This is a genomic window from Treponema peruense (assembly GCF_016117655.1).
GTDB classification, from domain to species: domain Bacteria; phylum Spirochaetota; class Spirochaetia; order Treponematales; family Treponemataceae; genus Treponema_D; species Treponema_D peruense.
The window spans coordinates 115,344-228,579 of the sequence record NZ_CP064936.1; the positions used below are offsets into that span (position 1 = coordinate 115,344).

Annotated in this window: 124 protein-coding genes and 2 pseudogenes (2 of these 126 only partly in view); 76 read left to right on the top strand and 50 right to left on the bottom strand. The window is 36.8% G+C overall.

The features are described 5' to 3' along the window. The 8 genes from IWA51_RS00510 to IWA51_RS00545 form a co-directional block, all read left to right on the top strand. On the top strand, positions 1 to 50 hold the 3' portion of the coding sequence (locus IWA51_RS00510; RefSeq protein WP_198442739.1) for a hypothetical protein. The gene continues 793 nt to the left of window position 1, outside the view; the window shows 50 of its 843 coding nt (coding positions 794–843); its start codon lies beyond the left edge, outside the window; it ends in the stop codon at positions 48 to 50. A 6-nt stretch (positions 51 to 56) separates the two neighbouring features. Beyond that, positions 57 to 1,094, top strand: coding sequence for a [FeFe] hydrogenase H-cluster radical SAM maturase HydE (gene hydE, locus IWA51_RS00515; protein ID WP_198442740.1), 1,038 nt, complete (start codon positions 57 to 59; stop codon positions 1,092 to 1,094). A 2-nt stretch (positions 1,095 to 1,096) separates the two neighbouring features. Next, complete coding sequence (gene hydG / locus IWA51_RS00520) at positions 1,097 to 2,512, top strand: [FeFe] hydrogenase H-cluster radical SAM maturase HydG (protein WP_198442741.1); 1,416 nt, start codon at positions 1,097 to 1,099, stop codon at positions 2,510 to 2,512. Positions 2,513 to 2,575: 63 nt separating this feature from the next. Further along, positions 2,576 to 3,778, top strand: coding sequence for a [FeFe] hydrogenase H-cluster maturation GTPase HydF (gene hydF, locus IWA51_RS00525; RefSeq protein ID WP_198442742.1), 1,203 nt, complete (start codon positions 2,576 to 2,578; stop codon positions 3,776 to 3,778). 152 nt (positions 3,779 to 3,930) lie between these two features. Then, entirely contained in the window at positions 3,931 to 5,205 is a 1,275-nt protein-coding gene (locus IWA51_RS00530) for an OmpA family protein (RefSeq protein WP_198442743.1), read from the top strand. Positions 5,206 to 5,325: 120 nt separating this feature from the next. Beyond that, positions 5,326 to 5,862, top strand: a complete 537-nt coding sequence (locus IWA51_RS00535) for a hypothetical protein (RefSeq protein WP_198442744.1) — start codon at positions 5,326 to 5,328, stop codon at positions 5,860 to 5,862. Positions 5,863 to 5,864: 2 nt separating this feature from the next. Further along, positions 5,865 to 6,320, top strand: coding sequence for a LytTR family DNA-binding domain-containing protein (locus IWA51_RS00540; RefSeq protein WP_198442745.1), 456 nt, complete (start codon positions 5,865 to 5,867; stop codon positions 6,318 to 6,320). 18 nt (positions 6,321 to 6,338) lie between these two features. Further along, positions 6,339 to 6,803 (top strand): DUF3021 domain-containing protein, encoded by a 465-nt coding sequence (locus IWA51_RS00545; RefSeq protein WP_198442746.1) that lies wholly within the window; start codon positions 6,339 to 6,341, stop codon positions 6,801 to 6,803. An 18-nt stretch (positions 6,804 to 6,821) separates the two neighbouring features. On the opposite strand, the gene IWA51_RS00550 is transcribed toward IWA51_RS00545, so the two are convergent. The 4 genes from IWA51_RS00550 to IWA51_RS00565 all read right to left on the bottom strand — a co-directional run bounded on the left by IWA51_RS00550 (position 6,822) and on the right by IWA51_RS00565 (position 9,978). Next, entirely contained in the window at positions 6,822 to 8,222 is a 1,401-nt protein-coding gene (locus IWA51_RS00550; protein WP_198442747.1) for an alpha-amylase family glycosyl hydrolase, read from the bottom strand. An 18-nt stretch (positions 8,223 to 8,240) separates the two neighbouring features. Then, a complete protein-coding gene (locus tag IWA51_RS00555) occupies positions 8,241 to 8,822 on the bottom strand; it encodes a TetR/AcrR family transcriptional regulator (protein WP_198442748.1) in 582 nt (193 codons plus the stop codon). A gap of 81 nt (positions 8,823 to 8,903) precedes the next feature. After that, a complete protein-coding gene (locus IWA51_RS00560; RefSeq protein ID WP_230402672.1) occupies positions 8,904 to 9,203 on the bottom strand; it encodes an XRE family transcriptional regulator in 300 nt (99 codons plus the stop codon). Between the two features lie 151 nt (positions 9,204 to 9,354). Next, positions 9,355 to 9,978: a protein kinase domain-containing protein gene (locus tag IWA51_RS00565; RefSeq protein WP_198442749.1), complete on the bottom strand. Its 624-nt coding sequence runs from the start codon at positions 9,976 to 9,978 to the stop codon at positions 9,355 to 9,357. Between the two features lie 432 nt (positions 9,979 to 10,410). Between IWA51_RS00565 and IWA51_RS00570 the strand changes: the two genes are divergently transcribed. The 10 genes from IWA51_RS00570 (at position 10,411) to IWA51_RS12860 (ending at position 17,178) form a co-directional block, all read left to right on the top strand. Continuing rightward, a complete protein-coding gene (locus IWA51_RS00570) occupies positions 10,411 to 10,671 on the top strand; it encodes a type II toxin-antitoxin system Phd/YefM family antitoxin (RefSeq protein ID WP_198442750.1) in 261 nt (86 codons plus the stop codon). Beyond that, entirely contained in the window at positions 10,661 to 10,981 is a 321-nt protein-coding gene (locus IWA51_RS00575; protein ID WP_198442751.1) for a type II toxin-antitoxin system RelE/ParE family toxin, read from the top strand. Before IWA51_RS00570 ends, IWA51_RS00575 begins: the two co-directional genes overlap by 11 nt. 73 nt (positions 10,982 to 11,054) lie before the next feature. After that, positions 11,055 to 11,846: a lysophospholipid acyltransferase family protein gene (locus IWA51_RS00580; RefSeq protein WP_198442752.1), complete on the top strand. Its 792-nt coding sequence runs from the start codon at positions 11,055 to 11,057 to the stop codon at positions 11,844 to 11,846. An 86-nt stretch (positions 11,847 to 11,932) separates the two neighbouring features. Further along, positions 11,933 to 12,781, top strand: a complete 849-nt coding sequence (locus tag IWA51_RS00585; protein ID WP_198442753.1) for a glycosyltransferase — start codon at positions 11,933 to 11,935, stop codon at positions 12,779 to 12,781. Beyond that, entirely contained in the window at positions 12,768 to 14,591 is a 1,824-nt protein-coding gene (locus IWA51_RS00590; protein ID WP_198442754.1) for a glycosyltransferase, read from the top strand. Before IWA51_RS00585 ends, IWA51_RS00590 begins: the two co-directional genes overlap by 14 nt. A gap of 3 nt (positions 14,592 to 14,594) precedes the next feature. Next, positions 14,595 to 15,425, top strand: a complete 831-nt coding sequence (locus IWA51_RS00595; RefSeq protein WP_198442755.1) for a tetratricopeptide repeat protein — start codon at positions 14,595 to 14,597, stop codon at positions 15,423 to 15,425. Positions 15,426 to 16,103: 678 nt separating this feature from the next. Beyond that, positions 16,104 to 16,241: a low molecular weight phosphatase family protein gene (locus tag IWA51_RS00600; RefSeq protein ID WP_198442756.1), complete on the top strand. Its 138-nt coding sequence runs from the start codon at positions 16,104 to 16,106 to the stop codon at positions 16,239 to 16,241. A gap of 75 nt (positions 16,242 to 16,316) precedes the next feature. Continuing rightward, a complete protein-coding gene (locus IWA51_RS00605) occupies positions 16,317 to 16,505 on the top strand; it encodes a hypothetical protein (protein WP_198442757.1) in 189 nt (62 codons plus the stop codon). A 235-nt stretch (positions 16,506 to 16,740) separates the two neighbouring features. After that, on the top strand, positions 16,741 to 16,929 hold the full coding sequence (locus IWA51_RS12750) for an ArsR/SmtB family transcription factor (protein WP_408059019.1): 189 nt from the start codon (positions 16,741 to 16,743) through the stop codon (positions 16,927 to 16,929). 15 nt (positions 16,930 to 16,944) lie between these two features. Then, a complete protein-coding gene (locus tag IWA51_RS12860) occupies positions 16,945 to 17,178 on the top strand; it encodes a CPBP family glutamic-type intramembrane protease (RefSeq protein WP_198442758.1) in 234 nt (77 codons plus the stop codon). 323 nt (positions 17,179 to 17,501) lie between these two features. Here the strand turns inward: IWA51_RS12860 and IWA51_RS00620 are convergent, their stop codons facing one another. Both IWA51_RS00620 and IWA51_RS00625 read right to left on the bottom strand, forming a co-directional pair. Beyond that, the gene (locus IWA51_RS00620; protein WP_198442759.1) at positions 17,502 to 17,996 is read right to left on the bottom strand and encodes a hypothetical protein; all 495 of its coding nucleotides are present in this window, start codon (positions 17,994 to 17,996) and stop codon (positions 17,502 to 17,504) included. Then, complete coding sequence (locus IWA51_RS00625; RefSeq protein ID WP_198442760.1) at positions 17,997 to 18,704, bottom strand: hypothetical protein; 708 nt, start codon at positions 18,702 to 18,704, stop codon at positions 17,997 to 17,999. It abuts the gene before it with no gap. Between the two features lie 331 nt (positions 18,705 to 19,035). Between IWA51_RS00625 and IWA51_RS12755 the strand changes: the two genes are divergently transcribed. The 3 genes from IWA51_RS12755 to IWA51_RS00635 are packed head-to-tail and all read left to right on the top strand — an operon-like array spanning position 19,036 to position 22,476. Then, complete coding sequence (locus IWA51_RS12755; protein WP_268969394.1) at positions 19,036 to 19,170, top strand: nucleoside/nucleotide kinase family protein; 135 nt, start codon at positions 19,036 to 19,038, stop codon at positions 19,168 to 19,170. Positions 19,171 to 19,223: 53 nt separating this feature from the next. Continuing rightward, on the top strand, positions 19,224 to 22,223 hold the full coding sequence (locus IWA51_RS00630; RefSeq protein ID WP_198442761.1) for an ATP-dependent helicase: 3,000 nt from the start codon (positions 19,224 to 19,226) through the stop codon (positions 22,221 to 22,223). A gap of 16 nt (positions 22,224 to 22,239) precedes the next feature. After that, positions 22,240 to 22,476, top strand: coding sequence for a M48 metallopeptidase family protein (locus IWA51_RS00635; RefSeq protein ID WP_198443633.1), 237 nt, complete (start codon positions 22,240 to 22,242; stop codon positions 22,474 to 22,476). Between the two features lie 117 nt (positions 22,477 to 22,593). Here IWA51_RS00635 and IWA51_RS00640 read toward each other — a convergent pair whose 3' ends face one another. Further along, entirely contained in the window at positions 22,594 to 24,423 is a 1,830-nt protein-coding gene (locus IWA51_RS00640) for an AAA family ATPase (protein ID WP_198442762.1), read from the bottom strand. A 218-nt stretch (positions 24,424 to 24,641) separates the two neighbouring features. On the opposite strand from IWA51_RS00640, the gene IWA51_RS00645 reads away from it, so the two are divergent. From IWA51_RS00645 to IWA51_RS00655, 3 genes and pseudogenes are all read left to right on the top strand, one after another. Next, entirely contained in the window at positions 24,642 to 25,310 is a 669-nt protein-coding gene (locus IWA51_RS00645; protein ID WP_198442763.1) for a DUF4143 domain-containing protein, read from the top strand. 98 nt (positions 25,311 to 25,408) lie between these two features. Further along, positions 25,409 to 26,647, top strand: a complete 1,239-nt coding sequence (locus tag IWA51_RS00650) for an IS256 family transposase (RefSeq protein ID WP_198441892.1) — start codon at positions 25,409 to 25,411, stop codon at positions 26,645 to 26,647. Positions 26,648 to 26,703: 56 nt separating this feature from the next. Then, a pseudogene (locus IWA51_RS00655) lies at positions 26,704 to 27,009 on the top strand (DUF4143 domain-containing protein); the annotation flags it as partial. Between the two features lie 83 nt (positions 27,010 to 27,092). Here the strand turns inward: IWA51_RS00655 and IWA51_RS00660 are convergent. The 5 genes from IWA51_RS00660 to IWA51_RS00680 all read right to left on the bottom strand — a co-directional run bounded on the left by IWA51_RS00660 (position 27,093) and on the right by IWA51_RS00680 (position 30,386). Next, entirely contained in the window at positions 27,093 to 27,770 is a 678-nt protein-coding gene (locus IWA51_RS00660; RefSeq protein WP_198442764.1) for a restriction endonuclease subunit S, read from the bottom strand. Positions 27,771 to 27,780: 10 nt separating this feature from the next. Continuing rightward, positions 27,781 to 28,107, bottom strand: a complete 327-nt coding sequence (locus IWA51_RS00665) for a winged helix-turn-helix transcriptional regulator (protein WP_198442765.1) — start codon at positions 28,105 to 28,107, stop codon at positions 27,781 to 27,783. Positions 28,108 to 28,149: 42 nt separating this feature from the next. Next, the gene (locus IWA51_RS00670; protein WP_198442766.1) at positions 28,150 to 28,380 is read right to left on the bottom strand and encodes a virulence RhuM family protein; all 231 of its coding nucleotides are present in this window, start codon (positions 28,378 to 28,380) and stop codon (positions 28,150 to 28,152) included. 165 nt (positions 28,381 to 28,545) lie between these two features. Further along, on the bottom strand, positions 28,546 to 29,787 hold the full coding sequence (locus tag IWA51_RS00675; protein WP_198442767.1) for a class I SAM-dependent DNA methyltransferase: 1,242 nt from the start codon (positions 29,785 to 29,787) through the stop codon (positions 28,546 to 28,548). A gap of 182 nt (positions 29,788 to 29,969) precedes the next feature. Further along, positions 29,970 to 30,386, bottom strand: coding sequence for a hypothetical protein (locus tag IWA51_RS00680; protein WP_198442768.1), 417 nt, complete (start codon positions 30,384 to 30,386; stop codon positions 29,970 to 29,972). Positions 30,387 to 30,421: 35 nt separating this feature from the next. Between IWA51_RS00680 and IWA51_RS00685 the strand changes: the two genes are divergently transcribed. Continuing rightward, entirely contained in the window at positions 30,422 to 30,883 is a 462-nt protein-coding gene (locus IWA51_RS00685) for an AAA family ATPase (RefSeq protein ID WP_230402674.1), read from the top strand. A 553-nt stretch (positions 30,884 to 31,436) separates the two neighbouring features. Continuing rightward, positions 31,437 to 31,940, top strand: a pseudogene (locus IWA51_RS00690) (type I restriction-modification system subunit M N-terminal domain-containing protein). 6 nt (positions 31,941 to 31,946) lie between these two features. Here the strand turns inward: IWA51_RS00690 and IWA51_RS00695 are convergent. The 4 genes from IWA51_RS00695 to IWA51_RS00710 form a co-directional block, all read right to left on the bottom strand. Next, positions 31,947 to 32,828, bottom strand: a complete 882-nt coding sequence (locus IWA51_RS00695) for an IS3 family transposase (RefSeq protein WP_198443635.1) — start codon at positions 32,826 to 32,828, stop codon at positions 31,947 to 31,949. After that, on the bottom strand, positions 32,777 to 33,280 hold the full coding sequence (locus IWA51_RS00700; protein WP_198442769.1) for a helix-turn-helix domain-containing protein: 504 nt from the start codon (positions 33,278 to 33,280) through the stop codon (positions 32,777 to 32,779). Before IWA51_RS00700 ends, IWA51_RS00695 begins: the two co-directional genes overlap by 52 nt. A 295-nt stretch (positions 33,281 to 33,575) precedes the next feature. Further along, positions 33,576 to 36,428, bottom strand: coding sequence for a hypothetical protein (locus IWA51_RS00705; protein ID WP_198442770.1), 2,853 nt, complete (start codon positions 36,426 to 36,428; stop codon positions 33,576 to 33,578). Positions 36,429 to 36,574: 146 nt separating this feature from the next. Then, on the bottom strand, positions 36,575 to 38,893 hold the full coding sequence (locus tag IWA51_RS00710) for a putative glycoside hydrolase (RefSeq protein WP_198442771.1): 2,319 nt from the start codon (positions 38,891 to 38,893) through the stop codon (positions 36,575 to 36,577). 292 nt (positions 38,894 to 39,185) lie between these two features. On the opposite strand from IWA51_RS00710, the gene IWA51_RS00715 reads away from it, so the two are divergent. The 8 genes from IWA51_RS00715 to rhuM (IWA51_RS12865) all read left to right on the top strand — a co-directional run bounded on the left by IWA51_RS00715 (position 39,186) and on the right by rhuM (IWA51_RS12865) (position 45,257). Next, on the top strand, positions 39,186 to 40,364 hold the full coding sequence (locus IWA51_RS00715; RefSeq protein ID WP_230402675.1) for an ATP-binding protein: 1,179 nt from the start codon (positions 39,186 to 39,188) through the stop codon (positions 40,362 to 40,364). A gap of 11 nt (positions 40,365 to 40,375) precedes the next feature. Then, a complete protein-coding gene (locus IWA51_RS00720; RefSeq protein WP_198442773.1) occupies positions 40,376 to 41,593 on the top strand; it encodes a restriction endonuclease subunit S in 1,218 nt (405 codons plus the stop codon). Positions 41,594 to 41,596: 3 nt separating this feature from the next. After that, positions 41,597 to 42,541: a hypothetical protein gene (locus IWA51_RS00725; RefSeq protein ID WP_198442774.1), complete on the top strand. Its 945-nt coding sequence runs from the start codon at positions 41,597 to 41,599 to the stop codon at positions 42,539 to 42,541. A 9-nt stretch (positions 42,542 to 42,550) separates the two neighbouring features. Further along, a complete protein-coding gene (locus IWA51_RS00730) occupies positions 42,551 to 43,474 on the top strand; it encodes a DUF1848 domain-containing protein (protein ID WP_198442775.1) in 924 nt (307 codons plus the stop codon). 13 nt (positions 43,475 to 43,487) lie between these two features. Next, positions 43,488 to 43,946 (top strand): hypothetical protein, encoded by a 459-nt coding sequence (locus IWA51_RS00735; protein WP_198442776.1) that lies wholly within the window; start codon positions 43,488 to 43,490, stop codon positions 43,944 to 43,946. 1 nt (position 43,947) lies between these two features. Next, positions 43,948 to 44,676 (top strand): hypothetical protein, encoded by a 729-nt coding sequence (locus IWA51_RS00740; protein ID WP_198442777.1) that lies wholly within the window; start codon positions 43,948 to 43,950, stop codon positions 44,674 to 44,676. A gap of 162 nt (positions 44,677 to 44,838) precedes the next feature. Further along, a complete protein-coding gene (locus IWA51_RS00745; RefSeq protein WP_198442778.1) occupies positions 44,839 to 44,982 on the top strand; it encodes a virulence RhuM family protein in 144 nt (47 codons plus the stop codon). A gap of 17 nt (positions 44,983 to 44,999) precedes the next feature. Further along, on the top strand, positions 45,000 to 45,257 hold the full coding sequence (rhuM, locus tag IWA51_RS12865) for a RhuM family protein (protein WP_408059021.1): 258 nt from the start codon (positions 45,000 to 45,002) through the stop codon (positions 45,255 to 45,257). Here rhuM (IWA51_RS12865) and IWA51_RS00755 read toward each other — a convergent pair. The 6 genes from IWA51_RS00755 to IWA51_RS00780 form a co-directional block, all read right to left on the bottom strand. Further along, positions 45,249 to 45,500 carry a hypothetical protein gene (locus IWA51_RS00755; RefSeq protein WP_198442779.1) on the bottom strand — a complete coding sequence of 84 codons (252 nt, stop codon included), beginning with the start codon at positions 45,498 to 45,500 and terminating at the stop codon, positions 45,249 to 45,251. The two genes, rhuM (IWA51_RS12865) and IWA51_RS00755, sit on opposite strands and share 9 nt — an antisense overlap. 72 nt (positions 45,501 to 45,572) lie before the next feature. Further along, complete coding sequence (locus tag IWA51_RS00760) at positions 45,573 to 45,833, bottom strand: hypothetical protein (RefSeq protein WP_198442780.1); 261 nt, start codon at positions 45,831 to 45,833, stop codon at positions 45,573 to 45,575. Beyond that, the gene (locus IWA51_RS00765) at positions 45,830 to 47,026 is read right to left on the bottom strand and encodes an ImmA/IrrE family metallo-endopeptidase (protein WP_198442781.1); all 1,197 of its coding nucleotides are present in this window, start codon (positions 47,024 to 47,026) and stop codon (positions 45,830 to 45,832) included. Before IWA51_RS00765 ends, IWA51_RS00760 begins: the two co-directional genes overlap by 4 nt. Then, positions 47,026 to 47,190 carry a type II toxin-antitoxin system HigB family toxin gene (locus IWA51_RS12870; RefSeq protein WP_198443637.1) on the bottom strand — a complete coding sequence of 55 codons (165 nt, stop codon included), beginning with the start codon at positions 47,188 to 47,190 and terminating at the stop codon, positions 47,026 to 47,028. The genes IWA51_RS00765 and IWA51_RS12870 overlap by 1 nt, the downstream gene beginning before the upstream one ends. A 23-nt stretch (positions 47,191 to 47,213) precedes the next feature. After that, complete coding sequence (gene rhuM, locus IWA51_RS00775) at positions 47,214 to 47,825, bottom strand: RhuM family protein (protein WP_230402676.1); 612 nt, start codon at positions 47,823 to 47,825, stop codon at positions 47,214 to 47,216. Between the two features lie 2 nt (positions 47,826 to 47,827). Further along, a complete protein-coding gene (locus IWA51_RS00780; RefSeq protein ID WP_268969630.1) occupies positions 47,828 to 48,388 on the bottom strand; it encodes a DUF5677 domain-containing protein in 561 nt (186 codons plus the stop codon). Positions 48,389 to 48,431: 43 nt separating this feature from the next. Between IWA51_RS00780 and IWA51_RS00785 the strand changes: the two genes are divergently transcribed. Both IWA51_RS00785 and IWA51_RS00790 read left to right on the top strand, forming a co-directional pair. Beyond that, a complete protein-coding gene (locus tag IWA51_RS00785) occupies positions 48,432 to 48,746 on the top strand; it encodes a transposase (protein WP_198442301.1) in 315 nt (104 codons plus the stop codon). A gap of 50 nt (positions 48,747 to 48,796) precedes the next feature. Continuing rightward, entirely contained in the window at positions 48,797 to 49,585 is a 789-nt protein-coding gene (locus IWA51_RS00790; protein ID WP_230402733.1) for an IS3 family transposase, read from the top strand. A gap of 11 nt (positions 49,586 to 49,596) precedes the next feature. Here the strand turns inward: IWA51_RS00790 and IWA51_RS00795 are convergent, their stop codons facing one another. Continuing rightward, a complete protein-coding gene (locus IWA51_RS00795; RefSeq protein ID WP_198442784.1) occupies positions 49,597 to 49,833 on the bottom strand; it encodes an HTH domain-containing protein in 237 nt (78 codons plus the stop codon). 31 nt (positions 49,834 to 49,864) lie between these two features. Then, positions 49,865 to 50,500: an HNH endonuclease gene (locus IWA51_RS00800; protein WP_198442785.1), complete on the bottom strand. Its 636-nt coding sequence runs from the start codon at positions 50,498 to 50,500 to the stop codon at positions 49,865 to 49,867. A 184-nt stretch (positions 50,501 to 50,684) separates the two neighbouring features. On the opposite strand from IWA51_RS00800, the gene IWA51_RS00805 reads away from it, so the two are divergent. Then, entirely contained in the window at positions 50,685 to 50,978 is a 294-nt protein-coding gene (locus IWA51_RS00805; protein ID WP_198442786.1) for a FliG C-terminal domain-containing protein, read from the top strand. A 114-nt stretch (positions 50,979 to 51,092) separates the two neighbouring features. Here IWA51_RS00805 and IWA51_RS00810 read toward each other — a convergent pair whose 3' ends face one another. Then, on the bottom strand, positions 51,093 to 51,671 hold the full coding sequence (locus tag IWA51_RS00810; RefSeq protein ID WP_198442787.1) for a hypothetical protein: 579 nt from the start codon (positions 51,669 to 51,671) through the stop codon (positions 51,093 to 51,095). 229 nt (positions 51,672 to 51,900) lie between these two features. Between IWA51_RS00810 and IWA51_RS00815 the strand changes: the two genes are divergently transcribed. Then, positions 51,901 to 52,266: a hypothetical protein gene (locus IWA51_RS00815; protein WP_198442788.1), complete on the top strand. Its 366-nt coding sequence runs from the start codon at positions 51,901 to 51,903 to the stop codon at positions 52,264 to 52,266. Between the two features lie 224 nt (positions 52,267 to 52,490). On the opposite strand, the gene IWA51_RS00820 is transcribed toward IWA51_RS00815, so the two are convergent. From IWA51_RS00820 to IWA51_RS00830, 3 genes are all read right to left on the bottom strand, one after another. Beyond that, positions 52,491 to 55,532, bottom strand: coding sequence for an AAA domain-containing protein (locus IWA51_RS00820; protein WP_198442789.1), 3,042 nt, complete (start codon positions 55,530 to 55,532; stop codon positions 52,491 to 52,493). Between the two features lie 154 nt (positions 55,533 to 55,686). Further along, the gene (locus IWA51_RS00825) at positions 55,687 to 56,238 is read right to left on the bottom strand and encodes a lipocalin family protein (protein WP_198442790.1); all 552 of its coding nucleotides are present in this window, start codon (positions 56,236 to 56,238) and stop codon (positions 55,687 to 55,689) included. Between the two features lie 164 nt (positions 56,239 to 56,402). After that, entirely contained in the window at positions 56,403 to 57,629 is a 1,227-nt protein-coding gene (locus IWA51_RS00830; protein WP_198442791.1) for an ATP-binding protein, read from the bottom strand. A 316-nt stretch (positions 57,630 to 57,945) separates the two neighbouring features. Between IWA51_RS00830 and IWA51_RS00835 the strand changes: the two genes are divergently transcribed. Then, on the top strand, positions 57,946 to 59,298 hold the full coding sequence (locus IWA51_RS00835) for an ATP-binding protein (protein WP_013702130.1): 1,353 nt from the start codon (positions 57,946 to 57,948) through the stop codon (positions 59,296 to 59,298). An 80-nt stretch (positions 59,299 to 59,378) separates the two neighbouring features. Here the strand turns inward: IWA51_RS00835 and IWA51_RS12875 are convergent, their stop codons facing one another. The 3 genes from IWA51_RS12875 to IWA51_RS12590 all read right to left on the bottom strand — a co-directional run bounded on the left by IWA51_RS12875 (position 59,379) and on the right by IWA51_RS12590 (position 60,981). Then, the gene (locus IWA51_RS12875) at positions 59,379 to 59,627 is read right to left on the bottom strand and encodes a helix-turn-helix transcriptional regulator (RefSeq protein WP_198443639.1); all 249 of its coding nucleotides are present in this window, start codon (positions 59,625 to 59,627) and stop codon (positions 59,379 to 59,381) included. An 82-nt stretch (positions 59,628 to 59,709) separates the two neighbouring features. Further along, positions 59,710 to 60,711, bottom strand: a complete 1,002-nt coding sequence (locus IWA51_RS00845; RefSeq protein WP_230402677.1) for an ATP-binding protein — start codon at positions 60,709 to 60,711, stop codon at positions 59,710 to 59,712. A 99-nt stretch (positions 60,712 to 60,810) separates the two neighbouring features. Next, on the bottom strand, positions 60,811 to 60,981 hold the full coding sequence (locus IWA51_RS12590; protein ID WP_230402678.1) for an AlbA family DNA-binding domain-containing protein: 171 nt from the start codon (positions 60,979 to 60,981) through the stop codon (positions 60,811 to 60,813). A gap of 240 nt (positions 60,982 to 61,221) precedes the next feature. Here IWA51_RS12590 and IWA51_RS00850 point away from each other — a divergent pair, with 240 nt between their 5' ends. Both IWA51_RS00850 and IWA51_RS00855 read left to right on the top strand, forming a co-directional pair. Beyond that, a complete protein-coding gene (locus IWA51_RS00850; protein WP_198442792.1) occupies positions 61,222 to 61,815 on the top strand; it encodes a TetR/AcrR family transcriptional regulator in 594 nt (197 codons plus the stop codon). A 16-nt stretch (positions 61,816 to 61,831) separates the two neighbouring features. Continuing rightward, on the top strand, positions 61,832 to 62,542 hold the full coding sequence (locus tag IWA51_RS00855) for a DUF2271 domain-containing protein (protein ID WP_198442793.1): 711 nt from the start codon (positions 61,832 to 61,834) through the stop codon (positions 62,540 to 62,542). Between the two features lie 73 nt (positions 62,543 to 62,615). Here IWA51_RS00855 and IWA51_RS00860 read toward each other — a convergent pair whose 3' ends face one another. Together IWA51_RS00860 and IWA51_RS00865 are read right to left on the bottom strand one after the other, a co-directional pair. Beyond that, positions 62,616 to 63,068, bottom strand: coding sequence for a very short patch repair endonuclease (locus tag IWA51_RS00860; RefSeq protein WP_178752308.1), 453 nt, complete (start codon positions 63,066 to 63,068; stop codon positions 62,616 to 62,618). Between the two features lie 12 nt (positions 63,069 to 63,080). Then, a complete protein-coding gene (locus tag IWA51_RS00865) occupies positions 63,081 to 64,211 on the bottom strand; it encodes an SLC13 family permease (protein WP_198442794.1) in 1,131 nt (376 codons plus the stop codon). Between the two features lie 255 nt (positions 64,212 to 64,466). Here IWA51_RS00865 and IWA51_RS00870 point away from each other — a divergent pair, with 255 nt between their 5' ends. Together IWA51_RS00870 and IWA51_RS00875 are read left to right on the top strand one after the other, a co-directional pair. After that, positions 64,467 to 64,769 carry a type II toxin-antitoxin system RelB/DinJ family antitoxin gene (locus IWA51_RS00870; protein ID WP_198442795.1) on the top strand — a complete coding sequence of 101 codons (303 nt, stop codon included), beginning with the start codon at positions 64,467 to 64,469 and terminating at the stop codon, positions 64,767 to 64,769. Further along, positions 64,766 to 65,047 (top strand): type II toxin-antitoxin system YafQ family toxin, encoded by a 282-nt coding sequence (locus IWA51_RS00875; protein ID WP_178752317.1) that lies wholly within the window; start codon positions 64,766 to 64,768, stop codon positions 65,045 to 65,047. Before IWA51_RS00870 ends, IWA51_RS00875 begins: the two co-directional genes overlap by 4 nt. A 354-nt stretch (positions 65,048 to 65,401) precedes the next feature. On the opposite strand, the gene IWA51_RS00880 is transcribed toward IWA51_RS00875, so the two are convergent. Beyond that, positions 65,402 to 65,824 carry a hypothetical protein gene (locus IWA51_RS00880; protein ID WP_198442796.1) on the bottom strand — a complete coding sequence of 141 codons (423 nt, stop codon included), beginning with the start codon at positions 65,822 to 65,824 and terminating at the stop codon, positions 65,402 to 65,404. A 178-nt stretch (positions 65,825 to 66,002) separates the two neighbouring features. On the opposite strand from IWA51_RS00880, the gene IWA51_RS00885 reads away from it, so the two are divergent. Continuing rightward, a complete protein-coding gene (locus IWA51_RS00885; protein ID WP_198442797.1) occupies positions 66,003 to 66,170 on the top strand; it encodes a hypothetical protein in 168 nt (55 codons plus the stop codon). Between the two features lie 218 nt (positions 66,171 to 66,388). On the opposite strand, the gene IWA51_RS00890 is transcribed toward IWA51_RS00885, so the two are convergent. The 3 genes from IWA51_RS00890 to IWA51_RS00900 form a co-directional block, all read right to left on the bottom strand. Beyond that, the gene (locus IWA51_RS00890; protein WP_198442798.1) at positions 66,389 to 67,246 is read right to left on the bottom strand and encodes an SIR2 family NAD-dependent protein deacylase; all 858 of its coding nucleotides are present in this window, start codon (positions 67,244 to 67,246) and stop codon (positions 66,389 to 66,391) included. Beyond that, positions 67,197 to 67,982, bottom strand: coding sequence for a protein-ADP-ribose hydrolase (locus IWA51_RS00895; RefSeq protein WP_198442799.1), 786 nt, complete (start codon positions 67,980 to 67,982; stop codon positions 67,197 to 67,199). Before IWA51_RS00895 ends, IWA51_RS00890 begins: the two co-directional genes overlap by 50 nt. A gap of 74 nt (positions 67,983 to 68,056) precedes the next feature. Beyond that, positions 68,057 to 68,848, bottom strand: coding sequence for a hypothetical protein (locus tag IWA51_RS00900; protein WP_198442800.1), 792 nt, complete (start codon positions 68,846 to 68,848; stop codon positions 68,057 to 68,059). 178 nt (positions 68,849 to 69,026) lie between these two features. On the opposite strand from IWA51_RS00900, the gene IWA51_RS00905 reads away from it, so the two are divergent. The 4 genes from IWA51_RS00905 to feoB all read left to right on the top strand — a co-directional run bounded on the left by IWA51_RS00905 (position 69,027) and on the right by feoB (position 72,328). Beyond that, positions 69,027 to 69,446: an Rrf2 family transcriptional regulator gene (locus IWA51_RS00905; protein ID WP_198442801.1), complete on the top strand. Its 420-nt coding sequence runs from the start codon at positions 69,027 to 69,029 to the stop codon at positions 69,444 to 69,446. A gap of 224 nt (positions 69,447 to 69,670) precedes the next feature. Beyond that, entirely contained in the window at positions 69,671 to 69,895 is a 225-nt protein-coding gene (locus IWA51_RS00910; protein WP_198442802.1) for a FeoA family protein, read from the top strand. Between the two features lie 23 nt (positions 69,896 to 69,918). Then, positions 69,919 to 70,146 (top strand): FeoA family protein, encoded by a 228-nt coding sequence (locus tag IWA51_RS00915; protein WP_198442803.1) that lies wholly within the window; start codon positions 69,919 to 69,921, stop codon positions 70,144 to 70,146. 16 nt (positions 70,147 to 70,162) lie between these two features. After that, positions 70,163 to 72,328, top strand: coding sequence for a ferrous iron transport protein B (gene feoB / locus IWA51_RS00920; RefSeq protein WP_230402679.1), 2,166 nt, complete (start codon positions 70,163 to 70,165; stop codon positions 72,326 to 72,328). An 81-nt stretch (positions 72,329 to 72,409) separates the two neighbouring features. Here the strand turns inward: feoB and IWA51_RS12595 are convergent, their stop codons facing one another. Further along, the gene (locus IWA51_RS12595; RefSeq protein ID WP_230402680.1) at positions 72,410 to 72,643 is read right to left on the bottom strand and encodes a hypothetical protein; all 234 of its coding nucleotides are present in this window, start codon (positions 72,641 to 72,643) and stop codon (positions 72,410 to 72,412) included. A gap of 60 nt (positions 72,644 to 72,703) precedes the next feature. On the opposite strand from IWA51_RS12595, the gene IWA51_RS00930 reads away from it, so the two are divergent. The 10 genes from IWA51_RS00930 to IWA51_RS00975 all read left to right on the top strand — a co-directional run bounded on the left by IWA51_RS00930 (position 72,704) and on the right by IWA51_RS00975 (position 83,216). Continuing rightward, positions 72,704 to 73,486 (top strand): ZIP family metal transporter, encoded by a 783-nt coding sequence (locus IWA51_RS00930; RefSeq protein WP_198442805.1) that lies wholly within the window; start codon positions 72,704 to 72,706, stop codon positions 73,484 to 73,486. An 85-nt stretch (positions 73,487 to 73,571) separates the two neighbouring features. Then, positions 73,572 to 74,603 carry a hypothetical protein gene (locus tag IWA51_RS00935; RefSeq protein ID WP_198442806.1) on the top strand — a complete coding sequence of 344 codons (1,032 nt, stop codon included), beginning with the start codon at positions 73,572 to 73,574 and terminating at the stop codon, positions 74,601 to 74,603. A gap of 111 nt (positions 74,604 to 74,714) precedes the next feature. Beyond that, complete coding sequence (locus IWA51_RS00940) at positions 74,715 to 74,921, top strand: hypothetical protein (RefSeq protein ID WP_198442807.1); 207 nt, start codon at positions 74,715 to 74,717, stop codon at positions 74,919 to 74,921. A 171-nt stretch (positions 74,922 to 75,092) separates the two neighbouring features. Beyond that, positions 75,093 to 75,815 (top strand): ABC transporter ATP-binding protein, encoded by a 723-nt coding sequence (locus IWA51_RS00945; RefSeq protein WP_198442808.1) that lies wholly within the window; start codon positions 75,093 to 75,095, stop codon positions 75,813 to 75,815. Further along, entirely contained in the window at positions 75,815 to 77,089 is a 1,275-nt protein-coding gene (locus tag IWA51_RS00950; RefSeq protein ID WP_198442809.1) for an ABC transporter permease, read from the top strand. Before IWA51_RS00945 ends, IWA51_RS00950 begins: the two co-directional genes overlap by 1 nt. Before the next feature lie 62 nt (positions 77,090 to 77,151). Next, entirely contained in the window at positions 77,152 to 78,426 is a 1,275-nt protein-coding gene (locus IWA51_RS00955) for an ABC transporter permease (RefSeq protein WP_198442810.1), read from the top strand. Between the two features lie 106 nt (positions 78,427 to 78,532). Then, a complete protein-coding gene (locus IWA51_RS00960) occupies positions 78,533 to 79,279 on the top strand; it encodes an outer membrane lipoprotein-sorting protein (protein WP_198442811.1) in 747 nt (248 codons plus the stop codon). Next, the gene (locus IWA51_RS00965; RefSeq protein ID WP_198442812.1) at positions 79,273 to 80,484 is read left to right on the top strand and encodes a hypothetical protein; all 1,212 of its coding nucleotides are present in this window, start codon (positions 79,273 to 79,275) and stop codon (positions 80,482 to 80,484) included. Before IWA51_RS00960 ends, IWA51_RS00965 begins: the two co-directional genes overlap by 7 nt. 581 nt (positions 80,485 to 81,065) lie before the next feature. Beyond that, positions 81,066 to 82,646, top strand: a complete 1,581-nt coding sequence (locus IWA51_RS00970; RefSeq protein ID WP_198442813.1) for an ATP-binding protein — start codon at positions 81,066 to 81,068, stop codon at positions 82,644 to 82,646. 243 nt (positions 82,647 to 82,889) lie between these two features. Then, positions 82,890 to 83,216 (top strand): hypothetical protein, encoded by a 327-nt coding sequence (locus IWA51_RS00975; protein ID WP_198442814.1) that lies wholly within the window; start codon positions 82,890 to 82,892, stop codon positions 83,214 to 83,216. 131 nt (positions 83,217 to 83,347) lie between these two features. On the opposite strand, the gene IWA51_RS12600 is transcribed toward IWA51_RS00975, so the two are convergent. Further along, positions 83,348 to 83,554, bottom strand: a complete 207-nt coding sequence (locus tag IWA51_RS12600) for a hypothetical protein (RefSeq protein ID WP_230402681.1) — start codon at positions 83,552 to 83,554, stop codon at positions 83,348 to 83,350. Here IWA51_RS12600 and IWA51_RS00980 point away from each other — a divergent pair. From IWA51_RS00980 to IWA51_RS01010, 7 genes are all read left to right on the top strand, one after another. Then, positions 83,535 to 84,209 carry a formylglycine-generating enzyme family protein gene (locus IWA51_RS00980; RefSeq protein ID WP_329601797.1) on the top strand — a complete coding sequence of 225 codons (675 nt, stop codon included), beginning with the start codon at positions 83,535 to 83,537 and terminating at the stop codon, positions 84,207 to 84,209. The genes IWA51_RS12600 and IWA51_RS00980 overlap by 20 nt on opposite strands. A 193-nt stretch (positions 84,210 to 84,402) precedes the next feature. After that, positions 84,403 to 84,651 (top strand): AbrB/MazE/SpoVT family DNA-binding domain-containing protein, encoded by a 249-nt coding sequence (locus IWA51_RS00985; protein WP_198442815.1) that lies wholly within the window; start codon positions 84,403 to 84,405, stop codon positions 84,649 to 84,651. Between the two features lie 3 nt (positions 84,652 to 84,654). Then, positions 84,655 to 85,059 carry a putative toxin-antitoxin system toxin component, PIN family gene (locus tag IWA51_RS00990; protein WP_198442816.1) on the top strand — a complete coding sequence of 135 codons (405 nt, stop codon included), beginning with the start codon at positions 84,655 to 84,657 and terminating at the stop codon, positions 85,057 to 85,059. Between the two features lie 228 nt (positions 85,060 to 85,287). Further along, positions 85,288 to 87,681, top strand: coding sequence for an EcoAI/FtnUII family type I restriction enzme subunit R (gene hsdR / locus IWA51_RS00995; RefSeq protein WP_198442817.1), 2,394 nt, complete (start codon positions 85,288 to 85,290; stop codon positions 87,679 to 87,681). 34 nt (positions 87,682 to 87,715) lie between these two features. Next, positions 87,716 to 89,206 (top strand): class I SAM-dependent DNA methyltransferase, encoded by a 1,491-nt coding sequence (locus tag IWA51_RS01000; protein WP_198442818.1) that lies wholly within the window; start codon positions 87,716 to 87,718, stop codon positions 89,204 to 89,206. Positions 89,207 to 89,208: 2 nt separating this feature from the next. Further along, positions 89,209 to 90,288: a PDDEXK nuclease domain-containing protein gene (locus IWA51_RS01005; protein WP_198442819.1), complete on the top strand. Its 1,080-nt coding sequence runs from the start codon at positions 89,209 to 89,211 to the stop codon at positions 90,286 to 90,288. Then, positions 90,285 to 91,850 (top strand): restriction endonuclease subunit S, encoded by a 1,566-nt coding sequence (locus IWA51_RS01010; RefSeq protein ID WP_198442820.1) that lies wholly within the window; start codon positions 90,285 to 90,287, stop codon positions 91,848 to 91,850. The genes IWA51_RS01005 and IWA51_RS01010 overlap by 4 nt, the downstream gene beginning before the upstream one ends. A gap of 10 nt (positions 91,851 to 91,860) precedes the next feature. Here the strand turns inward: IWA51_RS01010 and IWA51_RS01015 are convergent, their stop codons facing one another. From IWA51_RS01015 to IWA51_RS01055, 9 genes are all read right to left on the bottom strand, one after another. Beyond that, positions 91,861 to 92,043: a hypothetical protein gene (locus tag IWA51_RS01015; protein ID WP_198442821.1), complete on the bottom strand. Its 183-nt coding sequence runs from the start codon at positions 92,041 to 92,043 to the stop codon at positions 91,861 to 91,863. After that, positions 92,040 to 93,566, bottom strand: a complete 1,527-nt coding sequence (locus IWA51_RS01020) for a Y-family DNA polymerase (RefSeq protein ID WP_198442822.1) — start codon at positions 93,564 to 93,566, stop codon at positions 92,040 to 92,042. The genes IWA51_RS01015 and IWA51_RS01020 overlap by 4 nt, the downstream gene beginning before the upstream one ends. A 130-nt stretch (positions 93,567 to 93,696) precedes the next feature. After that, positions 93,697 to 94,623 (bottom strand): LysR family transcriptional regulator, encoded by a 927-nt coding sequence (locus tag IWA51_RS01025; protein WP_198442823.1) that lies wholly within the window; start codon positions 94,621 to 94,623, stop codon positions 93,697 to 93,699. Positions 94,624 to 94,691: 68 nt separating this feature from the next. After that, a complete protein-coding gene (locus tag IWA51_RS01030) occupies positions 94,692 to 95,030 on the bottom strand; it encodes an IS1096 element passenger TnpR family protein (protein ID WP_329601798.1) in 339 nt (112 codons plus the stop codon). Positions 95,031 to 95,067: 37 nt separating this feature from the next. Continuing rightward, a complete protein-coding gene (locus IWA51_RS01035; RefSeq protein ID WP_198442825.1) occupies positions 95,068 to 95,772 on the bottom strand; it encodes a hypothetical protein in 705 nt (234 codons plus the stop codon). A 73-nt stretch (positions 95,773 to 95,845) separates the two neighbouring features. Then, entirely contained in the window at positions 95,846 to 97,084 is a 1,239-nt protein-coding gene (locus IWA51_RS01040) for an IS256 family transposase (RefSeq protein WP_198441892.1), read from the bottom strand. A gap of 76 nt (positions 97,085 to 97,160) precedes the next feature. Next, positions 97,161 to 97,409, bottom strand: coding sequence for a hypothetical protein (locus IWA51_RS01045; protein ID WP_198442826.1), 249 nt, complete (start codon positions 97,407 to 97,409; stop codon positions 97,161 to 97,163). A gap of 80 nt (positions 97,410 to 97,489) precedes the next feature. Beyond that, a complete protein-coding gene (locus IWA51_RS01050; RefSeq protein WP_198442827.1) occupies positions 97,490 to 98,158 on the bottom strand; it encodes a hypothetical protein in 669 nt (222 codons plus the stop codon). Between the two features lie 129 nt (positions 98,159 to 98,287). Beyond that, entirely contained in the window at positions 98,288 to 98,593 is a 306-nt protein-coding gene (locus tag IWA51_RS01055) for a hypothetical protein (RefSeq protein WP_198442828.1), read from the bottom strand. A gap of 15 nt (positions 98,594 to 98,608) precedes the next feature. Here IWA51_RS01055 and IWA51_RS01060 point away from each other — a divergent pair, with 15 nt between their 5' ends. Further along, the gene (locus IWA51_RS01060; protein ID WP_198441892.1) at positions 98,609 to 99,847 is read left to right on the top strand and encodes an IS256 family transposase; all 1,239 of its coding nucleotides are present in this window, start codon (positions 98,609 to 98,611) and stop codon (positions 99,845 to 99,847) included. Here the strand turns inward: IWA51_RS01060 and IWA51_RS01065 are convergent. Further along, complete coding sequence (locus IWA51_RS01065; RefSeq protein WP_198442829.1) at positions 99,780 to 101,099, bottom strand: 5-methylcytosine restriction system specificity protein McrC; 1,320 nt, start codon at positions 101,097 to 101,099, stop codon at positions 99,780 to 99,782. The two genes, IWA51_RS01060 and IWA51_RS01065, sit on opposite strands and share 68 nt — an antisense overlap. Positions 101,100 to 101,101: 2 nt before the next feature. Further along, the gene (locus tag IWA51_RS01070) at positions 101,102 to 103,132 is read right to left on the bottom strand and encodes an McrB family protein (RefSeq protein WP_198442830.1); all 2,031 of its coding nucleotides are present in this window, start codon (positions 103,130 to 103,132) and stop codon (positions 101,102 to 101,104) included. Positions 103,133 to 103,264: 132 nt separating this feature from the next. Here IWA51_RS01070 and IWA51_RS01075 point away from each other — a divergent pair, with 132 nt between their 5' ends. The 10 genes from IWA51_RS01075 to gltA form a co-directional block, all read left to right on the top strand. Then, entirely contained in the window at positions 103,265 to 103,885 is a 621-nt protein-coding gene (locus tag IWA51_RS01075) for a GDSL-type esterase/lipase family protein (protein WP_198442831.1), read from the top strand. A gap of 121 nt (positions 103,886 to 104,006) precedes the next feature. Further along, positions 104,007 to 105,044 carry a methionine ABC transporter ATP-binding protein gene (locus IWA51_RS01080; RefSeq protein WP_198442832.1) on the top strand — a complete coding sequence of 346 codons (1,038 nt, stop codon included), beginning with the start codon at positions 104,007 to 104,009 and terminating at the stop codon, positions 105,042 to 105,044. Between the two features lie 35 nt (positions 105,045 to 105,079). Continuing rightward, entirely contained in the window at positions 105,080 to 105,757 is a 678-nt protein-coding gene (locus tag IWA51_RS01085; protein ID WP_198442833.1) for a methionine ABC transporter permease, read from the top strand. A gap of 12 nt (positions 105,758 to 105,769) precedes the next feature. After that, positions 105,770 to 106,237, top strand: coding sequence for a YbaK/EbsC family protein (locus tag IWA51_RS01090; protein WP_198442834.1), 468 nt, complete (start codon positions 105,770 to 105,772; stop codon positions 106,235 to 106,237). Positions 106,238 to 106,505: 268 nt separating this feature from the next. Next, positions 106,506 to 107,363, top strand: a complete 858-nt coding sequence (locus tag IWA51_RS01095; protein ID WP_198442835.1) for a MetQ/NlpA family ABC transporter substrate-binding protein — start codon at positions 106,506 to 106,508, stop codon at positions 107,361 to 107,363. A gap of 14 nt (positions 107,364 to 107,377) precedes the next feature. Next, positions 107,378 to 108,754: an FAD-binding oxidoreductase gene (locus tag IWA51_RS01100; RefSeq protein ID WP_198442836.1), complete on the top strand. Its 1,377-nt coding sequence runs from the start codon at positions 107,378 to 107,380 to the stop codon at positions 108,752 to 108,754. 13 nt (positions 108,755 to 108,767) lie between these two features. After that, positions 108,768 to 109,700 (top strand): lactate/malate family dehydrogenase, encoded by a 933-nt coding sequence (locus IWA51_RS01105; RefSeq protein ID WP_198442837.1) that lies wholly within the window; start codon positions 108,768 to 108,770, stop codon positions 109,698 to 109,700. A 49-nt stretch (positions 109,701 to 109,749) separates the two neighbouring features. After that, positions 109,750 to 110,910, top strand: coding sequence for a pyridoxal phosphate-dependent aminotransferase (locus IWA51_RS01110; protein WP_198442838.1), 1,161 nt, complete (start codon positions 109,750 to 109,752; stop codon positions 110,908 to 110,910). Between the two features lie 255 nt (positions 110,911 to 111,165). Further along, entirely contained in the window at positions 111,166 to 112,023 is an 858-nt protein-coding gene (locus IWA51_RS01115; protein ID WP_177528125.1) for a sulfide/dihydroorotate dehydrogenase-like FAD/NAD-binding protein, read from the top strand. A 12-nt stretch (positions 112,024 to 112,035) separates the two neighbouring features. Then, positions 112,036 to 113,236, top strand: partial view of an NADPH-dependent glutamate synthase gene (gene gltA, locus IWA51_RS01120; protein ID WP_198442839.1) — the 5' portion only. 299 nt of this gene lie beyond the right edge of the window; only the first 1,201 of its 1,500 coding nucleotides appear in the window; it begins with the start codon at positions 112,036 to 112,038; its stop codon lies off the right edge, out of view.

The following is a 113,236-nucleotide window of genomic DNA, read 5'->3' on the forward strand; positions in this document are numbered from 1 at the left end:
TTCAGTCAATTTCTGAATTTGCATACAAAGATACATCGGCTGCAAAATAAACTTGTTTGGCGCGCAAAAAATTGCTGGACAAAAATAGTATAATTGAACTTATTGAACATCGCAGTGAATACCGTGTGGATTTGCAAAAAAAAGCCCGCGCGCTCTGCGATGACTGTTACGGAAAGAAAATTTTTTTGCGCGCTCTTATTGAAGTTACAAACTGTTGCGTCAGAAACTGTTACTACTGCGGAATACGCGCGCAGAATTCTTTTGCACAAAGATATAGGCTGACAGACGAAGAGATTCTGGAATGCTGTAACAAAAGCAACGCGCTTGGTTTTAAAACATTTGTTCTTCAGGGCGGTGAAGATGCTGCCTTTAGCGAAGAACGCGTCTGCGAATTAATTGAAAAAATAAAGATTGCACATCCTGACTGTGCAGTGACACTTTCTTTGGGCGAGCGGCCTTACAAAACATTCCGTGCGTGGAAAGAAGCCGGAGCCGACCGCTATCTTTTACGGCATGAAACTGCCAGTCCAAAACATTATGAGTGTCTTCACCCGAAGGAACAGAAACTCTCTGCAAGAAAAGAATGTCTTTTTAATTTAAAGTCGCTTGGGTTTCAGACAGGCTCGGGTTTTATGGTCGGCTCCCCTTTTCAGACAGTGCAGAATCTGGCCGATGACATTATGTTTCTTCAGGATCTGAATCCGCAGATGATTGGCATAGGTCCTTTTATTCCGCACAGGGACACACCGTTTGCGCATTTTGCAGCCGGAAGTACAGAACTTACACTTTTTTTGATTTCACTGTTGCGCACTATTTTTCCCAATGCGCTTATTCCGGCAACAACTGCTCTTGCAACTTTAAGCAGCACAGGTCATGAAGACGGAATTCTTTCGGGTGCAAATGTAATTATGCCGAATGTTTCTCCTCTTTATGCGCGACAAAAATATGAACTGTATAATAATAAAAAATATGACGGTGACGAAGCTGCGGAAAATCTTGCATTGTTAAAAAATAAAATTTCGGGGATTGGATACGAGATTGTCAGTGAAGCGGGAAATTATATTCCGCCTGATAAATACAGGAGCGTTAGATAAAAATGTATGATGTTAAGTCTGCACGTGCAGAAGATTTTATAAATGATGAAGAAATTCTTGATACGCTGAATTATTCTGCAAAACACAAAAGTGACGCGCCTTTGATAAAATCTATTCTTGAAAAAGCCGCGCTCTGTAAGGGAATAAGTCACCGCGAGGCTGCTGTTCTTTTGGACTGCGATATTCCCCAGCTGAATGACGAAATAAAGGCACTGGCAAAAAAAATCAAGCTGCGTTTTTACGGAAACAGAATTGTTCTTTTTGCGCCGCTTTATCTTTCTAATTATTGCATTAACTCGTGCACTTACTGCCCTTATCATGTTCACAACAAACACATAGGCCGCAAGAAATTGACACAGGAAGAAATATACCGTGAGACAATTGCACTGCAGGATTTGGGACACAAGCGGCTTGCACTCGAAGCAGGTGAAGATCCTGTAAACAATCCGATTGAATATATTCTTGAAAGCATAAATACAATTTATTCCGTAAAGCACAAAAATGGTGCGATAAGACGCGTGAATGTAAACATAGCGGCAACTACACACGAAGAATACAAAATGCTTAAGGATGCGGGAATCGGAACATACATTCTTTTTCAGGAAACATACAACCGTGCTGCCTACAAAACGCTGCATCCGGCCGGACCAAAAAGTGACTACGACTGGCACACACAGGCAATGGACCGTGCAATGGAAGCCGGAATAGATGATGTCGGAATAGGAGTACTTTTTGGACTGAATCTTTACCGCTATGATTTTACAGGCCTTTTAATGCATGCCGAACATCTCGAAGCCGCAAAGGGTGTTGGTCCGCATACGATAAGTGTTCCAAGAATACGCGCAGCAGACGGAATTGATCCTGCGTCTTTTCCCGATGCAATTGATGATGAAACGTTTGCAAAAATTGTTGCGGTAATAAGAATTGCTGTTCCGTATACGGGAATGATTGTTTCTACGCGCGAGTCACAGAATACAAGGGAAAAAATTCTTGAACTCGGAGTTTCCCAAATTTCGGGCGGTTCAAGAACAAGTGTTGGCGGTTACTGCGAAAGTGAACGACCCGGTGACACAACACAGTTTGACGTAAGCGACACGCGTTCCCTTGATGAAGTTGTTGCATGGCTTATGGAACTGGGGTATGTTCCGAGTTTTTGTACAGCCTGTTACAGGGCAGGGCGAACCGGTGACCGTTTTATGCAGTTGGTAAAATCATGTCAGATTGCAAACTGCTGTCACCCGAATGCGCTTATGACACTAAAGGAATATCTTGAAGATTATGCCTGTGACAAAACAAAAGTGCTTGGTGAAAAATTGATTGAATGCGAACTGAATAAAATTCCTGACGAAAAAATTCGTGAGCGCGCAAAAACTTACATTCGTGAAGAGGCCTTCGGTAAGCGCGACTTCAGATTTTAAGGAACAATACATATAGAGATTTATTTGTTAATGAAGTTAAAATGAGCGAAGGAGGACGAAAAAATGCAGACACCGGATTCGATGAGAATTGCTATAGGAATTTTCGGGCGCACAAACAGCGGCAAATCTTCTTTGCTGAATGCAATTGCGGACCAGAACTTTTCGATTGTTTCTGACAAAAAGGGAACAACGACCGATCCCGTAAGAAAAGCCATGGAACTTCCCGGAACCGGCGCGGTCTTATTTACAGATACAGCCGGTTTTTGCGATGACGGTGAACTTGGCGTACTGCGCGAAGAAAAGACACTGCAGGTTCTGGACAAAAGCGATGTTGTGCTTGCGGTATTTTCCTGCGAAGAAACAAATTTTGACTGGGTAAAAAAAATATCCGGCAAAGGAAAAAAGCTGATTTGTGTTCTTACCAAAACAGATTGCGCAGACAGCAAAGAAATTGAAGACGCGAAGAAAAGAATCTTTTCGGTTACACAAACTGAACCTGTTCTGTTCAGCGCGGTAACAAAAAAAGGCCTTTCCGAACTTGTAAAAAAAATCGGTGAAGCCGCGCATCACGGTCATGAAGAAGAGTTTGCGTTAACGCACGGTTTGTGCAAAAAAAATGATACTGTTCTTCTTGTAATGCCGCAGGATATTCAGGCTCCGAAGGGACGGCTTATTCTTCCGCAGGTACGTGTAATGCGCGAACTGCTCGACAAAAAATGCATTGTAGTTTCGTGTACCGGTGACACTTTGGAACAGACGCTTTCTTCTTTGTGTAAAGCACCACAACTGATTATAACCGACTCACAGCTTTTTTCAAAAGTGCATGAGTTGTGTCCAAAGGAAAGTAAGCTTACATCTTTTTCAATTTTAATGGCGGCCGAAAAAGGAAACATAGATGATTTTATAAAAGGCGCTGCTGCTCTTGACAATTTGTGTTCCGAAAGCCGCATACTTATTGCAGAAGCGTGTACGCATGTTCCGCAGAAAGAAGATATCGGGCGTGAAAAAATTCCGGCCCTGCTCAGAAAAAAATGTCCCAGTGTAAAAATAGATTTTGTACGCGGAACAGATTTTCCTTCATCACTTGTGAACAGCGACGGAAGTGCACGCTACAGTTTGATAATCCACTGTGGTGCATGCATGTTTAACCGCGAATATGTTCTGCAAAGACAGGCCGCCGCAAAAAAAGCCAAAATCCCAATGACAAATTACGGAATAGCAATTGCAAAACTGACAGGCATTCTGTCTGATGTTTTTGTAAATTGAACAGCGCCCCCGACCGATAAAATAGTATGAGAGTATATTTAAGAAGATTTGTTTTATTAACCGCATTTTTTGCAACAGAATTATTTTGTTTTTCACAGAGCCAGCCGCAGACGCAAAGTACCGAATTGCGTTATCATGGTAACGGAAGTTACATGCTGGTTGAACGAACAGATTTGCGTCGTTACGATAACGGGCGGTACACTGGTCTTGTAAGCCGCGAAGTGCGTTCGTTTATTGCACAGTCATCTTCTCCTGAATATGCTGCTCCCGGCGACACTTACTACGACGGAAGTTTTTATATTATCGAAGCGACAAAAAGAAATTCCCACGATGTAAAAATGGGAATCAACGAGTCAATTCCGTCTTCATTCAGAATTACTTCTGACGGTGAACTTGTAATGATAGAAGACAACGGTTACCCAAGCTTCAGAAGTTTTCCTGCCTTTACAAAACAAAAAATTCGTCCCGGCGACAAATGGCAGGCAAAAGCTGAACGCGCAGTTGATCCTCTCAACAAAGGCACCGTTACAAAAATGCCCATTTATGTAGAGTACCAGTATCTGCGCGACGATGTGTTTAACGGAGAAAAAGTTTTTGTTCTTTCTGCAAAGTGGGCAACGCGTTACGGAATTTCTTATATTGATTTTGCAGGCGATGCACAGCTTAAGGGCGCGTTCGGAAGTCACAGTGCCACAATGTTTGTAAGTGCGGCTACAGGAAATGCGCTTGTTGTGAGAGATGCGGTTGACGAAACTTTTGAATATGCAGACGGGAACAAAATTTCTTTTAAAGGAACAATTTCATTGTTTACACATTATCCGCCGGCGGTAGACAGGGACGGTCTTATTCGCTCTCTTGCACGCATTGCAGATGTGAAAGATGCGGCAGCGAATAAGGGGTCTGAAAGCAACGGCGGTGGTAAAAAAAGTTTCGGCGGTAAATCTAAAGGCGCATCCGATAGTACAGACAGCGCTGTCGCCGGCTCGTCTTCTGCAGGAACTTCAGGTACAAAACAACCCGGCCGCACAAAACCCAAAATTGAATCTTCTGTGTCAAAGAGTATGACTGTAGACGAAACGCCGGCCGGGCTGCGTCTTACGATACAGAATTTGCAGTTCAAACCCGACAGCGCGCAGCTTTTACCCGGAGAAGAAGAGCGGCTTGACCAGATTGCGCAGGTTTTGAAACAGGCGCGTGAACAAATGTTTTTGGTAGAAGGACATACGGCAAGTGTAGGTTTTGCAAGCGGTGAAATGAAACTTTCAAAAGAGCGTGCACATGCAATAGCCGAGGCACTTGTCCAAAGAGGAATTCCTGCGCAGAAGTTTATCTGCAAAGGTAGCGGAGGAACAAAACCGATCGCCGACAATTCAACTCCCGAAGGAAAAGCCCTGAACCGCCGTGTAGAAATAACAATCCTGGAGTAAATGCGGAATCTGTTAACCACTTGTCACAAAATACAACCAGTTATCTCAAAAAATATTGCGACCTTTAAAATTCCCTGTATACTGAATGCATAATTTATTTTATGTATTTCAGGGGGAAGTATGAAAAAGAAATTTTTTATTTTATTTACGGCGGTGTTTATTTTTTCGGCTCAGATTTTATTTGCTCAGGAAAATGATTTAAAACGTTTTTCATTTGGTGGAATTTGGAGGGCAGACAGTCTGCGCTCGTCCGGTGGTACAGAATTTGGAGTTACGATTTCGCCGGGAAATTTTGTTGTAAGAAATTATATTTTGGTAGAGGGTCTGGGGCTTCATAAAACTGAATTGTATGGCGGAGGATTTTCGGTTGCTGACAAAATTCAATTGGGAGCAAAAATCGATTTGGGAAATACTTCTGCTATTTCGTATGGTTTTGCTCAGGTTGGAGGAATGCTTTTTTCTACAAGCCAAAATGGAATATTTGAAAATCCTGTTTTTATTGAATTTTCTTTAGGTGGTGGCTTTGAATTTCTAATCAAAAATAATTTTTCATTTTTAGTTGAATATGGTGGCGGTGGATATATTCCTTCAACAAAAAATAAATTTTCCGGTCAGGGATTTCAAGTGCTTGTGCTCGGATGCCGAAACTATTTTTAGATATGAAAACTTCTATTATTTTGGATGAATCGTTAAAGGTTCCGTTTGCAGAGATTCATGCGCAGAGTGTAACAAGCGAAATTTCACGGCTTAAAGAATTGATTGAAAATGATTTTGTTCCGTTACGACTTTGCGGTTATGACAAAGATTTTGCAGTAAAACTTTTGCCTTCGCAAATAATGTGCATCTACAGTGTAAATAAAAAAGTGTATGCCCAGACAAAAGATGCAATTTTTGAAATTAAGCAAAGACTTTACGAAATTGAAGAACTTATTCCGCAGTTGGGTTTAGACAAATTTATACGCATCTCAAATTCAGAAATAGTGAATTTTGATTTTGTAGAAAAATTTGATATGAGCTTAACTGGAACAATCGGTCTTCATTTTAAGAACGGCGAACGGACTTTTGTTTCGCGCAGGTATGTAAAAAAAATCTGCACTTCGCTTGGTTTAAAATAATATTTATAGGAGAAAAAAATGAAACAGATATTCAAGAGAATTTTTATTCACGGAATGTTGGCGGGTGCAATTTTAATTTCTATATCTTCTATAATTGCATTAATAATTTGTGTAATAAACGGAAGTGAGGAATTTATTCCGACTGCACCTGCAATGATAAACGTATATGGTTCTGAAGTAAAAGCTGTAGTTATAGAATATGTTTTACTGACGGTATTTGGTTTTGTATATGCTGCTGCAAATGAGAGCTTTAAGATTGATTCGTGGAGCCTCACAAGAGCAACAGTCGTTCACTTTACAATTATTTTTTCTGCATATATTGTGATTGCCTGGTTCTGCTATTTTATTCCGCATAAGTTGAGCGCAGTTTTTATTCAGGCCGGCGTATTTATTTTTAATTACATACTTATTTGGATTGGAATTTATTTTAACCAGTTGGCTGCAGTAAAAAAAATTAATTCAGCAATTTCTGCGGAAAAGTAAAAGTATTTACAAATGGCTTTAACAGTTTCTTAAAATCATAACGCTTTTTGCCGGCATTTTTAAATTCTGTAAATCATGTGCAGAATAAATTTTTTCTGAAAGCAAATCTTTGTAATTCTGTACAAAATCCTTTGGCAGAATAGAAACTGTTTCTTCTTTTGAGGAATTGTTGAAAATTGCGATAACTTTTTCTTTTAAATTATTCTGGTCATTGTAAAAATTTCTTTCAAAAACAAACTGTTCATTTTTAACAAGCAGTTCAACATAATTTCCTTTTTGAATTGCATTTGAACTCATTCTGATTTTTGCAAAGTGCGAAATTGCATCTGCTAAAAAACCTGCATCAAATTGAGGAACCAAATATGTTTTTGGTTCTGCAAACGGCTTAAGAGCAGGACGCAAATCTTCATCTCCAAAACTATTTCGTTTTCCGTAAAGTGCAAATTCACTTCCGTAATATATTGAAGGAATTCCCGGAACTGTAAATAAAAGTGCATAAATCATATACAAATCGTCTTTTGGATTTTTGATAACGGATGCAACTCTGTCTATGTCGTGGTTGTCCAAAAAATTGTAAAGAGGCGCAAACTTGTAACATCCCGAAGAACTGTCAAACTCGCGTTTTAAATTATATGAAATGTCAAAAAAATTATTCTGGTCAACGCTTGCAAAAATAGAACGGTACAGCTGATAGTTTGTAACAGAATCAAGTCGGTTGCAGGAAACCCAGTCGTTGTAATCTCCATGAACAACTTCACCCATAAGCCAAAAGTTTTCTTTTAAATTTCTTGTAAACTGTGAAATTTCTTCTATAAAAGTTTTATCAAGAACATCGGCTGCATCAAAACGCAAACCGTCAATTTTAAATTCTTCAATCCAGAATTTTACTGCGCCAAAAATATGATTTTTTACATCACAGTTTTTCAAATTCAGTTTTATTAAATCGTAACAGCCTGCCCAGCCTTCATAAGAAAAATTATCGCCGTACGGACTTTTGTTTGAAAAATTTATGTTCAAGTACCAGTCTTTGAATTCAGAATTGAATCCATTCTTCTGCAAATCTTTGAATGCAAAAAAATCTCTTCCGGTGTGGTTAAAAACTGCATCAAGAATTATAGAAAATCCTTTTTGATGCGCACATTCAACAAACGCTTTGAACTTTTCATTGTTGCCGAGCCGTCTGTCAACGTGATAATAATCGATTGTGTCATAACCGTGTTTTGTAGATTCAAAAATTGGTCCCAGATAAATTGCGTTGCAGCCAAGTTTTTTTATCCTGTCCAAATCACCGGCAAAAGTTTCAAAAAAGTTTCCCGCACATTGTGTAAAATTATTCTGCTTTGGACAGTTCCCCAATCCAAGCGGATAAACATGGTAAAATATTTTGTCAGAAAAAATTTCTTTTTGATATAAATTCATGTTGTTTCTCCTATCCGGTTAATCTGCAAATCCGTAAACTGCACTGTGAATTATCTGATAAATTGTTTTTTCATCATCAGGAATCTGTCTTTTTGCAATCATCATTGAAGTAGAAATTACAATATTGTGAAACATTTCGCTGTAAAGAATTTCTTTTGAACGCATATTTCCGAATTCATTTGCAGACAGAATAAAAAATTCCTTATAAATATTTCTGATTTTATAAATCTTTTTTTTATAAACTTCGCGTTCTTCGGAATCTTCAGGACTGTTTAAAAGCGACAGATGAAGCGAAAAATAATCTTTATTTTGCTTTGCAAACTGAATTTCGCTTTTTAAAACTTTTGTAAGCGATTTGATAAAATCATGTTCGTAAAGCAAAGCTTCCTTAATAGAAGAAATCAATTCGTTACCGTAAGTATCTGTAATATATTCCAAGAGACCTTTCTTGTTTGTAAAATAATAATACAAAGTTGGTTTTGTAACTTTTGCTTTTTCGCAGACTTCCTGAACAGAAACCGCGTTGTATCCTTGTTGAGCAAATAATTCAGTTGCAATACGCGCAATCTTTTCTTTGTTGTCGGTTTCGTTATATACCATGCGGTATACTATATACTAAACGGTATATAAAGTCAAGGAATGGGTATCAGATTTGTTACAGGGAGTTTAAGTTGTTAGACTTTAATTAGTATTTTTTCTTTTATTTTCATTGAGGAATCTTTCGCATATGCCTTGATTTCTACTCCCATTCCAAATGCTATCAAGATATGATACTAGAGTAGAAATCTTCATATCTTTTCTTTTTTCTATTTTAGAAACTGAGGATTGTGAAAAATTCTTTAAATTTGTTTGTTTAATATTTTGTTCCTCGCGGAGTTGAGAAAGCCGTATTGCAAGAATTTCTTGCTCTGCTTGTTTGTGAGCTTTTTTTACCATTTCAGGACTCATTTTTGATTCCATCATTTGAATTGCATTTTTCATATTAATCGATGTTCCACATAATTATATTATATTCACTTAAGTGAATATTTGTCAAAAAAATTAAATTTTAATAAAACTCGATAAATATATCGGAGGGTTTGATACAGCAATAACCGTGCAGGAATTTGAAAATTTAAAGTAATTGTATTTTTTACACCAACTCAATTACGCGCTTTTTAAGTTCTTCAAAAGGTTCGTCAAACGGTTTGAATGTTCCGGGTTTGTTTAGTTTTGACGTTCCGCCTTTTTCAAGATGGGCGCGCATTCCGTCTTTGTTGAGCCAGTAATAAATTCCCCAGTGTTCAAAATCCCATTCGCTGTTGTAATCGTAGCATTCGTAGTCAATGCAATAAAGTTCGCCGCTGTTTGTGTAAATAAAATTTGTCGGAAAGTAGTCAACGTGAATTCCGACTTTTTTAAACCGCTCGCTCATATCAAGAATTTGCCTGAAATGATTTTCTGTAAGTCCGTCTTTGCAGAATGTACCGCGAGTTGCAAGAGTTGCGGCAGTTTCTCCCTGAATATATTCTTTTACAAGGTAATGATTTTTTTCATCAAATTCAAAAAGTTTTGGAATTCCTTTGCCTATTTTTGACATACGCTCGTAACAATATTTTTCGCCGTTGAAAATTTCAAGTGTCTTTTGGGGATCTTCTGTTTGTTCATTCATTTTTTTTAAGACAAACTGCGAATTATTTTTTTCAACAAGATATGCTGTTCCGGTTTTGCCCTGTCCAAGTGTTTGTATAATTTCGTAACCAAATAGGTTTTTCATAAATCAAGTTTATAATGAAAGTCAGAGTGACGTCAAGATTAAATTTATCTAAAGAATTTAACAGATTTGGTTAATGCAATTTGATAATGTCTCAAAAAACGGTGACTATGGTCTTGAAGATAACCCGGAATATACAAAGAACAATTCAAGAAATCACAACTGTAGTAAATTAATTTGAAAATTATGCTCAAGAAGTAAAATTAAACAAAAATACAACAGATTATATAAAAAAGGTTTTAATTCAAAATAAAATATAATTTTAAATCTCAAATAATCACTAATTCTGATTGGTAAAAAAGCTTGGTTCAATAAAACAAAAAGAAATCACAGAAGTAAAAAATGTAATAAAAGAAATGCTTGTTGATTGAATAAAATATGATCTTTGCAAAAAGCCCTAATTCGTGGTATAATAGAACCACAAGGAGGTTGCCTATGCCACAAATTATGCCTATCAGAGATTTAAAAAACACAGCGGAAATTTCAGCAATTTGTCATGAAAAAAATGAACCAATTTTTATTACAAAAAACGGTTATGGTGATATGGTTTTAATGAGTATGGAAACATATGAAAAAGCCCTTTATTTAAGTAATATTTACGGAAAACTAGAAGAAGCAAAAGACGATATTAAAAATAAAAGATATTCTTCCGTAGAAGATGCTGTTTCAAGAATCAAGGAAAAACATGGCTTATAATGTTCATATTACTAGTAAAGCGGAAAAAGATTTGGATGATATTGTAACTTACATTTCAGAAGAATTAAAAAATCCAAAAGCTGCCAGTAGAATTCTTGAAGAGTTTTTGGAAGAAAAAGTAAATATTTCAGATAATCCGTATATGTATCCGTTAAGTTTTGACGCCAGATTGCAAGCAGAAGGATATCATAGATTCATATTTCATAGAAATTATGTTGCTCTATATTTAATTGATGAAACAGAAGAAAAAAATAATGTTTGGATAATGAGAATTTTTAATGGAAAGATGAATTATCCTAAACTAATATAAAGTATATTGCATTTATTTTTCACAATCTTTTTTATATATTGAAAATTTTTCCTTTAAAAGATAGAATAAACTAATGAAACTAAAACAAAAAGTTATTTATTATAAAGACGAACTTAATGACGAGTTTGCCTTTGATAACATAAAGCCTCGCAAAATCGGTGCTGAATACAAATACGTTTACAATTCAATTTGGAAAAAGTTTACGCGTTTTTTCTGGTACAGAATTTTTGCATTTCCGATTGCGTTTTGTTATTTAAAACTTGCATACAGACATAAAATTGTAAACCGAAAATTAATCAAGCAGGCAAAAAAAACTGCATTTTTTCTTTACGGAAATCATACGCACAATATGTGTGATGCTCTTATTCCGACAATGGTTTCTGTTCCCAAAAGCGTTCATGTAATCGTTCATCCGAATAATATTTCTATGCCGGTTTTAGGCGCAATAACTCCAAGTCTTGGTGCAATTCCGCTTCCTGATGATATGGATTCAACACGTAACTTTTTAAAATGCATCGAAACCCGTGTACGCCAGAAAAAAGTAATTACAATTTATCCCGAAGCGCACATCTGGCCGTTTTACACAAAAATCAGACCGTTTACATCTCTTTCGTTCAGATATCCTGTTCAATATGATGTGCCGACATTTTGCTTTACAAATGTATACCGCAAGCGCAAGTTTTCAAAGTCGCCGCAAATTATAACTTATGTTGACGGACCGTTTTATCCGGACAAAAATCTTTCAACAAAAGAACAGCGTGAAGATTTACGAAATAAAGTTTTTAACGCAATGACAGAACGTTCAAAATTGAATAACATCGAACTGATAAAGTATATAAAAAAAGAAGATAATACTGTAAAATAAAGTAAAATATGCAACCAAAGTACATTTAATGTGTCTAATAAATAAACAGCGCCGTCATCTCCAATTTGCGGCAATCAGGATTAAAAATGAGAAACATACTTTTTTGTGGAAATGACAAAGTTTTTGACGGAATAATGACTTGCACACTTTCCATAGTAAAGCGAACACAGACAACAGAACCATTTAAAATTTTAATATATACAATGGATTTGCGGGATTTAAAAGAAAATTATATTCCAATTTCTGACAATCAGGTCAAGTTTTTGGACAATCTTTTAAAAGAATATAATCCGCAGAATGAAGTAACAAAAATTGATGTAACTTCAATTTACAACACAGAATTCCGCGGAAGTCCCAACGAACAGTGTTATTGTTCACCATACACTTTGCTCCGGCTTTTCGCAGATTTGGTTCCCAGAATGCCTGAAAAATTTTTGTACCTTGATGCAGACTTGTTGTTCAACCGGGATATAACTTTGCTTTATGATATCGACGTTTCAAATGTTGAATATGCTGCAGCAAATGACCATTACGGAAAATATTTAATTCACCCAAGATATATAAATGCAGGTGTTCTTTTATTCAATATGGAAAAATGTCGGGAAACAGGAATTTTTAAAAAATCCCGTGAATTGATTAAAACAAAAAAACTTGTATTTGCAGATCAAAGTGCTTTAATCCGCAGTACAACAAAAAAGAAACTTCTTCCGCAAAGATTCAACGACCAGAAATTTCTTCACAGTTGGACAGTTGTAAGACATTTTTCGCAGCGTCTTTTTTATTTGCCGTATCCACATGTTGCAAATATCAAGCAATGGCAGGTTACGCAAATTCATAAAATATTCAGATACTTTCAGTTTGACGATATTTTATTTGAATATATTTATCAGATTAATAAGTTTAATAAGGAAATAAAAGAAAATGATGAACAATAAACGAATACCAATATTTTTTGCCTGCGACGATAACTTTGTAAAATTCACAATTGTTGCAATTACTTCATTAAAAGCAAATGCGTCAAAAGATTATATTTACGACATCCATATTCTTTACACAAAGATGAGTGAAGAAATGAAAAAAGTTACGCTCACGCTTTCTGACGAAACATTCAACATTACATTTGACGATGTTACAGATTATTTAAAGAGCGTAAACTACAAACTTCATGTCCGCGACTATTATTCAAAGACAACATATTACCGCCTTTTTATTTCCGAAATGTTCCCAGAATTGGACAAGGCACTTTATGTCGACAGTGATATGATTATTCTTGGCGATATTTCAGAATTGTACAATCACGAGTTGGGCGACAATTACGTCGGTGCCTGTAACGAGCAGGCAATGGTCCAGGAAGAATGCTACGGAAATTACGTAGAAAAATGTCTCGGAATCAGCCGCAACAAATTCTTTAACGCCGGAATGATTTTAATAAACTGCAAGCAGTTCCGCGAAAAAAATCTGCTTGAACGCTTTATAAAACTTCTTCACGAATATTCATTTATTGTAACGCAGGATGAAGACTATTTGAATTTAATCTGCAAAGACAAAGTTCTCTGGATCGAAAATAACTGGAACGTCGAAATGTTTGGAAAGCTTTTATTCGAGCCAAAAGATTTTAAAATCATTCATTACATTATGACTTCAAAACCGTGGCATTACAGAGATTGTCGCCATCAGGAATTTTTCTGGGAATACGCAAAACAGACACCTGTTTACGATCAGATTGTTGCAGTTCTGGACGCATACACAGACGAACAGCGTGCAAATGACAAAGCTTCTGGTGAACGTCTTGCACAGATGGCAATCGACGAAGCAAACCGCGAAGACAATTATCTTAACCGTCAGAAACTTTTTGAACAGAAAAAAGAAACTGTAGAATCTTCAGAAACAACAGTAAATACTGGCGTTCAAAAATCTCCGGAGCGACTTGCAGTTCTTGCAAAAATTAAAGAATACGAAAAAACCGGCCGTTTTGAAGAAGATGTAGAAGATGATCCACCTTCACGACAAATTCAACCTGGTGAAGTCGACTACCAGCAGAAAAAACTTTCAAGCAGAATCAAAGCTTATTTTGCATTTAAAGCTGCAAGAAATTTTATTCGAAAAATGGTAAAGTCAAAACAGATGATAATCAAATCTGTTGAAGGCAAAGAAAATTTGGATCTGCTTACCGGCGGAGCAATGATTACATGTAACCATTTTAACGCTCTTGACAGTTTTGCGATTCAAATTGTTTACGATGAAATTCATAAAAAAACAAAACATGGAAAATTCTTCCGCATTATAAAGGAAGGAAATTACACATCGTTCCCAGGATTTTACGGAATGTTAATGCGTAACTGCAACACTCTTCCGTTAAGTTCAAGCCACAGAACAATGAATGAATTCCTTCAGGCAGTAAAAAAACTTCTTGCAGACGGAAATTACATTTTAATTTATCCAGAACAGAGCATGTGGTGGAACTACAGAAAGCCAAAACCTCTTCGCAAAGGAGCTTATACACTTGCTGTAAAAAACAAAAGACCGGTTCTTCCGGTATTTATTACAATGCAGGACAGCGACATTCTCGATTCAGACGGATTTTTTGTTCAGGAATATACAATTCACATTTGCAAACCGATTTTCCCAAAACCGGAACTTTCACTTTCAGAAAATGTTGAATACATGATGAACGAAAATTATTCAGTCTGGAAAAAAGTTTACGAAGAAACATACAAAATTCCTCTTAAATACGAAGAAGATTAAATCATGAAAATATTTAAGACAATTTTTTTATCGATATTTTTTTTGAATACAACTTTTTCTTTTTCGCAAGACATGACTAAAAATGCACTTGCTTTAATTGATTCTTTTTTTGATCTTAGAATGAATCTTTCTTTAATAGAAGAATCTGAAACTGATAAAATAAATTCTGAAATTGATTCTTTTGCAGTTAAGAACAAAGATAAAATTTCTGATCTTTCTGAAATGGAAACTATTGTTCTAGAAAATTTTATAATAATGGAAAAATATAATTATCTTTATGAAAAACCAGGTCAGGCAAAAGTTCAGCACGAGATTTTAGGAAATCAGCTTAAAAAAATTGAATCGTTTGTAGAAAATAATCAGATAAATGACGCATACTTTTTTTGCACACAGGCAGACATAACTTCATGCTATATGGGTTATTCCGTCGGCGATGTTTTAAAATACGGAACAAGCGTTCGGCCGCTTTATGAAAAAGCTTTAGAATGTAATCCAAATCTTTCTTACGCTTTAACAAACATTGGCCAATGGTATTATTTTGCTCCAGGAATTGCCGGCGGTTCAAAGAAAAAAACTTTATCTTATTTTGAAAAAGCTCGTGAATGTGCCGTTACAGATTCCCAAAAGTATTTTGCAGATATTTTTTTATCTCAACTTTTGTTTGAAAAAAAAGAATTTGAACGATGCAATTCATTGCTTTCAGAAGCAGAATCAATTTGCCCGAACAGCAATTACCTAAAAAAAATCCGTTCCGCAAATCAACAAGGACTTTCCCTTTTTGAATACAATAGAAAAAAATCTTCATTAGATAAAGAAAGTAAAAAAATAGAGTAGTGCAGACAGAAATTCTGGAGCGGTGTCTGGAATGACGAGTAATTTTATCTTGATATTTTGTCATCCTGAACTTGATTCAGGATCTCATTACTGATTATGTTTATTCGGTAGTGAGATTCTGAAATAAATGTTACAATGCGTTAGCAATGTTTTAATTAGTTAGTAGTTTTTGAATAGGAATAAATATCTGATGAAAGATTGAGTTTTAGAGTATATTCTTTATCTTTCAAATCTCCGGAAGTAAATTTGATTGTAACTGTTGAATTATTTCCGTCTTCGTTTAATGTATAAGTTGCTGTAATTGTGTCTTCTTTATTTAAACCGATTTTATCTTCTGCATAACCATAATAAGTTATTTTTCCGTCTGAAATTGAATAATCAGTTCTATAATGGTTATTCTAATATAGAAGGCTATCTTTTGTTGAAGATAGATAACTTATATATAGATTAATAAAGAATTTAACAGATACTGTCTTTATAAAATGTAATTTAATATATACAATTTTTTCCATAGAGTTGAATAGTGAAAAAAATTGTTTTGATAAAACATGGGAAGACTACCTGTACTGGCAGGAAAATTGCATCGTGCAAAGGCCATTATGAATAATCGATATGCAGTCCTTCAATTGAATAAATTGCAGTTGATTATTTCCTTAAAAGTTACCTGCCAGAAAAAACATGCGGGATGTAGATTCTTGTGTACGCAATTTACGCGAAGACTGGGGACTCGAAGACCCGACCGGCAAAAGCGACACAGAGTTTATAAAAGTGATTAATATAATAGAAGAAAAAGTAAAAGAATTGTCTGCACGATGAAATGAATTGCGCATATTAAAATTCAATATTTATGTTGAATTTAAGTTGTTAAAAATCGATATTTATGTTAAATTTGTGTTTAGAAAAATCAATATTTGTGAGGAGCTATTTGAATATATTAAAAAATGTTTCGCAGAAAAACAACCCTTGGGTCAGGCATTACATAGAAAGGTAATGAACTTATTCCGTCAATATTTAATTATTGGAGGAATGCCTAAAGTTGTAGATACTTTTCGTAAAACAAAAGATTTTGAAAAAGTTTAAAACTAAATATAAGGAATACGTTGGAACTTGTTATGTAATTCATCCTGAAGATTTTACAATAAAAGAAGATATTATTTTTCTTCCAATCTATATGACGCCGCTTCTGTGAAAACAGAAGCAGTTAATAAGCTTCCCCTCGGCAAACGGTAGCGAAGCGGACGTATGACGCCGCTTCTGTGAAAACAGAATTAAAATTTTAAAACTGCTTTCCAGCGGTGAACTTTGTGCCTGCAAAATTCTTGAAGACTTGTCGATCACGCAGCCGACACTTTCTCATCATATGAAAATTCTTTCGGATTGTAATCTTGTAAAATCCCGAAAAGACGGAAAATGGTCGCATTATTCTTTGAATTATTCTGAATTAAAAGAAGTAAAATATTTTATTTCAGAATTAAAAAAAAACAAAAAAAAACTGTTCTTGTAGAAAGGTATTTTAAGAATGGTAAAGATATCACTGTTCTTAAAAACTTACAGTTGTTGCACAACTGTCTTATTGACGTGTACGCTCAGGCGCTCTAATAATATAAAATTTGCAGTTTTCATTTCAAGTATCACATTCGGCATGGGGCATATTGTAAACTTACTGAACGGCAAAGATTTGATACCCACGCTCTTACAAATTTGTTATGCAGCAGCAATAGGCTTTTTGTTTACGATTATAATTTACAAGTGAAAAAGCTTTTTGCTTTATAATATGTTTATAGTAATATGATAAGAATACTTAAGCTCTTGCTTTTGTCTTAAAAACCAGGCTTCTGTTGGAAGACCTGTAAATGATGAAATTATGGTAAGCAGCAAGGATTAAAAAGTCCGTCTGTTTCGTAAAAATAAAACTTGCTGCCGATTTTGGGGTGCTTTGAGATTTTCTCTTGGCACCCCTTTATATTTTAAACTTGTAATGTTCTTTTTTTTCTTTCCGTAACGTGAAAAATATATCCCTAAAATGCGGTGGCGCATAGCCACTTTCCACACGAAGCCGAAGTTATATGGTTCTTCTTATTTTGTTAAAGATAAATTGTAATTATCGATTGCCTGCATTCTGTAAGATACAGAGGCTTCATTTGTAATTCCAAAGGCTAATAGAGATATTAAGCTCAATGAACCGGTTATAATTTTAGCATCAGAATCATTTTCGGAGTAGTAACTTGCAATTCCCGTGCCTATAAATGAACCTATAAGGGTATAAGTAATACATTTCCAGAAAGTTGCTTTTTTCATCAATTTTTTATTTCCTTCAACTGGAAGTAAAATTTTATTCAACTCTTTGTTTGTTAATGGAACCTCAGAATCAGCAAATTGGAATGTATCAAATGACGAAAATCCCCATTTTTTGTAGTGGATTATAAAATCATTTGTTTCTGAAAAAACAATGGGATTATCTATGTTGTCCATTGCCATTGATTCATTATTTTTATTTGATTCCTGTGAAGATAAGAAATTGACGGTAAAAAATGAAAAGAATACGCAAAATAATAATTTTATGTTTCTCATTTATTTGCTCCAGCTGACTTTTATGGATATACCACCTGCCTTCCAGTCGGCAACTGTTGACGCAACGCCTACCGAAACTGCTCCTACGACACCTCCCGGAATGTAGCCTATAACCGGAAGTGTTATTCCTCCTATGGTTGAACCTATTTTCCAACCTATAAATGATCCGATGGCATCAGAAATTGCCGCGCAACAAATATTTTTTGCTTTCTTACGAAGCCATGAGCCTATACTTCTTGCTGCCTCATCATTTTCTGTATAGTAATCAATTGCGGCAATTGACATTTCAGAGAAATTTATGAAGCCTTCATATTCTTCTTTCGACAATGCCGATTTTGCATCATTTTCAATTTCTTCGATATTAGAAATTGTATCTTCAACAGATAAGGACTCATCATTTATGATATTTTCGACTTTTGAAATATAAGCAGCTGCAACACTTGAAATCAATTCATTTTCAAGAAGAAAATCTGATGTTGATGTATCTTCTGCCACCTCAAGAACTTCAGAATTGCATTCTGTTACAGAAGATGCACTTCTGGAAAATGAAACTGCATTATTTTCTAATGCGTTTTTAAATTGGGTTCTTAAAACATTTGATTCACTATTATTGGAATTGTTTATGCCGACTGTTTCTAGGTCGTTAAAATTTGAACAGCCAACAAGAAAGGCAGAAAAAATAACACTAAAAATAATTAACTTTTTCATTCAATTCTCCTTTTTATTGTCGAATTTTATCATAGGTTAATTATATTATAAAGCTTAATTTAATTTTTGTCTTCTTTTTGCCGCCGTCCCCGGCGGCATCCATATACGGTGTAGAGTGGCTTTTTTTTCAGCACTTATGTGCTATGAGCCAAAATAAATAATCTAAGAAAAAATAAGACAAAAAGCAAAAAACTAAAAAAATATTTACTATGACACTCTTTGTCATACTACCTGCCTTATACTAACCTCATAAAGCAAAACGGCACAGGAAACGCGCAGTACCTCCTTTAAAATTTGCGTTCCCTGCAGCCGGTTTTTGCATGGAGGCAGTATGAAAAATTATTTTATCTTAGGCCCAACGGGCAGCAGTAAAACCGGATTTGCCCGTAAGCTTCTTTATGGTCAGAAATATTTTGTATCAAGCTTTGAGCAATATTTTCCCATGCTTACCGAGAGATTTTTCTGAAACAATTTACGATTCGGAAACAACTCATATTGTTGAAAAGATAGAACTTGAAAATGGATATTTTTGTAAACTTAAATAACAAACAGACTCAGGCTGTGCGGGAAACTGAAGGTTATGTCCGTGTAATTGCAGGGGCGGGGAGCGGTAAGACAAAACTTCTTGTAAGCCGTTATGCTTACCTTGTAACCGAATATGGAATTGACCCGTCAAATATTCTCTGCGTTACTTTTACAAACAAGGCGGCTGGGGAAATGAAAAAACGTATTTCAAAACTCATCGGACCTGAATATTCCACTTCCCTTATCTGCACCTACCACGGCTTTTGTGCCCGTCTTCTCCGCGAGAATCCAGAAAAACTTTTTCTTACCAGAGGTTTCCAAATTATCGATACTTACCAGCAGAAAACTCTTCTTGAAGAAATCTATCAGAAATATGAACTCAAACTGGATTGGGCAAACTTTCAGAGTATTATAAAGAAAATTGCACAGAAGAAGCAGGATATTTCTTATGTAAAAAGAATGGCGCAGGCGGATAAGGTTCAGCTTCTTTCAGAAATCAATACTCTCGATGACCAGATTATCGAAGAATATATGCAGCGCCAGAAAGCGGTTTATTCACTCGATTTTACCGACCTGATGATGTATGCAATCTACCTTTTGACTAATGACGAAGAAGTCCGCAATAAATGGCAGGAACGGCTGAACTATATTCAGGTTGATGAGTTTCAGGATTCTTCTTCTATTGAAATGCAGCTTGTTGATATTCTTTCCGGCAAGTATCAGAACCTTATGATTGTCGGAGACCCTGACCAGAATATTTATGAGTGGCGCGGTTCCGATGTTAAACTTCTGGTAGACTTTGACAAGAATCATCCCGGAACAAAAACTATTATCCTGAATCAGAATTACCGTTCTACTCCCCAGATTCTGAATTGTGCCAACACCCTGATTGAAAAGAATGCACTCCGCCTTAAAAAGGACTTGTTTACAAGGACTCTCCCCGGACCATCAGTAACTCATATTCATGCAAAAAGCGAAGATCAGGAAGTTGAAGAGATTGTAAAAACAATAAGAAAGATAAAAAAAGAGAAGGGTAAGTCATATTCTGATTTTGCAGTTCTCTACCGTTCAGGCTTTCTTTCCCGTGTTATTGAACGAAAACTTGTTGAAGAAGGTATTCCTTATGAAATCTATGGCGGCGTGAAGTTTTACCAACGCATGGAAATTCTTGATGTGGTTGCTTACCTCCGTCTTATCGCCTTCAACGATGACCTTTCATTCAAGAGAATTATCAATACACCGCGCCGAAAGTTTGGCAGAACCCGCGTTGCAGCCCTTGAAAGAATCCGGGAAAATAACGAAATAAATCTTTTTGACGTAGATCTTAAAGACAAAAGCCTTTATGAAGTTTTAAAAACACATTTAGGAGACCAGGCATTTAACGGTAGCGGGGGAGGTCAGTTTGTTTCTTTGATAGAAAATTTGAAAGCTCTGAAAGACCGTCTTAAAATCAGCGAGCTTGTAAACCGTGTCTGCATTGATTCAGGCTACGAGCAGTATATCCGAGAACTTGGAGATGAGGAACGGCTGGACAACCTTTCTGAATTCAAGCGCATTGCAAACGAGTTTGAAAGCGGATTCGGAGAAGACATCAATCTTGAAGGCTTCCTCCAGCAGATTGCCCTTATGTCTACAGAAGACACGGACAAGCCAGTAGAAGCAGTAAAACTTATGACAATTCATGCCTCAAAAGGACTTGAATTTCCGGTAGTTTTTATCATCGGCTTTTCCGAAGGGATTTTTCCTTCTTCCCGCACAATTGAAGAGCGTAAAAAACTCGGTCTTGAAGAGGAGCGCCGCCTCTGCTACGTTGCAATTACAAGAGCCCAGGAAACCCTTTATCTTATGGACAGCGAAGGACAGTCACAGAACGGAATCAAGAAACTTCCGTCACGTTTTCTATTTGAAATAGGTGAACAGAACTACAAACGAGTCGGCATAATCAGTGATGACCTAGAACGAGAGGCTTTCGGTTATATGCACAGACTTGACCTTTCAATAACAGAAGAACTTCCTCCGGAACAGCAGAGCGGCGAGCTGTATGTGGAACATCATATTTTCGGCAAAGGCAGAGTTATTTCTTTTGACACAAAGCGGAAGGTCTATACAGTCCAGTTTGAAAATATGACGCTGCCAAGAAGTATTTCCGCAGATTATTTTTCTAAGAAACATGAAAGTCTTCCTGTAATTAAAGCCCTTCCTCAGGAAAAAGAAGTTGAATATCTTCCTCCAGAAATTGAATCAAATTCTCTTCCCCAGAAAATTGACAATTCATTGCAGCCGACAGATGATTTGAATAAATTAACTCTTTTTGAACAGAAAACCGAAAAGGAGGAAGAATACAGAAGTCTTCCACACTGGGACGAAGACATTGATAAAGAAGAATTCACCATTGAAATGCCTGAGTTAGAAAAGAACGGTGAAGACGTTTCTGAAACTGTTGAAGAAATTGAAATTACAGAAGACGGAGAAGATGAAGAGGAAATTCCTGATGAAAAGAAAATCCCGCCTGAATTAAAGGCAAAGCTTGATGCTGCCCCTAACCACTGGGAAGACCCGAATTTTCCAAAAACCGGCTGGTCCTGCACAGGTGTTACTGACCTTGGATCTCCGGTCGGAATTTGTGAAATGTGCGGCTGGCAGATAATCCGTTATGTTCATCACATGGTTCATGATTCTGGCTTGAGTCTTGACTGCGGATGCGTATGTGCCGGAAAACTTGAAGGAAATATAGAACGTGCGAAGAAACGCGAGGCAGCCTTCAAAAATAAGGAAGCCAGAAAATTCAATTTTAAGAAAAGAACCTGGAAAAAGTCTGGCAGGGGAAATGAATATCTCAAAATCAAGAATCACATCGTAGTGCTGTTCCATTTCAGAGATTCTGACAAATGGAAATATTCCATCGACAATGAATTCTGTAAAAAATCCTACAACTCAAGAAATGAAGTAATCGAAGCTGTATTCGAGGCTTTGGAAAAATTATTGTATTCGTAATTAATCAGCCCTCCGTCTGCAAAAATCCCGCTGGGGAAGTTGCAGTGCAAAAGGAAATCTGAACTTCAACTGCCTTCTTGTTCTAATGCCGCCGGAAGTTCTAGATTCTGTAGTTGTTCACGAACTGGTTCACCGCCACCACATGAACCATTCCAGAGCCTTCTTTGATGAAGTGATTTCAATCTATCCCGAATACAAAAAGTGGGACAAATGGCTCAAGAAAAACGGAGGAGTTTTTCTGGCAAGACATTAAAGCATTTTGCAGAACTGAATCTGAATGAAACTTTCACCGCAGAAGAAATTGCCATATACACAAGAACTCCCACCGGCGGCTGGCAGGAATGGAGAAGAGTGGGCGAGTGAGGCTGACTTATAGTTCCAAACCGCAAAGATATTCTTCTGCATTTTTATATTCGATTCCATTTTCTGTTGTCTTGTCTGGACCTTTGTAAATTACAGTCTTTCCGGTTATTTTTCCGAAAAACTTTTCTGTAAGAGAGGTCATTTCTGTGTTTACAAGATTTTTGTACTGATTCGGAACTATTTCTGCAGAATGTTTTATTTCAAAAATTTGGCAGGTTGAATTTTCAAAATCTGAAATAACCATGTCATATTCGCCTGACTGAAATCTTAATTTAAAAACCTTCTTTTGGTTTTTCCAATTTTTTTCAAGCGATTTTTTTGTTTCAAGCAAAACAATGTCTTCAAGCATCCGGCCGCGGACATCATCAAAAATTTTGTCTGAAATAAGTTTACGTGTTGTGACATCAATATCTGCAAGCTGGGGATCATTCATCAAAGAATAGACAAGAGCCTGTGCCTGGCAGAACCTCATTCCGGGCTGGGTAAAAATGTAATAGATTTCTGAAGCATTTAACTGGGGCTTGTCTGCAAAACGTGTCTCAATATTGATTTTTTCAATCAAATCAAGAGCCGCAAGGTATTCTTTTATTTCTTCAGTATGAACCGGAGTAATTCCTATTGTCTGCTGATCCTTTTCTTTAATTGAAAGAATATTTTTAAGTCTTTCCAGAACAAATGAAGTATCAATTGTGTCAAGAATATTTGTGCGTTTTGAATCTTCTTTTGCAGACCGGAGCATCTGGGCTGCAGAACGAAGGTCATTTGACTTGAATTCCTGCGTGATGATTTTTACTGCAAAATCATGGTTCATGCTTTCTATAATTCTGTTGATTGCATTTGTAAGTTCATCTGCTTCATACAAAGTTTTCAGGTGGCGGAAATATCTTCCGTTCTTAAAACATTCAAGAGAGTGCTGGATATTTGAACAGATTGCTGTATCAATGTAGTAACGTGTTGATTCATCATCTCTGAAAGAAGCATCCTTTGCATTTATTTCCTTGCTTTCAAAGTCAATTTCTCCAGCTTTCAAAGTTCCGCCGTAGCGGATATAATCATCAATATCATTAATACCCAAAAGCCTTGAATGTTCTTTATAAGGTATAAATGTGGTGTGAACCATTACAGCCCTGTCATAAAGTTCATCATTTATGGCAAAGTTAAAACCAAGTGAATCTGTGCCGGAAAGAACAATTTTCATTCCCTGGGCTGCAAATACATCAGAAAACAAAGATGAAGAATCTATAAAATCATTTATAAGAGTAACTTCGTCAATGAAAAGATATTTAAATTCTTTTTCCTGAAGAAGAATTATATCTTTATTCAAATTCGCGATTGTGTCACTTGTTTGGCATTTTATATAAGCGGTTTTTGAAAAGTTTTCCTCGCTGAATGAAAGCATAAGCTGCCTTAACAGTGTCGTTTTCCCGGTTCTGCGGAGTCCGTAAATTACACAAACTTTATCAATCGTTTCACTGTAAAGATATTCTTCAATTGTTGCGTAGCAGTCACGCTTCTGGAATCTTGCAGCCTGCTGAATTGAAGTTCTTAAGTTTTTCCCAAAAGAAACACTGGTATTAAAATTTGAGGCTGAAAGAGCGGATTCTGAATTTTTTGAGGTTGATTTTATCTGCATTTTTAATTTCTTTTCCAGGGATTTACGGAGCTCAATATTTTTTTCCAGTTCTTCTGCTTCTTTTTCTGAAACAGAAATGCTGAACTGTTGTCCGTTTTTTGTTCCCTGATGGTAATAATAAGTTTTATTGTTTATGGTTCTGTGAGTAATATAACCTGACGGTAACTCGGCTAGTTGTTTTTCCAAAGCATTATTATCCTGCATATTAAACCTCTTTTTTTTATATTTTAACCGTATTTAACCGTTTCGTAAAGCGGTTAAATACGGTTAAAATTTTTCATTGATTTAGTGGCTGTAAATAAAAAAAAGTCCTGCCGCCATAGTTAAGCTAAATGTAATAGTCTACAAATAAAGCAGGAATTGTATTCTGCATCATTCAACGGCCACGTTTACTCCAAACTTTCATAATTTGCAGCGGTTTGATGCTCGGAATCAACTATAATAAAATTGCCAGCAATAGTGTAGGCTATAAGTCTGAATTTGAAATGCAGTCCATGGATTTTGAAGAATTTCTATGGGCAAAAGGCTACGGGCAGGATTTACTTGATGAACTTTTGGAACATATGAGAAATTCAACTCCGTTAAATCAGGCTACGATGAATGTTATGAACGAACTTTTTCTGGATTATTGTATTCTTGGCGGTATGCCGAAAGTTGTCAGCACTTATATTGAACAAAAAAAATTCCAAGGAACTCTGCAACTTCAAAAAGAACTGATTGAAGATTACAAGGAAGATATAAAAAAATACGTTAAAGGTATTGATAAAACAAAAGTCCTGAATGTTTTTAATAATATCCCTGTACAGCTGGCAAAGGAAAATAAGAAATTCCAGATTTCTAAAGTTGCAAAAGGGGCTAAATTTAAGGACTATTGGGGTTGCATTGAATGGCTTAATGACTCCGGAATTATAAATATCTGCCAATGTCTCCATACTCCGGACCTTCCGTTAAAAGGAAATTATGAAGATGACAAGTATAAAGTATATTTTAAAGATACAGGTCTTTTAATTGCAAGTCTTGATGAAGAGTCCCAGGAGGATTTAAGGGCAAATAAAAACATGAATGTATACAAGGGTGCTCTTGAGTTATAATCAAAAGTTGTGGATTGCCTGAGAAGGCATAGAAAAAGAGGTCTGTCTAAGGTATAGTTTTCTTTGGAAAAAAAAATAAACACCGAAGGAGACCTCTTATGAAAAGAATACTGGAAATTGAAGAAAATTCCAATAGTCCAACGATTGATTTGCTTGAAAAAGCAATCCGCGCAAGAGCACGTGAAGTAATTGAAAGTCTTTACGAGGATGAAGTTCAGCGTTTTCTTAATAAAACTTCTTCTATCGTAGACAAAACCGGAAACAAACTTGTAGTAAGAAACGGCTTTCACAAAGAACGGACAATTCTTACTACAAACGGTTACGTTACAGTCAGGCTTCCCAGAGTTGATGACCGTGCACTTGAAGAAAAGGATCGCTTTGTAAGCAAAGTCCTTCCTCCGTTTGCAAGAAAAACTCCGACAGTAGAAGCAATACTTTCCGCTGCCTACCTTGCAGGAATTTCTTCAAACAAGTTTTCAGCCATGCTCCATGATGTTCTTGGTAAAGAAGCAAAGGGCCTGAGTCCGTCAGTCATAACAAAGCTTACTGTAAAATGGCAGGCTGAATATGACGAATGGCGCAAACGAGATCTTTCCGGAAAGGAATACGTTTATGTTTGGGCAGACGGAATTTACGTAAAGTCCCGGCTTGACGGTGAAAAGACCTGCCTTCTGGTAATAATTGGCGTAACTGTTGAAGGCAAAAAAGAACTTGTGGCTGTACAGGCCGGAATTCGCGAGTCAACGGAAAGTTGGCGTGGAGTTTTGCTTGATTTGAAATTCCGCGGACTGACAAAAGCACCAAAATTGGCAGTCTGCGACGGAGCGCTTGGGTTTCAAAATGCAGTTGATGAAATCTGGGGCCAGCTAAAAATTCAGAGATGCTGGTTCCACAAGTCCATGAACATTCTGGACAAATTGCCTGACTGTGTGCAGACTCAGGCCACAAAAATGATTCGGGATATGTGGCAGGCAGACAAACGTGCAAACGCCTTGAAAGCCTACGACTTATTTATAGAAACTTTCGGAAAAAAATATCCGAAGGCAACGGAATGTCTTGAAAAAGACAAGGAGGATTTGTTCCGCTTTTATGATTATCCGGCGGAACATTGGGCTCACATTAGAACGTCGAATCCGATTGAATCGACATTTGCAACAGTCAGGTTGCGCCACAAGTCAACAAAAGGAAACGGCTCTTCCGCTGCTTCTGTTGCAATGGCTTTCAAGCTTTGTCTTCAGGCAGAGAAAAACTGGCGACGGCTCAGGGGATTTAAACAACTTGAACTTGTCGCCAAAAATATAATTTTTGTGGACGGTGAACAAATGAAGGCTGCCTGATGAAAAGACACTTTTTTTCAATCCACAACAATTGACAATAACTCGGTGCTCTTTATGAAAATATAATCGCTGAAGCCCTAAGCAAACAAGGCTACGGACTCTTTTATTATAAGAAGGAAAATTCAACCCTTGAAGAGGATTTCTTTGTTCGGACTAAAAAATCTCTTGTCCCGGTAGAAGTAAAAGCAACAAACGGCAATGCAAAAACTTTAAAAATTCTAATTAATGGAGAATGCTATCCTGACATTACTACAGGAATAAAATTGATACATGGAAATATAGGTTTTGAAAACAATATTCATACTTTCCCTTGTTTCTGTTCATTTTTACTCAAGCAATATCTAAGGGATGTGGAGTTTTAGAAAATTATTACAGAAACTCTATCATATTTTAGTGAATTTCCGCGAAAACTCGTTTATTTTTTAGCATAATTTCCGAATTTCCCCTAAGTTGCCTGAATTTTTCGAGTTTTATGCGTTCCGTCAGTAATTAAATCGCAAACATCTTCTAGTTTTTCAACTTTCCATTTTCCGCTTTCAACTATCTCATTCCCAAACATCTCGATAAACCGGGATTTGATTAGAGTGTCGTATTTTTCTAGGGTGGTTTTGCTTTTTGAAATGATTTTTTGCACTTTATCTAAAACGGCGGCGATTTTTTGTTGTGTTTCAAGTGGGGGCAGTGGGATTGCAAATTGCTTTAATATTCCAAGATTTATATTATTCTGTGCCACTCCTCGTCCAATCCTATTTACTTCATCTTTTATGGATTTTAAATATGAAAACAGATAATTAATATCTAATTGGTTGTTATTTTTTATTTTTAACCCTGCAATAGCTTGGTTTGTTGTGGCATCAATATTTAAAATTGAAACTTCACCAAGAGTTGCAAAAATTGAATATAATAGAGTTCCTTTTGTAAATAATTTTGCAGAAGAATTTTCTAAACCCAATTGAGTTATTAATTCTGATGTTTTAGAGATATATTTATCTGAAAAATCACCAATTTTTACCCATGGTATATTTCCATCTTTCCAATATTCAATTTTACTTCGAGATGGAGTTCCTCCTGATTGTATTTCACACACATCCCCAAGTTTTACCGTTTGCCATTTATTTTTCATATTTTCTTCCTTACTCATTATCTTTTACGACCCAATGACCTGATTTACTTGCACCTTCAAAGTAAACAATATCTTTCATCTCTGAAAGTTTTCGTTTTATTGTTGAAAGAGAAAGTTCAAACTTTTTAGAAAGGTCTTCTTTTGTAATTTTTGGATTTTTCTTAATTTCATTTATGATTTTTTCCCTAATTTTTGAATCCCTTTGGGGTTCACTTTCCAACTCAAAGGCAAAAGGGATTGTTCCACCATCTGTATTTAAAAAAGCAACAATTTCTTTTGGCAAAGAGTCTGAGAATTTCTGTTTTAATTCTGTTGTTTCAGTTTCTGCAAAAGTCATCTTATTTCCTTATATTTTACCGTTTGCCATTTGCTCTTATAGTTACTTCACGATTTCCTTCAATTTGAACTGTTCGGATAATTCACCTTCTTCAAAAATATGTTTTATGTGCTCACTGATATTTGATTTTCTTGTTTGATAAAGTTCTGCAAGTTGTGATTGTGTAAGCCAAACCGTTTCATCTTCAAACTTAACATTTATTTGAGTAAGACCATCTTGAGTTTGATAGATTACAATATCACCTGTAGTTTGATTTGTTATTATTTTATCCATCAATTACTCTCCCAACATTTTTTCTAATTCAGACAAATCATTTGAAATTTCATTTTGCAAGTCTTTTATTTCTTTTATTAAAACACTAGGAGCAGGATATTCTACTTTTTCATAAACAACTTCTTTGTATTTATTTATACTTAAATCATATCCGTTTTTTACAATTTATGATTTTGGTACGAAGAATGATTGTTCTGTTCGTTTGCGGTCTTTTTCTTTATCAAGATTCTGGAATCGCTTAATAATATCAGGGATGTCATTTGCATCTGTCGGCTGACGCTTGTCATCCAGGGAATATCCGTCGGCTTTCATATCATAGAACCAGACATTGTCTGTTCCACCTGCACCTGTTTTTGTGAAAACAAGAATACCAGTACTTACTCCGGCATAAGGCTTAAATACTCCGCTTGGCATACTGATAACTGCTGCAAGCTGATGATTTTCTACAAGTTCTTTTCTAAGTGCTTTATGTGCATTAGATGAACCGAACAAAACTCCATCCGGAACAATACAGGCACAGCGTCCACCTTTTTTGAGCATTCGGATAAAGAGGGCAACAAACAAAAGTTCAGTTTTGGTTGTAGAACAAACGTTTGTAAGACTTTCTGCAATTGTTGATTTATTTACGCTTCCTGTGAACGGCGGATTTGCAAGGATAACATCAAACTGACCTTCAATCTCGTTGTTCTTACTAACACTGTCCTGATAAGCAATATGCGGCTCATGGATTGAGTGGAGCAGAAGGTTCATTGCGGAGATTTTAAGCATTGTACTTCCTGTGTCAAAGCCTGTAAGAAGTCCTTTTGAATAATGCTCCCATTCCTTGTCACCCATTTTGTTTCCGTAAGTATCACGGATAAATTCAGCAGAAGAAATAAGGAAGCCGGCTGTACCACATGCCGGGTCACAGATTGTATCCATTGGTTGAGGGCGGATAAGCTGAACCATCATGTCGCGAATCTGTTTTGGAGTACGGAACATTCCTACCTGTCCGCTGGAATTAATTTTGCTCAAGACATATTCGTAAATATCACCAAGCATGTCGCGGGTCTGAACTTCTGGATTTTCAAAAAGTTCATCAAGCTTTGTGATTACGGCTTTTAAGGTTTGCGGGCTTGGAATAGAGAATGCTGCATCTTTCATGTAGCGGGCAAATGCGCTTTCTTCGTTTGCGTTGATTTTTTTGATGAACGGAAAAATCTCTTTATTCATCAAATTGAAAAGTTCGTTTTCTTCGAAGGTCTTAAAAATGTGCCAGCGGTATTTCTGCTTATCTTCCGGGAAAATGTGTTCCTTCTTTTCACCTGACATTTTTTCGTACTGTTCAGTTTCATTTTCAACTTCATCAAGAGAATGTATGAACATAAGGTATGAAAACTGTTCGATGACAGTAAGATATTCGCTCATACCTGCACTGAAAAAGTCGTCCCAGATTGAATCTATTTTGTTTTTATTTCGCCAGTAATCATTTTTTAGAACTCCTAACTTTGTTAAAGTGTATTATAGCAAGATTTTCTATAGTTTTATAGAGATTATAACAGATGACAGTGACAAAGAAGGTTACTATTATAGATTTTTTTCAAAACTAGTTACCTCTCCCATTCCCGCTCTCTTCGCAGCTGCCTTTCCACCTCCCGGCCCAGTTCAAACTCCCTGTACCAAGGACTTTTTTGCATCCATTCCTTTACGTCCTTACAACCGTGTTCTGCAATAACTCCTGCAATCTTACGAAGCAGCTCTGGTGTTGCACTTTCTAACATCTGGCTTATCTCGGCAGTTCCGAAAAAGTGCTTTTTACCGTAGGTTGTCTCTTTTGTGTAGCCGTTCAGCTCGTGGTCATACTGCTTAATCTGGCTGTCGTATCCGTCTTTGATTGCCTTGTTTGAGTTTGCAAAAGCAGCAACAAACATATCGACTATCGGCTCCAGCTGTTCATCCCGGTAGGTTCTCTGGGCATCTTTACAGTGCTCTTTGGTCCATTTCTTAAAGTTCTGAATACTCGGCATGAGTTCTTCCCACTTGGAGTATTTATGGAAAGACTTTGAATGAAAATATTGCAAAAGACATAGAAAAACTTCTTCATTACTTCTTCAACACTTGCTTTATAAATATTGTAGAAGAACCAGAGCAGAACTTATATCCTCAATCTCAGAACAAAGTACTGTACGAACTGCTTGAATGTAAAAATAACAATGATGAAAACAAACTTCTTATCACAACCCACAGCCCATACATTCTTGCTTATCTTACTCAGAGTGCAAAAGCAGCAGAATTGTTGACAAAGGGCGTTCCGGAAAAAGAAATAGAAAAGATTATTCCTGTAAAGGCCGCTGTACCAGGAGAAATGATTCATATTTATGAAACAAAAGCAGATGGTTCTATCAAGCTTCTTGAACCGTATGAAAATCTTCCTTCTGATGACAACGAACTTAACAAGGCATTGGAAGAACAGAACGACAGTTTCTCAGATCTTCTTGAACTGGAGGCTAAGTTTTGCAAGTAAATTTTTACGACTATGCCACAACAGTAAACCAAGTAAAAGAATTTTGACTTGTTGATCCAGACGATAAAGAAGGAAAAAAGCCAGCTTTTGTAAGTTATGACAAAACTACAGATAAATGGGATGGAACAGCTTACAAACACAATAAGCTTTTTTGGTGAAGAGTTGAATAAATACGAAAACAAAAGAGCTTATCTTTTCAATTCCAGAAGACCATTCGTCCCATCAATTCATAAAATTGCTCAGCAGCAGTTTATGCAGAAAAATAAGATTGTGCTTCGTATTAAGACGGAGATTGAAGAGTTAAAGTAGAAAAGGATAAAAAAAAACAAACATCCTACGGAAAACAACGATTCTTCGGAGCTGCTGAAATCAGGGAGATGTTTGAAAGTTCAACACTGGAACTGCTTCATAAGATTACCGACTTTGGCAATGTTGGAACCACAAAAAAACACCGGTAAAAATGCCATCGTCTGACACAATCACCAGTCGCTTTCCTAGTAAAAATGCCTTTTTAATGATATAATCAATCATTATTTTACAAAAGGACATCATCATGGCAAAATCAAAATCCCAGAAATCTAAATCATCTTCCGCCACCATCGGATTTGAACAGCAGATTTGGGATGCAGCCTGCGAACTTTGGGGACATATCCCTGCTGCAGATTATCGCAAAATCTTTACAGGACTTATCTTCTTAAAATACATCTCTACCGCATTTGAAAAGAAATACAAGGAACTTGTAGAATAAGGCGATGGCTTTGAAGATGACCCGGATGCTTATGAGGCCGAAAACATCTTCTTCGTCCCTCTGGAAGCCCGCTGGTCAGAAATTGCAAAGGCAGCCCACACACCGGAAATCGGCACAATCTTAGACAAAGCCATGATTGCCATAGAAGCCGACAACAAAAGCCTCAAAGGCGTCCTTCCAAAAAACTACGCCAACCCCGAACTGGACAAACGCGTTCTTGGAAACGTAGTAGACGTATTCACCAACATGGACATGAGCGACACCGAAGCAAGCAAAGACCTCATCGGTGAACTGAACCCTTTTTTATAGACAAAATTATGCGGCATATTGAGCTCTAAATTCAATAGGGCTCAAGCCGTTTAATCCAATTTTAATACGCTCTGTATTGTAATATGCAATATATTCAACCAGAGCTTTTTTGAATTCTTCTACAGAACTAAATTTATTCATGTAATAGAATTCTGTTTTTAGCAGGCCGAAAAAGTTTTCTGCCATACAATTATCAAGACAGTTTCCTTTTTGAGACATACTTTGCGTTACATCTTTCATTTTTAGCATTTGTGTATATCTTTCAGTTCTGTAATGCCACCCCTGATCAGAATGAATGATTAAGCCTTTAAGATTGTTATATTTTTCAAAAACATTACTTAACATCTTGCAGACAAAGTTTAATGTCGGCCGATGTGAAATTGTATATGAAATAACTTCCTGGTTATATAAATCAATCAACGCCGAAAGATATATTCTCTGGCCGCAAATATTGAATTCTGTAACATCTGTAACCCATTTTTCATTAAATCTAGTTGTCTTAAAATTCCTCTGAAGAATATTGGGGAATCCTTTTCCTTCAATTCCTTTATAAGAATGATATTTTTTAGGTCTGACATAGCTTTTTAATCCAAGTTCATTCATAAGCCGTTTTACTGTTTTATGATTTAGTGCAAAACCTGCCCGGCGAACCAACACTGTAATCCGTCTGTAGCCATAACGTCCTTTATGATGATGAAATATTTGCTTTATCAGTTCTTTTTCTGATTCATATTTATCAGGTTTATTTTGAATAGCAGTATAATAAGTACTGCGTTTCATATTAAAAATCAAAAGAAGATCCTTTAACTTGTATTTCTGCCTTAACTCAGATATTGCTATTGCTTTTTCTCTTGTTGATTCTGAGTTAAGGCTTCCAATTTTTTTAATGCTTCATTCTCCATTTCAAGCCAGTAATTCTTTTCCATGATTTTTCTGATTTCTGGATTCTTTACATGCTTGAATTTCTCTCGAATTGCAGCTGCCTCTTCTGAGGTTATCAGATTTTTCTTTCCGTTCAATTTCAACCCCTTGGTTGATTCTATCACCCATCGCTTTACTGTTGAAAGTGAAAGATTGTTCATTGCCGCAACTCTTGTATACGGAATATTTTGAACAGTTACTTGTTCTATTACTTTTGATTTTAAATCATCATCATATTGTTGATTATAATCTTTGATTTTTAAGCCTTCGATTCCATTGTATTTATAAAGTTTTAACCATCTTTCGACGACAGAATGAACTGTCCCGATTTTCTTTGCGATGGCTCCTGGTGACAGATCTTCTTCTTCATGTAGTCTTACAGCTTCCAGCCGTATTTCAAAACTGAATACTCTTTGCATAACATCCTCCAAAAAGTGTCTAACTTTTTGGGTTCAGTTCACGGCCCGGACGCGGAAGTGACCGGAGGGAGCGTTGCGGAGCGGAACGGAGAAAAGTCCGGGGATGGGAAGACAACTGGGCAAAAGGAAGGAGGCGGATGCGGCGGAAGGACGAGAGGAGCGGAGCAATGAGGCGGAGGCCGGAACCCCGGAAAGCACGACGGCAGGTTCCCTATGGAATCCTGCCGTGCCGCCCGTATGGAGAAAAAAGCCACTCCTCCAAAAAAGAGGAATGGCATAAATTCAGATTATAATTTTACGGCTGGAATTCAATCATCTCTACTCCGGGCCATTCTGTAGCAAAAACAGGCTTGCCATCAGTCCAGTAATGAAGATTTAAATTTCCCGGGTCAGAAAACGCCGAATAGAAATATATGCGGATATAACCGTCCGCCGGAGTAACCTCCGGGTTATCCTCGCGGTTAGAAGGTTTTGACACACCATGCTCCACAGAGCTAGAAACATCAGGTTCCTGCCAGCAATCATACCAGTAGATATTTGTGCTCACACTTAAACCTACTATGTCTGCACTTTGTGATTTTAAACCATAATTTTGTTTATTAAAAAGCATATTGAAGGTTTCCGCACCTCCCAAATATGACTTATTAATATCATAATAATACCAGCCAGTTTTTAACGGAGGCAATTCAGGCCATTCATAAACATCGCCTTCTATTTTTAACTTCATAAACCCGACAGACGCATTGTAAACTACTGTAATAACATAGTCCCCTGCATCAGCAAGATTTTTTACAACAATATTGCCAGGAGAAAGATTCCCATCGCCTCTGGCATAAAGAGGAACAAAACCCCCGTTCAATGCAACAGACAATTCCTGCATGTAAGTTCCGCCAAAATCCAAAAGCCAGCCTGTTTTGTCAGTGAAAACCTTAAAAAATATAGTGCCTCTTTTACTGCCCCAGCCAGTATGCTTTTCTGCGTTGTACGTAAATTTAAATTCTTGAGTATTTGCATCTATTACTTTAAATTTTTCACGAGTAAGGCCACCTTCCGTCGCATTCGTTTCACTTACAAAACCTTCAATCCACAGACAGTCTGGAAGCTCTGTTTCAGCGCAAGCAACCGTAGCTTCAAGCTTATCATTAATTGAAAAACTAAGTGAAACTGTTTTTGACGAATTGTTGCTAAAAACAATATTTTCATTTTCTCTTGTCGCTTCAGAGTCTTTTGAAATTACCCTAAAACTTGTCACCACAGAATCCCATGCCTTATAATTACAAAGAAGAACCTGCCCCTCTACCTTTGAGCCAGGAGAAAGCTGAATCGGTCTGTCCGCAGAAAGAACTCTCCAAAGCTTACCTTCTGCTTCTGAAAGATAAATATCACCCGCAAAGTAAAGCCCAAGAGTTTCATCTTCTTTCAGCACTGAATTCAAGTCCGTTTCCACGGATTTAAAGTTTGAGAATGTAAGTTTGCATGGAGTTTCTGAGTCAACCCAAACCAGAAGGGTTCTTAATGTTTCATTGTTTTTCTGATACACCGGAACATACAATGTAACGGTCTTTTTTTCAGTATTAAAATCAAAATGTTCACTGCCTGCTGTGGCACATTCATTAGAATTTGCCCTTGCAAAAATGGCTACATCAGAAACATTCTTGTCGCAAGTTACGTCGAATGTAACTTTGTGCAGCCTGCCAACTTTAAGAGCAAGCGGATAGATATTAATGTTTGATTTTCTGTCTTCCCCAAAGGTTACGCTTATGTCGTCTGCCAATGCCTCACAGGAAATGGAATCTCCAAAAATTGCATAACCAATTTTTGGATCGGTTTCTTCTATCTTATAATTTTTAATAAAAAGCTTTGAAACAGAACCAATTGTAAGCAGGGGAACTTCTGCCGACCAGTCGGTCAGTACAGTTCCTGTTTCCACTGAATATGTTTTATATTCTGTTCCTACATTATACTCAACATATTTTGAATCTTCCGACGTTGCCGCATCCAGCGTTGCAAGATATATTCCTGAGGATTTGTCTGCCTTAAGGTCAAAACTGATTTTATAGTTCTTGCCTTTTTCCGCTTTTACCGGAGTTTTTGAAACAAGCCAGTAATCCCAGCTTATTGAATAATCTTCAGACGCAGCAGAGTTTGTAACAATAACTTCCGAAGAGGTCTTTTCAACTTTTATTTCACTGATTGCCCCAACAGCAAAATCCGGAAAGGCATCAAGTTTTTCGGAAATTTTATCTTTAGACACAATAATAAAATCAAGATTTTCAAGAGCCGGAGTTTCAGGGTTGTCCGTTTCACCAGGCTTTTCTGTTTCTCCTGGTTTTTCAACTTTTTCCTGTTCTTGTTCCAAGTCCGCTTTTTCTTCAGTAGAAATTTCCGCATCTTCTATAGCAGGTTCTTTTTTATTAAACTCTTCATTGCCATCTGTTTTTTCTATAGATTTTTTTACTGTACTGTCCGCCGCAACAACCTTTACTTCAACACTGACGATAATCTTAATTGTCGGCGATTCAGAACCAGACGATTCCGTAGAAACAATTCTTTCTACTTTTGTTTTTCCGGCAAGATTAAGATTTTTTACAGCTTTTTCAACAATAACTTTTTCAAAAGAGTTATTTTCATTTTCTGAATCAAGCTTACAGTCTTCAAAAATCATAGTCTTAGCAACTTTTGAAGAACCATCATTTGAAAGCGCTACCCGCACTCCCTTCTTATTTACAATAAGCTTTTCAACAATTGTCTTTGCAATGTGAATGGAATTGCTTCCGCCACCATTTACATAAACTTCACTAACCTTATAGCAGTTCTGCAATGTAAAGTCGCCGTTTCCCACTTTTTCGTGCACGATTACGCCATTTATGCTCATAAGACTGTCAAAAACAACCTTATCGCTTTCTACTGTAAATGTCGCATTTTTTACGTTTCCGTTTTTAATTGTCAAAGGTTTTGAAATCGTATAAGAATCGTTTTCATCAATTTTCAGATTCGCCTTTCCCAAATCGATTACATCACCATCCCTTGCCGTATTAATACGTTCTTTTAATGAGATTTGAACAGACGCCGAATCATCAGACGAATCATTCTGACAGCCTGTAAACAATGCGATTGCCGCACAAAATGCAAAAAGAAGTTTTTTCATTTTTGTCCCCTTTTAATATAAGATAGGACATTCTACCCCCCCCCCGCATTTTGTCTAGTGCGCAACCTTGAGTTCTATAAAATTTGTTGAAAAATCTGTGACAACTTCTGCCTTGGCTAAAATTTAATAGTGCCAGGGCTGAAAAGTTATTTTTTTTCAATCTTCTTATTAAAAAGTTTCATCTGCAAGAGCGGATTGAAAACGGAATCATCTGAGTGCCAGCGTTTTTTTTCGCGGTTAAAAATTTTATCAGCGTGGGAAAGGCCTTCATTTGTAAACTCCGGCGCTTCCTGTGTTCCCAAAGCCGGTTTTCTGAACGACGGGCTGGATTCCGGACAAGTTCCAATAAAAGGCTCGTCCTTTGCAATATCCGGCGAAATCATTTCGTAATTTCCAGAGTTGTTCCAATACATATAGCCGTGGTCAACTGAATCACGCACGCCAAATATTTCCTTTAAAACATATTCCTTGCCGTAATACTGCCGGTCGTAGCTTACATTCAGGTAAAAAGCCTGAACCCACGGTCGTACTACAACACGGTTTCGGGCCAGAACTGAATTTCTGTAAGTTCCATAATAATAAATTCTGTAGACACGGTCTTCCGCCGGCGGAAAATTCATAAAAGCGTTTTCAAAGTGGCTTGGATAAAACATAGGGCCGATTACATCAACATACTCAGCCATCATCTCCACATCTTGTCCGGTCCGGGTGCCGCTTCTATACCAGCCGTTCGCGCCATAAATATCAATTCCAATCGGAGCGTTTATATTTTCGCGGGCATATTTCAGGAACGAAACCAACGCGCTTTCCTTATCCATGCCCTCACTCTTCCAGCGGTAGCTTGCCTGACGCAAATTATAGCCATCCGTAGGAAACCTGATATAGTCAAACTGAATTTCATCAAATCCGCGGGCAATAAGTTCCTTTGCAATCGCAACATTATATTCCCAAACTTCCGGGCAATACGGATCAACCCAGTTTTCGTCATAGTAAACAGGATTTTTTCCAGTCACTTCACCGGTTTCCTCATCCACAATATCTTCATATTCTTTTATGCCGACCCACGGCGATTTTGTATTGTAATTCCAGACCGCATATTTTGAACCGCCGAATTTCGCAAGATTCCGGTCTTTAAAAACTACTATCCTGGCAATCAGATATGTATTGTCTTTTTTAAATTCTTCTACAAAATGGTCAAGATCGACCGCATACTGAGTAACCTTTCCCTTTGACTTTACAAGCTCGTCTTTAGTGTCATAACGAAGAAGTCCATAATCATCTTTCATATCTATAACAAGACTGTTAAGATTGTTGTCCTTTATTATTTTTTTAAATTTATCAATTCCTGTCTGAAGCCTGCACTGATACGCCGAGACATAAATGCTTTTTTGACCAAGCGCTTTTTTTCCGTACTGAGAATTTATTGTGCCCGGATACAAAAGCCATAGCTCATTCAGAAGAATTCCCCGTTTCAATCCGCTACGATTGTACGGAATCCATGCAGAATTCACGCTGCCCGGAACACAGGCAAAACTTTTTTTCCATTCAGCGAGTTTTCCCGGAATGCCAGGATTTGTATAATCCTCAAGGTTTAATGCTCCAAGGGTTTCATTTTTTGAATAAACAAGTTTATTGCCTGCAACTGCAAGTCCGTCAATGGTTTCAGCAGGTTCTTCGCCTTTATAAATAAGTTCGCCCTGACGGTTCGGCCAGTCAAATTTATAAATGCGCGGAATAAAACTCTGGCTCAAATAAATATCAACATAAGAAGTTCCGTATTCATCCTGAACAAGAACCGGAAGAATATCCGCAATTTCGTCAGGGCTCGTAAGGTTCGGCATCATCTCAAAACCTTTTGCCACATCAATCCACACAGGACGGGCGGCATCCGGCTTTATATAGGAAAGGCCAAAAATGGGATGGCTCATAAAAACAACAAGCTCTGTCCCTGTAGAACCATCGCTAAGCGTAACCGGCATTGAGCCGACCGCGCATGCCTTTACACCAGGTGTAGCCATGCTCATTGAACCAAGATTTTTCCAGTTCCGTCCGCCGTCCCGAGACAAATAAACGGAATCTTTTGTGGCTGTAACAAGCTGCTGCGGATTCAAGGGATTTGCGCACAAATCTTTTAATGTCTGAACCCGGGTTTCAAATTCAGTATTTTGTCCGTCATAATTTTTTATTGTAGACAGCGGCAAGCCGGAATTTCTGTATTCAAAAATCTCAAGGTCGGAACTAAAAAGAATTCCCTTGCTGGTGCGGAAATACCAGTTTTCAATTATTTTTCCATCTTCGGAAGGAATTTCCGTGCGCACAATCTGTTCAACAGAGCCTTCGGTCCAAACCGGAAAAAATGAGTTTCCTCTCGAAAGCTTAAAAAGACCCTTGCTCGTTCCTACAATAAAAATTCTGGATTCACCGTTCGGAGAAACTTCTTCCGCCGCTTTTGATTTTTCCTGCATTTTATACAAAGGTTTCGCCTGTTTTGCGCATAACGCTGTTAAAACAAAAAAAGATGCCATAAAACAAAATACGTATTTTTTCATACATAGTTCATCGGCTGTTCCGCCCTTCGCTAACGCTCACCGTCCTCGGCTGCCATTCGGGCATCCTGCGGTCGGCAAGGGGCTCCATAGCCTCACGCTTAAAACGCTTGATTTTCGGCTATTTCGGAGTTATACTCCAAATTAGTCGGATTACACAAAAGGGGGCTTTATGTATATAAACCGTCACATTCTGCCATATTTGCACAGAATGAAAAAACAGTTCAGAGTTCTCTTAATTATCGGTTCCCGTCAAGTCGGAAAATCTACTTTGCTAAAAGAAAAACTTCTCCCGGATTATGGATATGTTACCCTAGATGATTTTACAGAACTTGGATTAGCACAAAAAGATCCAGCTCTGTTTTTCAAAAATCATCCGCTTCCTGTTATTGTTGACGAAGTACAGCGAGCCCCAGACCTGTTTTTGCAAATAAAGCTTCTTGCAGACGGCACAAAAAATAAAGGACAATTAATTCTTACAGGGTCACAAAGCTATAGGCTCTTGAGTAAAGCGGCAGATTCTTTGGCAGGACGTGTTTGCATCATCAATATGACATCTCTTTCGCTTAGAGAAAAATACGAAATTGATTTTAACACAGAATTCTTACCGACATCTGAATACATCGAATCCCGAAAACAAAAAATAAAGCCATATAAAAACTTATGGAATCATATATGGCGTGGAAGTATGCCGGAGCTGGCAGATGAGTCAATCGAATGGGAACCATTTTACCGCTCGTACATAAGGACATATCTTGACCGCGATGTGGCGGATATAATAAGCCAGAAAAATCTGGTAAAGTTCCATAACTTTATGCAGTGCCTTGCAGCTCGGGTTGGAGAACTGTTTAACGCAGATTCCATCGCCCGTGATGTTGGCGTTACAAGCAAAACAATTTCCGAATGGACAAGCATCCTTGAATCTTCCGGTGTAATCCGTCTTTTGCAGCCTTATGAAAAAAATGTATCCAACAGAGCCGTAAAAACTCCAAAAGTCTTCTTTATGGATACAGGCTTGGTCTGCTTTTTAGTAGGCTGGTCTTCTGCAAGTGTAGCAATGAACGGCGCAATGTCGGGCAGTCTTTTTGAAAACTTTGTTGTAAGCGAAGTAATCAAATCATATTACAACGCCGGCCACGAAACCGAAAAAATCTATTTTTACCGCGACAAAGACAAAAAAGAAATAGATTTGATAATCGAAAAAGACAATATCCTCTACCCAATCGAAATCAAAAAATCAGCCCGTCCAACAATAGACATGGCAAAGCATTTCTCTGTCCTGTCTAAAATCGCTGGAGTTTCTGTTGGTCAGGGCTGCATTATTTGCCAGTGCGATAATCCTCTGTATTTGAGCAATGAAGTTATTTCGCTGCCGGTTGAGTATGTGTGAGGAGGAATGGGATGGAAGCGTGGAAAGAATGTAAACTTGGAGATTATTGTGATTTTCAAAACGGTTACGCATTTAAATCTTCAGAATTCAAAACTAATGGTGAATATAAAATTGTCAAAATCAAAGAACTAAAAGATGGCCTTGTTAAATTTTTCGATGATTCTGCAAGTGTAGATGTTCATGACATTAAAGAATTTGAAAAATATAAAATCTACCGAAATGATGTTCTTTTCGCTTTAACTGGAGACCCTGTAAGTAAACCTAATCCATTAAGTTGGGTAGGAAGAGTATCGATTTATAGAAGCGATGAAAATGCTTTGTTAAATCAACGAACCTGTAAAATAAAAAAATCTGATGAAATTGATAATCAATTCTTGTACTACTATTTTCGACAGTGGGAGAACTTTTATGCCTTAGCCTCAAAAGCTACAGGCAGTGCAAGTCAAGCTAATATTTCAACAAATACAATAGCCGACACAATCATAAAACTTCCCCCTCTCCCCACCCAGCAAAAAATCGCTGCCATCCTCTCATCCCTCGACGACAAAATCGAACTGAACAATAAAATAAACACCAACCTCGAACAGCAAATTGAAGCTCTTCTTTTAAATTATTTATCAAAAAGAGAAACAACTTCTGTAAAACTTGGAGATTATCTTTACATAAAAGGACGTATTGGCTGGAAAGGACTTAAGAAAAATGAATATCTTTCAGAATCAAACTATCGAATTATTAATGGTGAAACCCTCACAAAATCAGGAATAGATTGGAACAAAGCCGGTTACATTTCTGAAGAACGTTATACAGAATCTCCAGAAATAATGTTACAGATAGGTGATATTCTTTTGTCGAAAGACGGAACAATTGGAAAAATCGGATATGTCGATGAACTCGAACTTCCAACATCAGTTGCCTCAGGAATCTTTGTAATTAGAAATAATAATCCAAGTGTAATTTCTACTACCTTTATTTATTATTTGCTGAAATCAAAACTATTCGATTCATTTATCATTGCTCGTACAGAAGGAAGCGTCATACCACACTTATACCAGAAAGATTTTATGGATTTTGAGTTCCCGCTTCCATCCCCAGAATTAATGACTAAATTTGAACAAACAACCTCACCAATGTTTAATCAAATTATAAACAATTTAAAAGAAAATAAAAAATTAAATTTCCTCTGCGATTCACTTTTACCAAAGTTGATGAATGGAGCAATTGAGGTATAAATAATGGCATTATTGAAAAGACGGATTCTTACACCATATGAACAATATTTACGTTTTGCGCTTGCTTCTTTAAAGCCTTGTATTCATTTTGGTAATACACCATGCACACATGTGAATTGCAGCCACACCTGTAAGAAAAACGGTTATTGTATTGATTGCTTAAATGACATTCTCACAAATGACAATTCTATTACTTCGAGATTAAGAGAATATTCATGTGAGAACATTACTTACAGTTATGTTTTACGATATTTGAATCGTTATGCATCAGAAATATATCACTTGTTTGAAAAAGCACAATTTACCCAAAGGCAAGTTGTGAATATTATTTCGCTAGGATGTGGTCCAGCCACAGAATTAGTAGGATTTGAGTCTATTTATCATAAAATGAATCCGACTGGGATTATTAATTTTTTTGGTTTTGATACAAATTCTATATGGTCAAGTTGCCAAAATCAACTGGGTAGAATTTATAATTCTTATAATGTTAATTGTACTTTTTTTAATCAAGTATTATTACCTGATAATCAATTTCTAAAAAATACAGATTTATTGATTCTTAATTATGTTGTTTCTCATATTCATAAACATGTTAATACATCTGATAAGTCTATACGAGAAAAAGCAGTTGAATCATTTTTAAATACAATTATTTCACCTATATTTGATAATATGCCTTCCAGATCTATTTTACTAATAAACGATACAAATTCTTATAATCTTGGTCGTAATCAAATTGAAAAGTGGACAAGAAGTCAAAGCCAAAAAGCTAGTAGTTTAATAACAGGTTTATATCCTAATCCCGATAAGCCATATGCAAGATTCAATCATAATAATACAATTATGCAAGATGTTTCATTAGTTTATCAAAAAAGTTCACCTTATGATAAATATCAAATAAGTATTGACTCTTGTGGTAGTGCTTTCATTCTGATAAAGAAGAGGTAATATATGATATTGAGTGTATCACGAAGAACAGATATTCCTGCCTTTTATGGAGATTGGTTTATCAATCGCCTAAAAGAAGGTTTTGTGTATGTTAGAAATCCAATGAACATACATCAAGTATCAAAAATTCCTCTGACTCCGGAAAAAATAGAATGTATTGTTTTTTGGACAAAAAATCCCTCTGAAAAATTTATAAAAGATTTAAAAATTATAAATGACCTTGGATATCGTTATTACTTTCAATTTTCTGTTACTTCATATGATCAAAAAGTGGAAGTAAATATTCCAAAAAAAACTATTTTAATGGAACGTTTTAAGCAACTATCAAATCAAATCGGAAAAGAAAAAGTTATCTGGCGATATGATCCTATCTTCTTTAATGAACATTATGATTTTGATTATCATAAAAAATGGTTTGAATACATAGCAGCAAAATTAGAAAATCATACAGAAAAATGTGTAATTAGTTTTTTGGATTATTATTCGAAGATTCGAAGCCGTCTTATTCTTAATGGTATTCCAGAAGTTCAAGAACAACAAATGCATGAATTTGCTTTTTATCTTTCAGCTATTGGTAATAAGTATGATATAAAAGTTGAATCCTGCTGTGAGGAAATTGATTTATCAAGTGTTGGTATTGAACACGGACATTGTATAAATGCAGAATTAATAAATAGAATTTGTCCATTGCAATATGATTTCAAGAAAGATAAATCTCAACGTCAGGCTTGTGGCTGTATTGAGAGTATTGATATCGGTAGTTACAACACATGCAGAAACGGATGTATATATTGTTATGCAAATTGGAAAGAAACTGTAAATACCGTTTATGATCCAAACAGCCCAATTTTGTGTTCTACAATAAATCCGGATGATAAAATAACTGATAGACAAATAAAGAGCTGTGAATTACTTCAAGCGAAATTATTTTGATTTGGGAGAAAAAATGAATATAAAAACAACAGACTACGATGTTGATGATTTTTCAACAAATGACAAATTATTATTTATACCCTACGATACAAATTCTGATTTTAATGGATTATCAAAGGTTTCATATACTGCATCGAGCTTGCCAATTTATAAGTTATTTAAAAAAGAAAAATTAGATGCAGATTTTGCAATTTCAAATCTAGATGACTGCGTTTTTGTTGAAAATCATAGCATTGACTGGTTTGGTCCGACAATATTTATACCACTTATGGTTATATCTCAAAATCCAAACATTGTGAGCTTTTGTTTGAATATAATTTCAAACTATGTTTATGATTTATTTAAGGGGAAAAATAAAGATCCTTCAATTAATTGCTCATTTTTATATGAAGATAAACAAAAAAAGAAGAAAATCGAATATGAAGGACCTGTTTCTGGCTTAAAAGAAATTGAAAAAATAATGAAGGCTTAAAATGAAAATGGACGAATACATAAATAAACTCATAGAGGTAATAAATGAAGCATTAAAATATAATCATTTTGTAAGAGATAAAACATTACAAGAAAAAACAGTTCAAGAATTAGAATCTTATATCTTAGCAATACATCAAAATAAATTTGAAGCAGAACAGAAAGGTGCTCCCGATTTTTTTCTTAATAGATTTTTCCATTTTCAATGTGTTATGAATTCAGTGAAATCATCACTGAATATGTGGATAAAACTTAAAGAAGGAAAAAATTATGATGCATGGTGTTCTTTACAAGATGCGATTGATTATATTGCTTATTCTCAAAAAGTTGAAGAACAGATGTCAGGTATCAACGACTTGCAAAAGTTCTTTATGGATTGTGAAAAGACATTATTTCCAGTATTTCCATTATATAATTCCAGCGGATTATTATTTAAGGGAGGAACTTGTTCAATTTGTGGAAAACCGCTCGAAAAATGTGAACATATAGAAGAATATTTATACAATGGAAAAATATGCAAAAGGATTAATATAACAGATGTAGCTATCAACCATATTGCCATGGTAAAAGAACCAGATGATAAAAGATGCATAATACAAGAATTTCAATCGGAAGATGGACAAATGTATGATTATATGACTATGCTACCAACAAAAGAAAAACCTCATGATTCCGAAAACAAAACTATTTCTGGAATTGTATACAATACACATTCATTAGATATATTCTAGCAGGCGTTGCGGGCGGCGCTTGAGCCCGCAGAAGGGGTAGCGGACAAGCCAACAAAGCGGAGAGAACCGGCGCTGCTTGCAGGGGCGATTCGTGGAGCGACTTGGCTTGGGAGCGAGGGGAAGACTTTCCCCTCCTACTTATAAAAAATCGGAGGTACAACAATGCCAGCAGATAATAAAAGTGAAATCGTGATTTTTAAGACAGCGGACGAAAAGATTTCTGTTGATGTTCGTTTTGAAGGCGAAACGGTCTGGCTTACTCAGGCTCAGCTGGTGGATTTGTATGGTTCGAGTAAGGCAATGTAAGTGAACATATAAAGCATATTTTTGAAGAAGAAGAGCTTGAAGAAGATTCAGTTGTTCGGAATTTCCGAACAACTGCGGCAGATGGAAAGTCGTATCAGACAAAATATTACAACCTCGATATGATTATTTCTCTTGGTTACAGAATAAAATCCAAGATTGCTACGCAGTTCCGTCAGTGGGCAACAAAGCGGCTGAATGAATACATCCGAAAAGGTTTTACGATGGTAAGAAGATATTTCAAATGGAACAGTTATTTGTGGTCGCTGTTATTTTAAGAATCTTTTTATTGCAAATTCCTGAGCATCTAGTAAATTAAATTTATATTTGTTCTTTTCTTTTGAAAATTCTTCTTCAGCTTTAAGATTCCGTTCTTTATCATTATTCGTACCAGATAAATAATAATCTATTTTCGTATCTGTTTGCATTCTTAGATATTCAAGGTATATATAAAACTGATGAGAAACATCGTGTCCAAGAATATATTCATTTTGGCTTATAAACAATTTACTTTCATTCATTTTTAATTCATACAACTTGTATTGCTCTGAAAAGCTAGACTGATATTGAAATGAATATTTATCAAAAGACTTTTACTCAAGAGTATAAACAAACGCATCACTACATATTTCAGAGGATAACATTTCGACTTCATCTATCTTTTTCCAAATGTCATTCGTTGCATTAATAAATCTTGAAACTGAAAGTTCTGCAATTTTATTTTTAGTTTTTGCATTTTCAAGATTTATATTTATAATAAAAGCTGCTAACAAAATAAAGATTCCGATAATGCATTTATCTAAAATAATTTGCAAAGTTTTTGATTCATCAAATAATTTTAAAATTTTTTTCATTTAAACATCTTCCTTACAACCCCGTTTCCAATTAAATTATTGAAAACGGTATATTTCTTGTTCTCAAAACGGAGACGGCCGGCAGGAATTGCGGGGCTGATATGCTGTTCTTCTGCAAAATTCCTTATTGCAATTGGAGTGGAAGAAATTGTCAGGCCCGAAGTTTTCCAGATATTCATAGGTATTAACATTTCTTTTGCGTATGTGTCGGCTTCTCTTTCAATTGTTTTGCTCATTTCATTTGTAATATCATCAAAGTAGGCGGCATTGTTTTTTGACAGATGTTTTTTTACATGTGCAAGTTCGTGGAAAAGTGTAAACCAGAAAGAGTCGAGGCGGTCATAGCGTAAGGTTAGAGCAATTAAGGGGCTACCATCTGGCATAAGCATTGAAGAACCATCAAGGTGTGATTTTTCAAGATGTTCTTCTATAATAAAATGGATGCCTACTTTATTTAACAATTCTTTTGCAAGCTTTGGACCTTGGTCAAAAACACTGAGCATTGCAAGGTGTGAAAAGAATTGTTCTGAAAGAACATCTTTATTCCACTTTGGAAGTTTTTCTGCGGCTGCAAGATTCATAACTCTTATTCGCCAGGCCATGAGAATATCATCCAGATTTTCAGATTCTTTATTTTCTGACTTTCTGTTATAACAAAGAGCAACATCCTGAATATTGAAGTTTCCAATAAATTTAATTATCAGTTCTTCCTTTAATTCTTTTGCCTGAGACAGAGTTCCGTCAAAGAAGTTTGTAAACCAACCGCGTTTATACATTTCTGTAAATGGAAAGTTTATTCCATGTTCCATGATAGAAGAGTCTGGTAATTCTTTTCCAGATTCCTGAATAAGAACTTCTGCGGGAATTCCTAATCCTTCGTGAAGTTTTCGAATCATATTAAGGCTAAGAGCTCTTTTTCCGGATAATACTTCTGAAACTTTTGATTTACTTCCAATGTAGGGAATTAAATCTTTGCTTTTAAGGCCCTGTTGTTCCATGCGGAATTTGATTGCGGCAACAGGACTTGGAAGATCCATTGGATATTTTTCATCTTCGTAAATTTCTACAAGCTTTGTAAGGAGTTCCAGTTCGTCACCTGCTGGAGTTCCTGGTTCTGCTTCAAAAATTTCATCAATACGTTTGAGGATTTTTTCATAATCATCTTTTGTCTTTATAAGTTTAATATCGGCCATTAAATTTCCTCCACGTTTATACTGTCGTACTCTTTATGAGTTCCAACAAATCTAATGTATATGATTTTGAATTTGTAATTGATTTTGAATTTGTAATTGATTTTGACAACCAGCCTGTATTTATTTCCACAGATATTAAATACAACTCGGCTACCCTTTAAGATACTGGCAGAACGGTGTTATTATTTCAACAGATAGGGTTCATTTTATAAACTGTGGAGATGTCCTGCCGATTCACCGCATAATGAAGCTTGTTCTGAACCATCTTAAAGAAAGCAATTGATTCTGACGATTTAGGATTATAGTCCACGCTAGTCGCGTACAAGTCCAGAACCTGGCGATACATCACTTTTTCAGAAGAACGGATATCTCGGATACGGGCTAAAAGCTCTTTCCAATAATCACCGCCGCCAGCCTGCTTGAGCCGCTCATCGTCCATCGTAAAGCCTTTGCGGATGTATTCATTAAGCCGCTTAGTCGCCCACTGGCGGAATTGAGTACCTCTTAACGACTTTACTCTATAACCTACAGAGATAATTACATCAAGATTGTAGTAATTAGTCGGCTTAGTAGAAAAATCGGAAATTCCGATTTTTCTCACAGAGCTTTCTTTGTCAAGCTCTCCTTCCTCAAAAATATTCAAGATATGTTCATTTATTGTTGAGCGGGACCTTTCAAACAAGGAGGCCATGTCATCTATTGTAAGCCAAACAGTTTCGCCCTCAAATCGGACATCAATAGAAACAGTATTATCAGAGGTCTTGAAAATTATGATTTCGCTTTTGTTTTCTTTGGACATTATCATAAATCTCCTTTTAGATTTTTATCTAGTTTTTCAAAATCCTGATATAAAAATAACAGGATATTCCGCATAATAACTGCATCTTTTGCAGGCAGTTTACTTTCTCGTAGATAATCATTTATCTCAGATTCGATAAAGTGCATGGCCGCTTGAAAGAATATTTTTATCTGAGATAAATCTGGTCTCGTCGATACTGAAAAGGCCGAAGAATGAACATAACTACTAGAATACTTGTATAGAACGGTGAATGAATTTTCCAAATTACATTCTTTTGCCAAAGTTCCAATTTTTCTGTCTTTTTTATTTGGAATTTTGCTTTTTGTCCAACCATAATTTTCTGCAAACTCTGAACCATATTTATTCAAATATTCATCGTGTATTTTATCCCATTCTGGTGTGCTGTTTCCAACAAGTTGAGTAAGATGATAGCTTAGAAATTGCAGATGATCTTTATAAACAGGAACTAAATCTGGATTCTGAACGAGATACTGTCCAATTACAAAACTTTCATATAGCGAACTAAAATGAGTGTGTAAAACGACACAGAAAAAGGAGCAGATTTAAGGTGCAAACAGCCGATAAATTAAGCAAGGCGGTTAGCACATGGTAAAGAAACGACAGTCATTCAGCAAGGATTTCAAGGCAAAAGTTACACTTGAAGCATTACGAGAAGAATCTACGATTCAGGAAATTGCAGTAAAGTACGGCGTCCATCCGAATCAGATTTCCCAATGGAAAGCGCAGGCGATTGCCGGAATGGCTGACATTTTTGAACGGCCGAACAAGAAGTCAGAAGAAACGAGAAAGCAGGAAGAGGAAAAAGACAGTCTTCTGAAAACAATCGGTGAACAGAAAGTCGAAATTGATTTTCTAAAAAAAAAGTACAAGCAGATATACGGCTACGATCCAATCTTGTAGAACCTGCTTACAAGGTTTTAAGCATTTCAAGGCAGTGCAGGCTGCTTGGGATTTCACGGAGCCGGTATTATTACGAACCGGGTCCAGGGCATGATGAAAAAGATTTCAATCTGCTTGTGAAAATCAAGGAAGTCCAGATTGAGCATCCGTATTACGGCTACCGCAGAATCTGGAGAGAGATAAACAAAAACGGCGGAGACACTACAGAAACAACTGTACGCCGTGTAATGCGAAGATTCGGGATTACGGCGGTATTTCCGGGCAAGAATCTTTCCAAGGCCTGTAAATATCACAAGAAGTATCCGTATCTTCTGAAAAACAAGGTAATCAGATATCCGAATCAGGTATGGTCAACGGATATCACTTACATAAAGCTGCCGACAGGGAATGTTTACCTGATGGCAATAATCGACTGGTTCTCGAGGAAGGTCTTGAGCTGGCGCGTATTCAACACGATGGATGCGATGCAGTATGCAAATCTTCTGAGGGAAACAATCGAAGAATACGGCTGTCCTGCAATCTTCAACACAGACCAGGGAAGCCAGTTTACATCTGATGTTTTTATCAAAGTTCTTGTCGATTACGACATCCAGATCAGCATGGACGGAAAAGACCGGGCTTTGGACAACATCAGAATTGAGCGTCTTTGGAGAAGCCTCAAGTACGAGGACATCTACCTTAAACGCTATGAGACAATGAAAGACTTGAAGGCCGGCATAAATGCCTACTTCAACTTCTACAACACAGCGAGGTTTCATCAGTCTCTGGATTACAACGTGCCTGATGAAATGTATAAATGCTTCCAGTACAATGAACTGGAAAGAAAACGGGCTGCATAAATTTTTACACCTTAAACCTGTAAAATTTTTGTGTTGACTAAATAGCGCATTTTACTCGCAATCAGGCGGAAATGCGGTTCAGCGTAGTAATAGCCTTTTCTGTTGCGGTCGTATGATATTTCCGCACCGAAATCGTTTCTTAGAGTTTCTATTGCCCGCAGAACCGTAGCCTCCGAACATTCGAATTTTTGCATCAGAAAAGCGACGTTCGGATATTTTTCCGCTGCAATCAGTTCGTCAATCTGCAAAGCCCTGCGGTAATTGGAAAGTGAAAGCCGTCTATTGCCCAATTTGTGAAACCTTTTCGTATGAATTGTCATCGCCTTTTACAGGTAATCCATGTACTTTTAAATGTTGGTCTTTTTCCAGTAAAATCAGATTTTCCGGGCGGCAATCATATCCGTTGTTGTTGATATGGTGAACATGCATTCCCTCTTTGTAATTTTGTAAAAAGGCTGCTGCGACAAAACGATAAACACAGATTGTAGAATCAAATTTATATTCAGCTGGTCTTGTATAATCTTTCATTACAAGGTAGCCGCCATATTCTTTTCCCAATTTGTCACCTTGCTTCATTATTATTCCATAATGTTTTATTCTTCCAAAATTGCTTGCTGAATATTCTGCTTCTCCGTCTTTTTCTTTTTTATATAATGGGACTGGTTTCCAAATTTCTTTAGTTTTTATGTTATCTCCATAAACTTCCTTTAATAATTCGTCCGGAATTTTTTCTTTATCACAATTAAATATTTGCTCGAATTTTTCTTTTATTGATTTACGTTCTTCGATTGGAGCTTTTGTTGTATACTCATTAGCTGTAACTCTAAGTTCTCTGAGCGTAAATGTTTTTCCATCAAATCCTATTACTTTCTCATCAAGTCCTTCATCTAATTGTGGATAATTTGATTTTTCCATCTTTTCACCTCACTGTAGTTTCAGTATACATCATCACACTGTCATATAATGCAAGTCTGAAAAATATATCACGAAAAATATTTTTTTCGAAAAAAATTAGACTGTCATTATTTGCAAGTCCGCTGTGCTATCATAGTTTTAAAGCTGAATAAAAATCTTTCGTGAAACAAAACTGGAGGCGGACATGAAAAATGCGATGACTTTTGACGACATTTATCTTTTAAAGGACAGTGCCGTTAAGCTTGTTCTAAAGAAAATCGATGTTATGGATCTGGAATATGCCTTGATGGAAGCGACTGCGGAAGTCAAGGATGCGTTTTTCCGCAATATGTCAAAATGTGCGGAGCAGATGATAACGGAAGATATGCAGTACAACACTGATGTTTCCTGCAAGGATTCTTTTGAAGCGCAGCAGAAAATTCTTGATACGATATTCGGACTTGAAAAATCTGGAAAAATCAGGCTTCCAGAAAAATAATACAGTATTCTTTATCAGAGAATTTTTGCGCATGATTCGTGCGAAATCTACAGCTTCACGCTTATTTATTGCGACTCGTTTTCCGCACAAAAATTGTCTTCGCTGAAAACGAAACTATAAAAATTCCAGAGAACCGTCGATTATTCCTGAAGTATTGCGGGCTGCAATCCTTATCTTCCGGGATTCAAAAAATTCTGAAATCTGATTTATCTTTTTGTCATTTGCAAAATCACAGAAAGTCAGGACAACCTGAAAATCCTTTAAAAAGGAATATTGCTCTAAAAGTCCGCTCAAAATCTGGAGGTCAATAATCGCTGGAACTGCAAGAAAACATTTTGCGGCAAACACGGGTTTTGAAAAGAAATCGTATACAGATTTTTGCTTGCCAAGGTTTCCGCTTGTGTCTACAAGATAAGTTTTGTCCGGGCTGTAGCTGTAATCTTCTGGAGCTTTGCTGATTTCAGTCTTGCATGGAACGGACATCATGCGGCAGATTTTCCGGCACATTTCACCGGCACAGATATTGAAGTCGTTGAAGGAAAGCACTTCGCAGGGCGGTTCAATTCTCTTATCGTTGCCGAATCGCTTTTCTTCCAGAATTTTCTGACGAAGGAATTTGAACAGCACGTTCGATTTTCCGCTTCCGGGAATTCCAATGAACATATAAGTTCTGGTTTTGTTGTCTTGTTTCATAAGCATATAATAATGCATGAGACTTGCATATAGTGAAGGTTTGGGAACATCGAAGTTCTTACAGAAAAATTATTCTGCAGAACTGGTAAAGATGTCATGGAGAAACTATAATATTATTATAGAACAATCAAAAATGAATCTCAAATCAGAAGCCTTTCTAAAACGACGCTGATAAAATTATATAGTAATCAAAATAAAAGGTTGGAAAAATGATTTTGGAGAAGAAATTATGAAGGAACTTTTTGGAAAAATAATTGATAAAACTGGATCTCTAACTAATAATCCTCATCTAGTTTTTAATTTTTTTGAGATTTTTTACTTATTGGATATTGTTTCTGTAATTGTATTTAAAGAAGACATTTTTAGTTTTGCAGAAAAAGATTTTGAACTTATATTTAAGGTTGAGTATTTTCTATTTGCCTTTATTTTTCTGATGTCTTTTTTTGCCTTGCATTTTATTTCTGTTATGACTAGATTATTTTTTAAAAAGTTATTTGATAATTTGGCAGATATAATAGATGATTTTGTTTATAAAACTAAAAAGAAGCTTTTACACTCTATCTTGCTTTTAGAAAACTTTTGCAAGAAAAAATGATAAAAGCATTTTATATAAAAAAATATGTGAACAAAAAAGAAAATCTAAGGATTTATCAAAGCAATTAAACTTTAATTTTCTTTTGGGATTTATATTTTTTATTCATCTAGCAGTATGTAAAGCTCCGATTTCAGGTTATATTTCAAATTTTGTCTCCAATATTAAAGCGGATAATCCAAACTGTTATTGGATTTTTATGATTTTGACTTTTTTCACATCATATCTTATTTTCCATCTTCCAAAAATTCTGTCAGAATTTCCTTTACAAAGCAATATCGTCTTGCATAACTGTTATCAATGTGCAACAAATCAAAGCCGTGGTTTTTGCAAATCTGTTTTTTCTTTTCATCTCTTGCGATTACATTCGGATTGTTGTGATGTTCTGGACCGTCAAGTTCTATTGCCAGAACTGCATCTTTTCTGTTTCTGAAGCCTTTTTTATAAATTACAAAATCCAGGCTTCCTTTGTAAAAAAAATCACTGTCGCTTGGATTTTTTTCAAATAGGTGCGAAAGCTGAACTTCCCGTTCTACCGAAAATTTTCCGTCCGATTCTAGCAGTGTTGAAATTGCGTGGTTTAATGTTGTCAGGAAGGTATTTTCAGTTTCCGTGCTATAAGGTTTTATTCCAAGTGCTCTGGAAGAAGATACTCTTGGTGTTATTTTATATTCGCCGTTCTTTTTTACATATTCTGCCAGTTCGTATAAATCATCGCTATCATCATTTTTGTGAAGTCTTTTTAGTTCTTCGGTGTTCGAAAAAATTATAAATTTATCCTTAGCCCTTGAAACTGCAACGTTTAAAAGTTCCCGATTATTTTTAAGCCAATCGTAAGTTTTTGAATATGTATGGCTTGTAAGCGCAAGTGAAAACAAAATCTCATCTTTTTCATCACCCTGAAATGCGTGGACTGTTCCGCAACTTGCCTTGTTTTCAAGATGGTTTTCCTTCAATTTATAATCGATTAAATCTTTTTGATTTTTAAACGGAGTGATGATTCCAATTTTCTTATCCAGATGATTTTTTACATACTGCACAATTTTTTCAGCTTCATCCAGAGAGGTGTTTTTATCGGCAGAATAGTTTTCACGAACTTCACAGAAGACGAGTGGCTTTTCCTTTGTAATTTCAGATTTTATATTCAGCTGATTGTTATAATATTTTTTATTGCTGAATTCAATGATTTCCTTTGCACATCTATAATGATTATGTAAAAGAATTTCCTGGCTTACAGAATCGCTGGCAAGATATGCTTTGTAAATTGAATTTTTGATGTAATCATAATTTTCATTCACCTTGTATTTGGCTTTCAGCTCTTCGTTAATATTTTTATCCAGTGTAATTACAGGATTCAGCTGCTGAGGATCTCCCACAAGCATAAGATTTTTTCCGCGGATAATCGGAACTAGCGAAACTGCCGTATTGCATTGGCTTGCTTCATCAATGATTGTCATGTCAAAGTAAGTTTGCGGCTCGCCAATCTTCTGCGTTGAAATGCAAGTTGAACAAAAAACGGGAAATACTTTTTGCATTTTAAAAATATTTTCAGATACAGAAAAGTATTTGTTAAATTCTGTAGATTGCTTTTCTTTATTTTTAATATTCAAAATCTCAATAAAATCTTTGTATTCGTCTTCAAAAAGCCGTTTTAAGAATTTCACCGAGGTAAAATTTATAAACTGCATCAGTTTTTCGTGGTCAAAATCCAAAAGGCTGAGAGCGTCTTCATCGCTGATGTTTCCGATTTCTTCAAGGCGTTTCTTGATTTTGGAATATTGCTGGCCTTCAAGATTCATCCGAAGATTCATATTTTCGCTTTTTGAAAGCATTTCTTCAATTAATTCTCTTCGTTCAGCCAAGTCAAGCTGTTCTTCGTGTTTCTGCAAAAGTTCTGTAAGTTTTTTAGTCCGTTCAATTTGGCTCTCTTTGTTTTGTTGTAAAACTGTATCAAAAGATTTTAGAGACTTTATTTGTGAAAGCAATTTTTTAATGTAGAGGCAGGTTTCTTGAATCCGATCGTTACTGCCAATTCGCAAAATGGGGAAGGGAATTCTGTAATTCTTATATTTTAAGTTTGTTAACTTTTCAAAAACACCGTCAATCGGATGGTTGTTGTATGAAGAAAAAAGAACGGTTTTTGAATTAAAAAATGCCGTGATAATCGTGCTAATTATGGTTGTAGTTTTTCCTGTTCCGGGCGGCCCCTGAATATATGCAACCGGAAAATTCATTGCAGTGTGAATTGCAAGCAGCTGGTCAAGATTTACATTTTTGTTTATCAAAGCAAGAGGATAAACTTTGTCATTCTGTTTTATTGAACGAAGTTCGCCAAAAAATGCTTGAATCGGAACTGTAACATTATTTTGGGAATACATATTTATGATTGATTCATATTCTTTTTCAAGGTCGATATTTAAATCCCGCTGCAAGCAAAGAAAATAAGGCCTGTCATCAACTGCACAATCTTTTTTGTTTTTGATGTTTTGCATTACGATATCTTTTATTGTTTCTGCATTCTCTTCAAAATTCTCAAGCAAGGATAAGTCTTCGTTATCGATAAAATTTAAAATGCTCAGTTTTTTACTGTTTTTGTCAGCGCTTTTTTCCATGCAGAATTCCGAGCAAATTTTGATTTTATTTCCTGCAATTAAAATTTTTCGTTCAACATCAAATCGCACTTCCCGGTAAGCCAAAACATAAAGTCCTTTTTGAGTGTGAATGCTCAACTCGTTTAGGGCAATTTGAATTGTGCTGTTAATATTTTTTTCTTCTTTTGTTTCTGCGGATTTTTTAAAACTGTTTACGAACATTTTAAATTGCTCGTCATCTAAATTGTAAATCCTGTTTTTCAGTTTTGAAGAATCAAGCCGATTTATAAGCTCGTATTTTGTGTTGAGTTTTGGAAGATCTGCAAGTTTGTTGCAGTCAGAAAGATAATTCAGAGTTTTTAAGTTTACAATTTCAGAAAAAATCTCTTTATATTTCTGCGGATAAAGGTCAATGTCTTCTATTAAATCTTTGTTTGTTTTAAAATAAGTTCCCTCTATTATTCGAGTACGGAGAATTTTTTCAATAAATATAAAAAGATTTTTTGTTGTAAAGTCGCCAAGATGAAGCCCTGTTGCCTCAAGACTTTTCTTTTCCAGATTTATATTTCTAACTGCAATCCAATATTTTGTGCATTCTTCACTTTTGTTTTTGTATTCAATATAAATCCAGCATCCCTCATGAATAGAACGGAAAATATCTTTACAAATAGAGTCCATAAAGCAATTCTAAAACTATAATGTATTTTTGTGAATATTCTTTATAAACGACTGTATGTTTATTAGAATCCGAAAAGATATTAGAAATTTTTTCTGCTAATAACCTAGCCCCTTTTTTCCGGCACAACCAAAACTTTCAGTCATGCCAGATTTTTTATTCCTGCTCTGTCCAGACAAAACCGTTCAAATCGTAGCCTGCGTTCTGGGCAGTCTGAATGTAGCGTTCCTTGACGTCATCTGGAATCGTCTTTGTGCGGCTCAAAATCCACAGAAGTTTTTTGTTTGCTCCTGCGACAAGCGCGTAGTTGTATTCGGAATCAAGCGCAATGATTTTGTAGTCGCTGTAAAACGGCCAAAAGAACGAGACTTTCAGGCTTCCGGAATTTTGGTTCCCGGCGAATTTCGCCTTTCCCACGGACTGTTTCTGCTCTTTGCTGACATAATCATAGCCAGAATTTACAACCTTGACAGTGCCGTTTTTGTTCAGCGAGTAGTCGGCCGTAACGTTTTTCAGATTTTTTTCCCACTTGAAGTCAAACCTGCCGATCTCGTACCATTTTCCAAGATACCGCTCGAGCTCAAAATTCCGCACAGGCTCAAGGTTTGCATTGCTTTTTTCGGAGACTGACTGGGCTGAAAGGCTTGCAATGCAGCTCAAAACGGCGGCCAAAGAAAAAATCTTCCTGATTCTGCTTCCTTTTTTCATGTGAACCTCCTGTAAAAATTGCATACAACCTACAAAGAAAATAATCATAAAAGAGGCGGAAAGCAAGAAAACAGATGAGAAGTTCAGCCATTTTTGACTGTTTTGTCAAAAATTTATGCAATTTGAGCATCCGGATTCTTACCGTTTTCCGCCCGCAACTCCTTTTACCCCTCCAAAATCCACTCCCTTATATTCTTCCTTACGATTCCGTTTTCGTTTGAGGGCGGAAGATCGTCCATTGTAAGAATGAGTTTTGGAAAGTTGTCGCCTAGTGCCAGAAGCGATTTTAGCGGGCGGAGTTCCCTTTCTTTTGTCTCTTCCGAGCCGATTAGGTATGCGACCTGAACGTATAGTTTTTCGCCGTTTTTTTCCGCCGCAAAGTCAATCTCCATGTCGCCGATTTTTCCGATAAAGACTTTGTAGCCGCGCCGAAGAAGCTCGATGAACACGATGTTTTCAAGAATTCCGTTTATGTAGGTGTCCTTGTAGCCGTGCAGGAATGTCAGCAGCCCCTGGTCGGCAAGGTAATATTTTTCCATCGTCTCAAGGATTTTCTTGCCGCGCACGTCATACCGCGGAACTTTGTGCAGGACCAGCGCGTTCTCAAGATATTTTATGTCGTTGTAGATTGTCTCCACGGAAAGCGGGCGGCCGCCGGACTTCATGAAGTCGGAAATTCGTTTTGTGGAAAAAATGTTCCCTGTGTTGTCGGCGATGTACAGAATGATTTTTTCAAGAACCGCAGTGTCGCGGATTCTGTTGCGGGCAATCACGTCTTTCAGAAGAACAGTTGAATAGATTCCTTCCAGATACGAGCGGATTTGGACAGGGTTTTCCATCATGTCCTTCAGTCCCGGAAATCCTCCGAATTCAATGAATTTTCTGAACGCCGCCGCAGAGTCGTTTTCGGAATTGAAGTACAAAAATTCCCTGTAGGAAAGCGGCCAGACGTGAATCAGAACATAGCGACCGCTCAGGTAAGTCGCCAGTTCGGAGGAAAGAAGATTTGCGTTCGAGCCTGTTATGTAGATATCCGCGTCAATCGTGGCGGAAGAGTAGAGCGAGTTCACAAGCTTTTCCCAGCCGCTGACTTCCTGAACTTCATCCAGAAAAAGATAGAGTTTTTTTCCGCCGGCCGCCTCGCTTTTTGATTTTATAAAGTCGTAGAGCTTTTTTGTGTCCAGTAATTCCGCGTTCTCAAAATCTTCCATATTTAATAGAAGAATCTGGTTTTCCGCCGCGCCTTTTTCCATAATCTTCCGTGAAAGAAGCTCAAGCATGAACGACTTTCCCGACCGCCGTATTCCCTGAAGCACTTTTATGACGGACTTGTCCTTGTAAAGAGAAATTATTTCGTCGATTCCGAATCTGTCCAGCGCAATCTGTTTCATTTGTTTCCAGTATAACCGAAAAAGTTCTAAAATTCAAGAAAAGTTTCAGGTATAGTGGAAAGTTTTTACAAAAGGAGTTGAAGTTCGCAGTTCGAAGTTTTAGATTTTACCTCCCGAATTCTTGCGGTTTGAGAGGCGTTTATCTAAGTCGCTTTTCTTCCAATAAAGCCAGATGGAATAAAGCTTGCCCGCGGGCATCAAGTGTTTTTGGTTCTGCATATTTTTTTCATACCTTTAAAAAGGTGTAATTTTTGATTGTTAATAATCTTAAAATGGTGTATGATTTAATAAAAATTAAAGTCAAAAAGGTGTAAATATGTATCGAAAGGCATATAAAACTCTCTTAAAATGGAAGGATGAAGAAAAAGGAAAATGTGCCATCATGATTGAAGGCGCTCGCCGTGTTGGAAAAAGCTTTCTTGCGCAGGAATTTGCAAAAAATGAATATGAATCATATATCCTCATAGATTTTTTTTCTGCTCCTGATGAAATCAAAGAACTATTTGAAAAATACCTTTCTGATTTAGACACTCTTTTTATGCACCTTTCTGCCTATTATTCTGTAAAACTGCACGAACGCAACACGCTCTTTATTTTTGATGAGGTTCAGTTTTTTCCAAGAGCCAGAGCCGCAATTAAATATCTTGTTGCTGATGGGCGCTATGATTTTATAGAAACAGGCTCCCTTCTTTCCATTAAAAAAAATACACAGGACATTTTAATTCCATCGGAAGAACATCATTTACAGTTAAATCCCATGGATTTTGAGGAGTTTTTGCTTGCTTTAGGAAATGACACGTTGATTCCTGTTGTAAAAAATTGCTTTGAAAAGAAAATTCCTATGGGGCAGGCTTTGCATAGAAAGGCTATGGATTTATTCAGGCTTTATCTTATAGTCGGCGGAATGCCGCAAGCTGTAAAAGAATATTGTGAATCAAAAAATTTTGAAAAGGTAGATATGATAAAGCGGGAAATTCTGGAGCTGTATCGTAACGATATTCAAAAGCACGCAAAAGGCTCGGAATTAAAAGCGGAATCTATTTTTGATGAAATTCCTTCTCAGCTTTCTAAGCACGAAAAAAAATTTAAGCTGGCTTCCTTAAAAAAAGATGCAAAAATGCGCAATTATGATGACGCGTTTATGTGGCTTAAAGATTCTAGAATCGTAAACATTTGCTACAATGCTGATGAGCCTAATATCGCATTAAAAATGAATATGAGCCGCACCACATTAAAATGCTACATGGCAGATACTGGACTTTTAATTAGCCACGCGTTTGACGAAAATGGTCTTGTCGCTGAAGAAATTTATAAAAAACTGCTTTTTGGAAAGCTTGAAGTAAACGAAGGAATGATTTTTGAAAACATTGTTTCCCAGATGCTTACAGCAAGCGGACACAAACTCTACTTTTATTCAAAGTCTGACAATGAAGATTCTGCTTCCCGCATGGAAATTGATTTTCTTATTACAAAAAATAAGGTTACTTCGCGTCACAACATTCAGGGAATCGAAGTAAAATCCTCAAAGCGTTATACAATTTCTTCGCTTAACAAGTTTAGGAAAAAATTCGCAGAATATACCGATAAATGTTTTGTCATTCACACCTCAGATTTTAAGGAAGAAAACGGCATAATTTATTTACCAGTTTATATGGCAATGTTTTTGTAAAAAATTGATTTTTCACCTCGGAATTTCAAGCCTAATTTCCATTTCCGTTTCCTTGCCTCCAGTCGTGTTTATTCCTCATTTCACTCACCGAACTTTTTAATCAGTTCTTCGTGGTTCTTGCAGCCTGTTTTCTGGTAAATTTTGGAAAGGTAATTTTCCAGCGAGCGTTCGACAATATTCAGTTCTTTTGTAATCTGGCTGCGGCTTTTTCGTTCTATCAGTTTTTTGAAAACTGTCTGCTCCTGGCGTGTCAGGCCGTCAAAAACACTTTTATATGTAAAAAGCGGGGCTACAAGAGTCTGCTGTACGTAAGTGTCGCCGGCAAGAATTCATCATTCATAATAAGGAAAATGTAGCTGAAAATAATCATAAAACAAGCGTAAAATTTTACGTAGCGTATTGCTCATTTTTCTAGTTTTTGCAGTATTTTGTTCCGCGGCCGTTTCCTTGAATTGTGATGTAATTTTTTGATTCAAGAGATTTTAGCAGTTCTGTCAGTTTTGATTTTCCGAATGGAACTGAAGCTGAAATGCCGCTAATCTGCCGAGGAATATTTTTGCTTAGAACGGCAAGCACAGTTTTCTCATCTTTCGTTAAATCCATAACATCAGTTACAGGGAGCGTAACTTTTATAGAATTTTCAAAGATTTCAAACCGTGGTTTTTTTGCTGAATTCCTGTACGCCTCGTTGATTCTCGGAATTCCTGTTCCAAGAATCTCAACAATATGAAGCCTGTAAAAAACGTTTCCGATAATCGGATTACGTAAGATTGAAACATTTCCTTTTAGATATTCCTCTTCAGAAATGCCTGAAGAAAGTCCGCCCGGAGATGTTATTTCAATTCTGTCGTCAAACATTAGAATCCGGATTTGCGCATTCACATCCCAAGTTCTGTGAATCAGTGCATTTGCCAAAGTCTCGCGGAATGCATTTTCCGGAATACGCTCGATTTTTTTTCGCTCAATTCCGTTGATTTCTTCATATTGATAAAAATCTTTGTAAACGTTCACAGCCTCTGAAAGTTCTTTCAGAATTGACTCGTGCTCAAAAGTCGCTCTTTTTTGAATGACACTGATGGACTCTCCGAATTTTGCGATGTCAATTCCGGGGAAATCGTTGGAGTCAGAAAGCAATTCCGCCGCGTGATTAAATCCGTCAGAGTCAGAAAAAAGGTTCAGGGTTTTTAAGATGTTTTTGTCCAGTCTGTCTATTCCGATTTTTTGAATCAATTTTTCTTCAAGAACAGAAAATTTAAGATTTTGATTTTCACTTGAAAGCTGTTCGAATCTTATATTTTTTCCCTGCAATACCAGACGAGAAAATTCAAGCTCGTCAACTTCGATGGTGGTTGTGTCGTTTCTCTTGTATGCCTTTGATTTGTATGTGTATGGCTTGCTTTTTCCTGCATTCACTTTCAGCTCAACGGTTTTATTTTGCCCGTCAATTTTAAGAGAATAATCTGGCTGCGGATGTATGGAATCGTTTATTTTATTTTCAATATCAAGACAAGTCTATTTGGGATTTCCAAGACCGACAGGGATTCCGCAGTCATTCACACCGAATAGAATAATTCCGCCGTCATAATTAGAAAAGGCACTTACAGTTTTTAGAAATGTGTTGGTTAAATCTTCTTTAAATTCTAAAGTTCTATTTTCTCGGATTCGGTTTGATTCATCATTCATAATAAGGAAAATGTAATTGAAAACAAGTGTATTTTCAAGCGTAAAATTTTACGGCTGATTTACGATTGGAATTTGCCGGGATGCAGAACTCAATCTGATTCTGTGCTGAAACTTTTTATGCCATGTCGTTATTAAAAGTTTTATCACCAAACGCTTAAGCGTGCCGATAAAAAAAACTATTGATTATTTTATATAACATTGTTAAGTTATCTGTGTTACATTATAAAAGGCGGAAGAATTATGAGAAATGCGAATCCTGAGCTGGTTTCTTCCATAAAAAAGCGGACACTTGAGCTTTTAATGGAAAAAGAACCTGAGGAAATCGGAATGAGGGAAATTGCCAAAAAGTGCGGCGTTTCAGCCACGGCAATTTATCATTATTATAGGGACAAGGACTGCCTTTTTCAGTCGATTTCGCTGGACTGTCTGAACCAGATAAATTCGGTTATTGAAGCCGCCGCGGAAAAAGCCGCTTCTTCAAAGGAAAAGGTTCTTGCCGCAATCAGGGCGTTTCGCAACTGGAGTCTTAAAAATCCGCGGGTTGCCTCTCTTGTGATGGAAAAAATAAAATCCGCGGTGAATCTTCCGCCGGAAGAAACTGAAAAATTTTATGTCTGCAACCGCACTGGAGAAAAACTTCTTGAGCTTTGTATTGCAGAAGGAGTGGCGCGTTCTGAAAATCCCCGGCTGGATGTCGGTGTTCTTGTATTCGGACTTTGGGGCTGTCTTCAGTCCGTGATTTCGCGCAAGTCGGAGGTTGAATACTGGGAAAATTCCGAGCCGTTTACAGAACGTTTTATCAGTATGTGGGCGGAAAATATTTTTGTAAATTAGAAAACAAGAGAAAACTATGATTCTAAAATCAATCATCAAGAAAATTTTTGTAGCGGCTTTTGCGCTTCTGGTTTTTCAGCAGGTTTGGGCGGAAGAGAATTCTGAAAATCGGACTGCAAAGGTTAGGGTGCTTGTAACTCCGGGCGGCGAATGGAAGGGAAAATTTCCGCCGCAGTTTGCGCTGTGGATTCAGGATTCGGACGGAAACTTCAGCCGGACAATTTTTGCCACAAAAAGTGCCTCGAAGAAAAAATGGATTTTCGCGCCCAAAGGCGGCCGCCCGGAATCGCTTCCTGTGTGGTATCATTCCTGCGAAAATTTCTACGTTCCGGAATCAAAGAATGAGATGGATGCGTTAAGCTCGGCTACTCCAAAAGGCAGCTTTGATGTTTCTCGGAAAATTCAGCTTAAGGAAGGAAAAAAATATTTTGTTTTTGCGGAAGTGAACAAAAGCTTTGACTACAACGAATTCTATCCAAAAGACGCCGGAAAGAATTCCGCGGAATATTCCGGAGTGAACGGTCAGCCTTCCGCAGTTTACCGCGCCGAAATCAGCCTTGAAAATCATGAGGCGAAACTGGAGCTTATTGGAACAGGCTCGCTCGACGGAAAAAGCGGTTTTATTGAAGCCAAGACGGAAACTCTTACAACCGCAAAAAATCTTGTGGAAAAAATTGTCGTGAGCCTTGAAGTTTCCAAAAAAACGCTGCATTCAAGGCTTCCTTGACAGTATTTTTACGCGATAAACGTCCAAAAAAGAAACGGATGGCTCACATTTGCTTTGGACAAAAATAAAAACTTTAAAATTCCCTGTAGTTTTCTGTTAAATCTTCTTCAAGCCACAGGGAAATTTCTTCCGTCACTTTTGAAAGTTTTTGCTCCTTTTGTTTTCCTGTTATTGAACATTCCCAGACAACAGCGACTCTGTAGCAGTTGTCAAGATAGGCTGAAATCACTTTTTTGTCGCGCGCAATATTCCTTTCAATTTTATTTTTCCAGAATTCAACATTTGTTTTTGGCAACCTGAAAAGCCGGCAGTTCTTGTGTCCGTGCCAGAAACATCCGTGTATAAAAATAACTGCGTTGTAATGCGGAAGAAAAATGTCCGGCGTTCCCAAATACCGCTTGTCGTTTTTTCTAAATCTGAATCCGGCTTTGTGGAGCGCGCTTCTTAAAAAGACTTCGGGCTTTGTGTCCTTGCTGTGGATTTTTGCCATGTTCAGGCTTCTTTGCTCTGCGTTCAATGTGTCCATTTTTTCTTTCCGTCAATCTTTTAAAATCGCTTTCATTGCGCAGAGGGCGGCTAGAAAAATAATGTTCATCAGCGTAAAGACTGCGAGGAATTTTCCGGTGCCGCCTTTTTCCTGCGTGTAGAGTTTTAGGCTTATAAGGCTTGCAAGAGATGCCACCGGTGTTCCAAGGCCACCGATGTCTACGCCAAGCAGAAGCTCCTTTGTGTTCTGCGCGAACGGATGAAGCAAAAGTGTTGCGGGAACGTTGCTTATCAACTGGCTGAACGCAAGGCCTGCGGTAAATTCGTTTCCTCCGGTTATCCGTTTTAGAAAAGTGTTCACACTTTCCAGCCTCGCGATGTTTCCTGTGAAAATGAAGAACGCCGTGAATGTCAGAAGCAGCATAAAATCGATATTGCAGAAAATTTTCCGGTCGGAAACAAGAACGCAAAGCGCGACAAGGACTGCCGCCACCCATTTTGGAACTACGTCCGCAACTGAAAGCAGGCACAATATAAAAAGGGCAGTGTACAGAATATTTTTTCCTGTGCAACTAGTGCTTTCAGCTTTGGCTTCCTGCTGTTCAATCTGCGTTTTTTCATTTTTTATTATCAGGGTTGAAAAAATCAGAAGCACAAAAGAAAGCGATGTGTACGGAAAAAGAATTTTCATAAACTGGACTGTGCCGAGCGGCATTTTTGAAAACAAAAATATATTCTGCGGATTTCCAATCGGCGTAATCATGCTTCCAAGGTTCGCCGCAAGAGTCTGAAGAACGACGGTATATAATAGAAGAAAACCGCTCGTTCCTGAAAGAAGGACAATCGCGAACGGAACAAATGTAAGGAGCGCCACGTCGTTTGTAATAATCATGCTTGTGAAAAAACAAAGCATAACAAGCGTAAGGCAAAGTCCGCGCTGACTGTGAACTTTGCGGCAGACGGTTTTTCCAAGAGCGTCGAAAAGTCCTGTCCTCCGCCAGCCTGAAACTACAGCCATCAGCGAAAAAAGAGTCAGAAGCGTCCCAAAGTCGATGTACGAAATATATTTTGCATCCGGCTTTACAAAAAACATTGAAACGAGCGCGAATAAAAATGTGATGCAAAAGATAATTTCCTTTTTGCACCAGATGAATGTTTTATGAAAGATTTTTCCTGCCGACATTTTTTTACCTTCTCTGGTTCTGAAGATTTGAGAGATTAGTTGCAATTGTATCACAAATCGCAGTTTTGTGTTGAAAACGCCGCGGGATTATGACAGGAAATGACACGGGAGATTGTAGTGTCGGAGCACGGCAATGGCAAAATTATGAAATTTCAAATTTTGCACCGAATTTCCTTGCATTTATAACAGTAATATCTTATATTATATATATAAAATATTTTTATATTAGTAAACTACAATATATTGAGGACAAAAATGGCGGCAATAACTGTAAATGTGGAACAGAGCGACAAGGACACTTTCAATTCAATCTGCGCAAAAATGGGAATGAACATTTCCACCGCAATCAATATTTTCATCAAGGCGGTGAACCGCACGCGGACGATTCCTTTTAAAATCAGGGCGGAAGAGGAATACAACGACGAAACACTTGCGGCCTGCAAGGAGGCGCTGGACATAAGCAAGGGAAAAATCAAGGCGAAAAGGTATGATTCTGTAAAGGAAATGATGAATGACATGCTTGCTGTAGCAGAGAATGAGCCAGAGTACAAACCATGACATATAGACTGATTTATACATCATCGTTCAAAAAAGATGTTCGTCTTGCAGAAAAGAGACATCTTGACATGAATGCTCTTACAGAAGTTTTGGAATGGCTGAAAAGCGGCAAAAAGCTCCCCGAAAAATACTGCGATCACCAGCTGAAAGGGAAACTGAAGAAATTCCGGGAGCTGCACATTCAGCCGGACTGGATTCTGGTCTACATAAAGAACAAGACGGAACTGATTCTTACGCTTTCACGCACCGGAACTCATGCTGATTTATTGAGGCTGTAGAAAAAACAAGCGTTGCTTTTATTCCACTTCAAACCCATAAGCAAAACTAAAAGAAGCCTCACTCATTATTGAAAGAAGCCTCTACTTTTATGATATCCTGTAAATCTACTTAGTTCATATCAATATTTTTCAGTTGTTCAATATACTGAAATACTTTTTTGTCACTCTTTGATTTTTTATACCAGTCAATACCTATCATGCACGCGGTATAAGATAAAGCATTAAGATGTCGTTTTACATGATAAAAAACGATAATTTTGCACAGTGCAAAAACACGCCGAGTTTATGTAAAATCCTCGGCGTATTTTTATGGTTTTACGGCGCGTTTTTTGTGAATTCTCGGCGTGTTTTTGACTAAAACTCGGCGAGAATTTTTTTGGCAGTATTCTTATACCAGGGAAGTGTTGCGGGACATTTTTTTATAATTTGTTGTGCTTCGTCTTTTGCTTCTTTTTTGCATTTTATTTCGACTATAATAAAGGGCAAGTTCCGTCCGGCATTTGAAAAAAGTTCCTGATAAAGATCATTATTTTTTGCAAGCTTCATGGCTTTTGTATAATAATCAGCTCCTCTGGTTGCATCATTTTTTACGCGAAAAAGATAAAGTCCGTATGTTGCTGTGCTGAACGGGTCGCATCCGATATTAGAAATAAAGAGATTGAATAGTTTTTCTGGAATTTTTTCAGCTCGTTCATTGTTACCAAAAGCTTCGTTGCAAATTGCAATGTTGTTCCATGCTTCTGCCGAAAATTCAGGATTATTTACCAGGTTCTGCAATATTTCAATACAGTCAGAAAACTTTTGTTTAAGATAAAAAGACTTTGCCTTTAAAAGAAGTGCACGCGGATAAAATGAATTTTTTTTGCTTGAAGGTATTGCTATATAAGGATATGATGAATTACTTAAAAAGCTTGAGCCGACTGCAATTCTAAGTCTTAGAAAACCTTACAAAGAAATGGGTGCAAACATAGTTTCTATCCCCTATTCAAGAACAACAAAAGTTCAGTCTGATAAAAACATTACAGAAAATCTTGGACGATATATTTTTACAAATATTGAACAGCCTTTTCTGCCTTTTGAAAACTTTATCAGTTATGTTAATTCACAAAAGGAGATACTCTGATGGGTGAAAGAGGAAACCTTTACAGCAGGTAATAGTGTTGCATATACATATCAAACAGTACGAAAAATCAGTGGTTCATTAGGCGATATAAAAGTTTTACATCGGAAATGAAAAAGTATGGCTCTGCGATAAACTTCCACCAGAATTCTTGAAACTGAACTGACCTGGATCGATGCTTTCTAAGCTTATAGCAACCTGTTTCTACAAGGAGCAATCTTCTACAATCTTTCCAAAACTTTTCCGATATCTTCATCAATGCAAAAACTGCGGTTTTGAATTTCTGTCGGACAATAAGATTCACCTTTATTGATGCTCACATAATGCGACACGGGATTTTGTAAAGTCATCTGCCAGAACGGATATTTTATTATTCCGGGTGTATTAAAACCAACGCCCAGTTCCAGAAAAAGAATTTTTTTGTTCTGGTGTTTTTCAATAAAAGTGGAATATCGTGCGGCGGCTTTTTCCCAAAAAGAATCTTCTATAAAAGAGTTGTCGACTCTTAAATTCATTGTCATAGGTTTCCCGCATACCGGGCATTTTGGAATCAGCTCAGAAGGAATTTTTAAATCTTTTTGCTGTTCAACCATTTGTAGAATTTGTTTTTCGTTGTCATAAGTTTTTTTGTGACATGGAACAGAACACTGGAACAGACCAAAATCTCCCTGAGTGTAAAAAAGTCTTGATTTATCAAATCCTGCTTTTTGAAACTGATGATCAACATTTGTCGTTATAACAAAATAATCTTTTTTATTTACAAGTTCAAAAAGTTTTTTATAAACACCGTTTCCTTTTTCACTTTCGTTAAACCGGTTTACAAAAATATAACGGCTCCAGTATGCCCAATATTCTTCCAAAGTTTTATAAGGATAAAAGCCGCCGGAATACATATCAGAAAAACCGTATTTGTTTTTAAAATCAGAAAAATATTTTTCAAACCGTTTTCCGCTGTAAGAAAATCCTTCAGAAACAGAAAGTCCGGCTCCTGCTCCAATCAGGACAGAATCACATTCATTCAATAATTCTTTAATCTGCGGACAAGCTGAATAATTTTTTGTAGATTTCGTAATCTTCATTTTTGAACACATTGAATACCACCTTCATTTGTGATTTTTCTTTTGCTAAAAATTCTTTGACTGTTGTTACTGCAATTTGAGCTGCTTTTTCATTTGGAAAACAAAAAACTCCTGTAGAAATACAGCAGAATGCAATGCTTTGTAAATTATTTTTTTTTGCAAGATTCAAACAGGAACGATAACAGCTTTGTAAAAGTTCACAGTCTTTTTTTGTTACAGAATTTTTTATTATCGGACCGACTGTATGAATTACAAATTTGCATGGAAGATTATAAGCACCTGTTATTTTTGCATTTCCTGTAGGTTCCAAAAACCCCTGTTTTTTCATAAGAGAATCACATTCTGCTCTCAGCTGAATTCCTGAAAATGTGTGAATGCAGTTATCGATGCAGGAATGGCACGGTTCATAGCAGCCTGTCATTGCACTGTTTGCAGCATTTACAATTGCATCGCATTTTAATGTTGTAATGTCACCTTTCCAAAGATAAATATTTTTTTTAACCGGCGAAAGTGTATTGATGTCGGTAATTCCTTTTTGCATTAATTCGTTTTGCAAATATTCATCTTGAATTTCCAAAAAGTTTTTATCTGCATTTTTTGCTTCCCGTATATTCATCAGTGAACGCAAAAGAATTTTCTGCTGAGCATCATCTGAAGGAATCTGAATATTTTTGTATTCATTTTTTTCTGAAATCAATTCTTTTATCAAAAAAAATTGTCTTTCGCTTTGTGTCATAAAACCTTCGGAATATAATTCCAAAAATCCGGCAATGATTGCAAAAACCAAAACCGGACTTGGACTTTCAGAGTTTAAGCAAAACACATTCCGGCTGTCATTTCAAGATAGTTTACTCCTGAATATGACGGGAAGTTTTTCTTCATTTCTTCAATAAATGTTTTTGAATCGCTGCATGTTGAACAAAGTTCTTTTGCTTTTTTTACATAAGCAATTTTTGTATCACAGGCACTTAATTCTTCTGGTTCGTAATGGCTTGAAAGAACAAGAGCGTAATTTTTTGCCTTATAACCTTCGAGCTGAGAAATAACTGCATCCATGTGGCCGCTTCCTGCAAGAATTGAATGAACGTCTGCGCCGAGCATATGTGTGTAAACGCAATTGATTGAAGGAATTTCAATGTCAGTTCCGTCGCCGTTTTCTGTTACAATGAATTTTATTCCGCCGATTGTGTTTTCGCCGATGTTAAGATTTGCAACTGGTTTTGGAAGTTTTTCATCAAACGATTTTCCGAACGCAACTGTAAAGTTTTTGATTAAGCCCATAATTCCGCCGTTTTCTCCAAGCGCACGGACTGTATTTCCTGCCATATGAATTTTTGCATCTTCAAAATAATCTGCTCCACTCGGATGGCATGAAATAATTACATCTGTAAGTGGTTTTGAAAGTGTCTTAATATAGTTTTTGAATTCAGACAGATTTTCGTGAAAAGCCGGAAGTTCAAGCGCAACGATGCTGTTTGTACCTTCAATCAAAAAAGATTCATCGCAAAGCGCATCATTTGTTTTGTAAGCATGGAGTTTTGTTCCGCCAAAATCGAAAACAGTGATTTCACCTTTGTTGAGTTTTACATTTGTCTTTGTCATAATTTACCTCGTTATAATTGAAATTAAGTTTACCGCCGGCCGCGCAGTTGTTGTAACCTTTGCGATTACAACTGAAATATAATACTGCTTTGTTGTAGTGTCAATAGTTACAACTAAAAAAAATTAATAAAAAATTGTAATTATTGAAGTTACAACAAAAATAATGTATAATGGAAGAATGCAGATTTCAAGAGATTTTACAATTGCCGTTCACACACTTTTGTGTATTGAATATTTTAAAAACGATTACAAAGTAACATCAGATTTTATTGCAGGAAGTGTCGGTGTAAATCCTGTAATCATAAGACGAATGCTTTTACGGTTAAAAAACGCCAATCTTGTTGAAGTAAAAGCCGGAACCGGAGGCGCGTCACTTTTAATTCCGCCAGAAAAAATTTCTTTATACGATATTTATAAAGCTGCCGGTTGCGACGAAAAACAACTTTTCAATTTTCACGAAAATCCCAATTCAAAATGTCCTGTCGGCGGGCACATTCACAATGCTTTGGATTTTCGCCTTGAATTATTGACGCAAACTCTGGAAGACAAATTAAAAACTATGAAACTAAGCGATGTAATGAAAGATTTGGAGAAATAAATTTCAGGAACCAAAATGCTTTCAAATTCAATAATTAATAAAGCAGGATAAAAAATATAATAAGTTTTCATTACGGGTTTTGGTTCGTTGAATAAATGACCTGAAACTCGTGTTTTTTTTTATTACATCTTGACATTTTTTACTCAGTTAGTTATATATAACTGTATAAGGTTAGGAAAAACTAACTAAGGAATGCTTTATATAACAAATATTGGAGATACAAAATGATGCCTTTATCTATGGCAAATTCGAACGAAAAAGTAATGATTTTTAAAACCGGCGGGAATTCCGAAGTTAAAAAACATTTGGGCGATATTGGTTTTGTTCCCGGAACAGTTCTTTCTGTAATTTCACAGCATTCTGGCGATGTAATTGTAAATCTCAAAGAAAGTCATCTTGCAATCACAAAAGATTTGGCTCAAAAGATTATTGTAAATCTGGTTAATTAAAACGGGATTTATTAGGAGTGTATATGAAATTAAAAGACTGCAAAGTTAAGAGCACCGTTCGTGTAACGGCAATCGGTGGTGAAGGTGCGTTGAAAAGACGTATTATGGACATGGGAATTACAAAAGGTTGTGAACTTTACATCAGGAAAGTTGCTCCTCTTGGTGACCCGGTTGAAGTCACAGTCCGCGGATTTGAACTCTCGCTTCGTAAAGATGACGCAAACATTCTTGACGTAGAAATTGTTGGATAAATTAAGTGAGGAAAAAATGAAAGAAATAAAAATTGCTCTTGCAGGAAATCCAAACTGCGGAAAAACTACACTTTTCAATTCGCTTACAGGATCAAATCAGTATGTTGGTAACTGGCCTGGCGTTACTGTAGAAAAAAAAGAAGGAAAATTCAAGGAAGACAAAAATGTAATTATTCAGGATTTGCCTGGAATCTATTCTCTTTCTCCGTACACACCAGAAGAAATTGTTACGCGAAATTATCTTGTAGAAGACAAACCCGACGCAATTTTAAATATTGTAGACGGAACAAATATCGAGCGCAATCTTTATCTTACAACCCAGCTTTTGGAAACAGGAATTCCTCTTGTTATGGCAGTCAACATGATTGATGTCGTCAACAAAAACGGAGATAAAATAAATTTTGCTGAACTTTCAAAAGCTCTCGGCTGCAAAGTAATTCCAATCAGCGCTCTTAAAGGAAACTCAACTGTAGATGCTGCAAGACTTTCTGTTCTTGCTGCAAGTGAAAAAAATCAAGTTGAACAGCCTCACGTATTCAAAGGTTCTGTTGAACACGCACTTGCCCATATAGAAGAATCAATTCAGGGTAAGGTCGACAAAAATCAGATAAGATGGTTTGCAGTAAAGGTATTTGAACGCGATGAAAAAGTTCTTGAAAAACTGAATCTTTCTGCAGAAGAAAAATCGCATATCGAAGAACATATAAAAGACTGCGAAAAAGAACTTGATGATGATTCAGAATCAATTATCACAAACCAGCGTTATGAATATATTCAAAAGCTTGTTGCAAAAACAGTTGTAAAAAAGAACAAAGAAAAATTAACACTTTCTGATAAAATTGACCGCGTTGTTACAAACAGAATTCTTGGTCTTCCGATTTTCCTTGCTGTAATGTGGCTCGTTTACTGGTGTTCAACCGGTGCCGGTTTTGGAACAATGGGAACAGACTGGGTAAATGATGTTTTGTTCGGTGAATGGATTTTGGGCGGAACTCAGACTGCGCTTGAAAATGCCGGAGCAAATCCTGTTTTGATTGATTGTCTTGTTAACGGAGTTCTGGGCGGACTTGGTGCAGTGCTTGGATTTTTGCCGCAGATGGCTGTTTTGTTTCTGCTGCTTTCAATTCTTGAAGACTGCGGATACATGGTTCGCATTGCATTCGTAATGGATAGAATTTTCCGTCGTTTTGGTTTGTCAGGAAAATCTTTTATTCCGCTTTTGATTTCTTCGGGCTGCGGAATTCCTGGTATTATGGCGAGCCGCACTATCGAAAATGAAAACGATCGTCGCATGACAATCATGACAACAACGTGGATTCCGTGCGGAGCAAAACTTCCTGTAATTGCACTGATGGCTGCTGTAATCGGAAGCCGTCTTACAAACACAAGTGCTTCGTGGCTGGCTCCTGTTATGTACATTACCGGAGTTGCTGCAGTTTTGCTTGCGGCTGTTATGCTCAAAAAGACAAAGGCCTTTCACGGTCCGGCTGCTCCTTTTGTTATGGAACTTCCGCAGTATCACTTCCCTGAGCCAAAAACTGTTTTGCTTCACACTTGGGAACGCCTCAGAGGATTCCTTGTTAAAGCCGGAACAATTTTGTTTGTTGCATGTCTTGTAATGTGGTTCCTTTCGAGCTACGGAATTTCTGACGGTCACTTTGGACTAGTGGACGCAGGCGATTCAATTCTTGCAAAAATCGGCGGCGTTCTTCGTTACATATTTATTCCGCTTGGATTCGGCGGAGCAGAAGGCGGTTGGCAGGCAGCTGCAGCTTCACTTTCGGGATTCAGCGCAAAAGAAGCTATCGTTACAACAATGGGCGTTCTTGCAAATGTTTCAGAAGAGCTTGTAGAAGACGGAAATGCGGTTGGACTTGCAGTTTCTGAATGGTTCCCGACAGCAATCGCAGCATTCAGCTTTTTGCTCTTCAATCTTTTGGACAGTCCGTGTCTTGCCGCAATCGCAACAATGAAAAGCGAACTCAACAGCCGCAAGTGGTTCTGGTTTGCAATTTTGTTCCAGAATATTTTTGCGTATGTTGTAACACTGATTGTGTACCAGCTCGGAATGCTTTTTGTACACGGCGCATTCGGAGTCGGAACGGTATTTGCATTTATTTTCCTGGCGGTAATTTTGTATGCCGTTTTCAGAAAAAATCCGTATAAGGAAATGAATGTTTAAATAAACAAGAGATTCTGGACAACTACTGTCACCCTGATGTTGCCCAGAATCTCTTTTCTGGAATTTTGATAAACTAAACACTTATAAAAATCCAGATACAGTTAAAAAAGTCAAAAATAAAAAGGCGAGAGTCTGGAAGTGAGTATAAAAAGATAATGGAGGAATAAAAATGATTGCGACAATAATTTGTATTTTGATTTTGACAATTTGGCTTTCACTTTCTGTTACTCTTTTTGTGAGAAGAAAAATTAGCGCCAAGAAAAATGGAACGCCTGCATGCTGTTGCGGTTGTTCGGGATGCAGTGAAAAAAGCAAGTGTTCCTCAAAAATGTAATGAAAATAAAACAATAATTACGCTTACTTAAGGGAGGTATTATGTCTGTCGAAGTGTTACAAGGTATATTGCTCCCATTTGTAGGAACAACTCTCGGTTCTGCTTGTGTACTTTTTATGAAGCGCAATTTGAGTTTATCAGTTCAGAGAGCATTAACAGGTTTTGCGGCAGGAGTAATGGTTGCAGCATCTATCTGGAGTCTTTTAATTCCTGCAATTGAACAGTCTGATTTTATGGGATCATGGTCGTTTATTCCTGCAATAATCGGATTTTGGAGTGGGATTTTATTTCTGCTCGTTCTTGATAAAACTATTCCTCATTTGCATTTGGGAAGTGATGAACCTGAAGGCGTTAGAACGAAGTTAAAAAAAACAACTATGTTAGTTTTAGCTGTAACACTTCATAATATACCCGAAGGAATGGCAGTTGGAATTTTGTTTGTCGGCAGATTATCAGGAGTTAGCTCTATTACTTTGGCAAGTGCATTTGCACTTTCTATTGGAATGGCCATACAGAATTTTCCTGAAGGTGCTATTATTTCAATGCCACTTCATTCTGAGGGAATGAAAAAGGGAAAAGCATTTATATTTGGAACTTTGTCCGGTATTGTAGAACCGATTGCTGCTATTATTACAATTTTAGCAGCTCAGTTTTTTATACCGATTCTTCCATATTTATTAAGTTTTGCGGCAGGTGCGATGATTTACGTAGTTGTTGAAGAACTTATTCCGGAAATGTCAGCGGGAAAACATTCTAATTTAGGAACAATATTTTTTGCGCTTGGTTTTACTGTTATGCTAATCCTTGATGTAGCATTAGGTTAAAAAATTTTTGAAAAAAAGAATAAATTGTTAAATAAAGTTAGCGTATGCTAACTATAATTATAAAAAACTAATAGGAAGGTATAAAATGAATCTTTCAAAAAAAATCGTTACTGTAGTTGCAGTAACTTCGGCTTGTGTATTTTCTGCTTTTACAAATGAAAATACTCCTTCACTTACATTTTCAAATGAAATTGGAAGTGATATCGTAAACGTTTCTAAAGATTCTTCAACATTTGCAGGCGCATACAATGAAGTAAAAGCAGAATTTTCTTCGGAAAAAGTAGATGCCGGAATTGATGCCAAAATAGTTCTTGCAACTGATGAAGATGGTTTACCACAGTCATTGTTGTTTTCTTCAGAAGATTTTGACTGGTACACAGTATTCAGACCAATAAACGGATTTTCAGTTGGTTTTAGTGCAGACACATTTGCTACAGGTTCTTATCTATTTGTAGAAGATGACAATATTGCTTCAGGAAATCTTGGCAGCGACGGAGTTACTTTTTCATTCGACGGAATTGAAAATCTGACTCTCGCAGTTACTGTTCCGTTTTCAGAAACAGAAGCAAATTTTTTCTCTAAAACAGATTCAGAAACAGATGAAAAAACTTTATTCAATTTTGGTATAGGTGCTGAGTATAATCTTTTTGATAAAGCAACTATTGCTGCAACATTAAAAAATCCATTAAATTCTGATTCACTTGGATTTGGATTTTATGCGTCAGTAACTCCGTTGGATGGTTTACAGATTTTTGCAGGTTATTCAAGCAATGAAGAAGAAGGACTTTGTGATGTAGCAGGAAAAAATCTTTTTAATGCAAGCATTGTTTACGAAAATGATAACTTTGCAGTAGGCTTTGATTATATAACAACAGATAGTGATTTTTATTCAGGCATTTTGTTTGGAATGAACGCAACCGATAATATTGCAGCAGAACTTGGAGTAACATTAAATTCATCTTATAAAGATAATTCAAATATAAAATATGTTTTTAAACCTGCAGTAAGTTATACAGTTGAAAACTTAGGAGAGTTTAAAGCCGAAGTTGATATTGGTTTTAATGATTCAGGTTTTGAAAGTGTTTGCTTTCCTGTGTACTGGAGTTATTCTTTGTAAATTAAAGATAGTGTAAAATAAAGTTCGCAATTTGGTTGCGGAAGGTAATTGAAAAGAGCCATATAATACTCCAAAATAGGTTTTACCACAAAACTAAAACAGGAGAATTAAATGGCTCAAAATAAATATACAACAGATTACGAAAAATTGCTATATGGTGCGCAGGCTGCAGAAGAACGCAAAGGCTATCTTTCTGGAACACGCGAAAGACGTTTTGACACAAGACTTGGAACAATAAATCTTGAAATTCCAACTGATAAATCATACATCAGGCTGGTTACAGCTTACCTGATTGGAATATACAGAAAATTGGCTTGAAGGAAGCTGTTACGTCAAAGCCGATTTACTCAAGCAGCAAAATGAAGATTTGCCAAAAGCCGCGTAGGAGTTTTTTAATCCAAATGGCTCTAAGAAATTGCGAACAATTCTTGGCACAATCTTTTTTTTTAAGTTATAATTAAAAACAATAAATAATTTCGGAGTTACTTCATGTCTACAAAAATCGTACAGATTCACGATGTTCATAAAATTTATTCTGCAAATCAAAAATCAAAACGCTCTTCAAAAAGTGAGGCTGCACCGGATGTAATTGCACTTGACGGCGTTACAGCAGATATTGAACGCGGAGAATTTACTGCAATTGCAGGTCCTTCTGGTTCGGGAAAAACGACTCTTTTAAACTTAATCGGCTGTCTTGACACAATTACTTCGGGAAAAATTTTTGTAGACGGAGAAGATATTTCTGTAATGAACGCAATGCAGAAAACGCTTGTGCGCCGCGAAAAAATCGGATTTATTTTTCAAAGTTATAATCTTATTCCGGTTCTTACCGCGCAGGAAAATGTAGAAATGGCTCTGCAGCTTTTGAATAAATTTTCCAAAGAAGAAGTGCAGGAGCGCTCATTCAAAATTCTAGAAGAAGTCGGACTTGGCGGAATGCAGGACAGAAAACCAATGCAGCTTTCGGGCGGTCAGCAGCAGCGTATTTCTATTGCACGCGCACTCGTAAAAGAACCTGCAGTAATTCTTGCCGATGAACCGACTGCAAACCTTGACTCAAAAAACAGCCAGATGATTATTGAGCTTATGAAAAAACTGAACGCCGACCACGGAATTACATGCATTTTTTCTACACACGACAAAATGGTTATGGAAAACGTACGCCGCATAATTCGTATCCGCGACGGAAAAATAGTTGCAGGAGAAAACTAATGCTTGTTTCTATAGCTTTTAAAAATATGCTCCGTTACAAACGACGCACACTTGTTACGTCATGTGCAGTTGCGTTTGGCGTAATGTTCAGTATTGTGTTCAACGGATTTCTGGCCGGAATGAATAACGAAAGTACCCGTAACTTAATCGACTACGAAACTTCGGGCGCAAAATTTTTTGCAGACGGATATTTTAAAGAACGCGACACTCTTCCGCTTGACTATTTAATAGAAGAAAATTCTGCAAAAGAAATCGGAACTTTTCTTGATTCAAAAAATATTTCCTTTACGCCCGAAATTTTACTTCCATGCGAAGTTTATTTTAACGAAGAATATTTTGAAACTTCAGGAAGTATAACAGGTGTTCTGTGCGCACTTGATCCAAAAAAGTCAGAAAAAGTTTTTAAAACAGCTTCACAAATCGAAAGCGGAACCTGGCTTAAAAAAGAAGAAGGCGAAGAATACTGCACCGGAGCGGTAATCGGTAGCTGGATTGCAGATGATATGAAAGCCCAGCCCGGCTGGTATGTTACAATTCAGTGCAAAGGACGCGGCGGTTTTATGCAGACAATCGATGTTCCCATTACAGGCATTGTTCACTGTCCTGATGTGCCTGTAAATGCCAGTTACATTTTTATGGACATCGCTTACATCAACGAAATGCTTGAGATGGAAGGGGCAGTTACTGCAATCGACACAAATTTAGGCGGAATGAGCACTGTAAATTCCAATGTAAAAAAACTTAAAAAAGATTTTTCAGAAATTCAAAATGATTCAAAAGTTAAACTTTACTCCTGGAACGAAATTGCAGAAGATATTGTTTCAGTGCAAAAAATGTATGAAGGTATTTCAAGTTTGATTATGCTTTTTCTTTTTATCGTTGCAGCCGTCGGAATAAGCAACACAATGCTTATGTCTGTTCTGGAACGCAAAAACGAAATTGCAATGCTCAAAGCGATGGGTTACACTCCGTTTTATATAAAAAGTCTTTTTATGACAGAAGGCGTTTTAATCGGATGTACAGGTTGTGTAATCGGAATGGTTGCAGGCTGTCTTGTTAATATTCCGCTTGTGAATGTGGGAATTGATTTTACACAAATGCTGAGCAACATTGACATCGGTTACAGAATTTCGGGACTTATCCGTTCAGACTGGAATTTTACAGGCTTTGCAAAAATAATTTTTGGTGCACTTTTGATTGCGGCTTTTGCTTCGTATTTTCCATCCCGTTCAATTTCAAAAAAAGAAATTGCCGAAATTTTCAGAAAGAATTAAAAGGGCTGTGTCATGCTGAACTTGTTTTAGCATCTCGTGACTTATGCAGGAGAAATAATTTTATGAAAAAACAAATGCCTTTAATCATATCAATGGCGTGGCGAAACATACAAAGAAACAAGCGAAGAACAATTCTTTCTGGCGGAGCAATTTTTCTTGTTTCAGTTTTTATCTGTTTTATGATGTCGCTTGAATATGGTTCAATGGACGACATGAAATACAATATTGTTCACCACGAAACGGGTGCTGTAAGAATACGAAATCCGCGTTACACAGAAAACGAACGCATTACACCGCTGAACTTTTTTATTCCTGAAACAAATTCTGTTTTGCAGAAAACTCTCCTTGCCGAAGGAGTGACAGCAGCGCGTGCAAGAATACGTACACCGATTGCAGTTTACAAAAATGAAGAAACAGAAGCCGCAAATTTTATTGCAGTAAACTTTCCTGACAAATATTATTTTTCTGACAAAGACAATATTTTACTCGAAGGCTCGCTTAATTTTATGAATGAAAGCGCAGAAGAAAACAAACGCAAAGTTCTTGTTACAGACAAATTTGCACAAAGTTTTAATCTTCACGCAAACGACAAATTTACATTTATTGCACGCACGGCAAACGGCGGAACAAACGGCTACACAGTAACCGTCGCTGCAATTATGCGTTTTTCTGACGGTGACTTAAACGGAAAATTCGTTTTTATGAATCTTGATGCCGCTTCAAAACTTCTACGTATGAAAGGAAACGCAACAGAAATTCTTCTTTTTTCTGACAACTGGGATGACAAAAATTATGTAGAAAATCTTGCGCAAAAAATTTCTGGAATTCCTGAACTCTCCGGACTTGAAATTGTTCCGTGGACAAAAGGCACAACCTGGTACGCTATGATAGAAATGAGTGATTTTATGTATTTTATTTATGCGCTTATATTTTTTATTCTTGCATCGACAGTAATTTTCAACAGTACGATGATGAGCGTAATGGAGCGCAAAAAAGAAATCGGCTCGCTTCTTTCTCTTGGAATGACACCAAAAAGCGTACGCGGAATGTTTTTGCTCGAAACGGCATTTGTTTCAGGAATTTCTGCTTTTGCAGGCTGTCTTTTAGGCGGAATAATTGTAAGCATTTTTAATAAAACAGGAATTAATTTGGCAGGTTCCGGTTATGAAATGATGGGCGGTTTTAATATAAAACTTATGCTTTATCCGTCGCTTTCGTTCGGCCGCTATGTTGAATTCTTTTTGACAGGATTTTTAACAGCATTCATTGCGTGCTTGATTCCGTCAAGAATGGCATTGAAAGTCCAGCCGGCAGAAGCTTTGCGGGCAGAAAATTAAGAAGATTGTAAAAAGATTGTTGATTTAATTTTAGTGATATAAAATTAAAGTTATTATAACGCTTTTTGTAAATTCAAAAAAAGTGTTCAAAAATAAGGATTTTAAAATGAAAAAAATTATTTTGGGAATGTCTATTTTTTTTATCGGAGTGTTTTCTGTTTTTTGTCAGGAACTTTCAATTTCAGTAGAAGAAATAATGAGCCGCTATGATGCAAACGCTGCTTATAATACTGCATATATGAAAGCAACACTTTCTGTTAAAGATAAATTCGGAACAAACGAAAATGAGTTTGAATCTTACAGAAGAAAAAACGGTGACACTTTAATCATCATTACTTCTGGGGCTGACAGTGGACAAAAAATTCTTCGCCTGGAAAATTCTGTTTATCTTTATTATCCTGACGCAGAAGAAATTATCCGCCTGCAGGGAAGCGCGCTGAAAGATTCTGTCATGGGTTCTGATTTTACTTACGAAGATTTGACAGGAGAAGAAGGAATTCTTGATTCTTACAACGGCGAACTTTTGGGAACAGAAACTGTTGACGGCGCTGAATGTTACCACGTTATGCTGACTGCAAAAACAAAAAAGCAGCTTTACCAGAAGCAGGAAAAATTTATAGATAAAAAAACTTTTGCCGAAAAAAAATGCATTGTTTACAGTGCAAGCGGAAAAGCAATGAGCGAAAGTACAATGTCAAAAATAAACAAAATCGGAAAATACAATATTTTTATGGAAGGAACAATGCAGAATCTTCTGAAAAAATCAAGCGTTACAAAAATGAAAATAACAGAAATAAAACTTGATGAGCCGATTCCGGAAAGCAAATTCTCCAGGGATGAACTTTCATGGTAATAAAGAAAATTGTTTCGATTGTTGCAGTTTTTGTTGTGGCAATTTCTGTATCTTTTGCACAGGTTCGCCCAGGCGGAAAAATTTCATTTTCAAGCGGTTATGCATCTCTTGAAGAAAATAAATTCTGGTATTCATCTGCCGAGACTCTTGCAAAACTGGACGCAAATGTTTCAAGTTCTGTAAAAGCATATCTGGAATCGACATGCAGTATTTTGTCTGTTCCCGAAACCGATTATACTACAGCGGGTTTTGCAGGTACTGTAACTTTGAGCAAAGCTTATGTAAAAGCGCGACTTCCGTGGTTTAACGGTTTTTCTGCAAGAATGAATGCCGGAAAACAGCCTGTTTCCTGGGGATACGGACTTTTTTACAATGCCGGAGATTTGATTTTTGGAAGTGACCCTGTAAATCAAAAGCAAAGAGCCGACACATCATTTTCATTTACATCAGTAAAAATCAAAAGTAATCTTTCGGATGAAATCAAAAAGTTACTTCTTGAAAATTCAAACAGTTCATTGAATTTTTCAAACCAAAACATGAGTTCGTTTTCATTTTCATCATCTTCACTTTCTGATTTAAGAATTACAAGTGACTGGGCTTTTTGTTTTGCAGCTCCGATTTCAAAAATTATTACAATAGAAGCGATTGTTCTTCCTCCGATAGATTCAGCTTTGAACGGAAGTTTCGGAAGATTCGGAAGCCGCGCGCAATTTAAAATTGATTCAGTCGTAATTGAAAATATGGAAGGCGGTTTTATTTCATCAGACAAAATGAATACAAATGAATTGTATTTAGCCTTGGACGGAACAATTTTCTTTGATTACAATATTTGTTCATCCGTAAAATTTGAAGATGAGTTTGTAAAAGATGAATGGCAGATTTCAACTTCTTTATGCAAGAATTTTACAATTAGGGGCGACACTCAAGAGCAGACTTTGATGATTCGCGCTGAAAGTTTAATTAAACCTCTTGAAAATGATTTTGGAATTTTCGGCTTTTTATCTTATTCACCGACCGAAACGACATCTTTTGCCTTTTCTTACATCAATTCAAAAACTTCAGAAGACGAAAGAGTTCATTATCTTGGAATTTCTTCAGAATGGAAAATGAACACGAATTTTAGTTTTAATTTTCAGGGAATGGCGAACCTTGTTAATCCTCAAAAAGCAACTTTAATTACAGCGGGCGTTTCGTGCAAATTTTAATTTAAATGAATTAAGAGCTTTTTTTCTTTAAAAATGAATTAAGGGAATTTCTGCTGATTCCGAATAATTTTGCAATTTTGTTTGTTGAAAACCCCGTTTCGTAAAGTATATTTATTCTTTTTTCAAGACCGTCCAGAGAATGAAAATTATTTTTTCTTCCTTTAGGGCGGCCAAGTTTGATTCCTTCTGCTTTTTTACGCGCCAAAACTTCACGAGTGCGCTGACTGATTAAATCTCTTTCAATTTCTGCACTTAAACTGAATGCAAAAGGAATTGAAACTGAACCTGTGCGATTTGATATATTTACAAATAAAAAAATGACATTCTTTTCTGACCCCGACGGACTTCCGCTTGAGATACATGAATAAAATAAATTTCAAATTAGCAAAAATAGTCGAGAAAAATTCTTTTGAAGAATGTATGATTGAAACATAGTTTTATTTTCTCCTTGGTATGCAGAAAAAAAATGACATTTCAGTTATCGGCTGTAAGTGGGTAATAAAAATCCAAAGATTCAACTCAAGCCCAGTGGCGAGCGTGATTATATTGAACTGCTTGCGGTAAAGTAATATAATAATCGTATGGCAGAATTAAAACTTTTTCCTATTGGGTTGCAGGATTTTTCTCAGATACGAAGAAACGGTTATTATTACGTAGACAAAACAGACATTGTTTATAAAATGACACACACCGACCGCGTTTATTTTTTGAGCCGTCCGCGCCGCTTTGGAAAGTCGCTTTTAATTTCGACCTTGCGCGATTATTTTTTAGGAAAGAAAGAACTTTTTACCGGCCTTGCAATGGAAAAGCTTGAAAAAGAATGGAAGCAGTATCCTGTTTTTCATTTGAGTTTTGCAGGAAATAAATTTACAGATTTAAAATCTCTTCAGATTTATATGAATTTTAAACTTTCTGAATTAGAAAAAATATATAAAGTTACGAATACAAATGAATATGAATGGGGTCCTCGTTTTGAAAAAATCCTTAAAGCAGCTTACGAACAGACAGGCACAGAACCTGTAGTTTTAGTTGACGAATACGATGCACCACTTTTGGATACAATGGACAACCCCGAACTTCAGCTTGTTTTAAAACAGGAAATGCGAAAGTTGTTCAGTCCGTTAAAAGATATTGGCGGAATTCTGCGTTTTGTATTTTTGACAGGCATTAGCAAGTTCAGTCAGTTAAGTATTTTCAGTGAATTGAATAATCTTAATGTAATTACGATGGATAATGAATATGCTTCAATCTGCGGAATTACAAAAGAAGAACTTTTTGAACAGATGAAGCCTGAAATCCAGGCGCTTGCAGAAAATAACGATATGACTTATGACGAAGCGTGTGCAGGTCTTACAAAAAAATATGACGGTTATCATTTTACAGAAAAGTCACCTGACATTTACAATCCGTTCAGTTTGATAAATGCGCTCAGTAAAAAAGAATTAAAAAACTTCTGGTTTGCAACAGGAACACCGACAATTCTTACTCGGTTGATAAAAAAGTATAATATGGATCCTGAAAGTTTTGACAAAGGATTTCCTGCAACACTTGAAATGTTTGACGCTCCGACAGAAACGGCGACAGACCCTGTTCCAATGCTGTACCAGAGCGGATACCTTACAATAAAAAAATATGATTCACCTGAATATGTTTTAGGTTTTCCAAATGATGAAGTTCGGGATGGATTTTGTAAAGCTTTGCTTCCTTATTACGCAACAGAACTTGTAAGTCAAAATGATATATTTATTATGAAATTAGGACGAGCCTTTCGCGAAGCCCGCCTTGAAGATGCCTTAAAAGAAATGAAAGCATTTTTGTCTTCAATTCCGTATAATGCAGAAAAGCAGAACGAAAATCACTACAAAACTTTGTTCTATTTAATAGCGCGCTTGTGTACGCCGTACGTTGTAAAAACAGAAGAGACAAGTGCTGCCGGCCGAAGTGATATGGTTGTAGAAACAGAAAGCGCTGTTTATGTTTTTGAATTTAAACTCGACGGAACAGTAGAAGAAGCACTTTCTCAGATTGACTCAAAAGGATATTTAATTCCGTATTCTGTTACAAAAGATAAAAACGGCAACGACAAAAAGCTCGTTAAAATCGGCGTAAGTTTTGACAGTGAAAAACGCACACTCGGTGAATGGAAGATTGTAGAAAATTGAATTTAAGTTGCTAAATTTTCTGTTATATGATAAACTAATCTTAATAAAATAAAAAGGAGATTTAGATTATGCAGCACGACATGTTCTGTTCTGTTCTGTTCTGTTCTGTTCTGTTCTGTTCTGTTCAAGATAACTGTCTCTTTTTTAAATTATAATATAGAAATTTCAAGGCATATTCTTTATGTAGCCGCATAAAGAGTGTGCCTTTTTTTGTTTAAATATAAATAATTTTGGAGGAAGAAAATGAAAACTTTTACAAAGCTTTTGGCAGGTGCTGTAACAATATTGGCACTTGCAATGATTGGTTGTCAGAATGATACTGACACACACGAGCACACTTATTCAACAGAATGGTCTAAAGATGCTACAAGTCACTGGCATGCAGCAACCTGTGAACATACCTCAGAAGTAAGTGACAAAGCTGCCCATACATTCGGTGAAGGCGTTGTAACAAAAGAAGCGACAGAAACGGAAACTGGAATCAAAACTTATACTTGTACTGTTTGTAAATATGAAAAAACAGAAAGTATTGCAGTTTTACCACATACACACAAATATTCAGCTGACTGAACAAGCGACGCAACAAGCCACTGGCACGCAGCAACTTGTGGTCACGATGTAAAATCTGATGAAGCTGCCCATTCATTTAATGAAGGCGTTGTCACAAAAGAAGCGACAGAAACAGAAGCAGGCGTTAAAATTTATACATGTTCAGTATGTGAATACAAAAAAACAGAAGCAATTCCTGTTTTACCTTCTACCCAAGCAGTCTTTGTAAAAATAGCAGGTACAGAAATCACCGGAAAAGAAACCTGGACACCAAAATCAGAAGTATTTGTAAGCGGAAGGGCAATCACAATTCCAACTCTTTTAGTAAGTGACCACGAAATAACTCGCGGAGAATTCAAAGATGTAATGGGAACAGACCCAAGTAAAGCAAGCGCTTATGACGCAAACGGAACTAAACTTACAGGAGATGCAGTTTTTAACAATCCTGTAAATTACGTAAGCTGGTATGATGCCATTGCTTACTGTAACAAGCTTTCCATTAAAGAAGGACTTACACCCTGCTACACAGTAAAAGATGTAAACTTTTCTGCTCTTGAATACTCAGGTATACCGACATCTCGTAATTCAGCATGGGATGCAGCAACCTGCGACTTTACAGCAGACGGTTACAGACTTCCGACAGAAGCAGAATGGGAATACCTTGCCCGCGGTGGAGAAAATTACACATATGCAGGAAGTGATACAGTAGATGATGTTGCATGGTATACATCAAATATAAAAGACACAGGAACCCGTGAAGTAAAAACAAAGCAGGCAAATGCTTACGGACTTTACGACATGAGCGGTAACGTATGGGAATGGTGCTGGGACTTGAGAGGTTCAATAAACAGCACGACCGACTCTGCGGGTTCGGCTTCCGGCTCTTACCGCGTGCGGCGCGGTGGTTCCTGGGGTAGCCTCGACAGCTTCTGCGCTGTTTCTTACCGTTTCAGCATCGACCCGTATGACCGCGGCAGCAGTTGCGGCTTGCGTGTGGTTCGTAACGCCAACTAGCGTTGGCTAGTTCTGTAAGGAAATTATTAAAAAACTTCCGCAGTCGCGGAAGTTCGAATCCAGATCAATTATAATATCTGCGGCAGGTAGATTTTATTACCGTAAAATTTGAAGGCAACTTTTATATAATTTTTAGAGGTTGCCAATATTTCTTGTTTGTATTACAATAAGTAAGGAATGTAAGGAGGTTTATATGGAACTTGCAAAAGTAACTTCAAAGGGACAAGTAACAATTCCGCTTTCTATAAGGAATTTCTTAAATCTCAGGACTGGCGACAAACTGTTTTTCTTCGAAGAAAAAGGGAAGGTTTTTGTTCAAAATGCTTCACAGGTCGCTCTTGCAACTGCTCAGAAAAGCATGAAAGGTGAAGCAAAAAAAGCCGGATTCAAAACAGAAGAAGATGTCATGGACTACATAAAAGAATTAAGGAGTAATTCTTAGCTCATGAGAATTTATCTTGATACAAATGTAGTAATCTCGGCAATGCTTTTTCACAAAGGGAAGGCGGCACTTGTTTTTGAACATGTAATTAAAAAACATACCGCAATCATTTCGGATTATACAATTTCTGAATGTAAGGAAGTATTTGAAAAGAAGTTCCCGGACAAAATGGAAATATTGAATTCTTTTTTTGATAATCTGGAATACGAAAATTTCAAAACACCAGATAAAATTGATGAAAAAAAATATCCAAAGATTCGTGATATAAAAGATTTGCCTGTTTTAGTATCAGCAATATTATCAGATGCGGATGTTTTAATCACGGGTGATAAGGATTTTGACGATGTAAAAATCAAAAAACCTTTAATTTTTAAACCTGCTCAATATGCGGAACTAATTCAGAATTAAATATGATAATAATGAAACACGTTTCAATGCTATCACAAAATGATATTTACTCATTGTTATACTTTGATAAAGTAAGGTTTTCAGATTCCTGCAAAAGTAACTTCAAAAGAACAAGGAACAATTCCGTTTTCTATAAGGAATTCCTTAAATCTCATAACTGATAGAATTTTGTCAAAATTTGTTGTATACTGAATTCCGCTTACTATATAGAAGAAGATAGGAGTCGGTATGGTTTTATCAAAAAAGCAGATGACTGAAGAAGATATTAAATTGCAGTTTATTACACCTGCAATTCTGGCAAAGTGGAATGTTCAGAATATTACCATGGAAACTCCTGTAAAGCAGAATGTAAAGTTTACAGACGGAAAAATTAACATAAAAGGCAACATCGTAAGCCGTGAAAAACCAAAAAAAGCAGATTATGTACTTTACCTTAATTCCGGAACTCCCATCGCTATAGTAGAAGCAAAAGATAACAGCCATTCAATCAGTCATGGGCTTCAGCAGGCAAAAACTTATGCCGAAATGCTTGATGTTCCTTTTGCCTTTAGTTCAAACGGAGACGGATTTGCCGAACACGATTATATAACAGGACTTGAAAAACAATTCACAATGGATCAATTTCCAAGTCCTCAGGAACTTATCGAACGATATAAAAATGGAAAAGCAATCACTCCTGCTGAACAAAAAGTAATTGATGAACCATTCTATACAGGTCAGAATACTTATCCACCGCGTTATTATCAGCGGAATGCGGTAAACAGAACTTTGAGTGCAATTGCAAAAGGACAGAACAGACTGCTTCTTTGTATGGCAACAGGAACAGGAAAAACATATACTGCTTTTCAGATTGTTTGGAGACTTTTACAAACAGGTTTAAAAAAGAAAGTTCTTTATCTTGCAGACAGAAATATTCTTGTTGACCAGTCAATTCAGCAGGATTTTGCGCCACTTCAAAAAGTAATTCACAAGGTAAACTTTTCAAAAGATGACAGAACAACAATTGGTTCTTATCAGGTTTATTTTAGTCTTTATCAGCAGTTGGCAGGCGAAACAGAAAGTGAAGATGAAATTGAATCATCAGAAGACTGTATAAAAAAATTTGAAAGTCTTTTCTCAAAAGATTTCTTTGATTTGATTATTGTTGATGAGTGCCACCGGGGAAGTGCAAAAGCAGATTCAAATTGGCGTGCAATTCTTGAATATTTTAGTTCTGCAACTCAGATTGGTATGACAGCTACTCCAAAAGAAACAAAATATGTTTCAAATATTGACTACTTTGGAGAGCCTGTTTATTCATACAGTTTAAAACAAGGGGTTGATGACGGATTTCTTGCTCCTTTTCGTGTAATAAATGCCAGAACAAATATTTGTGAAGGATGGCGACCGACAAAAGGTCAGAAAGATAAATTCGGAAATGAAATTGAGGATCGCATTTATACAAATAACGATTTTGACCGTAATATAATTCTTGAAGACAGACGGCATCAGGTTGCAGAAGAAATTACAAAATACTTAAAGCAGACAGACCGTATGGCAAAGACAATTGTCTTTTGTGCAACAGAAGAACATGCCGAAGCAATGCGCATTGAACTTAATAATCTGAATGCAGATATGGTTGCAAAAAATCCTGATTATGTTGTCCGCATTACAGGAAGTGATGCCTACGGAAAGAGCAAACTTGATTACTTTATTTCTGTAAGTTCTGATTATCCGGTAATTGCAACAACTTCAAAACTTCTTTCTACGGGCGCCGACTGTAAAATGGTTAAGCTCATTGTTCTTGATGAAATGATTAGTTCCATGACAGAATTCAAGCAGATTATTGGTCGTGGAACCCGTATTCGTGAAAAAGAAGGAAAAATGTACTTTACTATTATGGACTTCCGTAATGTAACAAGACTTTTTGCTGATCCTGAATGGGATGGCCCTATTGAACAGCATCCTGATTTTGGCGGCGATGACGGTGTAACTCCTGTTGGTAAAAATGGTGGAAACGGTGGAGAAGCCGAAGACACAGCTGATAACCCTTCTGTTCCCGGCAATCCAAAACCTGTTGTTGATAGAAACGGTTGTAAAGTTGAAATTCTTGGAAAGACTGTATCAATTTATGATGCAAGCGGAAAACTTCTTCGTCAGGAAAATATAATCGATTACACAAAGTCAAATATCATGGATGAGTATTCAACTCTTGATAACTTTATCAACAAATGGTCAGAAGCAGAAAAGAAAGTTGCAATTTCAGATCTTCTTAAAGAACACGGTATTGACCTTGAAATGCTCAAATCAGACCAGAATATGAATGATGTAGATGATTTTGATTTTATCTGTCATGTTGCGTTTGACAAGAAACCTTTGACAAGACGAGAACGTGCAGAAAATGTTCAGAAAAAAGACTTCTTGAGCAAGTATTCAGGGGTTGCAAGACAAGTTTTGGATGCACTTATTGAAAAATATAAAGATGAAGGCATATATCAAATAGAAGAAACTTCTATATTAAATGCAAATCCATTCCGCCAGTTTGGAAGTCCTGCAAATATTGCAAAGGCTTTCGGCGGAAAAGATATGTATTTTAATGCAATAAAAGAACTTGAAGAAGAACTTTATAATTTTGCAGCTTAAATAATTAAACAATTAAAATTGGAGAAAATATAAAATGGCAAATATTTCAAACTTTGTAAAACGTATTCGTGACATTATGCGTAACGATGCAGGTATTAACGGTGACGCACAGCGCATTGAACAGATGTCATGGATGCTTTTTTTGAAAGTTTACGATACAAAAGAAGCCGATTGGGAATTTGCAGAAGAAGATTATAAATCAATTATTCCGGATAATTGCAAATGGTCATCCTGGGCGCATGAAGAAAAAGCCGGAGACGGAATGACAGGAGATACACTTCTTGATTTTGTTAACAATACACTTTTCCCGACACTCAAAAAACTTGAAGTTACTCCTGAAACTCCTGTAAAAAAAGCAATCGTAAAAACGGTTTTTGAAGATGCCAACAACTACATGAAAGACGGTGTTCTTTTGCGACAGGTTCTTTGTGTAATTGATGAACTCGATTTGGGCGATTACGAAGAAAGCCATGCCTTTGGCGATATTTACGAAAGCATTCTTAAAGAACTTCAGAGTGCAGGCAGCTCCGGAGAATTCTATACTCCGCGTGCAGTAACAGAATTTATGGCAGAACGCATTGCTCCGAAGCTTGGCGAAACAGTTGCCGACTTTGCCTGTGGTACAGGTGGATTTTTGACAAGCTGGCTCAAACAGCTGGAAGACAAAACAAACAGTGCAGAAGATGTTCTCAAATATTCAAGTTCAATATACGGAATCGAAAAAAAGCCTTTCCCGTACACACTTTGTATTACAAATATGCTTCTTCACGGAATTGATGTACCTCGCATCTATCATGATAATAGTTTGCAGTACGATGTTCTGAACTACACCGATGATGACCGTTTTGATGTAATTCTTATGAATCTACCTTATGGCGGAAACGAAAAATCAGATATTAAAAGCCACTTTCCGTCAGACCTTGCTTCTAGTGAAACTGCCGATCTTTTTATGTCAGTTATTATGTACCGCTTAAAGAAGAATGGACGGGCTGCAGTTATTATTCCCGATGGATTTTTATTCGGCACAGACAACGCAAAAGTTGCAATCAAGAAAAAGCTTTTGACAGAATTCAATCTTCATACAGTGATTCGTATGCCGTCTTCTGTTTTTGCTCCATATACAAGCATTACAACAAACATTCTTTTCTTTAACCGCCCAAAAGAACAGGGAACCGCCGATAATCCTGCAACAAAAGAAACCTGGTTCTACCGTCTTGATATGCCTGAAGGATACAAACATTTTTCAAAGACAAAACCAATGAAGATAGAACATTTTGAAGAAGCAAGAATCTGGTGGGAAAATCGTCACGAAATCGAAGAAGACGGATTCCCGAAGGCAAAAAAATATACAAACAAAGAACTTACAGACCTTGGCTACAACATTGACCTTTGCGGCTATCCTCACGAAGAAGAAGAAATTCTTGCACCAAAAGATTTGATTGCCCGCTACGAAGAAAAACGAGCCAGCCTCAATGCAGAAATTGACAGCGTTCTTGCAGATATTACACGCATTCTTGGGGAATAAAAATGGGCGACTATGAACTTATTCAATATACAAAAACAGATAACATTCTCACAGATGCAAAAAACATAATTGATTCTGCAAAATCTTATGCTATTAAATCTGTAAACTGGACTTTAGTTCAGAGAAACTGGCTTTTAGGTGAACGCATTGCTTTGGAAGAATTAAAAGGCGAAAACCGTGCTGAATACGGAAAAAAAGTGATTAAAAATCTTTCAAAGCAACTTACAGAAATTTATGGAAAAGGATTTGAACAAAGTCTTTTGTATAAATTTTTGAGTTTTTATAAAACTTTTCCTGACATTTTGGACACAGTGTATCCAAAATCTGATATTTACAAATTTCTTGACTGGTCTCATTTTCGCATTCTTCTTCAGGAAGAAAATAAAGATGCCCGCGACTGGTATGCACAGGAATCTGTAAATGAAAGCTGGAGTGTCCGTACTTTGCAACGGAACATTTCTTCTCAATACTATTACAGAATGCTCAAATCTCCAAAAAAAGATTTGGTTCGTGCAGAAATGAAACAACTTACGGCAGATTATCAGACACAAAAAGAAGAATTTGTAAAAGACCCTGTAATTCTGGAATTTTTGGGATTCAGAGAAAATGAAACTCTTTTGGAATCAACATTGGAAAACAGCCTTATAAGCAATCTGCAAAAGTTTTTGATGGAACTTGGAAAAGGCTATGCTTTTGTTGGCCGACAGATGCACATTCATACAGAAAAAAAAGACTATTACATAGATCTTGTTTTTTACAATTTTATTCTCAAATGCTTTGTGCTTATTGATTTGAAAACTGAAACTATTACACATCAGGATGTTGGGCAAATGGATATGTATGTGCGGATGTTTGATGAACTTAAGCGTAGTGAAGGCGACAATCCTACATTAGGAATTCTTTTGTGTGCTGACACAGATGCAGACATTGCAAAATATTCAGTTTTAAAAGGGAACGAACAGCTTTTTGCCACAAAATACAGATTTTGTCTGCCAACAGAAGAACAGCTCCGCAAAGAAATTGAAAGTCAGAAAAATCAGTATTATCTTACACATCCTGAAAAAGACGAGGCAAAAAAATGACAGCACAGGATTTAAAAAACAGTATTCTCCAGCTTGCTGTTGAGGGAAAACTATTAAAGGGGGGAAGTCTCCCCCTCGCTACAGCCGGCAAGCCGTCTTCCGCTACCCCCTCTGCGGGGACACCCCGCAACGCCCCGTCAGACCAAAAAACCGGCGCAGAACTTTTGCAACAGATTAAAGCCGAAAAAGAAAAGTTGATTGCAGAAGGAAAAATCAAAAAGGACACGACCAAAGCAGGTGCGTCTGGTCGTGCACTTGCAGAAATCACAGAAGATGAAATTCCGTTTGATATTCCAGAAAGTTGGTGCTGGTGCAGGTTGGGAGAAATTGGTGATTGGGGAGCAGGAGCAACGCCACAAAGAGGAAATCCTGATTATTATCAAAATGGAACAATTCCATGGATTAAAACTGGGGAATTGAATAATGGTATTGTTTCCGAAGCTTGTGAGTTTATTACTGAGAAAGCATTGAACGAATGTTCTCTTCGATATAATAGAGTTGGGGATGTTTTGATTGCGATGTATGGTGCAACAATTGGGAAATTGGCAATTGCAGGAATTGAACTTACAACTAATCAAGCTTGTTGTGCATGCACTTGTCATAATGGTGTTTATAATAAATACCTTTTCTATTTTTTGATGTCTCAAAAAAGTGTATTTGAAAAAAAAGCCGAAGGTGGAGCTCAACCAAATATTTCTCGTGAAAAAATCGTTAAAACATTAATTCCTCTCCCACCACTTGCCGAACAAAAAGCCATTGTAGCAAAAATCGAAGAACTTTTGCCTTATATTCAAAAATATGATGTTGCCCACACAAAACTTCAAGAGTTCAACAAAAAGTTCCCTGTAGATATGCAAAAATCCATTTTGCAGCAAGCCATAATGGGAAAACTTGTTCCTCAACTCAAAGAAGACGGTAACGCAAAAGATTTGCTCGAAAAAATAAAAGCCCAAAAAGCCAGGTTGATTGCAGAAGGAAAAATCAAAAAGGACAAGCCTCTTGCAGAAATTACAGAAGATGAAAAGCCTTTTGATATTCCAGAAAGTTGGTGCTGGGTAAAATTCGGTGATTTGTGTGAAAGAATTACAGGAAAAACTCCTGAACGTGCAAATGATATTTATTGGAATAAAGGAAAATACAATTGGGTTTCAATTTCTGATATGACAGATTATGGTTTTGTTAAGGAAACAAAAGAGTCAATTTCAGAAGAAGCATCGGTTGAATATTGGAATAAAAGAATCAGCCAAAAGAATTCTCTTCTTATGAGTTTTAAATTAACTGTGGGTAGAACTTCAATTCTTGATATAGACGCATATCATAATGAAGCTATTATTACAATAAAGCCTTTTGTTGATGAAGAATATGCAATAAGAAATTACTTTTTCTATTCACTTCCTTTACTAACAAAAATGGGAGACTTTAAGGACGCAATAAAAGGAAGGACTTTAAATAAGGATAGCATTGCTAATCTTTTAATTCCTCTTCCGCCACTTGCAGAACAAAAACGCATCGTAGAAAAAATAGAAGAACTTCTTCCATTATGTAAAAAGCTGGTGAAATAAATCTTTTCTTTTACTGCGCTTCCTGTTCTGCTTTTGCTGCTGTTTTGCGGATTGCGTCTTCGTATCCGGTAAGGGCTGCAAATGGTAAAAACTGCGCGGCTCTTTGTGAGTCAGAAAGCGGTGGGTGAACTGAAGAAACATGGTGCGGCAGATTTATTATATCATCATAATTTTTTTCGCTTTGAATTATCATGCTTTGTGTCCTCCAATCTGATTGTTTCGTTCACGCGCTGTAGCTCCTTCAATATAATCAACGCCTTTAAGAATTGCATTTTTTCCGTATTTTTCTTTTATGTTCAATGCCATTTTCTGAAGGGCAAGACTTTTTTTCTCGCGTACTTTTTTTTGCTCTTCAATCTTTTTATTTTCTTCCTGATCGCCGAATAAATCAAGTTCAGGATTTTTTGGATTCGCTTTGATTTCTTTTTGCGCGTCTTCTTCTGTTAAAACACGGCCTGCTGTAATATTCAGCCTTCGAATTAATAAATTAGTATCTGTAATACTGTCAAACAACTTCAAAGTTGCATTGACAATTACATTTGCGCTTGCATACCAACCGTCAAGATTAATTCTTCCTGCAACAGGTTTTGGAATTTCTTTACCGTAATAATTTTTTACAACTTCGCCGGAATATTTTGAACTTATTTTTTCATCCACGAGGTTTTCAATATCATAACCGACTGTCACCACAATCTGATTTGTAACAAGTCCTTTTGCAGTTAAATCAAGACAAAGCTGGTCGGCCATTTCCATAACAACAATGCGCGCTTTTTCATTTGTATATGCACACGTCAAAACCTGTCCCGAACCAAGACTTGAGTTTTTACTTTTATATGCCTTTACATGCGCAATCGTACACGGCTCCCAACCCCAAGCGTGGTCAATTAGAAGTTCGGCATTAATGCCAAAAGTTTTGTACAGTATTTCTTCATTTTTAACGGACTGACGCGCAATATCGCCCATCGTATAAAGTCCAATCCGGCTGAGTCTTGCTTCTGTTCCCCGTCCAATCCGCCAGAAATCTGTAAGCGGTTTGTGATTCCAAAGTTTTTTGCGGAATGTCATTTCGTCAAGTTCTGCAATGCGCACTCCGTCTTTGTCTGCTGGAACATGTTTTGCTTCTATGTCCATCGCAATTTTTGCAAGATACATATTTGTTCCGATTCCGGCCGTTGCTGTAATTCCTGTCTCGGACAAAACATCGTGAATCATTTTTACAGCAAGTTCACGCGCCGTAAGTTTGTACGTATTCAGATATCCGGTTACATCCATAAAAACTTCATCAATCGAATAAACGTGAATGTCTTCTGGTGAAATATATTTTAAATAAATTCTGTAAATGTCCGTACTCTTTTTTATGTAGTGCGACATCTGCGGAGGCGCTGCAATATAAGAAAGTTCCAGATTGGGATTTTCATTCAGCTCATCAATATTTTCTGACTTTCCGTAAAATGAATCCAAAGGCGCTTTGTTTTTTCGATGCAAATTTATTTCTTTAACTTTTTGAACAACTTCAAAAAGCCTTGGTCGTCCCGGAATTCCGTAAGACTTAAGTGACGGCGAAACTGCAAGACAAATTGTTTTTTCTGTCCGCGAAACATCTGCCACAACAAGATTTGTCTTGAGCGGATCCAGTCCTTGTTCAATACATTCAACTGAAGCGTAAAAACTTTTGAGATCTATTGCAATGTAGGTTCGTGTGGTTGGTGTTGGCATTTGATTTATTTTTTTTACGTTTTAAGTGCAAGTTTTGTCTGACAATATTTTAATCACTACAAAAGAATAATATCAATTTTTCTAAATGTAAAGAATCTAGTATTGGAATTGATGAATTTTGCTTGAATTTTCATCTCGCCAAATATTTTTTAAGTTCTTCAAGATAATCGTTTGCGGCTTTTGACAGAACAACATTCTTTTTTGTTATGTAGCCAATTTCCATTGCTTTGTCGGAATTTTCGCTGTCCATAAACGGAACAGCAACAAAATCATTTCCGTTCAACTCATTGCTTATAATTCCTGAACAAAGACAGTATGCGTTTACTCCGACCATCAGATTCAAATTTGTAGCCCTGTCAGTTGTCTTTATAACTTTGGGAAACTCGCGGTCAGCAAAAATTTCTTCTGTAAAATAGAGTGAACTCATTGCATTTTGGTCAAACATCAAAACTGGATACTCTTTTAATTCATCAAAAGTAATAAATTCTTTTTTTGCAAGAGGATGCTTTTTCCAAAGGTAAACATAAGTTTTGCAGAATACAAGCGAATTGAATTCAAGTTCATTTGATTTTAAAACTTTCAGAATATGCGAGCGGTTAAAATTACTCAAATTCAAAATGCCTATTTCACTACGCATATTTGCAACATCTTCAATTACAGTAAGAGTCCGCGTTTCGCTGATTGCAAATTCGTATTCAGCAGAAGAATTATTCTTTTTGTATTTGTTTACAAGATTAATAAAAGATTTTACACAGAAAGAAAAATGCTGGCAGCTTACCGCAAACTTCTCCTTGCGTTTTTTTGAAGGATCAAAATCGTCGAGCAAACTTTCATACTGCGCGTAAATCTGCCTTGCGTGCTGAACAAATTCTTTTCCTTCGTTTGTAAGACTTATTCCCTTGCTTGAACGGTTAAAGAGTTTTACATTGAATTCATTTTCGATATCTTTAATCGCAGTCGTAAGTGAAGGCTGCGAAACATACAAAATCTCTGCAGCTTTATTAAGTGAACCAATTTCAGAAACACCGATTACATATTTTAATTGCTGAAGTGTCATGAAAATATTATATAGTTTTCTTTGATGAATTTCAATAAATACTATACAAATGTTTTAAATTATTCCTACTAAAGATTCCACGTTTCATAAGCATTTTTCAACAATTTCACAATGTGCTCAAGTCCACAAACACCACCACAATCTTCCAAAATCCCGAGATTTTCACCGTCAAGAATTTTTACAGGTGAAGTTGAATTCAGAATATTTGTAATTTTTACATTGAATTTCCAGTTATCACCAAAATCATAATAAAAAATACAACGTGTTTTTTGATTCATTGCATTCTGGATTTTAACTTTACAAACAGGCTTTTTAATTTTCAGAAAATCTTCTGCAGCCCGATTTGGTAAATCTGTATAGCATAATTTGCTCCTTGTTTTAATTAACCATAAATTCGAGAGTGTAATCCTTTACAACTGTATTCTGCATCAAGAACAAAATAGATTAATGAAAATAATTCTTGTCATGGAAATAATAGCCGATGGTAAATCCAAAATCTAATGCTACATCAAGATCTCCATCTAGCCATCCAATTATACTTCTCATATAAGGAGAACATGTAAAGTAATCAAAAACAGAAAATGTATAACCTAAATCTGCAGCAATTTTCCAGTAATAATCATTTGCTCCGTAAGCTGTGGTATTTGTTATATCATCTAGTACATAAACAGGCAAGTTAAAAATCGGATAGAAGAACAAATAAGTTCCTGTTAATGAATATGTTTCAAAAAAAGGACGACAATAAATACCGACTCCTAAAGAAACGTCTAAAGAAGTATATTTATGGTTATCGCTTGTTTCCGTTTCAACATAACTTGAACAACCAAATCCATAAACAAAAGAAAATTTATTAATAGTAGTAATTTCACCTCTTCCTTCCATCATAAAGGATACACTTTTATTTACTTTTAGAGATTCCTCATAATTTCTTAGTTTCATATATGGATTTGTTCCTGTAGTATTGTCAACTAGAGAGGGCAGATAAAATCTAAGCTCTATATCCATCTTTGGCATTATCTTTTCGCTACTTGGTTCTTCCTTATTTAATATAGTAACATTTTTATTTGCTGAAAAAGAAACACTTTCATCTTCAGCAAAACATAAACTTAAACAAAAAATAAAGGAAATTGGTAAAAATACTTTTTTCATTTTATTATTCTCATAACTTAATAGTTTTTGAGTTATTGTCAATTGTTGTGGATTGAAAAAAAGTGTCTTTTCATCAGGCAGCCTTCATTTGTTCACCGTCCACAAAAATTATATTTTTGGCGACAAGTTCAAGTTGTTTAAATCCCCTGAGCCGTCGCCAGTTTTTCTCTGCCTGAAGACAAAGCTTGAAAGCCATTGCAACAGAAGCAGCGGAAGAGCCGTTTCCTTTTGTTGACTTGTGGCGCAACCTGACTGTTGCAAATGTCGATTCAATCGGATTCGACGTTCTAATGTGAGCCCAATGTTCCGCCGGATAATCATAAAAGCGGAACAAATCCTCCTTGTCTTTTTCAAGACATTCCGTTGCCTTCGGATATTTTTTTCCGAAAGTTTCTATAAATAAGTCGTAGGCTTTCAAGGCGTTTGCACGTTTGTCTGCCTGCCACATATCCCGAATCATTTTTGTGGCCTGAGTCTGCACACAGTCAGGCAATTTGTCCAGAATGTTCATGGACTTGTGGAACCAGCATCTCTGAATTTTTAGCTGGCCCCAGATTTCATCAACTGCATTTTGAAACCCAAGCGCTCCGTCGCAGACTGCCAATTTTGGTGCTTTTGTCAGTCCGCGGAATTTCAAATCAAGCAAAACTCCACGCCAACTTTCCGTTGACTCGCGAATTCCGGCCTGTACAGCCACAAGTTCTTTTTTGCCTTCAACAGTTACGCCAATTATTACCAGAAGGCAGGTCTTTTCACCGTCAAGCCGGGACTTTACGTAAATTCCGTCTGCCCAAACATAAACGTATTCCTTTCCGGAAAGATCTCGTTTGCGCCATTCGTCATATTCAGCCTGCCATTTTACAGTAAGCTTTGTTATGACTGACGGACTCAGGCCCTTTGCTTCTTTACCAAGAACATCATGGAGCATGGCTGAAAACTTGTTTGAAGAAATTCCTGCAAGGTAGGCAGCGGAAAGTATTGCTTCTACTGTCGGAGTTTTTCTTGCAAACGGAGGAAGGACTTTGCTTACAAAGCGATCCTTTTCTTCAAGTGCACGGTCATCAACTCTGGGAAGCCTGACTGTAACGTAACCGTTTGTAGTAAGAATTGTCCGTTCTTTGTGAAAGCCGTTTCTTACTACAAGTTTGTTTCCGGTTTTGTCTACGATAGAAGAAGTTTTATTAAGAAAACGCTGAACTTCATCCTCGTAAAGACTTTCAATTACTTCACGTGCTCTTGCGCGGATTGCTTTTTCAAGCAAATCAATCGTTGGACTATTGGAATTTTCTTCAATTTCCAGTATTCTTTTCATAAGAGGTCTCCTTCGGTGTTTATTTTTTTTTCCAAAGAAAACTATACCTTAGACAGACCTCTTTTTCTATGCCTTCTCAGGCAATCCACAACTTTTGATTATAACTCATAGTTTTTATTGGAATACCGCAAATTGTATAATTTATACCACGAGTAGTACAATAACAGGCAGTAACAGTTCCAGCAGTTTCCGCTGTAATCACTGCAATTTTTCTACCATCTTCTGAATTTAGCATAGAAGTAAGAGTTCCTGCATTTTTTCCAGCAAGTGCTCCAATAGAAGAAAGTTTTAAGTCCCAGAGTTTGTCAAAATCTGTTATATCCAAAAAATACGATCCACCGATAAAATTTGTGTTGATTAAATGATATTGAGCCTATAATTTTCACAATAAGTTAAAAGTTTATTTTATTTATGACTCTGTATATCAACATCTTTTGAAGATTTTTGTTCCTCTTGAAAAAGTTTTCTTTCAAGTATTGCAATATAAAAAATAAATATTGCTAATATAAATGCAGTTGTATAGAATTGGTCAATAAATTCACCAAGATTTTTTTTAAGTAAATACTTATCAGATAATATTTTATAAATAAAATTTATAAAAGCAGAAAAAAATATAAAAATTGCAGTAGAGAATTTAAAACTCTGACATAGCATATTTCTCTTTTCTTTAGGTACAATAATTTGAATTATTAGTAAAAACACAAAAACTGACAAAACAAATATCACATCTGCAATACGATTATCAAAAGAACAGGCAATAAATTGAAAAATAATTACTAAAAATGGTATATAACTAAAACCTATTGTAGTATTGCCTTTTACAGAAAACAAAAAGAATTCTCGTATAAGAAACCTCAAGAGTATAATATAACCTATTACATTTATTATCCGATCCACATTTGAAAAAGAATAACCAGAATCCTTTATATTTATAATTGGCATTCGGCATATACATACGATCGCTATGATCATAAACATACCATCTAAAAACCCTTTTGTGTAAGGATTCATATGTGTAATCGAAGTAAATATTTTACTTACCTTTCCTTTTAACTCTATTAAAATTTTACTCATAATTTCTCCTTTTAGACAATTGTCTTATTCTTCTACTGGATTATTGTAATTACGCGACTTTTTTGATAATTATATGTAATTCTAAAGCAAGCTCCATTAAAAGTTATCAGTCCGTCTTGTTTGCCTATTTCAAATAAATCTATGTCGTTTCATATTTAAATATATATTTTGTGCACCTCCATTTTCAAAATAAGAAAAAAACTGATCTTCTGATTTTTTTATTTCTGTTTCAAAGTCTGAATAATTCTCAGCTTTTTGCGGAATAAAAAACGAAATTGTTCCAAGATTTGCTGTTGTATTCGCAAAAGGTTTTATTGTCCATAATTTTAATACTTGATTTTCGGAGTTATAATCAAAAGTTGTGGATTGCCTGAGAAGGCATAGAAAAAGAGGTCTGTCTAAGGTATAGTTTTCTTTGGAAAAAAAAATAAACACCGAAGGAGACCTCTTATGAAAAGAATACTGGAAATTGAAGAAAATTCCAATAGTCCAACGATTGATTTGCTTGAAAAAGCAATCCGCGCAAGAGCACGTGAAGTAATTGAAAGTCTTTACGAGGATGAAGTTCAGCGTTTTCTTAATAAAACTTCTTCTATCGTAGACAAAACCGGAAACAAACTTGTAGTAAGAAACGGCTTTCACAAAGAACGGACAATTCTTACTACAAACGGTTACGTTACAGTCAGGCTTCCCAGAGTTGATGACCGTGCACTTGAAGAAAAGGATCGCTTTGTAAGCAAAGTCCTTCCTCCGTTTGCAAGAAAAACTCCGACAGTAGAAGCAATACTTTCCGCTGCCTACCTTGCAGGAATTTCTTCAAACAAGTTTTCAGCCATGCTCCATGATGTTCTTGGTAAAGAAGCAAAGGGCCTGAGTCCGTCAGTCATAACAAAGCTTACTGTAAAATGGCAGGCTGAATATGACGAATGGCGCAAACGAGATCTTTCCGGAAAGGAATACGTTTATGTTTGGGCAGACGGAATTTACGTAAAGTCCCGGCTTGACGGTGAAAAGACCTGCCTTCTGGTAATAATTGGCGTAACTGTTGAAGGCAAAAAAGAACTTGTGGCTGTACAGGCCGGAATTCGCGAGTCAACGGAAAGTTGGCGTGGAGTTTTGCTTGATTTGAAATTCCGCGGACTGACAAAAGCACCAAAATTGGCAGTCTGCGACGGAGCGCTTGGGTTTCAAAATGCAGTTGATGAAATCTGGGGCCAGCTAAAAATTCAGAGATGCTGGTTCCACAAGTCCATGAACATTCTGGACAAATTGCCTGACTGTGTGCAGACTCAGGCCACAAAAATGATTCGGGATATGTGGCAGGCAGACAAACGTGCAAACGCCTTGAAAGCCTACGACTTATTTATAGAAACTTTCGGAAAAAAATATCCGAAGGCAACGGAATGTCTTGAAAAAGACAAGGAGGATTTGTTCCGCTTTTATGATTATCCGGCGGAACATTGGGCTCACATTAGAACGTCGAATCCGATTGAATCGACATTTGCAACAGTCAGGTTGCGCCACAAGTCAACAAAAGGAAACGGCTCTTCCGCTGCTTCTGTTGCAATGGCTTTCAAGCTTTGTCTTCAGGCAGAGAAAAACTGGCGACGGCTCAGGGGATTTAAACAACTTGAACTTGTCGCCAAAAATATAATTTTTGTGGACGGTGAACAAATGAAGGCTGCCTGATGAAAAGACACTTTTTTTCAATCCACAACAATTGACAATAACTCTGATTTTCGTTTGCTGAAGGATAAATAAACTTTCCTTCTTCGGCGTCCATAACGTGAATATACGAAATCATTTGTGTAAGGTCAGCTGCCACAGGATTTTTATCGTCAAAGTTTTTATATTTAGCATCCAGAATAATTTGAGCTTTATGTTCAGATTCTTTTGTATCTGGTTTTAATTTATAAAAATCAGGATAAAATCTTCCAACTCCATCTATTGTAGGAGAAAGTCCATCTTTTGATTTTTTATTCTGCGGATGTTTGAAGCCGCATTTTTTTAATATTGTCCAAAGATATTCTTCCCAAAGCCACGCACCGTCAAAAAGTATTCCATAAATTTTATTTGCCGAAGAATCGTATTTTATTTTTTCACGCAGAAGAATCATTCTGCATATTTTCTGCAAATCACGGTATTTTGTATAGAACGGAGATTTTACAGGCTTTGCAGTTTGAGAAAGTATTTTCTGTCTGTTCATTCGGTTATAAAGCGGAGTTGCACTTTCGATTTTTGAAACTGCATCTTTTGTTTCTTCATTCTGAAGAAGAATATGTTTGAAAGATTTACTTGAACGAAGATATTCAATTGTGAGCCGCACCAGTTCTGTAACAGAATTGTCAAAACTGTATTCGCGTGTTTTGTAAGCAATTTTTGCATTGAACGGAATATTCAGTTTAATGTGACGGTTTACATCGATTGCTCCGCGAACATTTGAATCATTGTATTTTTTGTTCTGGTATTCTTTATACAACCCCTGACTTAACGCTGCAACCAGATACTTTGGAAAAAGATACGGCAGAAAATCAAAAATTTTATCTTTTGTCTGTGTACTTTTTAATTTTGAAAGATTTACGTGACAGACTTTTTCAAGCATATAATGAAGAAAAAAATCTTTTTGTTCCGAAACGCTTTCGTCCTTTTTGTGAGTAAAGCGAGAACAGATATTCAGTTCAGTTTCACCTTTACCGATAAATCCCATAATATTTTCTGTTTTTATACTGAATGAATTATCGTCTTCTGTAAGATTAAAAATCACATGGTCTTTTATATCATCATCTGTGTCTTCAACTTTTGGAGGAAAAATCAAAATACCTGATTCCGTCTGTAAATCACCGATAGTCTTGTTTGCAATTTTGCGCAGGTTCGGCAAGCCGCTTTTGTATTCAGAAAGAGAAAATGTTTTTGTTGTGTTGTCAGTGAGAGTTAATGGCATAATCAGTTATTTGGGGTTTCGTTTCCAAAATAAGCATCTTTTATTCTATCATACTTTGAATTGTCGTCGTCCATTCCGCGAAGATATTCTGTTATCAAAGAAGAAAGTTTCAAGTCCCAGAGTTTGTCAAAATCTGTTACTCCCAAGAAATACGAGCCACCGATAAAATATGAACTGTTCAATCCCTCTGTTTTTGAAATAGCTTCGTTCATTCGCGTCATTCTGCTTTTTGCTTCTTCACCAAGATTCATATTTTCTGCGCTTTCTTCTGCTGTAACTTCTTTGAAAATAAAACGTCGGCGCATTGCAAAATCCATACTTTCTACTGAGCGGTCAATGTCGTTCATAGTTCCGATGATGTAAACGTTTTCGGGAATGAAAAAACCGTTTGCAAAAATGTCGCTCGTTCCTGTCAATAAATTCTGATATTGAGTATTTACAATTCCTTTTTGCTTTCCATCTTCATCAAGTCCGCGATAACCCGGATCTATCGAAAAGAAAAGTTCACCAAATATTTTTGAAAGTTCCCCTCGGTTGATTTCATCGATGATAAAGACAAATGGTTTTTGATTTTTTGAATCACTTTTATTTTCAATAATTTCAATATAATCTTTTAACCCGAAGTCTTCTTTCATTTTTTTTACAACTGCTTTTCGGTAATTATCATGTCCTTCTGCAGGCGTTCCAGGAAGTCCTTTATAAATATTATATAATTGATCTTTATTGAAAAATTTTGATTTTCCAGGAATCCATTCATCGCGTGTTTCAGTTTTATAAGTTCTGCTTGCAAGTCCTGTTCCATATTCATTCAATTCAATGGGAAAAGTACCTTTCCCAGACAAAAGTGGAATATCTATTACATTAACTTCATCAAGTTTTTCGACCAAAGATTTCCATGCTTCTTCAAAATTATCTGAACCTTGCTTTTCAACTCCAGTTTGATTTAAAAGCGCCCTCTTACAGAATTCCTTAAACACGCCGTCTTTGCGTTCAAAACCAATTCCGCTTGCATCATCAGTTTTAACAGGTCGCAAACCTTCAACAAAATCAGTGTAATCGTAACTCGGATGAAACTGACAAAAACCAATTTCAGCATTCATTGCTTCTGCAATCTTTTTTGCAAGAAAAGTTTTCCCCGTTCCCGGCGCCCCGTGTAAAATCAAATTGCGGTTTTCTTTTAAAAGATTTATGTATTGCGAAATGTTGTTCTGTTCTGGCATTTTTGTATTTCCTTGAATTTGTTTAGAATTATTCCAAGCTGACAATGAAAATTCAGGAATTGATTTTTCTTTGATTTCATTGTCTTGTATTTTTTCTGTTACTTTATTTAATAAAGAAAGATATTCCTTTCCTGAAAGCTGTGACGGAACTTTTATTCCGTATTCTTCCAAGAGATCCGTATTATTTTTATCAACAGACAGAATTTTGTATGGGTTAATCCAATAACATGTCATTGTTGCATAACTTTGCGCAGTACCTTTTACAGTTAATGCCAAATCAAATGCTTCTGCAAATTCACCTTGTTTTTCAAAACTGTAAGATAATGCTTTTTCAAATAAATTCCACAGTTTATCATAATCTTCTTCAGGACAATGCTTAAAAAAAAGAGTTGATTTCTGGCTGTTTAAAATTGGAATCGATAAAAACTGTTCATTATACGAAAGTCTGTTTTTTAAGCCTAATTTTCCGGCAATAATATTTGCAAGTTTTATTCTGTCTTCACGTTTGTTTCCTCGATTAAAACTTCCAATAAAAGTCAAAGGATCAATATTTTTTAAGGGTTCAGTATCATCAGATTTATACATACTGGAACTTAAACCGGTTTCTTTTAAGGAAGAATACAAAATCTCGATAAGTTGACTTCGTTTGTTTTTGTATTCAAGTAATTTCTTGGCTATTTCTTCATAAAACGGAATCCATGTAAACTCAGTTCTTTCACCATCAAAATCTTTTGGATTTGTCATATTCAGTTCCTCTTTGTTACAGAAACAAATTCCATTTTCATTCACAGTTTTTTTATAAATTTCTTCCATACCACCTTATTATACCATAAATCTCTTTCATATTTTATAAAATTTTCCTATTGCCACCAATAAAAACAAAATATTTTTCAAAACGTAAATTATCTCCTATATTAATACCATAAGTTTAACTGGAGAATATTAATGAAAGAAATACTTTGCTTTGGAGATTCAAATACCTACGGACTTGTTCCAAAAGAAAACCGACGCTTTTCATACGAAGAGCGCTGGACCGGAATACTTTCAGAAAAATTAAAATCAGATTATCACATTACAGAAGAAGGCTTGTGCGGAAGAACAACAGTTTTTGAAGATCCGTTCCGCCAGGGAAGACGCGCTTCTGCAACACTTCCACAAATTCTCGAAAGCCACAGCGATACAGATTTAATTACACTTATGCTTGGAACAAATGATTTAAAAACTTGTTTCAGAACAAATGAAAAATTAATCGCAAACGGAATTGAAATTCTTATCAAACAAATCCTCCAGTTTAACAGCAGAATAAAAATACTTTTGATTTCACCGCTTTTACTTGGAGAAAAAGTCTGGCAAAAAGAATACGATCCCGAGTTTGACATTCATTCCGTAGAAATTTCAAAACTCTTAAAAGCTGAATACAAATTTCTTTCCGAAAAATACAAAACAGAATTTCTTGCCGCAAGTGATTTTGTAAAACCGTCAGAGACCGACCAGGAACATCTTGACAGAGAAGCGCATAAAATATTTGCAGAAGCCTTATATAAAAAACTAACCAAAATTTTCTGAGTTTAGGAGGGGGGTAATAAACAAAAACTATAACTCACTATAAAAACAAAGTATTTGCATACAATCCGGAATTCTGTAAAATATTGTAAGGCTGTATATAGTAAATATATAGGAAGAAAAAATGATTGAACTAAAAGATATAAACAAAGTATTCAAAGATAAAAATCAGAATGAATTTTACGCGGCAAAAGATGTAAATTTAAAAATAAACGACGGAGAGATTTTCGGAATCATTGGTTTTTCCGGAGCAGGAAAGTCGACTGTTGTGCGCTGTATAAATTTGCTGGGCCGTCCAACAAGCGGGCAGGTAATTGTAAACGAAAAAAACTTGCTTGAACTTTCTGCAAAAGAACTTCGCGAAGAAAGAAAAAAAATCGGAATGATTTTTCAGCATTTTAATTTAATGCCAAGCCGAACCGTTTTTGAAAACATTGCTTTTCCGCTAAAACATTCAGGACTTTCAAAAAAACAGGTGCAGGAAAAAGTGCGCGAACTTTTAACTCTTGTAGAACTTACAGACAAAGAGTCCCAGTATCCGTCGCAACTTTCGGGCGGTCAGAAACAGCGTGTTGCGATTGCACGTGCGCTTGCAAATAATCCAAAAATTCTTTTGTGCGACGAAGCTACAAGTGCACTTGATCCGACTACAACAAAACAGATTTTGGGTCTGTTAAAAAAATTGCGCGATAAACTGAATCTTACAATCGTAATTATTACACACCAGATAAATGTCGTTAAAGACATCTGCGATAAAGTTGCAGTTATGGAACACGGCAAAGTTGTAGAAACCAGCGACGTCTTTGACATTTTTGCAAATCCAAAAGACGAAGTTACAAAACGGTTTATTCATTCAACTACGAATCTTCAGAAAATCGAAGAGCTTATTTCTGAAAACTCAAATGTTGTTCAGCTTAAGAAAGGCGAAAAAATTATACGCTTGAGTTACCTGCAAAAAAACGTAAGTGAACCTTTGATTTCTACTGTAAGTTCAAAATTCGGTGTCGTACTTAACATTATTTTTGCAGACATAGAAATTGTTCAGGGTGCGCCAGTTGGAGGAACAGTTGCAATCTTTAGCGGAGAAAATCAAAATATTCAAAATGCGCTCGGCTGGTTAAAAGAAAAAAATGTCGGAATAGAAATTCTAAAACAAGAATAAATGTCTACTTAATTCAATTAATAGAAGGAGAAAAAATGAATATAATTAATATACTTTTACCCAATGTTTCAAAAAGATTTGACGTCTTTGCACAAAGTCTGCTCGACACTTTGATAATGGTTTTGTGGAGCGGTTCAATCAGTTTTGTACTCGGACTTTTTTTTGGAATAATTCTTACAGTTACAAAAAAGAATGCAATTCTTGAAAATAAATTTGTATTTGAAATTCTTGACAAGACAACAAATTTTTTCCGTTCAATTCCGTTTATCATTCTGCTTACCGGTGTAATGCCTTTGACACGTTTGATTATGGGAAGTGCAATCGGAATAAAAGGCGCAATCGTTCCGCTTATTTTTGGTTGCACACCGTTTTTTACACGGCAGGTAGAAAGCGCACTTTCAGAAGTAGACGGCGGTTTGATTGAAGCTGCAGAAAGTATGGGGCTTTCTCCAATCGAAATTATTTTTCGCGTTTACTTAAAAGAAAGTGTCGGTGCAATTGCGCGTGCAACTACAATTACAATAATCAGCCTCATTGGTCTAACAGCAATGGCAGGTGCAGTCGGTGCTGGCGGAATCGGTGACTTTGCAATCCGTTATGGTCACGACAGAAATCAGCTTGATGCAACATGGATTACAATTATCGTTCTTGTAATTTTGGTAAGCATAATTCAGGGAATCGGTGCTGCCGTAGAAAAGAAAAATAAAAAATAAAAGGAAAATATAATGTCTTTAAAAAATGCAAAAGCACATCTTGCAAAATACGGACTTGACGGCCGCGTAAGATTAACAGAAGAATCAAGCGCCACAGTAGAACTTGCAGCACAGGCACTCGGTGTAGAAGCCGGAAGAATTGCAAAAACACTTGCCTATCTTGTAGAAGACAAACCTGTTCTTATACTCGCTGAAGGAACTGCCAGAATTGACAACCGCAAGTATAAAGACTTTTTTCATACAAAAGCAAAAATGATTCCGTTTGACCAGGTAGAAACTCTTGTAGGTCACGCACCCGGTGGAGTCTGCCCGTTTGGAATTAATCCCGGCATAAAAGTGTACCTGGACATTTCCTTAAAAAAGTATCCTTCAGTTTTTCCTGCAGCAGGCGAATCAAATTCAGACATAGAACTTACCATTCCGCAGCTTGAACAGTGTTCCGAAAGCAGCGGCTGGATAGATGTCTGCAAAAACGAATAAATATCAAAAAGACGGTAGCGTTTCCCGCAGTTATGGCTGTGGCTGGGTAAAAGATATTTTATTCACAAAATAAAATCTCCTTTCTGTGTACGAAGTGCGGTCATTCTTTTGGGCTTCGTATGCAGTTTTTTTTCCAAAATCACGCCGCATTATAAATAAAACCTATAACCAAATATTCAAACTTAGTATTATTCAAAGCACTCAAAAAATTATATCCTTTAATCATTCCCGGTGCACAAATGGAAAATAAATCAAACGAGGATATAAAATGAAAAAATCAATTAAAACTATAATCGCTTTTGCTGCTGTAGCGGCTGCATTTACATCAACTTGGGCTGCTCCAAAAAACAAAAAGACAAAACTGCAGACTGTAACTCTTGGCGTAACAGGAACAGTTTACGAAGACCTCTGGGCACCTGCAATCAAAACGCTCAAAACTCAGGGAATCAATTTAAAGCTCGTTCAGTTTTCTGACTACGTAACTCCAAACAACGCTCTTGCAAACAAAGAAATTGACTTGAATGGTTTTCAGCATAGAATCTTTTTTGAAGGTGAATTGAAAAAGGGCTACAAACTTACAAACATCGGAAACACTTTTCTTTCTCCGATGAATCTTTATTCAAATAAACTCAAGTCAGTTGATCAGCTTAAAAAAGGCGACATCGTTGCAATTCCAAATGATGTTTCAAACGGCGGCCGTGCCCTCAAAGTTTTGGCAGACGCAGGAATCATCACGTTAAAAGCAGGTGCAGGTTTTAATCCAAGTGTAGACGACATTGTTTCAAACAACAAAGGCGTTGTAATCAAAGAACTTGCTGCAAACACAATTCCTTCTGTTCTGCCAGATGTTGCAGCTGCTGTCGTAAACGGAAACTATGCAATTGATTTTGGAATTGATCCCGAAACTGCAATTTTCAAAGATTCAACGATCAACGAAAGCCAGTACTGGAATTTAATTGCAGCCCGCACAGAAGATTTGAGCGATCCTGCAAAAGTTGAAGTTTTCAAAAAAATCGTAAAGGCTTACCAGAGTGCAGGAACTCTTGAAGTTTACAACAAAACTTACAACGGCTATTACCTTGCAACAGGCTGGGACGAAGACCGCTTTGAACTGATTAAAAAATAGAAAAGGAAAACGCAATGAGTTTTAAGACAGATATTTTGCAGATTATAAAAGATGAATCGCGCGTTGTGTTTGACAAACAGATTGAAGGCAGATTCCTGAGCGACACTTTGGGCCGCCTTGTTGGAAAAGCAGATGCACTCGTATTTGCAGCATCAACAGAAGAAGTTTCTGCTTTGTTAAAATATGCAGACGCAAACAAAATATCTGTCACTCCGCGCGGGGCCGGCACAAACCTTGTCGGTTCTACAGTTCCTCAGAACGGTGGAATAATTATAGATTTTTCAAAGATGAATAAAATTCTTGAATTCGATGCAGACACTTTTACAGCAACAGTTGAATCAGGAATTTTATTGAAGGACTTCCAGGCCTTTGTTGAATCAAAAGGATTTTTTTATCCGCCTGATCCCGGAGAAAAAAGTGCATCTATCGGCGGAAACATTGCAACTAATGCCGGCGGAATGCGCGCTGTAAAATACGGTGTTACAAGAGATTACGTTCGCGGACTTGAAGTTGTACTTGCAGACGGAAGCGTAACCTGGGTTGGAAGCAAAAATGTAAAAGACGCGTCGGGACTTTCGCTTAAAAATTTAATCATCGGAAGTGAAGGAACTCTTGCAGTTATTACAAAATGCATTTTAAAAATAATTCCAAAACCAGAATATTCCAAATCTGTTCTTGTGCCGTTTGCAGATTTAGAAAGCGGAATTTCGACTGTACAGAAAATTCTTTTTGCAAACGCAAATCCTACGGCTGTTGAATTTGTGGAACGCAAAGTTGTTGAACTCGGAGAAAAGTTTACAGGAATAAAGTATCCGCATCCCGAAGCTGCCGCTTATCTTCTTTTGACTTTTGACGGCAAACAGAACGAAGTAAAAGAAAATCTTGAAATTATAAAAAATGTAGTTTTACAAAACGGCGCGCTTGATTTTGTAATTCCGGAAAGTCCTGAGCGCCTTGAAGAAATCTGGAAAGTTCGCGGATGTCTTGTAAAAGCAGTTGAAGCAACAAGTGAACAGGAGCCTGTAGATCTTGTAGTTCCGATTGATAAAGTTGCAGAGTTCATTGAGTTCGTAAATAAAACTCAAAAAAAGGTTGGAATGCAAATGGTTGCTTTCGGGCACGCAGGTGACGGCAACGTTCATCTTTGTGTTGTCCGTGGAAGCCGAAGCGAAGAAGAATGGAAAACCGAACTTCAAAAAAATATGGAATGCGTTTACTCCAAAGCATACGAACTTGGCGGTCTTACTTCCGGTGAACACGGAATCGGGCTTTCAAAACGCCATTATTTTTTGAAAGAAACAAAAAACACAAATCTTCAGATGATGAATGCAATAAAAACATCGCTTGATCCGCATCACATTTTGAACAATAAAATAAGTTACGTTTTATAAAAGAGGCAGAAAAATGAAAATTGCAATATTCGGAACAGGACACGTCGGAGCTCACGTTGCACACGCTTTGTGCTTGCAGGGACTAGCAAAAGAAATTTTATTCTTTGACACAAAAAACGAAAAGGTAATTTCGGAAATCAACGACCTCAACGATGCCCAGATTTTCTTTCCTCACAAAGTTGTTTTGAAGCAAGGTGAATATTCCGACCTTGCCGACACAGATTTAATAATCAACTCTGTCGGAAAAATTGACATTCTTGTAGAAACAGGCGACCGTGTAGGCGAAATGAAATTTACAGTAGATGCAGTTTTGTCTTACATCGACAAAATAAGAGAAGCAGGGTTTAAAGGAATCTTTGTAAACATAACAAATCCGTGCGACATAATCACAAAAATCTGTGCAGAACATCTGGCTCTTCCTGAAGGGCGTGTTTTCGGAACAGGAACAGGACTGGATTCTGCGCGTCTGATTGCTTCAATTTCAAAAAGAACGGGCCTTGATCCAAAATCAATCAGTGCCTTTATGATCGGCGAACACGGAAACAAGCAGATTGCGGCGTTCACTTCTGCAAGTGTAAACGGCGTTCCTTTGAATGAACTTGCACATTTTTCAAAAGAAGAACTTTCCCAAATTGAACACGAAGCAATCCGCGGCGGTTGGGTAACTTTTAACGGAAAGCACTGCACGGAATATGCAATTGCACTGACTGCTACAAGAATCGTGAGTGCCGTAAAATATGACGAAAAAAAACTTGTTCCTGCTTCGGCACATCTTAAAGGAGAATACGGAGAAAACAATGTTTTTGTCGGAGTGCCTGTGGTAATCGGTAAAAACGGTATTGAAAAAATCATCGAATTGAATTTAAATGAAGAAGAAAAAGAGCGCTTTGCACAATGCTGCGAAGGCGTCCGCAATAACGAAAAAGAATTTTTTTCAAAAAAATAAAATATAATAAATATAAAAAAACAATCTTAAAAAAATTGGAGAAAAAAAAATGCCGCAACTTTCAGACAGAACAGCAACTTTTACAGATTCCGTAATCAGAAGAATGACACGCGTTTCAAATAAATACGGTGCAATAAATTTAAGCCAGGGTTTTCCTGATTTTGAACCTCCAAAACCGATTCTTGACCGCCTTGCAGAAGTTACAAAAGAAAATTTTCATCAGTATGCTACGACCTGGGGCGCACAGAATTTCCGCGAAGCACTTGCAAAAAAACACGAACATTTTTCAGGACAGAAAGTAAATCCCGATACACAAATCGTCGTAACCTGCGGTTCAACAGAAGCAATGATGGCTGCAATGATGAGCGTTACAAATCCCGGCGACAAAGTAATTGTCTTTTCTCCTTTTTACGAAAACTACGGCGCCGACACAATTCTTTCTGGAGCAACACCAATTTATGTTCCGCTTGATCCTGTAAATTTTAATTTTGATTCAAATGTTCTGGAAGATGCATTCAGACAAAAACCAAAGGCAATTATTGTCTGCAATCCGTCAAATCCGTGCGGCAAAGTTTTTACATACGATGAATTAAAAATTATCGCAGACCTTGCAGTCAAATACGACACTTTTGTAATCACCGATGAAGTTTACGAACACATTCTTTACGCACCGCATAAACACGTTTACATGTCAACGCTTCCGGGAATGGAAGACCGTACGATAATCTGCAATTCACTGAGCAAAACTTATTCAATTACAGGCTGGCGTTTGGGCTACACAATTGCAAATCCTCAAATTACCGAACGCATAAAAAAAGTTCACGACTTTTTAACTGTCGGAGCCGCAGCGCCTTTGCAGGAAGCCGCAGTTACAGGCCTTAATTTTAAAGATGAATATTACGCCGAACTTCAAAATCATTACACCCACATGAAAAATCTTTTTTGCGGCGGACTCAAAAATCTGGGGCTTAAATTCAACGAACCTCAGGGAGCATATTACGTTCTTTTGGACATAAGTGAATACGGCTGGAAAAGCGATCTGGAATTCTGTGATGCTCTTGCCCAAAAAGTCGGAGTAGGCGCTGTTCCGGGTTCAAGCTTTTTTAAGGAAGACGTAAACAATCTGATACGCTTTCACTTTGCAAAAAAAGACGAAACTCTGACAGAAGCCTTAAACCGCCTCGAAAAAATCAACGTGTTAAAAAGGTAGAATACAACGCGAAAAAATGTTTGTTATTTCAGCAGCAAATTGTACACAATCAAAGATATGCTTAATAAGTAAAAGTACAAACGGATTTGTCCCAACCTGCGACACTTTGCCAGAAAAATTCCCGTAGTTCTTCACAAAATGGCTGTATTATAGTATATTGTTACGAACTTTATTCTGGCTTTTTTTTCTAAAGTGTAAGTAAAGTGACTAAAAGTATAAATTCCGGCTTTTTTTGCCGTAGTTTGGGGGAATTTAATGAATAAGATCCTTGAGAAAAGGCAGCTTTCAGAAAATGTATTCTACATGAAGTTTGAGGCGGCCGATATTGCCGAAAACCGCAAGGCCGGACAGTTTCTTATTGTTCAGGTCGACACAGAACTTGGGGAGCGCATTCCCCTTACTATTGCAGATGCCGATGCAAAAGCCGGATGGGTTGCAATTGTTTTTCAGGTAGTCGGTGCCACAACATATAAAATTTCAAAACTCAACCCCGGTGACTATCTTGCCGGAGTTCTTGGCCCGCTTGGAACACCGTCTGTAATAGAAAAGTACGACGCACCTGTAGTATGCGTTGGCGGTGGAATCGGAACAGCTCCCCTTTACCCGATTGTTCAGGCTTTTAAAGCAATGGGAAATACCGTAAAAGTAATTATCGCTGCAAGAACAAAGGATCTTCTTATTTTTGTAGACGAAATGAAAGCTGTTGCAGATGAAGTTGTAATAATGACAGATGACGGCTCTGCAGGAGAAAAGGGCGTTGCTACAATTCCGCTTGAACGCTATTGCCAGGAAGAAGTTCCCCCGGCAGAAGTTATTGCAATAGGACCGCCAATAATGATGAAATTTGCCTGCGCTTCAACACAGAAGTACAATGTAAAAACAACCGTTTCCCTTAACACAATTATGATTGACGGAACCGGAATGTGCGGTGGATGCCGTGTATCTGTCGGCGGCGAAACAAAATTCGTTTGCGTAGACGGACCTGACTTTGACGGACACCAGGTTGACTGGAACAACATGATGATGCGCATGAAGTCATTCAAGGACAAGGAAACAGAATCTTTCCACAAGTGCCGTCTTGAAGCCGAAGCAGAAAAACTTGCCGCAAAATAAGGATGAAAAAAAATGGAACATATTAGTGCAGAAAAACTTGCCGAACTTGGCAAGGCTGAATATACAAAAGTCGAGGCTCTCCTTAAGAAAGGTCCTCTTACAAACAAAGACCGCATGGCTATTCCGCAGCAGGAAATGCCTACGGGAATTCCAACAGTCCGCGCAAGACAGATGAGTGAAGTTGCCCTCGGTTACTCTGCGGAACAGGCCGTTGTAGAAGCAAACCGCTGTCTTCAGTGTAAGAACCAGCCGTGTGTTTCGGGATGTCCTGTAAATGTACACATTCCTGAATTCGTAGCACAGGTTGCACTCGGCAAGTTCAAGGAAGCCGCTGATATAATTAAAGAAACAAATCTTCTTCCTGCGATCTGCGGTCGTGTATGTCCTCAGGAAAAGCAGTGTCAGGGACAATGTACAGTAGGAAAAGTCTACAAATCTGCCGAAAAGTCAGTAAGCATCGGCCGTCTTGAACGTTTTGTTGCCGACTACGAGCGCAATAATAATCTTGCTACAGCACCAAAAGTTGCAGCATCTACAGGAAAAAAAGTAGCAGTAATCGGTTCGGGCCCTGCAGGACTTACTGTAGCGGCAGACTGTCGCCGCGCAGGACACGACGTAACTGTATTTGAAGCTTTCCACAAAGCCGGTGGTGTTATGGTATACGGAATCCCTGAATTCCGCCTTCCAAAGTCAATCGTACAGAATGAAGTAGAAAATCTCAAAAAGATGGGCGTTAAGTTCGAAATGAACTTCCTTGTAGGCCGCACTTCTACCGTACAGCAGATTCTTACAGAAAAGGGATTCGATGCTGCCTTTATAGGAACAGGAGCCGGACTTCCAAAATTCTTCGGAATCAAGGGTGAAAACTACATCGGTGTATTCAGCGCAAACGAATATCTTACACGCGCAAATCTTATGAAAGCATACGAAAAGGGCGTTGCAGACACACCGTTCTATGAAGCAAAAACCGTTGTAGTATGCGGTGGCGGTAACGTAGCAATGGATGCAGCACGTATGGCTCTTCGTCTTGGTGCAGAAAAAGTATATGTAGTATACCGCCGCACAAGAAATGAAATGCCAGCCCGCCGCGAAGAAGTAGATCATGCAGAGGAAGAAGGAGTAGAGTTCCGCTTCCTTGAAAATCCTGTAGAAATACTCGGAGATGCAGAAACAGGCAAAGTAACCGGGCTCAAGGCACTCAGCTACGAACTGG

What these genes read in the sequence shown, in the direction of transcription:
- hydG (WP_198442741.1), top strand. Translation starts at nt 1,097, where the DNA reads ATGTATGATGTTAAGTCTGCACGTGCAGAAGATTTTATAAATGATGAA.
- hydF (WP_198442742.1), top strand. Translation starts at nt 2,576, where the DNA reads ATGCAGACACCGGATTCGATGAGAATTGCTATAGGAATTTTCGGGCGC.
- IWA51_RS00530 (WP_198442743.1), top strand. Translation starts at nt 3,931, where the DNA reads ATGCTGGTTGAACGAACAGATTTGCGTCGTTACGATAACGGGCGGTAC.
- IWA51_RS00535 (WP_198442744.1), top strand. Translation starts at nt 5,326, where the DNA reads ATGAAAAAGAAATTTTTTATTTTATTTACGGCGGTGTTTATTTTTTCG.
- IWA51_RS00540 (WP_198442745.1), top strand. Translation starts at nt 5,865, where the DNA reads ATGAAAACTTCTATTATTTTGGATGAATCGTTAAAGGTTCCGTTTGCA.
- IWA51_RS00545 (WP_198442746.1), top strand. Translation starts at nt 6,339, where the DNA reads ATGAAACAGATATTCAAGAGAATTTTTATTCACGGAATGTTGGCGGGT.
- IWA51_RS00550 (WP_198442747.1), bottom strand. Translation starts at nt 8,222, where the DNA reads ATGAATTTATATCAAAAAGAAATTTTTTCTGACAAAATATTTTACCAT.
- IWA51_RS00555 (WP_198442748.1), bottom strand. Translation starts at nt 8,822, where the DNA reads ATGGTATATAACGAAACCGACAACAAAGAAAAGATTGCGCGTATTGCA.
- IWA51_RS00560 (WP_230402672.1), bottom strand. Translation starts at nt 9,203, where the DNA reads ATGAAAAATGCAATTCAAATGATGGAATCAAAAATGAGTCCTGAAATG.
- IWA51_RS00565 (WP_198442749.1), bottom strand. Translation starts at nt 9,978, where the DNA reads ATGAAAAACCTATTTGGTTACGAAATTATACAAACACTTGGACAGGGC.
- IWA51_RS00570 (WP_198442750.1), top strand. Translation starts at nt 10,411, where the DNA reads ATGCCACAAATTATGCCTATCAGAGATTTAAAAAACACAGCGGAAATT.
- IWA51_RS00575 (WP_198442751.1), top strand. Translation starts at nt 10,661, where the DNA reads ATGGCTTATAATGTTCATATTACTAGTAAAGCGGAAAAAGATTTGGAT.
- IWA51_RS00580 (WP_198442752.1), top strand. Translation starts at nt 11,055, where the DNA reads ATGAAACTAAAACAAAAAGTTATTTATTATAAAGACGAACTTAATGAC.
- IWA51_RS00585 (WP_198442753.1), top strand. Translation starts at nt 11,933, where the DNA reads ATGAGAAACATACTTTTTTGTGGAAATGACAAAGTTTTTGACGGAATA.
- IWA51_RS00590 (WP_198442754.1), top strand. Translation starts at nt 12,768, where the DNA reads ATGATGAACAATAAACGAATACCAATATTTTTTGCCTGCGACGATAAC.
- IWA51_RS00595 (WP_198442755.1), top strand. Translation starts at nt 14,595, where the DNA reads ATGAAAATATTTAAGACAATTTTTTTATCGATATTTTTTTTGAATACA.
- IWA51_RS00600 (WP_198442756.1), top strand. Translation starts at nt 16,104, where the DNA reads ATGCGGGATGTAGATTCTTGTGTACGCAATTTACGCGAAGACTGGGGA.
- IWA51_RS12860 (WP_198442758.1), top strand. Translation starts at nt 16,945, where the DNA reads ATGGTAAAGATATCACTGTTCTTAAAAACTTACAGTTGTTGCACAACT.
- IWA51_RS00620 (WP_198442759.1), bottom strand. Translation starts at nt 17,996, where the DNA reads ATGAGAAACATAAAATTATTATTTTGCGTATTCTTTTCATTTTTTACC.
- IWA51_RS00625 (WP_198442760.1), bottom strand. Translation starts at nt 18,704, where the DNA reads ATGAAAAAGTTAATTATTTTTAGTGTTATTTTTTCTGCCTTTCTTGTT.
- IWA51_RS12755 (WP_268969394.1), top strand. Translation starts at nt 19,036, where the DNA reads ATGAAAAATTATTTTATCTTAGGCCCAACGGGCAGCAGTAAAACCGGA.
- IWA51_RS00630 (WP_198442761.1), top strand. Translation starts at nt 19,224, where the DNA reads ATGGATATTTTTGTAAACTTAAATAACAAACAGACTCAGGCTGTGCGG.
- IWA51_RS00640 (WP_198442762.1), bottom strand. Translation starts at nt 24,423, where the DNA reads ATGCAGGATAATAATGCTTTGGAAAAACAACTAGCCGAGTTACCGTCA.
- IWA51_RS00645 (WP_198442763.1), top strand. Translation starts at nt 24,642, where the DNA reads ATGCTCGGAATCAACTATAATAAAATTGCCAGCAATAGTGTAGGCTAT.
- IWA51_RS00650 (WP_198441892.1), top strand. Translation starts at nt 25,409, where the DNA reads ATGAAAAGAATACTGGAAATTGAAGAAAATTCCAATAGTCCAACGATT.
- IWA51_RS00660 (WP_198442764.1), bottom strand. Translation starts at nt 27,770, where the DNA reads ATGAAAAATAAATGGCAAACGGTAAAACTTGGGGATGTGTGTGAAATA.
- IWA51_RS00665 (WP_198442765.1), bottom strand. Translation starts at nt 28,107, where the DNA reads ATGACTTTTGCAGAAACTGAAACAACAGAATTAAAACAGAAATTCTCA.
- IWA51_RS00670 (WP_198442766.1), bottom strand. Translation starts at nt 28,380, where the DNA reads ATGGATAAAATAATAACAAATCAAACTACAGGTGATATTGTAATCTAT.
- IWA51_RS00675 (WP_198442767.1), bottom strand. Translation starts at nt 29,787, where the DNA reads ATGAGCGAATATCTTACTGTCATCGAACAGTTTTCATACCTTATGTTC.
- IWA51_RS00680 (WP_198442768.1), bottom strand. Translation starts at nt 30,386, where the DNA reads ATGCCGAGTATTCAGAACTTTAAGAAATGGACCAAAGAGCACTGTAAA.
- IWA51_RS00700 (WP_198442769.1), bottom strand. Translation starts at nt 33,280, where the DNA reads ATGCAAAGAGTATTCAGTTTTGAAATACGGCTGGAAGCTGTAAGACTA.
- IWA51_RS00705 (WP_198442770.1), bottom strand. Translation starts at nt 36,428, where the DNA reads ATGAAAAAACTTCTTTTTGCATTTTGTGCGGCAATCGCATTGTTTACA.
- IWA51_RS00710 (WP_198442771.1), bottom strand. Translation starts at nt 38,893, where the DNA reads ATGCAGGAAAAATCAAAAGCGGCGGAAGAAGTTTCTCCGAACGGTGAA.
- IWA51_RS00715 (WP_230402675.1), top strand. Translation starts at nt 39,186, where the DNA reads ATGAAAAAACAGTTCAGAGTTCTCTTAATTATCGGTTCCCGTCAAGTC.
- IWA51_RS00720 (WP_198442773.1), top strand. Translation starts at nt 40,376, where the DNA reads ATGGAAGCGTGGAAAGAATGTAAACTTGGAGATTATTGTGATTTTCAA.
- IWA51_RS00725 (WP_198442774.1), top strand. Translation starts at nt 41,597, where the DNA reads ATGGCATTATTGAAAAGACGGATTCTTACACCATATGAACAATATTTA.
- IWA51_RS00735 (WP_198442776.1), top strand. Translation starts at nt 43,488, where the DNA reads ATGAATATAAAAACAACAGACTACGATGTTGATGATTTTTCAACAAAT.
- IWA51_RS00740 (WP_198442777.1), top strand. Translation starts at nt 43,948, where the DNA reads ATGAAAATGGACGAATACATAAATAAACTCATAGAGGTAATAAATGAA.
- IWA51_RS00745 (WP_198442778.1), top strand. Translation starts at nt 44,839, where the DNA reads ATGCCAGCAGATAATAAAAGTGAAATCGTGATTTTTAAGACAGCGGAC.
- IWA51_RS00755 (WP_198442779.1), bottom strand. Translation starts at nt 45,500, where the DNA reads ATGAATGAAAGTAAATTGTTTATAAGCCAAAATGAATATATTCTTGGA.
- IWA51_RS00760 (WP_198442780.1), bottom strand. Translation starts at nt 45,833, where the DNA reads ATGAAAAAAATTTTAAAATTATTTGATGAATCAAAAACTTTGCAAATT.
- IWA51_RS00765 (WP_198442781.1), bottom strand. Translation starts at nt 47,026, where the DNA reads ATGGCCGATATTAAACTTATAAAGACAAAAGATGATTATGAAAAAATC.
- rhuM (WP_230402676.1), bottom strand. Translation starts at nt 47,825, where the DNA reads ATGTCCAAAGAAAACAAAAGCGAAATCATAATTTTCAAGACCTCTGAT.
- IWA51_RS00785 (WP_198442301.1), top strand. Translation starts at nt 48,432, where the DNA reads ATGGTAAAGAAACGACAGTCATTCAGCAAGGATTTCAAGGCAAAAGTT.
- IWA51_RS00800 (WP_198442785.1), bottom strand. Translation starts at nt 50,500, where the DNA reads ATGGAAAAATCAAATTATCCACAATTAGATGAAGGACTTGATGAGAAA.
- IWA51_RS00805 (WP_198442786.1), top strand. Translation starts at nt 50,685, where the DNA reads ATGAAAAATGCGATGACTTTTGACGACATTTATCTTTTAAAGGACAGT.
- IWA51_RS00810 (WP_198442787.1), bottom strand. Translation starts at nt 51,671, where the DNA reads ATGAAACAAGACAACAAAACCAGAACTTATATGTTCATTGGAATTCCC.
- IWA51_RS00815 (WP_198442788.1), top strand. Translation starts at nt 51,901, where the DNA reads ATGAAGGAACTTTTTGGAAAAATAATTGATAAAACTGGATCTCTAACT.
- IWA51_RS00820 (WP_198442789.1), bottom strand. Translation starts at nt 55,532, where the DNA reads ATGGACTCTATTTGTAAAGATATTTTCCGTTCTATTCATGAGGGATGC.
- IWA51_RS00825 (WP_198442790.1), bottom strand. Translation starts at nt 56,238, where the DNA reads ATGAAAAAAGGAAGCAGAATCAGGAAGATTTTTTCTTTGGCCGCCGTT.
- IWA51_RS00830 (WP_198442791.1), bottom strand. Translation starts at nt 57,629, where the DNA reads ATGAAACAGATTGCGCTGGACAGATTCGGAATCGACGAAATAATTTCT.
- IWA51_RS00835 (WP_013702130.1), top strand. Translation starts at nt 57,946, where the DNA reads ATGTATCGAAAGGCATATAAAACTCTCTTAAAATGGAAGGATGAAGAA.
- IWA51_RS12590 (WP_230402678.1), bottom strand. Translation starts at nt 60,981, where the DNA reads ATGAATGATGAATCAAACCGAATCCGAGAAAATAGAACTTTAGAATTT.
- IWA51_RS00850 (WP_198442792.1), top strand. Translation starts at nt 61,222, where the DNA reads ATGAGAAATGCGAATCCTGAGCTGGTTTCTTCCATAAAAAAGCGGACA.
- IWA51_RS00855 (WP_198442793.1), top strand. Translation starts at nt 61,832, where the DNA reads ATGATTCTAAAATCAATCATCAAGAAAATTTTTGTAGCGGCTTTTGCG.
- IWA51_RS00860 (WP_178752308.1), bottom strand. Translation starts at nt 63,068, where the DNA reads ATGGACACATTGAACGCAGAGCAAAGAAGCCTGAACATGGCAAAAATC.
- IWA51_RS00865 (WP_198442794.1), bottom strand. Translation starts at nt 64,211, where the DNA reads ATGTCGGCAGGAAAAATCTTTCATAAAACATTCATCTGGTGCAAAAAG.
- IWA51_RS00870 (WP_198442795.1), top strand. Translation starts at nt 64,467, where the DNA reads ATGGCGGCAATAACTGTAAATGTGGAACAGAGCGACAAGGACACTTTC.
- IWA51_RS00875 (WP_178752317.1), top strand. Translation starts at nt 64,766, where the DNA reads ATGACATATAGACTGATTTATACATCATCGTTCAAAAAAGATGTTCGT.
- IWA51_RS00885 (WP_198442797.1), top strand. Translation starts at nt 66,003, where the DNA reads ATGGGTGCAAACATAGTTTCTATCCCCTATTCAAGAACAACAAAAGTT.
- IWA51_RS00890 (WP_198442798.1), bottom strand. Translation starts at nt 67,246, where the DNA reads ATGAAGATTACGAAATCTACAAAAAATTATTCAGCTTGTCCGCAGATT.
- IWA51_RS00895 (WP_198442799.1), bottom strand. Translation starts at nt 67,982, where the DNA reads ATGACACAAAGCGAAAGACAATTTTTTTTGATAAAAGAATTGATTTCA.
- IWA51_RS00900 (WP_198442800.1), bottom strand. Translation starts at nt 68,848, where the DNA reads ATGACAAAGACAAATGTAAAACTCAACAAAGGTGAAATCACTGTTTTC.
- IWA51_RS00905 (WP_198442801.1), top strand. Translation starts at nt 69,027, where the DNA reads ATGCAGATTTCAAGAGATTTTACAATTGCCGTTCACACACTTTTGTGT.
- IWA51_RS00910 (WP_198442802.1), top strand. Translation starts at nt 69,671, where the DNA reads ATGATGCCTTTATCTATGGCAAATTCGAACGAAAAAGTAATGATTTTT.
- IWA51_RS00915 (WP_198442803.1), top strand. Translation starts at nt 69,919, where the DNA reads ATGAAATTAAAAGACTGCAAAGTTAAGAGCACCGTTCGTGTAACGGCA.
- feoB (WP_230402679.1), top strand. Translation starts at nt 70,163, where the DNA reads ATGAAAGAAATAAAAATTGCTCTTGCAGGAAATCCAAACTGCGGAAAA.
- IWA51_RS00930 (WP_198442805.1), top strand. Translation starts at nt 72,704, where the DNA reads ATGTCTGTCGAAGTGTTACAAGGTATATTGCTCCCATTTGTAGGAACA.
- IWA51_RS00935 (WP_198442806.1), top strand. Translation starts at nt 73,572, where the DNA reads ATGAATCTTTCAAAAAAAATCGTTACTGTAGTTGCAGTAACTTCGGCT.
- IWA51_RS00940 (WP_198442807.1), top strand. Translation starts at nt 74,715, where the DNA reads ATGGCTCAAAATAAATATACAACAGATTACGAAAAATTGCTATATGGT.
- IWA51_RS00945 (WP_198442808.1), top strand. Translation starts at nt 75,093, where the DNA reads ATGTCTACAAAAATCGTACAGATTCACGATGTTCATAAAATTTATTCT.
- IWA51_RS00950 (WP_198442809.1), top strand. Translation starts at nt 75,815, where the DNA reads ATGCTTGTTTCTATAGCTTTTAAAAATATGCTCCGTTACAAACGACGC.
- IWA51_RS00955 (WP_198442810.1), top strand. Translation starts at nt 77,152, where the DNA reads ATGAAAAAACAAATGCCTTTAATCATATCAATGGCGTGGCGAAACATA.
- IWA51_RS00960 (WP_198442811.1), top strand. Translation starts at nt 78,533, where the DNA reads ATGAAAAAAATTATTTTGGGAATGTCTATTTTTTTTATCGGAGTGTTT.
- IWA51_RS00965 (WP_198442812.1), top strand. Translation starts at nt 79,273, where the DNA reads ATGGTAATAAAGAAAATTGTTTCGATTGTTGCAGTTTTTGTTGTGGCA.
- IWA51_RS00970 (WP_198442813.1), top strand. Translation starts at nt 81,066, where the DNA reads ATGGCAGAATTAAAACTTTTTCCTATTGGGTTGCAGGATTTTTCTCAG.
- IWA51_RS00975 (WP_198442814.1), top strand. Translation starts at nt 82,890, where the DNA reads ATGAAAACTTTTACAAAGCTTTTGGCAGGTGCTGTAACAATATTGGCA.
- IWA51_RS00985 (WP_198442815.1), top strand. Translation starts at nt 84,403, where the DNA reads ATGGAACTTGCAAAAGTAACTTCAAAGGGACAAGTAACAATTCCGCTT.
- IWA51_RS00990 (WP_198442816.1), top strand. Translation starts at nt 84,655, where the DNA reads ATGAGAATTTATCTTGATACAAATGTAGTAATCTCGGCAATGCTTTTT.
- hsdR (WP_198442817.1), top strand. Translation starts at nt 85,288, where the DNA reads ATGGTTTTATCAAAAAAGCAGATGACTGAAGAAGATATTAAATTGCAG.
- IWA51_RS01000 (WP_198442818.1), top strand. Translation starts at nt 87,716, where the DNA reads ATGGCAAATATTTCAAACTTTGTAAAACGTATTCGTGACATTATGCGT.
- IWA51_RS01005 (WP_198442819.1), top strand. Translation starts at nt 89,209, where the DNA reads ATGGGCGACTATGAACTTATTCAATATACAAAAACAGATAACATTCTC.
- IWA51_RS01010 (WP_198442820.1), top strand. Translation starts at nt 90,285, where the DNA reads ATGACAGCACAGGATTTAAAAAACAGTATTCTCCAGCTTGCTGTTGAG.
- IWA51_RS01015 (WP_198442821.1), bottom strand. Translation starts at nt 92,043, where the DNA reads ATGATAATTCAAAGCGAAAAAAATTATGATGATATAATAAATCTGCCG.
- IWA51_RS01020 (WP_198442822.1), bottom strand. Translation starts at nt 93,566, where the DNA reads ATGCCAACACCAACCACACGAACCTACATTGCAATAGATCTCAAAAGT.
- IWA51_RS01025 (WP_198442823.1), bottom strand. Translation starts at nt 94,623, where the DNA reads ATGACACTTCAGCAATTAAAATATGTAATCGGTGTTTCTGAAATTGGT.
- IWA51_RS01035 (WP_198442825.1), bottom strand. Translation starts at nt 95,772, where the DNA reads ATGAAAAAAGTATTTTTACCAATTTCCTTTATTTTTTGTTTAAGTTTA.
- IWA51_RS01040 (WP_198441892.1), bottom strand. Translation starts at nt 97,084, where the DNA reads ATGAAAAGAATACTGGAAATTGAAGAAAATTCCAATAGTCCAACGATT.
- IWA51_RS01050 (WP_198442827.1), bottom strand. Translation starts at nt 98,158, where the DNA reads ATGAGTAAAATTTTAATAGAGTTAAAAGGAAAGGTAAGTAAAATATTT.
- IWA51_RS01060 (WP_198441892.1), top strand. Translation starts at nt 98,609, where the DNA reads ATGAAAAGAATACTGGAAATTGAAGAAAATTCCAATAGTCCAACGATT.
- IWA51_RS01065 (WP_198442829.1), bottom strand. Translation starts at nt 101,099, where the DNA reads ATGCCATTAACTCTCACTGACAACACAACAAAAACATTTTCTCTTTCT.
- IWA51_RS01070 (WP_198442830.1), bottom strand. Translation starts at nt 103,132, where the DNA reads ATGGAAGAAATTTATAAAAAAACTGTGAATGAAAATGGAATTTGTTTC.
- IWA51_RS01075 (WP_198442831.1), top strand. Translation starts at nt 103,265, where the DNA reads ATGAAAGAAATACTTTGCTTTGGAGATTCAAATACCTACGGACTTGTT.
- IWA51_RS01080 (WP_198442832.1), top strand. Translation starts at nt 104,007, where the DNA reads ATGATTGAACTAAAAGATATAAACAAAGTATTCAAAGATAAAAATCAG.
- IWA51_RS01085 (WP_198442833.1), top strand. Translation starts at nt 105,080, where the DNA reads ATGAATATAATTAATATACTTTTACCCAATGTTTCAAAAAGATTTGAC.
- IWA51_RS01090 (WP_198442834.1), top strand. Translation starts at nt 105,770, where the DNA reads ATGTCTTTAAAAAATGCAAAAGCACATCTTGCAAAATACGGACTTGAC.
- IWA51_RS01095 (WP_198442835.1), top strand. Translation starts at nt 106,506, where the DNA reads ATGAAAAAATCAATTAAAACTATAATCGCTTTTGCTGCTGTAGCGGCT.
- IWA51_RS01100 (WP_198442836.1), top strand. Translation starts at nt 107,378, where the DNA reads ATGAGTTTTAAGACAGATATTTTGCAGATTATAAAAGATGAATCGCGC.
- IWA51_RS01105 (WP_198442837.1), top strand. Translation starts at nt 108,768, where the DNA reads ATGAAAATTGCAATATTCGGAACAGGACACGTCGGAGCTCACGTTGCA.
- IWA51_RS01110 (WP_198442838.1), top strand. Translation starts at nt 109,750, where the DNA reads ATGCCGCAACTTTCAGACAGAACAGCAACTTTTACAGATTCCGTAATC.
- IWA51_RS01115 (WP_177528125.1), top strand. Translation starts at nt 111,166, where the DNA reads ATGAATAAGATCCTTGAGAAAAGGCAGCTTTCAGAAAATGTATTCTAC.